Genomic DNA, 115343 nt, shown 5'->3' with positions numbered 1-115343 from the left:
AATTTCTTTGTGTCCATATCCTCTACGACTTCAGAAAAACCGGTACAAAGTGCAACTCCAACATTGTTACATTGAAGGGCACTGAACATATTTGCCAATTCTACCGCATTAAGTGGCCGTTTTTGAGTTGATGCAACTTTGAATAGTTTCCCATCCCTTTCATCTGCTTTTTTGTAAGAGAAGGAATTATTTTGTAATAAATCTTTATCATTAAGCAATTTTAATAAAGAAAAATCTAATTGAATTACATCATTAAGTATTTTTTTATAAAAATTTTTTACTTTATAATCTGTTAAATCAATATATTGAACAACAAGCGCTCGCAATCCATTACTCGTTATATGCTTTAAGATCTCTATAATTAATTGGTCTGAAAATAGCTTTGTTGTTGAACTATAAATATCTTCTTCACTGAAGAACGGTGTATCTTTATAACCTCTCTCAGATAATAATTGAGTAGCCTCTTGTTCTTGAAATGTAGAGATTTCATATATTTCATTTAAAATATTCCTTAAATCGGTATCCTCAGAAGTTTCACTAAGATATTTCAATAAAAAATTCATCATGTTTGAACTTGATCGTAAGTACCAAAGGAAACCTAATTCATTTACGTTCATTTTATACCCCCTAAAGGCTCAATTTCTTTTATTATTTTGTCAAAGAAAATTCTTGATTATTCATGAATCAGTAAACTAAATAAAGAATATAATAATTCGGGTAGTTAACTAATAGATGAAATTAAACAAGTAGGTTTTAGATTAGCCAAAAAAATGCAACAGGATAAAGTATATGGAGTAAATTGGGCCGTAAGAGGAGAAGTTGGTAGCTTTTTTAGTTATAGATCCGAGAGTACATGAATCCGGAAAGCATAAAAAAACCTAAAACCGTACCAGCAGAATTACCACGATGTACACACATCATGGTGATCTTCTAGAAACTGAACATCGGGGGTCCTTTTTATGTTTTACAGCTGGTGGCTTAAGATATGGAAAAGTATCGAATGATTAGTTAAGTATAAAAATAAAAGATTGGCACCTGCTCTCCTTCAGCAGTCCAATCCTTATAAACTTAATATGAATTATTTATTTATCTTTTGAAAATGATTTTATGTGTTCAAGCATTGTATCTAATGCGGTAATGATTGGGCCGGGATCTCTCCTAACTTGAGTTAACAAAAGACCTCCCTGAAGAGCTGTTAGGAGTGCAAGTGCTAGTTTATCTGGATCTGCGTTTGAATTTAATTCTTCACGATTAAGCATAAAGCGTAAACCGTTTCGTATACTATCTTCCCATTCTAAAAAGCTGGAATTAATTTCTGAACGCGCTTCTGTATCAGTTTCAACTAATTCACTTGCAAGTGCGCCTAGGGGGCATCCTCCTTCACAATTTTTTTTAATTTGAATATCTACAATGAAATTTCTCCATGCATATAGAGCTTCAAAGGAGTCAAGATCAGTAAGGTACCGACTATGGTTTCCAATTATTCTGGAAGATTGGTATGAAATAACTGCCATTACTAACTCTTTTTTTTCTTTAAAATAATGATACAGCTGTGATGCACTTACTTTTGCTTTTTGTTGAACGTCTTCTATTGTAGTACCGGCTACACCTTGTTCATACATCAATTCTGCAGCCGCGACAATAATTCGAGTCCGAGTTTCTTGGCCTTTTTTTGTAAGTTTTGGTTTATTAGATTTATTTATTGATGTGTTCATTACTGTATTATATCTCAAAATTTGTTGACATTCCAATAAATAGTGTATAAGATCTGATTAATATAAAATGGAGTTAACACTCCAAAAAAATCCGATTTTATTTAATAAAGTGTGATAAATTAGCCGTATAGAAGCATAAATAACTTATGAATAATTAGTACCGGTAGTTATTTGTTTAAAATTAAGGCGAATATTTAACAAACTTACATATAGGCTTTTTTTAACTAGTTTTTGGAGTAAAAACTCCAAAAATGTACTTTTCATATGCTTTTTATTGGAGGAACATCCTAGAAACTGATTGGTTCACACGTATAAATGGGTGGAAAAAAGATGTTACTTCAAGCTAGTGAAGAAGCAGCATCTTATGGAGCGTCTACATTTTTGATCTATACCGGAACGGAAAATATTTGAACATAGTATAGTTAATTGATTCGAAAAATAAAAGGGGATCTAGAAAAGATAGACATAAAAATAGACATGGGTGTATCGGCTTACAAGCTCTTGACTATATTTGTTCATCACCCTCAATTAACAAAACTTTTGGAAACCCCATCCATAGGGAAAATAAAATATAAAGATGCTCCATATAAGCATGAAATTGCGTTACTTAAAAGAGAAATAAGTGAACCAATTCAAAAACTAATTTGAAACATTAAGGAGAGGATAGAATGAAAGTATTAGTAGTTGGTGCCGGAGCGGTAGGGGGTTACTTTGGGGCGAGATTGTACGAAAGCGGGGTGGACGTTACATTTTTGGTAAGAAGAAACAAACAAATGTTATTGAATGAAAGAGGTTTAAGTATTCGAAGCATACATGGTGATATATTTTTTTCCCCAAAAACCATAACTGCTAACAATCCTTCAAACGATTTTGATGTTATTCTAATTAGTACTAAATCATATCACTTATCTAAAGCAGTTGAGGATTTTAAACGTTTCGTAGGTCATAATACAATTATCATTCCATTGTTAAATGGTATTAGCCAGCTTGATGTACTACTTGAAACCTTTCCGAATAATAAAATTATGGGAGGTTTATGTTTTATTGAATCTACAACTAACGAAGATAATGTAATTATTCAAACTAGTTCTGTTCATGACTTAGTATTTGGTGAATTATCGGGCGGAACTTCAGATAAAGTACGACATTTAGAGAAAATATTCTCTAACACAAAATCTTCAATTCGTAGTAGTGATTTTATTTTAAGGGACATGTGGGCTAAATATTTCTTTATCGCATGTTTCTCAGGAATTACTACTTTATTCCGTTCTAGTATTGGATTTATTAGAGAGGATAATAAAGGCTTAGAAGTTATCACAGCTTTAATTAAAGAAATTGCACACATAATGCGGGCACATGATGTACCTATGCCTAATAATGTTGAAGAAAATCAGTTATTGAAAATAAAAAAAATGTCAAGAACTATGAAATCCTCAATGCTAAGAGATATAGAAAAAGGAGTTCAGATAGAAGTAGATCATTTACAAGGCTATCTATTAAAATTAGCTAACGAATATCAAATCGAATCACCTATCTTAAAAATTATTTATCTTAATTTAAAGGCATATGAGAATCAACTGGTTTAAATTATTAAATGAAATTTAAAATAGCGGCTTTAGTATGATAAGGGTGAACCAAATGTGAACTAAACAAATAAAAAATCTTTAATGGTGGGAATTTGTTAATTAGTAAAAAACAAAACCCTTGAATCCTCAAGGGTTTTTGGCTGTTATGTATGGTGGAGACTAGCGGGATCGAACCGCTGACCTTTTGGCTGCCAGAGGAAATCCAGAAATGAAACTGAGTTAATTCAGATTCAATAAGATTAAATAAGTCTTATTTTATAAGGGTTTTTAGAAATTCGGAATAAACATAAAACAATTTAAACCAATAGAATAAAATACGTCTGTGCACTAATTTGTGCACTAATTTTTATTTGAAATTAATTTTGAAAATTAGATAGAGCCTTTAAAAAGAGCTTTAAAGGGCTTCATTGAATTGAAAACTAAGTCATTTTGTATGCATCAAAGAATAATTCCAGTATCCATTTTCAATTTTTCAATTGATTTCTCATGTATTCCTTTAACACTTCTTCCATTTCATTTCCTTAAATCTCATTCATTGTAAATGTAATTTGCCTTGCTTTTTTTAAATCCATTACCGTTACCTTCGATAAAAATTAGTAGGACTCTTAGTTGGATTTCTCGTTTTAGTAGAAAAAATAAATTGTAAGTCTTCTTGAACAGTTCGCCTATTAGTCCCAAACAGTGGATGCATGTTCGTATGCATTATTACCATTCAAGGTAATAAATAAAATAGTTATACATATTTCAACCAATTCGGGAATTATTGTAATTAACATTTATCTATTATCAACTTTAAAAATCGTAATGATTACGATTTAATTATATTATCATTTGTAAAAGGAGTTTTTTGATGGGAAAATTAATCATTATTGGTGGTGGAATACAAGGCTGCACATTAGCTGTTCATTTATTAAAGACGCAAAAGATAAAGAAAAAAGATTTAATGATTATTGATAAAAATGCCAAACCATTACAAAATTGGACAAGGTGTACGGAAACAATATCAATGCCATATTTACGTTCACCGTCCGTACATCATCTAGATTTGAATCCGTTTAGTTTAGAAAAATTTTTAAAGAGAGAGGATTATAACAAAGGTCATTTCTATGGTTATTATGACCGGCCATCCTTAGAAATGTTTAATCATCACTGTCAGTCGTTAATTGATGAGGTGGAGCTGATGGACTGTTGGCAACAAAGTTCTGTAAACGGTTTGGAAAGAAATAAAAATCACTGGGTTGTCCGGACAGATGAAGGTAAGTCTTATAAAAGTGAAAAAATTGTGCTGGCCATAGGGTTAAGCGAACACCCCTTTTGGCCGGAATGGGCTTATGAAGCAAAGGTAAAGAAAGCTAGTATACATCATGTATTTCAAAAAGATATACCCGATTTCAATAAACTAGACCCTGCAGTAACTGTGGTTGGAGGAGGGATAACTGCAGCTCATTTGACTTTAAAGTTAATGACGTTGTTTCCTGGAGAAGTTACTATGATCTACCGAAAAGAATTACAAATTCATACTTTTGATTCTGATCCTGGATGGCAAGGACCTATGTATATGGAAAACTTTCAGAAAACCAAAGACTATCAAAGTAGAAGGAAAATGATTTTTGAGGCGAGGCATAAAGGTTCTATAACCAAAGAACTTTATCATCGTCTAAGGAAAGCTGAAAAAGAAGGGAAGATCCAATTAGTCAAAGATGAAGTGACATCCTTCTCAGTAGATACAAATACTATGCATTTTCAGTCGGGCTTAACTCAAAATACAGGAACTATCATATTAGCAACAGGTTTCCATTCTGCGCCGCCTGGAATTGATTGGTTAGAGAATACGATCAATCAGGAAAGACTTCATTGTGCAGAATGCGGATATCCAATTGTTAGCCCAGCTACATTAGAATGGGGAGAGGAACTCTTCGTGATGGGACCTCTAGCCGAACTTGAAATTGGGCCAGTAGCAAGAAATATAGCAGGGGCGAGGAGAGCCGTATCTCGTATCCTCCAAGCGATCTGAATATAAAATGTATACTTGAATAAACAAAAAGAACAGAAAGCTCTCTCTGTTCTTTTTGTTTATAATTAATGATTAACCAACAGTTTCAAATGAGGGAATCGGATCTGCCAGTAAAGACCAATCCTCGTTCATTTCGGTATCTGTCAAAAGACAAGAATCCAAGGTTTCTTCAATCTTTTTTTGGTTCATATCAATACCTATCATTACAATTTCCGTCATACGGTCACCGTAGATGTCATCCCATTTATTTAGTAATTCTGGTTCTTCTTTTAACGTTTGCTGAAGTTCTGCCTCAGGGTAGGCAGCAACCCATTCACCAGCAGCCTGAATAATAATAGAGGATCCAGCTTGTGAGATTAGACCTGTAGTATCGTTACGTGAAGCCAGCCAAAAGAAACCTTTTGCGCGAACAACATCTACGGGCCAGTTTTCTAGCCATGTCATCAGACGTTCAGGATGAAAAGGACGTCTCTTTCTATAAACGAAAGAAGAGATGCCATACTCTTCCGTTTCAGGAATATGTTCGTTATTTAACTCTTTTATCCATCCTGCGCTCTGGCTTGATTTTTCAAAATTAAACAGCTTTGTATTCATGACTTCCTCAAGGGGAATACGACCATAACTTGCTTCAACAATGCGTGCTTCAGGATTGAGTTTTATGAGAACGTCTCTTAACTCGTGAACATCATGTTGCTCCACTAAGTCAGTTTTGTTCAAGACGATAACATTAGCAAACTCAATCTGATCAATGAGTAAATCGACCACTTCTCTTGTATCTGTTTCATCTGTTGCTTCTTTGCGGTCTAGCAAGCTTTCACCCGAGGCAAAATCATGCCAGAATCGATTTGCATCAACAACCGTCACCATCGTATCAAGGATAGAAAATGCAGATAAATCTATACCTAGTTCCTCATCCACATAAGTAAAGGTTTGAGCAACAGGGACTGGCTCACTAATCCCTGTCGACTCAATCACGATGTAATCAATATCTCCGGATTGAGCAAGTTTTTCAACTTCTTTAATTAAATCTTCTCGAAGAGTACAGCAAATACAACCATTCTGCATTTCAACAAGCTTCTCATCGGTTCGTGTGAATCCTCCTTTTTTGACCAATGAGGCATCAATATTGATCTCACTCATGTCGTTGACGATAATAGCTACTTTTCGTTCTTCTTTATTCGCTAATATATGATTTAACAATGTCGTTTTGCCCGAACCTAAATATCCACTTAATACCGTAACAGGTATCTTATTCATATTCGTTATTCACCTTTCCATTCAAGTTTATAAAACGAAATGATTACGATTTACAAGATATATTTTAACTATATAATTTCATTTGTGCAAGTTATGGAGGTAATAATTCGTATTTATGTTACATGATTGCTAACTTGAATTAAGTGAACGAGGTCAGTTTAATTCAGTAGAAAAAGAAAAAAGGATTATTTAAGATAATTAACCTCATTAAAGCAATAAAAAGACCTGCATTAAACTTCATGCAGGTCTAAGGGTTTCTATTCAGTTAATGCATTATAGATGTTTGCTTCTCCCGCTCCATAAAGAGGATCTTGTCCACGCTTACCAAAGTCTTCAGCTGTTTTGCGTAGAACTGCTTGAACTTGTGCAGGAGAATATTCAGGATGTTCCGCTTTAATAACAGCAGCAATTCCAGCAACCTTTGGAGCAGCCATGGACGTTCCATGTAATAAAGCGTAGCCATTAAGATTAGGTGTTAAAGAATTGTTAGGCAGATATGTCGGCCAAGTAGACAACGTGCGATATAGGAAATCTCGTTTGTTCAAGTAATCGCCTTTAGGGTCTTGACGGAAAAGCCCATCATAGACTGGACCGTTGTCTCCACCAGGACCAGCTACATCGATCACGCTTCCATAGTTTGAGTAGAACGCTATGGAATCAGTAGACCATTGATTAGATGAAGAAACGGTAACGACACCTGGAAGTTGAGCGGGAACAACACGAGACGGTCCTTTGATATCCAGTCCGTAGCGTTCCTTCCAATAGGATTGCATGTCATGCAGACTGTTTAAGTTACGGGAATCATTCCCCGCAGACACAACAACCGTTACTCCTTTTTGTGTCGCATACTGAACTGCACGGTGATACGCTACCATCGATGCCGAGTCGCCTTTTTCATCCAAGTTGTGAGCCATCCAGCGCCAACCGCCGATACTCATGTTGATGACTTCGACTCCATCGTTCGCCGCAGCTACGATCGCGTCTGTGATCCAGGATTGCTGAGCACCACCGGCGGCACCGAAGACTCGGTAGGCGCGAACTTTCAATTCTGGACCGACTCCGAGTACTTTTCCGTTAGCCGCGATAGAGCCTGCAACGTGAGTTCCGTGTCCGTTCTGATCCCACGCATCCGTGGTTCCAGGAACGAAGGTTTTACTTCCTGCAAGGTCTGCGTTCGCTTTTAAATCCGGGTGGTTAAAATCAAGGCCTGTGTCGATAACACCTACAACGGTATCATGGTCTCCAGGGTTTATATCGTGAGACTTAAAATCATTCGTAATCCGTTTAACATCCCACTGATAGTCGTAATAGTTCGGAGCATCTTGCGGGATAGAAGTGATCGGTTTGCCGTCTGCTGGATTCAGTTCTTCTTCAAGGTAGACCGAAAGTTCCTCATCTGCTGCTTGAACGTTCTTGTCCTTTTTAATGTCAGACAAGAAATCAGGATCTGACGACCTGGCTTCAACGACGCCGATCTCTTCGATGACACGTTCGATTGTTCCCCCTGCAAGCTGGATCTTGGTTTCAAAATCTGATGGGATGCTGCCTTTGTAAGTGAGTAAATAATAGGAGCTGGCTTCCTCAGCTTTTGCAGGCTGTTCGTTTATTCCTGCAAAAAGAGAGAATGATAGAGCAGAGCACATCGAAAGAACCGCTAACTTCTTCTTCATTTTCCTAATCTCCTTTTTATGTAGGTATGGTGTAATCTTGCGATGTAACCGCTAGATTAATTTACTTGCAAGATAAAACATACCATATTGATTCAGGAAAAATTTGTCGCTTTATCGTAGTAAAACACAAAAATATTCGACATGTTGTTGGAGAGTAATTTACTGCTTTGTTTACCTCTATATGGTACAGGTTCATAGGAATGAATCTACTAAATAAACTATTGAAAAGATCAAATTAACAAGAATGAATAGATGCTGATTTTTTTGGCATCTTTTTTCATGATTAAAAACAAGAAGTGGGATTGCTTTGTATCTTACAATCTAGTAGCGAAAAAATATATTTTCTATTAAAACCATGTCTAAAAAAACAAGATTCGAATATTGATTAAGTAGAGACAATTTAAATTAATAGAGTTCAAAAGTAAATATCAACAGGGGGATTGTATGAGTAAAAGTGAAAATCTGTTAGTATCACTGGTATTTTCGATTATTTTAAGTTTTGTTATTGTCTTTTTGGTAACTTCCCTCCTAGTGAAAAATGGATTACTTTCTTCATCAATCACACAAAAGTGGTTAAAAGATTATGCTGCAGAGGGATTTGTTTATGCAATGGGTACGGAAAATCGTTATTTTACTCAAACACTTCCAAAAGAAAGTAAACCGCCTAAATTCTCTTCAATTTTGATACAGTTTGCAACTAACCTACGTCCTGGAGATCCACGAAGTTTACTAGGTTCAGAGATTCCAGGATTTGCTTTGTATGATGCAGAGATTTATATAGCTGGTAAAGGTACAGATTATTCTACTTTACCAATTGAATCCACACCTCCTATCTATGAAATCTTAAGAGATAGTAAACCTTCAGAAGATAACAAAGAAAACAATCGTATTGAAAATCCTGAAACTAATATTAGAGAAGTTGTTCATCTTTATCATTCACATAGCTATGAAGCATTTAAATCTTTATCGAATAACGGAACATATAACAGTTCTAATCCCGAGACAAATATAATTGCCATCGGTAATCTTCTTAAGAAGGATCTTGAAGAAAGAGGAATTGGAGTATCTCATGATACAACAAATGTGGGAGAAGAATTAAAAGCAAAAAATTGGGGTACAGGAAATGCTTATGTCCTTGCTAGGGAATCTGTGAAAGAAGTTCTTGCACAAAAAAAAGAAATTACCTACTTGATCGATATGCACAGAGACTCGCAACCTAGAAAAGTTACAACCATTAATATTGAGAATAAGTCATATGCCCGCTTATTTTTCGTAGTAGGAAAAGAACATCCTGGGTATGAAAGAAATCTCCAAGCAGCTGAGAATCTTAACAGGATGTTAGAAAAAAAATATCCGAATTTAAGCAGGGGGATCGTTATTAAAAGAAAAAATGAAGGTAATGGAATTTATAATCAAGATTTGACGAATAATGCCTTTTTAATTGAAATGGGAGGTATAGATAATAACATGGAAGAACTTGTTAATACTTCCGAAGCATTTGCTGAAGTTTTCAGCGAATTTTATTGGAAGACAGAGGATACAAAAACGGTTAATAATGAATAGGAGAGTGGCAAACCTCTTAATCTTTCTATAAGTTACATGATTAAATGATGTCATCGATTCAAATTACTTCAAGATTACACCCATTCTATTGATGGTTTTGAATGGGGTCTCTTTCAAGTCAGCACTCTTCCTATTACATTATCTTCATAATAAATAAATTTGGAGCTTTGTTGTCGTTCAATTGTTCGTTTCAAAATGCATAATTTCTTCACATTTGTACGGTAATGTTATTAGGGGAGTGAGAATATGTAGACTTTTTTAATATATTAAGCAGCCAACTAAATGAGCCTTTAAGCCGCCTTTATTTTAATAATCAAGGGATACCACTTCTGGCCGCCTTTCTTTTAGGTGTATTGGGTGCTGCTGCTCCATGTCAATTAACAGGGAATATAAGTACAATGATGTTTTATGGGAACCGTTCTATACAAGATCTTAAAGTTTGGCAAGAAGTGGTTGCTTACCTATCTGGAAAAGTCCTTGTATTTAGTCTTTTTGGTTTATTAGTTTGGTTGTTTGGTCAAACATTTGAACAAAGTTTAACGGCTCTTTTTCCTATAATTAGAAAGGTAACTGGCCCATTTGTAATATTTATCGGATTGTATTTATTGGGAATAATAAAAATGAATTGGAATTTAAATCTAATTAAAAGATCGTTCTTTCAAAAAATAAATGGAAACGGATCTTCTTTTTTATTAGGCATAATATTCACACTAGGGTTTTGTCCGACTATGTTTTTACTCTTTTTTGGCTTATTAATGCCACTTGTCTTATCGTCTTCATATGGAATTATCCTACCCGGGATATTCGCATTAGGAACTTCTGTTCCATTCTTATTATTACTTACATTGATTATGTACTGTGGACTAACAGGAGTGCTATTAAAGAGGAGTAAAAAAATGGCGAAAACCATTCAAATGTTATTTGGGGGCTTAATGATTATAGTAGTCATTTTTGATACATTTGTATATTGGTCCTAGTAGGAGGGATTTATGAGGATCTCAATCAAATTAGGGTTAATCATTTTAGTTATCATGTTAATAATTGAATTTTTACTGTTTTTTATCTTATACCAAGGCCTATTAGATAGTCGAATAAAGGAAGAGACGCAGGAACTCGTTTCTCGCGGCAATAATCACAGAGATGTTCTTGAGAAGAAATTTGATGATGTTACCCTCCATCATGTCGCTTTAATGGAATCTAAAGCAAAAACAAAAGTTGTAGTCATGGGGAGCGATAAAAAAATTTTAATAAACTCGAGTAATATAGACTCTAAAATGAAAGAAATTTTGAATAAAAGTATTACTCCGAGCCATCATGGGTTTTTAATACAAAATGATTGGAAAGAAAAAGCTTATTTTGCATCCGTATCACCAATAGTGATAAATGGAAAACACGTTGCACTTGTATATATGTTTCTCGATACAAAATTTATTCAAAAAATGAACGATCATCTGGTTGATGAGTTTATTAAAATAAGCCTTATCTCACTAATCATTCTAATAATAACGGTGAGTTTTCTTTCTAAAACTATTACAAGACCACTAATAAAAATGAAGGAAGCAACAAAAAAATTGAGTGAGGGTTACCATAAAGTTTCTTTAGATATTGATAGAAAAGACGAACTTGGTGAGTTAGCTTTTCAAATTAATTCTTTGTCAGATGATTTAAATCGACTTCAAAGAGACAGGAAAGAATTCTTAGCAAATATATCGCATGAGCTGAGAACCCCACTTACTTACATTACAGGTTATACAAATATTCTAAGAAGACCTAATATTGAAGAGGAAGAAAAGGTCAAATACTTAACGATTATAAATGAGGAATCAAAGAATTTAACGAAACTTATTGAAGATTTGTTTGAACTAGCAAAAATGGATCAAACGAGATTTGTTATTCAAAAAGAAAAAGTAGCGATTTCACATTTGATTAAGAAAGTACTTAATACCATTAAGCCTGCATTTTTTTCAAAGAATATCAGTTTAATATTTTCTTCTGATGGTGATTATATACTGGACATTGATGAGAAGAGAATATCACAAGTTTTATTAAATTTATTGGATAATGCGATGAAGTTTTCTCTAGAGAATACTACGGTTAATATTAATCTTATCGGTCATAAAGAATTCATACAGATTCAAATTAAAGATGAGGGCGAAGGTATCCCAGAGAACGACTTGCCGTTAATATGGGACCGGTTATATCGTGTGGAGAAATCACGATCTAGAGAAAAAGGTGGTTCTGGATTAGGTTTGGCAATTGTAAAAGAAATCGTAGAACAACATGATGGTAAAATTACTGTGTCTAGTCAAGTTGGAAAAGGTACGACGATTTCTGTATTTTTAAAAAGGGGATAAGCAATGAAAAAAATATTAATCGTTGATGACGAAGAAAGAATGGTTGAACTTATCGCTCTTTACTTAAAGCCTTATAATTATGAAATTATTAAGTGTTTTTCTGGTAATGAGGCTGTTGAAATAATTAAAAAAGAGCACATTCATTTAGTTTTGCTAGATGTGATGATGCCCGATTTAGATGGTTGGGAGACAATCCGATTAATTCGAGAATGGCTTCAAGTCCCTATTATTATGTTAACCGCAAGAAACGAAAAATTAGATATAGTGAAAGGTCTAAAACTTGGAGCAGATGACTATATTACAAAACCTTTTGATGAGGAAATTTTACTAGCTAGAATTGAAGCAGTCTTAAGAAGATCACAGCAAGAAACGGATATTGAATTTGGAATAGAGGGTTTAGTAATTGAAAAGAAACGACATTATATTTCCTATAACAACCAGCCGATTATCTTAACACCTAAAGAATTTGAAATGATCTACTTATTAATTAAGTTCCCGCGTCGAGTTTTTAATAGAGAGCAGTTAATTGAAATCATTTGGGGAATGGAATCTGAAACAGAAGGTAGAACAATAGATTCTCATGTAAGAAATATCAGAGAAAAATTTAGAAAAGCAGGGTTTCCCATTGAACAATATTTTAAAACTGTTTGGGGATTAGGTTATAAATGGGAAGATATTTAAACTTTAATTCTTCTATTCAACAGTCTATTCTGAATCAATTGCTAAGTGAATATCATCATTTCAATAACAAGCTATCGATTAAATCGATAGCTTGTTATTTTATTAGCTAGAAGTGGAAAAACTTCATAATTTATGCATATTTTTCTGTTATAACAAATCTACTAAAGTTTATGGCACTTCGATTACAGGAAATGAATTATCTCGATATAACAACAGGGGATTCTTCTTTTAAAAATAACTTAATGCATTAACCAATAGGGGGTATTTACAATGTGCGGTTTTATCGGTTATCTAAAAAACAATACGTTACAAGAAACAAATAAAGAAGTAAATAATTTTATGAACATGACAAATATTATTACGCATCGAGGACCTGATGATGTGGGGTATTATTTTGACCAACATATACGACTAGGTTTTAGAAGGTTAAGTATCATTGATCTAGACAGCGGGAAACAGCCTTTGGGATATGAAGACGATCGTTATTGGATAACTTTTAACGATGAAATCTATAATTACCTTGAGTTAAAACAAGATTTAGAACAGAAAGGACTATTTTTTAAAACTGATTCAGATACGGAAGTTATACTTGCGTTATTCAGCCTAAAACGTGAAAGGGCTGTAGATGATTTAAGGGGAATGTTTAGTTTTTTAATCTGGGATAAAGAGAAAAACGAACTGTTTGGTGCAAGAGATCACTTTGGTATTAAACCGTTTTTTTATTATGAAAATGAAGATGAATTATATTGTGCATCCGAGAAGAAAAGCATCCTTCTTGCTGCAAGTGGAGGTAGTTTTAATCAAGAGGCGTTACACTACTACCTCACTTATCAGTTCGTACCTGAACCACACACATTATCAAGCCAAATAAAAAGGTTGGATCCAGGCCATTATTTTATTAAAAAAGTCGGTCAAAAAATGAAAAAGAAAGCTTTTTTTAAACCTCGTTTTAACCCAATAAATAAACCATTCGAGGAAGAAGTTATAAATATTAGAGATGTATTGAGAGATTCAGTAAGGATGCATATGAGGAGTGATGTGCCTGTTGGAGCATTTTTATCTGGCGGAATAGACTCTTCAAGTATTGTTGCATTAGCGAAAGAATTTAACCCCAAGATTAAAACTTTCACGGTTGGTTTTGATCGTGAAGGATATAGCGAAATCGACTTAGCAAAAGAAACCGCTTCAGATCTCGGGGTTGAAAACATACATTATGTTGTAAGTTCTGAAGAGTTCATTGAACATCTGCCTCAAATTATTTGGCATCTGGACGAGCCTGTCGCAGATCCTGCATTAGTGCCTCTGTTTTTTGTTGCACGTGAAGCTAAAAAACATGTCACAGTTGTGCTTTCTGGTGAAGGAGCAGATGAACTGTTCGGTGGATATAATATTTATAGGGAACCTCACTCATTAAGATATTTTAATAATTTACCATCAGGAATAAAAGAGGGGCTAAACACATTTTCCAAAATCTTGCCTGATGGGACACGTGGGAAAAGCTTTATTGAGAGAGGAACAACTAGCATAGAAAATCGATATATCGGAAATGCAAAGATGTTTACAGAACATGAAAAGAAAGAGCTTCTTAAAGACTATCAAGGTAAATGGAATTATAAGAACGTTACAAAGGAGTTGTACCAAAACATTCAGCATCTACACGATGTTCATAAAATGCAGTACATTGACTTACACACCTGGTTGAGGGGGGATATACTTGTAAAAGCCGACAAGATGACCATGGCTAATTCGTTAGAGTTACGAGTCCCCTTTTTAGACAAGGAAGTGTTTAAGGTTGCGTCAAAGCTTGATCCTTCAAAAACAATAACGAATCAAACGACCAAGTATATATTAAGAAAAGCAATGGAAGGTATCGTACCAGACTCTGTCCTAACTAGAAAGAAGTTAGGATTCCCGGTCCCTATACGCCATTGGCTGCGGAATGAATTGTCTGATTGGGCTTATTCTTTGATCATTGAGAGCGATACTGATTATCTATTTAACAAAGTGTATTTATTGACTCTATTGGATGACCATCAAAAAGGAAAAAGGGATAATAGCAGAAAGTTGTGGACTGCACTTTCTTTTATTATCTGGCACAAAATTTATATCGAGAAGAGATATAATTTTAACAAAGATAAATTTCAGAACGGAGAAGAAACTAAGCTATTAAATGTGTGAGTAATTATCAAATTCCAAGTTCTCGTTTTCGAGGACTTGGTTTTTTTATTTTTGATGTACATAAAATTATTTAAAAGAAAGAAGGTGAAAACTAGTATATGTGGAAATTTAAGAACAATCATGTGTAAAGGAGGTTTAATGCATTGCTGAAAACATAAAAACTAAGGAAGTGATGAAATGCCACTTGATGAGGATGGTGCCATAAAGGAACAGACAAAATGGGGAAAAATCTCTATTATTCTCACTTTAGCAATTCCAGCTATGTTAGAGAACATCTTACAAACAATTGTAGGATTTGTCGATACTCTATTCGTAGCAAAGATCGGGCTAGAGGAGGTAACAGCAGTAGGTGTAGCCAATACGGTAATAGCCGTTTATATAGCCGTTTTTATGGCGGTTGGCGTCGGGGCTTCATCACTAATCGCACGGAGTATAGGAGCGGGAGATATTGAACAGGCGAAATCAATCGCTAAACAATCGACTCTCTTAACATCGTTAATAGGTCTATTCTTTGGAGTCGTAAGTATATTTTTGGCGGAACCTTTTCTTTTGATAATGGGTGCTGATGAAAAAGTTTTAGTGGATGGACTTCTCTATTTCCGAATTGTCGCGGTACCTTCCATATTCATTTCTCTCATGTTCATCTTCGGAAGTATTCTGAGAGCGTCTGGAGATACGAAAACTCCCCTGAAGGTAAGTTGGTGGATAAATATAATCCATCTTGGTCTTGATTATGTTCTGATTTTTGGAGTAGGGGATTGGGAGGGATTGGGAGTTGCGGGGGCCGCATGGGCTACAGTATTAGTAAGGATAATGGGATCGTGGATGCTCTATCATTATATTAAGAAATCAATCGTTTCCTTTTCACTGCGTAAAGGTACCTTGAACATGATAAAGAGCGTCATGTTATCCGTCATAAAATTATCCATACCTGCTGCGATTGAAAGGTTAATAATGAGAATTGGCCAAGTTCTCTACTTCGGATTGATCGTGCATATTGGAACAGAAACATTCGCAGCTCATACCATTGCGGGAAATATCGAAACTTTTTCTTACATGCCTGGATATGGATTAGCTATCGCCGCTACTACCTTAGTAGGACAAAGTATAGGAGCTGGAAAATTAAAAGATGCCTACCAATATGGTATTTTAACAACCGTGATCGGAATCTTCTTCATGTCTATGATAGGGGTCATCTTATTTGTTTTTTCTCCGTATTTTGCAACATGGTTCACATCAGATAAAAATGCCATTGATATGGTGGTAACTGCTCTAAGAATCGATGCATTTGCTCAACCCGCACTTGCTGTAGGATTGATCCTAGCAGGGGCTCTTCAGGGAGTTGGGGATACAAAAAGTCCCATGTATAGCACAGCATTCGGTATGTGGGTGATAAGAGTCTTAGGTGTTTACCTTTTTGGAATCGTACTCGGCTATGGAATAGCAGGGATTTGGATTTCAATTGCTCTAGATTTACTTATAAGAGCTATTTACTTATATGTGAGATGGATAACTTATTTTAAAATATCTACCGACAAACATTATACCAAGATAAGGGATAATTATTTTCAAAACTAAAATAAAAAAACCCATTGACTTATAAAAATTGGAATACTAAAATGGAATCAATTACATTTATTTTGAAAATTTAGAAAATTTATTTACTATTTTGCTTCCTAGCTGGTACTAGGTTTTTTTTACACCACATAATATACACTGGGAGGGTATGGTATAGGGGAGGTTTTTCATTGGAGATAAAGTTAGTTCGGCTAGCTGTCAACGGAGGAATTGGTTTTGGTGCACAACTATCACCTAAACAACTACTCCACTTGAGCAAGTACTTACCTGAGGATTCAGAAATTGAATTAACAACATTCCAACAGCTTATTATTCAAGTCCCAGAAGATAACCTGGTACAAATAAGGAATGAGTTGGAGTTAATAGGTCTTTCATGTTATTCAGTTGGAAACTATGTAAAGAGCCTAAGAACTTGTGGTTTTTGTAAAGGAGCAGAAGAAGAAGGTATGCCAGTTGCCATCGAGTTGAACAACCGTATCGCAGGTAAGGAAGTACCTTTTACACTACGTCCTGCATATACTGGTTGTCCTACCGCTTGTGGAGAACCGTTAGTAAACGATATTGGGGTTATTAAGCAAAGAGACGCTTATGATCTTTACTTAGGCGGTAAAGCAAATGGTCTTGATGCACAGACAGGTCAATTGTTTAAAAATGATTTACAACCAGACGAGTTGTATAAACTTGTAGATCAAATTATTGATGTTTACGCAAAAAACGGTAAAAAAAGAGAAAAATTTTCAAAGTTTCTTAATCGGTTTGGTATCGATCAACTAAAACAACAGTTAAATGTTGTTTAAAGGAGGAGTATCATGGGAGTTGGTAAAAAGGTTCTTTTGTTAGGTGTTTATGGCATGGAAGTTGTTGAATGTGGAGGGGCTTTAGCAAAGAATGTTTTAAACGGTGGTGAGTCATTTGCTTCAATTATGCTGTCATCAGAAAAAAGCCGCCCACAAATCTCTAAAGCCGCTGAAGTACTTGGAGTGAAAATGCATTTTACTAATTTTCAGTATGGTTATGTCGACTTAAATCCGGAATCTAAGATGAGGTTAGTGAAAGTAATAAGAGAAATTAAACCGGATATTATCATCACACAAGATCCTGAGCATTCCTTTCATGATCTAGACCCAGATCGCAGACAAGCAATGATACTCATACTAGAAGGTATAGCATTAGCCAGTAGAGACTTTGCGTTAGAGGAACTACCCGGTCTGGAACCTCATCCCATTCCAACTATCTATTACATGACACCTCATCATCCGAATACCGTCGTAAATGTTTCAGAAGTTTGGGAGAAGAAAGACGCAGCCATGGAAGTACTTGAAAGTCAGATGGAGTTTAGTGGAGTTCATTTTAAAAATGCATTATCGGAGAAGGAACTCGAGATTTTATCACCTGGTTTTACAGCATTAAAAAATGATTATGAAAAAGGACGAGCCGTTCATAAAGTGTTAGACAAAGCGGTTCATGTGTATCATGGTCTAGCTACTCACGGGCATTTCGCTTTAGCTGAAGCTTACAGAAGAGAAGGGAACTTTCATTTAAATGAACTAATTATGTAACAATGAAAAAGGGGGAAGTGTTATGGCTAAGTTTTTAATCCGTTTTTTGTTGGCATTCATCATCTTTTTAACGTCATTTCATCCTAGTGCTTACGCTGAGAAAAAAGTTGATGTAATGAAGATTGCTATTCCAAAAGATGAAAACACATTAACTCCGTATACCTATGTTACTGGATATCCAGGGCTAGATCTTGTCCACCTTGTATATGACACATTACTTCAATTAGATGAAAAAAATACTCCTCAACCATGGTTAGCCAAAGATTATAAAGTAAGTGAAGATGGCAAAACCTACGATTTCACCCTACATGAAAATATTAAATGGCACGATGGAAAGCCCTTAACAGTAGATGATATCAAGTTTACTGTTGATTATTTTATCAAGAATCCTAAATCACGTTTCACAAACCCTCTTAAAGTAATCCAAGAAGTTTCTATCACCGATGACAGTCATTTTAAATTTATACTCTCAGAAGCTGATCCGAACTTTTTAATTCAGCCCCTTGCAGACGTCCCGATACTCCCTAAGCACATCTGGGAAGCGGTATCTAATCCGAATGAAGCTACTAACGCTATTGGCAGTGGCCCATATATCTTAGAGGACTACAAAACTGGCCAATTCTACAAAATGAAAGCAAACAAAGATTACTTCAAAGGTGCATCTCCTGTACAACAATTAATATTCCCCATCATAGAAGATCCGACAGCGATGTTTACGGCATTAAAAGCCAAAGAAGTTGATGCGATTTCTTCAAGTATCACACCTGAAGTTGTTAGTGAATTCAAATCAAATCCCAACTTGAAGATCGAAGAAGGTCCTGGTTTCTCCACAACATTATTTCAATTTAATGCTGAAAAATATCCAATGTCAGAAAAGAGTTTTAGACAAGCCGTTGCGTATGCGATTGACAATCAGTATCTTGTTGATACCGTTACCCTCGGATTCGCACAAACCGGAAGTCCTGGCTTCATCCATCCATCCTCACCTTTCTATAATAAGGATCTATCATTTAAACCAGATATGAACAAAGCAAAAGATATCTTAGATCAAGCCGGATTTGTTGATAAGGATGGAGATGGTTTTCGTGAAGGAGCGAACGGAGAAAAAATTAAACTAGTAAATCTGGTTTATTCAACCAGTCCGCTACGGATTCGTACCGCTGAAATCATCACAGAATGGCTAAAAGATATCGGTATCAATGTAGAAGTCAGAGCGATGGATGCTACTACGGTCGACTCTCTTGTTTGGCCAGATTTTGATGTAAGTAAAGGAAGGAATTTTGATTTAGCTCTATGGAGCTGGTCGAACACCATGCAGTTGTTCCCTGACCGCATGATCGAATTGTTCCATTCTGATCCTTCTATTGGGTCTGTTAATATCGGTGGATATAAAAATAAAGAATTCGATGATCTTTCGAAAGAACTTTCACAAACCTATGAATCTTCTAAGCGAACTGAAATCATTAAGAACATGCAAGAGTTCGTCGCGGACGAATTCCCGATTGTTCCGCTATATCACGACAAAATTGTTAACGCCTATACACCTGCGGTCTATGATCAATTTTCGTTCCAAGAAGGAAAAGGGATCATTAATAAACTTTCTTTTGTTCCATCTTCTCAATCCAAAACCGCTACAAAGAATACAAGTGACGATAATCAATCCGGAGAAGTGAAGACGGATACTGAAAATAAAGGAAGCAATAATTCTCTCTTCTTCTTAGTAGGATTTATCGTACTACTAATAGCAGGAGGCATCTTTTTAAAGCAAAAATCAAATAAAAATACTGATGTATAAGTTCTAAGTTCCCGTAAAAATGAAACTTTTGCGGGAACTATCTACATTGCGGAGGTGAAAACATGTATAAGTTCAAATTCTTATACTCCAAAATGATTCAATATGTTCTAGTTATTTTTTTAATACTCACACTGAACTTTCTGTTGCCTAGATTAATGCCAGGAAGTCCATTAGCATATTTAGCCGGGGAAGATGTAGGACTGATGACATCTGAAGAAAAACAAAAAATTCTTGATAAACATGGTTTGAATGATTCTATAACTACTCAGTACATCGATTATTTATCAAACATCTTTACGGGAGATTTTGGGTTCTCTTATCAACAAAAAGTTCCCATCTCTGATCTTATTGAAGACAGACTTCCATGGACATTGCTGCTTACCGGGTTGAACCTGGTGATATCCACGATACTTGGAGTCATTTTTGGTGCTATGGCGGCGTGGAAAAGAGGGACAAAAACAGACATTAACTTGTTAACAGGATTCATGTTCCTTAGTGCGATGCCTTCTTTTTGGATCGGTATGATCTTGGTCTCACTTTTTGCATCAAAGTTAGGATGGTTCCCTGTGTTTGGTGCAGAAACTGCTTGGGCTGATTATCAAGGCATGGAAAGATTATTAGATATTGGACATCATATGATCTTACCGTTAATCACTTTAATCCTGATCTCCGTTACGACAACATTCATGACGATGCGTTACTCCATGTTAAACGTGCTTGGAGAAGACTATATTCAGATGGCTAAAGCAAAAGGCGTGAAAGAAAAAACAATCAAATACAAACATGCTATGAGGAATGCTCTTTTGCCTGTTGCGACTGTCTTTATGCTTAGTCTGGGGTTCATGCTTGGAGGCGCGACAGTGATCGAAACTGTTTTTGCCTATCCAGGTATTGGGAGACTAATGTTTGAGGCGGTTGTCAGCAGGGATTATCCGCTCATCCAAGCGACATTTTTAATCATAACCTTTAGTGTTATCATCGCAAATTTTATTGCTGATATTTTATATCCATTATTAGATCCAAAGGTGGGAAAAGAGAATGGATAAAGAGAAATGGAGAAGTTATTGGAAGACTTTAACATCAAGCAACCTCGGTCTGATTGGAATCGGAATATTAATCACATTTTTCTTCATTGCCATTTTCGCACCACTTATTGCACCATATGATCCATCGGAAAGAATAGCACCCCCCCTCATGAAACCGAACGGGAGCTTTTTACTCGGAACAAATGATGTAGGACAGGATATCTTTAGCGAACTGATCTACGGAACTAGAGTGTCATTATTGATCGGGATAATCGCAGCACTCATTTCAATTGTAATTGGTTGTTTAGTGGGAGTCGTTTCAGGTTATTTTGGCGGGAAAATAGATTCCTTATTAATGAGATTTGTAGATTTAATCCTTGTTATTCCGTTTTTGCCTTTAATGATTTTAATGGCTGCTTTTGTGGGACCGAGTTTTTGGAACATTATATTGGTCATCAGTATCATCTCATGGGCAAGTCCTGCAAGAGTTATCCGTTCGCAAGTCCTTACATTAAAAACCAAAGGGTTTGTGGAGGCGGCTAAATCTATTGGTACTAATATATCAACTATCCTAAGAGTACATATTTTACCTGGAGTTATACCAATCGCCTTAGCTCAGTTCGTTATGGCCGCGAGTCATTCTATCTTGATCGAAGCATCACTTAGCTTTTTAGGATTAGGTGATCCTTTCACTAAGAGTTGGGGTACAACATTATACTACGCCCAAGCCAGGGGTGCCTTTTTAACAGATTCCTGGATCTGGTGGATCCTTCCACCAGGTCTCTTAATTACAGCTCTCGTCGTCGGCTTTGCCTTAACCGGCTTCTCTATGGAAGAAATCCTTAATCCAAGATTAAGAAAGGGGAGATCCTAGATGACTATACTCCAAGTAGAGAATCTCTCAACTTACTACAAAACAGATAGAGGTGAGGCACAAGCTGTAGAAAACGTATCCTTTTCGATGAAAAAAGGGGAGATGCTAGGACTTATAGGAGAATCCGGTTGTGGTAAAACGACTGTCGCCCAGTCCATTTTAAGATTAATAGAATACCCAGGTAGGATTGTATCTGGTAAAGCATATCTTGATGGGATTGATCTGTTAACAGCAAAACAAGATGAATTAGAAAAACTAAGATGGAAAGATATATCTGTAATCCCTCAAAGTGCAATGAACGCATTAAATCCTATCTATACGATAGGTGATCAAATCGTAGAGTCTATCTTAATTCATGAAGATGTCTCGAAGGCGACAGCGATAAAAAGAACTGAGGAACTACTCGAGATGGTCGGGATAAAAAAGAACCGTTTTAAGAATTATCCCCATGAATTTAGCGGGGGTATGAAGCAAAGGGTCGCGATTGCCATGGCTCTCTCCTGTAACCCGAAACTAATTATCTCTGATGAATCAACAACGGGTTTAGATGTCTTGACCCAAGCGCAAATCATCGCCTTAATAAAACAATTACAGAAAGATTTGGGGCTGTCTATCATCTTGATCTCCCATGATCTTCCGATGGTAACGTCTGTATGTGACCGTGTTGCCATCATGTATGCAGGGAAAATTGTTGAGTTGGCAAACACTCAGGATATTTTAAAGCATTGCAGTCATCCGTATTCAAACGGATTACTCAATGCGACTCCTGATTTATCAAATCCTGATAAAGAAGTTGTTTCGATCCCAGGCAGTGTTCCTGACTTAGTCAAACCGCCAACTGGATGCAGATTCTACGATAGATGCAAAGCTAGGATGAATGTCTGCAAAGAGGAATCTCCTGATTTAAAAGAAATAAGACCTGATCACTTTTCAGCTTGTTTTCTCGAGGGAGGAGGTTACTATCATGTCCAATGAAACAATGGTAGAAATTAAACACTTGACCAAGGAATTTGAAGAAAAGAAAGGAGGGCTGTTTAAAAAGAAACGGCAAAAAGTTTACGCCGTAAATGATATTAACTTAAAGATCAAAAAGGGGGAGATCTTAGGCATCATAGGTGAGAGCGGGTGCGGAAAAACAACAACTGCTAGGATGGTCATGCGATTATTAAGAGAGTCCTCGGGTGAAATCTGGTTTAAAGGAAAGGAACTTTGTAGATTAAATGATCGTGAAACAAAGAAAATTAGAAAAGAAATGCAGATCATTTTTCAAGATCCATATGACACTTTAAATCCAGGTATGAGAGTTTTGGATATTTTAATGGAACCTTTGAACGCTCATTTAAGCCACATTTCATTTAAAGAAAAAGTAAACATGATCAAAGACATGGTAGAAGAAATCGATCTTAAGCCAGCTGATCAGTATATCTATCGTTATCCACATCAATTAAGCGGCGGTCAAAGACAAAGGGTAGCTATCGCGAGAGCTATCATCTTAAAACCTGCTTTCGTGGCTGCAGATGAACCGACTTCCATGTTAGATGTATCAGTTCGAGCGGGCATCTTGAATCTGCTGCTCAATCTAAGAAAGAGAATGGGGTTAACGATGATGTTCATCACACATGATCTTGCAACCGCAAGTTATATGTGTGACAGAATTGCTGTTATGTACCAAGGGAAAATTGTGGAGATCGGGCAAACACAAAAAATCATCCATAACCCTACACATCCTTATACAAAGGCTTTGGTATCAGTGGTGAAAGACCTGAACTATTTTATTGAAAACCGAGAAAAACTGATTCGAGACGGAGAAGTAGACAGCAGTCAGCAAACAAGCGGATGCCCCTTTTCTATGCGGTGTCCACATGAACATGAACGATGTAATCATGTTCAACCTGTATTAACGAAATTAAGTGGAGAGCATTTTGTTTCTTGTCACCTAGAAAATAAAGAAAATTTCAAGAGGCAAGAAGAGGAAGCAGTTAACGCCATTTAATATTAATTTTTCAATGCTACTAAACAAGGAGGTTCAATATGGAAAACATCGAATTTACAGTAAACGGAATGAGCTGCGGCCATTGCGAGAAAGCCATTCAAGATGCACTTATGGAATCACCAGGAGTTGAATCTGTAAAAGCAAGTGCCTCAAATAACAACGTTCAAGTAACCTATCAATCTGATAAGACGAACACAGCTCTAATCAAAGAAATAATAGAAGAGGAGGGGTACGACGTTATCGATTAGTTGTTAAATAAGATTATGGGAGGCATGGGGATGAAAAAAAGGTTAAGTATATTCTTTTCATTTATTTTACTTGTAAGTCTTATTTTAAGCGGTTGCAGCAGTAAGGGGATTGAAGAAGAACCGGCTGCAGGAAAAAGTGAAACCAAAAAAGAACAAAAACTAACCATCAATGCCATATCAGAACCTCCTAGTCTAGATCCGGCGTTAATTGATAATCAGATCGCGGGAGACATCAGTAACCAATTATTCGAAGGTTTAGTCAGGTTGGATGAAAAAGGGAATGTCGTAGCTGGAGTTGCCGAGTCATGGGATATCTCTGATGATAAAACGGTCTATACTTTTCATCTAAATAAAAACGCTAAATGGTCGAACGGAGATCCAGTAACAGCGGAAGACTTCATCTTTTCGTGGGAACGAGTACTGAATCCAGAAGTAGCTGCACCTCTAGGAAGCAATCTGTTCTTCATCAAAAACGGTGCTGCATATAATGAAGGGACAGTAAAAGATTTTAATGAAGTTGGTATAAAAGCCCCCGATGAACAAACATTAGAAATAACACTCGAAAGACCAACATCCTTCTTTTTAGAACTGACATCTTTTTTCACATTATTGCCTGTGAACAAAAAGGTAGCAGAAGCAAATGATAAATGGGCGACGGATGCAAAAACATTCGTATCAAATGGCCCGTTTCAACTTAAAGAATGGAAACACGATCAAGAGCTAGTGATGGTCCCGAATGAGAATTACTGGGCAAAAGAGGTCGTGAAGCTAGACGAACTGAAATGGGTGATGGTAAACGATCAAAACACCGAATATGGTATGTACAAATCAGGTGAGATCGCTGTTGCTGAACAGATACCAAACTCCATCAAGAGCCAGCTCATTCAGAGCGGTGACGCGGAAAAGCTACCAAGTGCAAGCGTAGCCTACTTGCGATTTAATCATGAGAACAAGGTATTCAGTAATCCTAAAATAAGAAAAGCACTGAGTATGGCACTGGATAGACAACTAATTGTAGATAAAGTAACTCAAGGAGGAGAAACGCCTGCGTTCTCATTCATACCGAACGGTTTAGGAAATGGTGTGGGAGAGTTCAGAGAGCAAGCAGGAGATTCACTCTTTAAGGACAAATCGGTTGAAGAGGCAAAACAGCTATTAGAAGAAGGAAAGGATGAGTTAGGGTTAAGCAGTCTGCCAAAGGTAACCCTATTATTCTACACAAGCGATCTATACAATCAATTAACTCAAGCGATGCAAGAAATGTGGAAGAAGAATCTAGGTTTAGAAGTCGAGCTTAAAACGATGGAGAGAAAAGTGTTCGTTCAAAATGTTCAAAAAGGAGATTACGAGTTAGCCATCTATAGCACTGGTGCAGACTATAATGATGCTCAGAACCTGCTTGGTCAGTTTACAACAGGAGATGTCTATAACTATAGTAAAATCTCAATTCCGGCATATGATGAATTGGTTAAGAAAGTAGATACCGAACTCGATCTAAACAAGCGGGCTGAATACATGCAAGAAGCCGAAAAAGTATTATTAGAAGACATGGCGATCGCTCCACTTTACTTTAACAACAAAGTCTATCTGCAACAAGATAATGTGAAAAATGTTCACCGTTACATTATACAAGCGGTCGATTATCGGGAAGCATTTGTTGAATAAAGAAATATGATCTGACAGAGGGAAATCATTTTGGTTTTCCTCTTTCTTTCAAGGAGGTAAGCTATGATTTTCTATATTCTTAAACGTATTACGACCGCACTCCTTGCGTTGTTTGTCATCGCCACCTTAACTTTTGTGTTAATGAATTTGATTCCAGGTGACCCATTCACAAATGAAAAAAGCGTTCCTGAACAAGTACTTAAAAACCTGAGGGCTCACTATGGCCTTGATCAACCGCTTATCATCCAGTATTTCAAATACATGGCAGGAATTATGACTTTAGATTTTGGACCTTCGATTACATCGGATACACGTACAGTCAATGAACTAATATTAAGCGGGTTTCCTGTTTCGGCGGTACTGGGCATACAAGCACTGGTAATCGCAGTTGTCTTCGGTATGACTTTAGGTATTATAGCCGCGATCAAACATAATGGCTGGTTAGATTATATATCGATGGTTATAGCCATTTTAGGCTTGTCAGTTCCGAGTTTTGTATTATCAACTGTTCTGATCAATTACTTTGCAATAAAGCTTGAATGGCTCCCAGTCGCTACTTGGGGTACGTGGAGACATACTGTTCTTCCAAGCTTAGCGTTGGCAGTTGGACCGTTAGCTTACATAGCTAGACTAACAAGGTCGAGCATATTAGAAGTTCTTTCATCAGATTACGTTCAAACGGCAGTAGCGAAGGGTGTAACGGGTTCTCGGCTAATCTTTCGCCATATATTAAGAAACGCATTGATACCGGTTGTTACTGTACTCGGCCCTATCTCAGCTGGAATCTTAACTGGGAGTTTTGTGATCGAACAAATATTTGGTATTCCTGGGATAGGAAAATACTTTGTTCAATCTATTTCCGATCGGGACTATCCGGTCATCTTAGGTACAACTATATTTTACAGTGCAATATTAATACTTTTCATCTTAATAATCGATCTAACTTATGGATTCTTAGATCCTCGAATCAAACTAGCGAGGAGGAGATAATATGGAAGCACTAAACAAGAAGACGTTCCATTTTAAAGAAAAAAACGTTCAAAAGATCGAAGAAACCAACGTCCAACCTTTTTCACAGTTTAAGGAAACATTATATTATCTAACCAAGAACAAACTCGCTATTGTTGGGCTGATCATCATCTTATTGTTAATCGTTATGGCTGTGATTGGTCCTAAGTTAGTGTCTTATTCATATTCTGACCAATCCTTGCTAGAATCCAATCAACCACCATCAATAGAGCATTGGTTTGGAACAGACCAATTAGGAAGAGATATCTTTGCGCGAACATGGACGGGAGCAAGGATTAGTTTATTTATAGGGATAATGGCTGTTTTCATCGACCTTATAGTCGGAATTATCATTGGTGGGATAGCAGGATTAAAAGGCGGTAAAACCGATGAGATTCTCATGCGTCTAGTTGATATCCTTTATGGGCTGCCCCATCTCTTGGTTACCATCCTATTAATGGTTGTATTAAAACCCGGTCTTACCACGATCATCTTAGCTATGGCAGCAACAGGGTGGATTGGAATCGCAAGGCTTGTCAGAGGACAGATCCTGCAACTAAAAGAATGCGAATACGTCATGGCCTCACAAGTGCTGGGAGCTGGATTTTATAAGATACTGTTTAAGCACCTCCTTCCAAATACACTTGGGCCTATCATTGTTGCTATGACTCTATCCGTTCCAGGAGCTATCTTTGCTGAAGCCACTTTAAGCTTCTTAGGATTAGGAGTACCCGTTCCTCTTGCTAGCTGGGGAACAATGACATCAGAAGCACTTGTTACATTATTAACGGGTCACTTATGGATATTATTTTTTCCTGCATTCTTCATTTCGTTAACGATGTTTGCTTTCAATGTGGTCGGAGATGGATTAAGAGATGCATTAGATCCTAAAATGAGAACGTAGGTGAGTAGATGACAAATCTTTTAGAGGTGAGCAACCTTCATGTCGAGTTTTACGCAAAAAAGAAAACAATAAATGCCTTGAGAGGAGTTTCTTTTAGTTTAGGAAAAGAAGAAGTGCTAGCGATCGTTGGCGAGTCTGGCAGCGGGAAGTCCGTGACTGCCAAAAGTATACTTAAACTACTACCGCCACAAAACGCTAAAATAGTTGATGGATCCATCCTTTATAAAGAAACTGAACTAACCCAGCTTTCAAAGAAAGAAATGGTCAAATACCGCGGCAAAAAAATTGCAATGGTATTCCAGGACCCTATGACCTCATTAAACCCGACCATGAGAATTGGTGAGCAGATCGCAGAAGGATTAATAGTTCACGATAAGTTACCGAAAAAAGAAGTGTGGGAAAAAGTTCATAGGATGCTCAAACTTGTTGGAATTCCAGAACCAGAATACAATAGTAGAAAGTATCCTCACGAACTAAGCGGTGGTATGCGCCAAAGGGTAGGCATTGCCATGGCGCTCATCTGTGAACCGTCCATTCTCATAGCAGATGAGCCTACAACAGCATTAGATGTATCCATCCAAGCTCAAATAATCGAACTGTTAAAAGAGTTACAGCCGAAGTTGAATATGTCCATCATACTGATCACTCATGATTTAGGCATCGTGGCAAACATGGCAGATAGAATATTAGTCATGTATGCTGGTGAAATAGTAGAGAGCGGAACAGTTAATGAGATCTTCTACAAATCAAGACACCCCTATACATGGGGACTTTTACAATCAATCCCGGATGTTGACAGTAAAAAGCCGTTAAAAGGAATAGATGGATCCCCTCCAGATTTATCGCAACTAACAAAAGGTTGCTCTTTTGCAGCTAGATGTCCATATGTACTAGATGTTTGTGAAGAAGAAAAACCAACTTCTTTTATAATCGATAAAGGTCATCATGCCTCATGTTGGCTGAATGACGAAAGAGCTCCTATGGTGGAAAGTCCTTTAACTTTTAAAAATAAAGAGAAAAAGATTATGTAAAAAACACAGAGGTGAAAAGATGGCACTAGAAAACGTTATGGAAGAACAACACGGTTGCTGTGATTCAACTGCTGCAGAAGAAAAACATACAACTAGATCACAAAAAGAAAAAGAAGAATTGTTGAATCGATTGAAGCGAATTGAAGGTCAAGTACGAGGCATTCAGAACATGATTCACGATGAACGTTATTGTATAGATATTATCGTTCAATTAAGTGCGATCAATGCAGCTGTAAAAAAAGTGGGTTTCAACTTATTAGAAACTCATACACACCATTGTGTTACGGATGCTATTAATTCAAACCAAGGTACTGAAGCTGTAAGTGAGCTGATGAAGGTGATCCATCAATTTACAAAATCATAAACAAATTAAAACCCTCCATTCCAGAGGGTTTTTTCTTCATGAAACTTTTATTTTCCCGATCATCCCTGATTCTTTGTGTCCCGGGATTGTACAATAGTAAGTATAAACACCTGATTCTTTAGGAATGAACGATACCTGGTTGGATCCATTTGGTTCAACATGTAGATGAAAGACAGAATCATCTTCTTTTGTCATAGTATGCTCATGTTTCGAGTGAGTGTTCGATGTTACTAGATTCTCGAATGAAAAAGGAGAAATTTCAATATCATGTTCTACTGAATCATCATTTAATAATGTTAAGAGTACTTTTTGATCTCTTTTTAAACTGACATTTGATGAAAGGTATCTATAATCTTTTATTTCTACCTTCCAGTTGAAAACTTCTTCCGGTTCAAGTTGTTTCATTTCCTTCTTATCAGCTGATGAAGATGAATGCTGTTCATGCTGCTTTGCTGCGTTTCCATGAGGTTTAATAATATCATCAGGAAATTTTAAAAAAACCATAAACAGCACTGCGCATCCAAAAAGCATGATGAGATTGAAGTATCTTTCAAGATGAGACTTAAGTGTTTCGGATAAGAATTGTAGAATACATAAAATTGTTATTCCCACCGTGAGTAAGATTCCTATCATTATCAAAATCTGAGCTTGTTTTGAACTTAACATCACTGTTAACATAGCTCCCATCATCCCGGCCATTATACCAGAAAAAAGTCCTTCGACCATCAGATGAAAATGGAGTTTAGATCCAATTAATAAACCTGCTAGACCACTTAATAAAATTGAGAATAGTGTGGCATACAGCAGATTATCATTATAGTACACCCCTAAATAAAATCCAGCGGTTAAACCCATACTCATAGTGTAAGCCATTACGTATACCATATTGTTCATTAAGGAATCTTTAGCTTTATAAAAAAAAGAAGATAGAAAAACTAAAGCAGTGCAAATCACTAACACCCCTAAAATGTAAATTGACATTTAAGCCCTCCTTGTCCATTCCTTCTTTCTAAGTTATGAGAGGAAGATATCGATTTATGCAGGTTCATTGCAAACTCGATAAAAAATGCACATTTTATATGAAATAAATAATAAAATTTAAAATTAGGCTTTACATAGGGTAGGGGGGTATAGTAATATTAAAATAAATAAAGGAGGTTATCTGATGGAAATAGTTAAACCAGATGATCTAAATAATAATCAATGTTGTGATACGAATGAACGGAAGAGTCATCATTCAGATAAAATAAAGAGCAATTTGATTACACGTTTGAATCGGATAGAAGGGCAAATTCGAGGTGTTAAAGGATTGATTGATCGCGATACTTACTGTGACGACGTTATCACTCAAATTTCAGCTATTCAATCAGCATTAAATAGTGTAGGTAAGATATTACTTGAAGGCCATTTGAAAAGTTGTGTTGTGGAAAGAATCCAAGAAGGCGATGAAGAAGTGCTCGATGAACTGCTTGTTACTGTAAAAAAATTAATGAAATAATAGGGAGAGATAATTTTGGAAAAAATCACATTAAAAGTAGAAGGCATGTCTTGTAACCACTGTGTAAATGCTATTGAAGGAAGCGTTGGAAAGTTAGACGGTGTCTCATATACAAAAGTAAACCTTCAAGAAGGTAACGTTGAGGTAGAATATGATTCTTCAAAAGTAAACTTGGATAAGATTAAAGAGACGATCGATGATCAAGGTTACGATGTAAAATAAATCGCGTGCTTATCATAGCACGCTCTCTTTTCAGCTTAAATATACCCCGTATAGGTATATGGAAGGGATGATGAAAACCATGAGTAAAAAAGAAACGACATTGCAAATATCAGGTATGACTTGTGCTGCCTGTGCAATAAGAATTGAAAAAGGTTTGAACAAGTTGGAAGGGGTCGAGAAAGCAGGTGTAAACCTTGCTCTTGAAAAATCTACAGTTTCTTATGACCCGAATCTCATAAAAGTCTCTGACATCGAGAAAAAAATTCAAGACCTTGGTTATGGAGTCGTAACCGAAAAGGCAGAGTTTAACCTGACAGGTATGACATGTGCTGCTTGTGCCACAAGGATTGAAAAGGGATTGAATAAACTTCCTGGTGTAGTAAAAGCCAACATCAACTTAGCTCTGGAAACAGGTACTGTTCAATATAACCCTTCTGAAGTATCCGTTTCCGATATGATTAAAAAGGTAGAACAATTAGGATATGGAGCATCCCTAAAGGACGAAAGCAACAAAGAATCTGTTGATCACAGGGCGATTGAGATCGAAAAGCAAAAAGGGAAATTCATCTTTTCTGTCATCCTCTCTTTCCCTTTATTGTGGGCGATGGTCAGTCATTTTGAGTTTACATCTTTTATCTATCTGCCTGATATGTTCATGAATCCTTGGGTTCAATTGGCACTCGCGACACCTGTACAGTTTGTTGTAGGGAAACAATTTTATGTAGGAGCATATAAAGCACTTCGGAATAGAAGTGCGAACATGGATGTACTCGTAGCACTTGGAACTTCTGCAGCTTATTTTTATAGCCTGTATCTATCAATCCTTTCCATCGGTACCAATCAAGGGATGGTGGAGATGTATTTTGAAACATCGGCAGTTTTAATTACGCTTATCGTTTTGGGAAAACTTTTCGAAGCAAAAGCAAAAGGCCGTTCCTCAGAAGCGATTAAGAAACTGATGGGACTGCAAGCTAAGACAGCTATCGTGGTTCGTGATGGTAAAGAAATCGAAATAGCGATAGAAGAAGTGGAAGCCGGTGATATCGTATATGTAAAACCAGGTGATAAAGTACCGGTCGATGGTGAAATCATCGAAGGGCGTTCAGCTTTAGATGAATCGATGCTGACAGGTGAGAGTGTACCTGTCGATAAGACAGTGGGGGATACCGTAATCGGTGCAACCATTAATAAAAACGGCTTCCTAAAAATAAAGGCAACAAAAGTAGGGAAAGATACGGCCCTGGCTCAAATCATAAAAGTCGTTGAGGAAGCACAAGGTTCAAAAGCGCCGATCCAGCGTCTAGCTGACCAAATCTCTGGTGTATTCGTGCCTATAGTTGTAGGCATCGCTGTTCTTACCTTCATTATCTGGTTTGTTTGGGTAAGTCCCGGAGAATTTGCTGTTGCACTTGAAAAATTGATTGCTGTACTAGTTATAGCTTGTCCTTGTGCACTTGGTTTAGCGACTCCAACTTCAATCATGGCAGGCTCTGGCCGCTCCGCTGAGTTTGGTATTTTATTTAAAGGTGGAGAACATTTAGAAACAACTCATCGAATCGATACTGTAATCTTAGATAAAACAGGTACGGTTACAAACGGTACTCCAGAACTTACAGATATCATTGTGGAACCATCATTCAGTGAAGAAGAAGTGTTAAAACTTGTCGGATCAGCTGAAAAAAATTCTGAACATCCTTTAGCACAAGCTATCGTAGAAGGGATTACCGATAAAGGAATCCAGTTATCCGATTCAGAAGATTTTGATGCTATCCCTGGTTTTGGTATCAAAGCCGTAGTGGAGGGGAAAACACTCTTTATCGGTACACGAAAATTAATGAAAGAAAACAACATTATCATCAATGATACTGATAATCAGATGGAGGAACTTGAAAGATCCGGTAAAACGGCGATGCTTGTGGCGATAGACGGAGTATATGCAGGCATAATTGCCGTAGCCGATACGATCAAAGAAACATCAAAAGATGCCATTTCCCGATTAAAAGAAATGAATCTTAAAGTCATTATGATTACGGGAGATAATCAGCAAACAGCTAAATACATTGCTAAACAAGTGGGAATTGATCATGTCATCGCTGAAGTTCTTCCTGAAGGAAAAGCAGATGAGGTGAAAAAGCTCCAGGAGCAAGGAAATAAAGTAGCCATGGTCGGTGACGGAATAAATGATGCTCCAGCTTTAGCCGTTGCAGATATCGGGATGGCGATTGGAACCGGAACCGATGTGGCTATGGAGGCAGCGGATGTTACTTTGATCCGTGGAGATCTGAACAGCATTGCAGATGCCATCTACATGAGTAAAAAGACAATACGAAACATCAAACAAAACCTTTTTTGGGCTTTTGCTTATAACGTGCTAGGCATCCCTGTTGCAGCACTAGGATTTCTGGCACCATGGCTTGCAGGCGCTGCGATGGCATTCAGTTCTGTATCAGTAGTTCTAAATGCACTTCGATTACAAAAGGTAAAACTGTAGGGAGGGGATTTTATGAAGGACAATATCGTTTTAAGGTGGACATTGTCGGCTGTGTTGATACTCGTTATAGTGATTGGGAGCTATTCCGTATATGCAAAATATGCAGAACCATCGACTAGTGAACATGCAGGTCATGATGGAGAACAGAAGACAACTGATTCATCTGATACAAAAGATAATGAAAAGCACGATGATGGTCATGGTGATCATGGTGAGGATCAAGGCGATGTATCAAAAAATAGTGATATTACTCCAACTCTACATTTCGAAAACAATCTAATTCATATTGAATTGAAAGATAAAGAGGGGAACCCAGTAGAGGAATTAGAGATCAATCATGAGAAACTGATGCACTTGATCATTGTGAATGATGATCTGCAGCAGTATTATCACCTTCATCCAGAGAATAAAGGCAAAGGTGTGTTCGCGATACAGCACGAACTTAAAGATGGTCACTATAAAGCGTTTGTTGATATCAAACCAAAAGATAAAAATTACGTAGTCCAGCCTTTGTCTTTTGAGGCTGGAAACGGTGATGCTCATGGTGGACACGAAACCATAAAACCAGATGCCGCTTTCACAAAAACAGTTAATGGTCATACAGTGACAATGAGTCCAAACATCTTTAAATCGAACAAAGAGATTGTTCTAGATTTTGATTTGAAGAACGTAAAACCTGAGGCATACCTTGGTGCGCTTGGTCATGTCGTCATTCTAGACGAAGGTGGAGATAAGTATGTTCACGTCCACCCTCTATCGGAAACAGATACAAAGTTTGCCACAAAATTTGACCAGCCAGGCATCTATAAAATTTGGGGTGAATTTAAGATAAATGGAAAAGTAAATGTGTATCCATTTGTTGTAGAAGTAAAATAAATTTTTCGTTCGATCTCTCGGAAACGAGGTGAAGTATTTTATGGAACTATCTGGCGTTTCAAAACACGTGTTATTGTGTAACGGAGTTAGCTGCATCAAAAATGGAGCTGAGAAAGTTACGGATGCCGTCCGAAAAGAAATTAAAGATCAAGGGTTATTAAACAAAATTCATACTACTAAAACCTTATGCAACGGAAGATGTAAAGAGGGTCCGACAGTCGTAGTCTACCCTGAGGGGGACTGGTATAAAGAGATGACTTCTGAAAAGGGAAAACAACTGATCGATAAGATTAAGTCTGATCAAAGGATAGATGACGCTCTAGCTTATACGTATGACGGTAAGTCATTTGCGAGATTTCAGGATAATAAATAAAATACTTTATTCATCGGAGGAGCAGTTGATGGTTATCCAGCCGAACATGTCTGTAGTGGATATCGTTAAGGTATGGCAAGATACTAGTGAAGTTTTTGAAAGGTTTAATATATCCTTAAATAATGGTGAAAAACTACATTCAGTAGTGAATGAAAGAACTCTAACTATTTTATTAGATGAGTTAAATAGAAGAGTAAATAGTTCTAAGATGACCTGCATCAAAGGTGGATGAAGGATTTCTATTAAAGAGTAGGTTACTCTTTATGAAAAGTACCGATTTATTGTTCGGTACTTTTTTTATTTCGTGATTTGAAGAGCTATGAACTTATTAGGTTACTCCATAAAAATTGCACACTTTTTTAGTAGGATTATTCTGAGGAGGGAAAACCAATGAAAAAGCAATGGTTGATTTCTTTAATGTTATTGGTACTCATTTTGGTTATAGCAGGTTGTAGCCAAGAGGTTTCAAAAGATCAATCTAATGAAAATATGGTACAAGCAAAAGAAGAAATTTTAGAAGGTAAAACAATAAAAGAGTTCTCTATTACTGCCAAAAAAGAGAATTGGGAATTGAAGTCCGGTAAGTCGATTGAAGCTTGGACTTATAATGGAAGTGTCCCTGGACAAGAAATTAGAGTAAAAGAAGGTGAAGGGGTAAAGGTTACAATCAAGAATGAACTTCCGAAGCCTGTGAGTATACATTGGCACGGAGTCCCTCTATCGAATACACAAGATGGTATTCCCGGAGTAACACAAGATGCTATTGAAACGGGCAAGGAGTATACGTATAAGTTTGTCGCAGATACCCCAGGAACGTATTGGTATCATAGCCATCAAGACAGCGTAAATCAAGTTGATAAGGGGTTATACGGTGTCTTTATTGTTGAATCTAAAGATGATGAACAGTATGATCGAGATTATTCACTTGTTTTAGACGAATGGGAGTCCAATCCACAGCAAGAATCCGAGGAAATGGATGGTATGGATCACTCAAACATGGATATGAATGAGTCAGATACAGAAGATATGGAAGGTATGGATCATTCCAATATGGACATGGGGGATAAGAAAAACAAAGACAGCAAATCTTCCGATAACGGTTCAATGGAAGGTATGAATCATGATATGTCTTCTTATGATATTTATACGATAAACGGTAAGTCCTATGATAAAAGTAAACCGCTCATAGCGAAAAAAGGAGAAAAAGTAAAACTCCGATTTGTAAATGCCGGATATATGGCTCATAAAATTCATATTCCATTGAATTTTAAGGTAACGAATGTTGATGGACAGCCAGTCAATCAACCAATCGAACAAGAAAATAAGTTACTTGAAGTTGCACCTGGTGAAAGGTATGATATAGAGTTCATTGCAACAGGTGAAAACGTAACGATCGATTGCCATGGTGAGATGGATGCATCCAAAGACATGAGGATTAATATCCAAGCCGAAGAAGAGGCGGTGCAGACTGTTGCCCACAAAAAAGATGCGGGCATGGTGAAACCAGGTGAGTTTGGTAAAGAGAGTAAAGGGAATTTCTCATTAAACGATTCTTTTGATGTAGAATACAAAATGGACCTTGCTACTGATATGGATTCCGGAGAGATGAAGTACACCATAAACGGGAATGCTTATCCTAAGACTGAAAATATAAAGGTGGATAAGGGTGATAAAGTCAAAGTCACTTTAACAAACAAAAGTATGGATAAATCTGATCACCCTATGCATCTACATGGCCATTTCTTTCAAGCGTTAAGTAAGAATGGAAAACCTGTAGAAGGAGCACCATTAATGAAAGATACCTTAAATGTTAAGCCTGGAGAAACATATGAAGTTGCATTCGTAGCTGATAACCCAGGTAATTGGATGTTCCACTGTCATGATTTACATCATGCCTCAGCTGGTATGATGACTATGGTGAAATATAATAACTTCAAACCTTTTTACAAGGATGAAGGTAAAGTAAATAATATTTCAGAATGAAAAACCTCGCCATGAGGTTTTTCTCTTTGTTTATGAAGGAGAGGTAAATTATGGCTAAAAAGAAAAAAACGACAAAAAAGCCATTTAAAGTTAAGGTTATTTTTATTAGTGCAGCGATTAGCTTAGCTGTGGTTTTGATATTTTTATTAACATTCACTGATGAACAATCACATGTAACATTCACGGATATCCATGGGGTCGGGTATTCAAATGATGGGAAAATGATTTTTATTCCTGCACATGATGGAATCAAGCAGTACGATACGATGAACAAACAATGGAAAGCAACACCTGGTGAGAAAAATGATTATATGGGTTTTTCAATGGTGGATGACGGTTTTTATAGCAGCGGTCATCCTGGAAAAGGTTCAGACAAGCCCAACCCATTAGGTATCGTAAGAAGTAAAGAAATCGGTGGGGAGATCGAACTTCTTGGTTTAGAAGGCGAAACGGATTTTCACTTTCTCGCAGCAGGCTACGAAAACCATGTCTTGTATGCTTATACATCAATGGCTAATTCAAAAATGCCATCAGATGGTCTTTATTATTCAAATGACGAAGCTAAATCATGGAATGAAAGAGACTTAACAAAGGTAGAGGGGGAGATCACAGGTATTGCGGTCCATCCTACTGATGCAAATGTCGTTGCGATAAGCACTCAAAATAAGGTTTATCTATCAAGAAATAAGGGTGAAACATTTGAAGAATTGACGAATAGGAAACAAGTTACATCACTTACTTTTACTAATAACAATTCATTATTAGTAGGCGGATTTGAGAACAAAGCGTTCCTTACAGAAATCAATCTAAATAATAGTATGGAAAAAGATATAAGGATTCCAACGTTCGAGGGAGATGCCATAGCTTATTTAGCTAAGAATCCAGTAGATAAAAATATCGTTTTTACTACCTTTAAAAAAGATGTGTATTTAAACAATGGTGAAAGATGGATTAAACTTGTTAATCAAGGAAAAGCAGTTAATAAATAAACGATCTTGTCTTCATCAGATATGATTTTTTCCTTTTTTCTTTGTTCGAAAAAGCTTCATACTTTATTTTTGGTTAAACAAATAAGGAGCAGAATCTATGAAATTAATAAAATTACTTCAAGAATTAAATATATCAATAGATGATTATCCGAATGCGTGCAGGATAGACATAAAAGGGATAAAGTCAAATTCAAAGTTTGTTGAACAAGGAGATTTGTTTGTCGCTATAAATGGATATGAAGTAGATGGTCATGGTTTTATTAAAGATGCAGTCGATTCTGGGGCAGTTGCTATTTTAGGAGAATCAGATTATCAATCAACTGAAATTCCTTATATTAGAGTAAAAGACAGCAGAAAGACACTTGCGAAGCTAGTAAGCTGCTTTTATGGCTATCCCTATAAAAAACACATCATGATAGGTATAACAGGAACGAATGGCAAGACTACCACTGCTTATATGCTTAAGCATATACTAGAACTGCAAGGAAAAACCTGCTCACTAATTGGCACTGTAAATACGATTATTAACAACGAGGTAATTCAATCTAAAAATACGACACCTGATTCGATTGAATTGAACCAACTAATTGCGAAAAGTGATGATGATGTTGTAATCATGGAGGTTTCTTCACACGGTATCGAACAAAATCGTATTGAAGGAATATACTTTGATTTTGCTATATTCACCAATCTAAGTCATGATCATATGGATTATCATAAAGATATGTGGGATTATTTTCAGGTTAAAGCGAGGCTTTTCAATCAGTTAAAACCAACAGGACAGGCTATTATCGCCACTTATACCGATTGGGGAAAAAAGTTAGCCGATAAGTTGACTACATCTAAAACTCTTCTATTCACAATAGGGATTGGTGAGAATAGTTTAATAGTCGAAGAAATACTGCCTTCTTACTTTTCTGAGTTCAAATATAATATAGATGGCAATTCTTATCGAATAAAGTGTACTACACCAGGTGTACATAACGGATGGAACATGATGACTGCGATACTGACTTGTAACAGAATGGGCTATAACATTGATTCCATTCACAATTCATTACAGTCATTCTCAGGTGTCCCGGGTAGATTCGAAACGTTTACGCATCATAATGGGGCTTCCTTTGTCATTGATTATGCACATACTGCTGATGCGATTAAATACTGTTTAGAAATTGCAGAGCGCGAACATGCAGAACAAATCATACATGTTCTTGGTTTTAGAGGTAAAAGAGACGTAACAAAGAGAGATGCTATGATAGATTCTTCTAAAGAATTTAGTCATTTAATAATACTAACACTAGATGATTTAAACGGTGAAGAAGAAAAAGATATGATTTGTTCCTTAAATGAATTAAAAGAAAGATTCCTTGATTATCCTATTGTAGTAATTCCAGATCGAACCCAAGCCATTAGTTTTGCTTGGAGGAAGGTTAATGGAACAAAAGATTGGGTGTTTATTACAGGGAAGGGTCCTGAAAGGTATGAGCAAGTATATGAACTGCCATGTTCATCCGATAAAGAAACTATAATGTATCTACTAAGCAAGGCAAATCATAACAAATGTATACTACCTTAAAATAACAAGAAGCCGACAAATGTCAGCTTCTTTTTCTATCTTTAAGTATTTTGTTTTTCTTCAGTTGAGATTGCACCTAAAAAGAATTTTTCAACTATAAGGATTAGCAGAATAGAAACAATAGCAACTCCAATTAATAGTAAATCAGTTGAGACTTTTATCCAAATGAAAGCAAGCAATACTATAGTGTCAAAGAAAATCGCAAATAATACAATATATGGATTTGCATTAATTTTTTTATGAAGTCTTCGAAACACACCCCAATGAAAAATAATGTCCATAATAAGATAATAAATTGCTCCAAGTGATGCGATTCTGCTAAGATCGAATAAAATAGTAAGAGCCATTGCTATTACAATAGTATAGACTAAAGTGTGTTTCTGGATATTTCCGGGCATGCCAAAATGTTTGTGTGGGATTAGATGCATATCAGTTAACATTGCTAGCATTCGTGATACTGCAAACACACTGGCAATAATTCCTGTAATGGTAGCAATAATCGCTAATCCTACAGTGAACCATAATCCATAAACACCAAAAGCAGGTTTTGCAGCTTCTGCTAATGCATAGTCTTTAGCATTAATTATTTCAGTTATGGAGAGGTTGCTTGCGACGGCCCAAGCAAGTAATACATAAACAATGACACAGATAGAGATTGAAATAATTATAGCGATACCTACGTTTCGATGAGGATTCTTAATCTCTGATCCACTATTGGTTATTGTTGTAAAACCTTTAAAAGCTAATATTGTCAGTGCAATAGCACCAATGTATTCTATTATGGACGGATCAACAGAAGCAGTACTTTCAGCAACATTAAACGAAAAATTTGATACAGATAAGCCGACTATTGAAAAAAGGACTAGCCCCAGAATTTTCAATAAAGATACCAAAGAGGTAAAAGTTTCGATAAACTTATTACTTAAAATATTTATAATAAACGCGATGGCTAAAAGTAAAACCCCTAATAACGGTATCAAATAACCCTCTTGATCCCTATCAAATAGTTGTAGTGTATATGTACCGAAAGTTCTTGCTACAAGACTTTGATTGATCACCATTGAAAAAGCCAATAATAACGAGGCAGAAGCTGTGATAGTTCCTTTACCATATAATTTAACAAAAAACATTCCAATGCCACCAGCAGATGGGAATTTATTACTCATTTTTATGTAAGAATAAGCGCTAAACCCGGTAATGATACCTCCTATAATAAACATTAGAGGAAAGAAAGAACCGGACAATTCTGCAACCTGACCTAACAAAGCAAAGATTCATGCACTTATCATTACGCCAGTCCCTAAACCAACGGCTCCTTTTAAAGTTATACTGTTTTTTTTGTAATCTTCCATAAGTTATTACAACCCCCATTCATTAGTTATTCAATTCATGAGAAACGAAAAAAAGATAGCATTAAGCAAAAGCTTAATGCTAGACTTTAAAACTTTAATTAACTTACCATCCTACGGCAAGCCTCTGCACATTTAAAACAAGCTTCTGCACATCGCTGACAGTGTTCATGATCATGTTTTTTACACTCATTTCCACATGCTTCGCAAACTTGAGCACAAAGGGAACAAATTTCATTTATGAAAGGACTGTTACTGCTCATTGCTGTAGCAGCAAACGAACAGATATCTGCACAGGCTCTATCCAACCTAATACATTCTGCCATCATTTTTACGTCTTCCTCATTTAAACATGCGTCAAAACAATGATTACATTCTTTCATACAGGCCAGACATTCATCAATACATTGTTGGTACGTTTCATGCATGAAAAACTACATCCTTTCGTCTTTAGGGATTTAATTACATAAAAAGTGTACCCAATGAGAGGTCGTATAAACGTATATTACGAAAATCCATAAAAACTGCATAATTACTCTATTATTTATAAAACAGATAAACGGTTACTGCATAAAAAATTCATATTTTAATGGTATACTCCTTTGAACCAACTAATAATGAGGCTTAAATATGAAACTAAAAAAGAAAATACTTGTCACCATCTGTGTACTATTTTTAATAATCCTACTCATGTTTCTCAACCTATTTTCTATTGCAGCAACAAGTAATAATCCAGGTTTGATTTCTAGTGAAACAGCTATTTTAATCGATGGAACCACAGGTGAAGTACTTTTTGAAAAGAATAGTCATAAACCTATGTATCCTGCCAGTATTACTAAAATTTTAACAGCCATAATTGCTATTGAAGAAGGTGATCTGTCAGATAACGTTCTTGTTAGTAAAAAGGCAAGAGATGTTGATGGAACGAGAGTATATCTTGAACCAGGGGAACAAGTACCTTTAAAAAAACTCGTGCAAGGTTTATTAATCAATTCAGGAAACGATGCGGGAGTGGCTATCGCCGAACATATGGCAGGCAGTGTTGAATCGTTTAGTAATGAAATGAATCGGTTCACAAAAGAAAAAATCGGAGTTGATAACAGCACTTTTAAAAATCCTCATGGTTTGTTTGATATTAATCACCAAACAACCGCTTATGATATGGCCATGATTACTAAATATGCTATGAAAAATAAGGAGTTTAGAGAAATCTTCCGAACAAAAGAATTACGTTGGGTTGGAGAAGGCTGGGATACAACTCTTTACAATCATCATAAAATGTTATGGAGATATGAGGGTGTTAATGGCGGCAAAAATGGTTATGTTGATCAATCCGGGACTACATTGGTCACAACGGCGAAACGTGAAGAAACAGAATTAATAGCTGTCGCTTTAAAAGCGAACTCTTCTGAAGCGGCATATTCGGACACCACCAGTTTATTAGATTATGGTTTTACTCATTTTCTGACGCAGAAATTTTCTAAAGATGATCTTACAACAATCCATAGTGCAGAAGGATATAATATTGATAAAAATCTGTTTTTTACAGCAGGGGTAAATATTCCGATTATTTCAGAAGTTAACAAGGATGGTTTATTAGTTATTAAAGACCAAAATGAGAAGGTATTATTAGAGTATTCTTTAACTAAAGAGTTGAAAAAAACGAAAAAAAGTGAAGAAGTTAAAATGGTTAAATTTAGTCCCTTAGTGATAATTACTTATCTTCTGGTAGCACTTTATATTGTTTTTTTACTCGTCATGATTTATTTAATTCGACTGAGAAGCATTAAATCAAGAAGACAAAAATATTCATCATTCAAATATCACCATTAGATAGTTCCAGTATAATTATTAATTACTTAATTTAAAGGAACGCTTTTCAAAATAAGAGGTGTGTGAATATTGGAAAAGGAAAAGGAAATCCTCGAATCGTTTTCTAAATTACTTCCAGAAATGAGAAGTATCTTAGATAACATAAAAAATAAGGAACAGAACAATTTAGATGATATTCTGTTATTAGATGATAAATTGAAAACCCTAGAATCAAAATTAATTCATTTGTTGAAAACGTCGATATCAAGAAAGAATAATTAATTATTAAAACTTTCTTACTAAAATATGGAGGGGAATTATGGTAAGTATTCTTATCATAGAAGACGAGCCCAAATTAGTAGATGTTATCTCTGCATACTTTGAAAAGGAAGGATTTCAAACAATAAGTGTATTTAATGGAAAAGATGCGTTATATCATCTGAAAGTTTTCACCATTGATCTTGTCATACTTGATTTAATGCTTCCAGATATCAGCGGGGAAGAACTTTGCGAAATGATTAGAGACAATCATTCGATTCCAATCCTCATTTTATCGGAGAAGATGATGGAACATATGGTTTGTCGATTGGAGCAAGTGATTATATAAAAAAACCTTTCAGCCCAAGAGAACTAGTCTTAAGGGCTAAGAATATTCTTAGACAATCAATTTATGAACAACAAAATGAGCTTATCCTAATAGGACAAGCTCATTTATGTTTCATTTAAAAGGAGGTTATTTGATCATAAACATAACCGTGGAGACCCATAGTTCATCATACACTGTATCAATATATCGATCTCCTCTATCAGGAAACACTGTTACAATGTTTTCACGGGTATCTAAAGAATTCACTAACTTTTTAAGAGCTGCAACTGAAGCACCAGATGAACCCCCAGTAAAGATTCCTTCACTTTGTAATAATTCATGACATCCATTAACGGATTCTAAATCATTTACATGTATGACCCTATCAATTTCAGTATTATTTAAAATCTCCAGCACTCTACTAGCGCCAAACCCAGGTAGTTCTCTTTTCCCCGGGGGAGTATTAAAGATTACTGATCCGACAGCATCTACGGCTATTACCGTTATATTTGGATGTTTTTCCCGAAGTTTACGGCTAGTACCCATAATGCAACCTGTAGTGCTTACGGGTACAACTAAATAATCAATGTTTGCATCGATCTGTTCTATCATCTCAGCCCCAGTGCCTAAGTAATGGGCTTTCCAATTATTTTCATTCGCGTATTGATTTATCCAATATCCATTGGGTAATTTTTGAAGGAGTTCTTTTACCTTATTAATTCTTGTCTTCAAATACCCGCCTTGATCATCTTTATCCTCTACCATGACGATGTTTGCTCCAAACGTTTTTAAGATTTTAAGATTTGTCTGTGAAATTTTCGGATCAACTACACAAGTAAAAGATAAATCGTGAGAACGTGCAATCATTGCTAGTGCAATACCAAGGTTCCCAGAACTGCTTTCAACTAAGTGGGTATCAGCAGTTATCTGCCCCTTCAGTAATCCCTGCTCTATAAAATACTTTGCAGGACGATCCTTCATACTTCCACCTGGATTCATAAGAAATTCGGAATAAACCTAAAACAATTTTAACCAATAGAATAAAATACGTCAGTGCACTAGAAAGAGCCTTCAAAAAGAACTTTAGAAAAGGGTTTCATTGAATTGAAAACTATTTCATTTTGTATGAATCCAAGTATCATCCCGGTATCCATTTACAACTTTTAAATTCATTTCTCATGTATTCCTTTAGCTTCTTCCATTCTATCTCCTTAAATCATTGTTAATGCAATTTACCTTGATTTTTTTAAATCCATTAACCTTTACATTTTGATTAAAAATTTGTGGAACTCATGACTGTACTCCCAATATACCAGCTACATAGGAAATTCTGGTTTTTACTATCTATTTTTTTCTGCTATCTTTATTGTCTGCGCCGGAGCTATTAATTTGATGTGATAAGACCTGTCTTATTTTTTACGATTGTTTTAATGAGATAATCAGAAAAATATAAAAAATTTATTGACTTATCAGAAAACTGAATTTATTTTTAATTTATATAGAAAAAATTTCTATATATTCACAATAATCCCACTTACTTTATTCATTGATTAAAAAAAGAAAGGAGATAAAGTGTTCAAAATAGTAAACGCTTTCAAAATAAACGAAAGAGGTATTCTATGAAGAGAAAAAAATTAACACGTCAAAGGTTTATTTTGCTCTGGGTTGTATGTTTCTTTTTCTCATCTATTCCGAGTGCATTCGCAATTGATGGCGTCTTCCATGATCCTTATGGAATCGACGATTTGTACACAGTTCAACAAACAGAAAGGTTTCCACGAGATCCGGTTGCAGGGGAGAACGTCTATATTAAACTTACGACGTGGCCAGTTGAGCCAGGTCAGTCTACATGGATTACCTGGACGAAGAACGGAGTTCCACAGACGAATAAGGGGGGAGCTTGGAAATACAACAGTGGTAACAACACTTATTGGGAAGTGAACATGGGTAGCTTCTTTAAGGGTGATGTAATAAACTACACCATCCATGCGAACAAAGATGGTGCAAATGAAAAGACAATTGGTCCTTTTTCGTTTACTGTAACCGACTGGGAAAGCGTTAGCAGCATCAGTGGTCTAACAAACAATACTAACAATCTCATCTTCAATGCAGTTCCTGATAAAGGGAGCTTCACTCCGAAAATAAACATTTCTTTTACAGCAGATGATGTGTTCCGTGTACAGCTTTCACCAAAAGGAACGAGTAATTTTGCGACGGGCCTCGCTAACTACACGGTCACAAACAACACTTCTCACTACATGATATCGACATCCAAATTGAAAATTAGAATTGATAAAAATCCATACAAGATGAGTGTGTACAAACCAGATGGTGTAACACTTATTGCGAGAGAGTACGATAGTTCCTCTAACCGAAACCTTTCATGGCTCACGAATGGATCGACGATTGTGAACAAAGTACAAAACCATTTTTATTCACCAACGAATGAAGAGTTTTACGGATTCGGTGAAAGGTACAACAACTTTAGAAAAAGAGGAAATGATGTCGAGACGTATGTTTTTAACCAATACAAGAACCAAAACGAAAAAACTTACATGGCGATTCCGTTCTTTGTGAACACAAGCGGTTACGGGATCCATCTAAATACCACCTATTATTCGAAGTTCAAACTCGCTACGGAAAAAACAGACATGTACAACTTCACAGCGGATACAGGTGGAAGTGCGAACTCCATGCTTGATTATTCATTCATCTATGGCACTGATATGAAAGATGTTGTTTCTAACTACTCTGATATCACTTCAAAACCTACCATGCTTCCAAAATGGGCATTTGGGTTATGGATGTCAGCAAACGAATGGGATCGACAATCAGAAGTATCTAATGCGATGAACCAAGCAAACGCTAACAACATACCGGCAACGGCGCTCGTGCTCGAACAATGGAGCGATGAGAATACGTTCTATATCTTTAACGATGCACAATATACCGCAAAACCAGGAAACCAAGCGTTTTCGTACAATGACTTCACGTTTCCTTCTGCTGGAAAATGGCCCAATCCGAAAGCGATGGCAGATGAGGTACATAACAACGGGATGAAACTGATTCTCTGGCAGGTACCTATTCAAAAAAACACACCTTACGCGTATCAACAAAAAGATAACGATGAAGCGTATATGTTGTCACAGAACTATGCTGTAGGTGATGGAAAAGGCGGAGCATATAGACTACCTCTTGATTCATGGTTCGGCAACAGTTTGCTTTTAGATTTCACAAACCAAAGCGCAACAAACTGGTGGATGTCTAAGAGAGCATATTTGTTTGATGGTATTGGAATTGATGGATTTAAGACCGATGGCGGTGAGATGGTGTGGGGACGAAACACTACGTTCTCTAACGGTAAAAAGGGAGACGAGATGCGTAATCAATACCCTAATGAATACATCCGAGCTTACAACGATTTTGCGCACTCCAAAAAGTCCGATTCTTTAACGTTTAGTCGCGCAGGAACAACAGGTTCTCAAAAATACCAAGTGTATTGGTCAGGTGATCAGGAATCCACTTTCTATGCGTTCCAACAAGCGATCAACGCGGGGCTCACTGCGAGTATCTCTGGCGTACCGTTTATGAGCTGGGATCTTGCAGGGTTCACAGGGAGCTATCCAACAGCAGAACTTTACAAGCGCTCAACTTCCCAAGCTGCTTTTTCTCCAGTGATGCAGTTTCACTCAGAAAAAGCATCGCCTAGTCCTAGTGAGGAACGTTCACCTTGGAACGCAGCTTCCAGAACGGGTGACAACTCTATCATCCCGATGTTTGCTAAATATACGAACACACGGATGAACCTTCTTCCTTACATCTATAGTGAAGCGAAGAAGACGAGTAATACAGGTGTACCACTTATGCGTGCCATGGTTTTAGATTATCCAAATGATGTGAATACTCATGGGTTAAACGAACAGTATATGTTTGGAGATAACCTTCTAGTCGCTCCAATCGTCAACGAAGGGGAGACCAACAAGAGTGTCTATCTACCGAACGGAGAATGGATCGACTTTTGGCACGGAGCACAAAGACCTGGAGGGAGAACGATCTCTTATTATGCAGGAGTGGATGATATCCCTGTGTTTGTGAAAGCAGGAGGAATCATCCCGATGAATATAAACGCTCAATATCAGCTCGGTGGAACGATCGGCAACAGTTTGAACAGCTATAACAATCTTACGTTCAGAATCTATCCGAAAGGTACATCTTCTTATGAGTGGAACGATGATATAGGTGGAGGCGTGAAGACTATTACGTCAGTTGAACAGTACGATCAGAATAAAGCGACGATAACTGTACCTGCCATCAACACGAAGAGCACGCTTCAAGTATTTTCAACGAAACCAAATTCTGTCACGGTTGGTGGTACAACTTTGACGTCATACACATCTCTGTCATCACTCGTTTCAGCAACACAAGGCTGGTTTTACGATTCGGTTCAAAAAATGACTTATGTAAAACTACCTTCAGCAGCAACTAGTCGTACGGTGGTGTTAAACGGAGTGACTAAAGTCGAATATGAAGCTGAATTTGCAACACTTACAAACGTTACAACGAACACCAATCATCCTGGGTTTACCGGAACAGGCTTTGTGGATGGGTTTGAAACAAACGGTGATGACGTACAGTTTGATGTTTTTGCGGATACGACTGGAAGTTACTCGCTCGATGTAAGATATAGTTCTGCAGGAGGGATTGGGAAGCGTGCTCTCTTGGTCAACGGAATAAAAACGCAAGATCTTTCGTTTCCTCTAACTGCGAACTGGGACACATGGAACAAGACGACTGTTCCGGTCACTCTAAACGCAGGACGAAATACGATCCGCTTACAATATGATTCCTTGAGCCAGCTTGGCATCAACCTCGATCACATCGTTATAAGAAAGTAGTCGACTTAAGGAGGGAATTCCTCCTTAAGTCTATTTTCTAGCTATATTAAAGAAAGGGCGGAAGGTAGCCATGAAAAAAATAATGAGCCGTTTCTTTGTTATCTGTTCGGTCTTATTGCTCTCGTTAACACCACTTAGTTCTTTTCCTGATCATAAAGTGCATGCTTACGCTAACGCACTCGGAAATGTAATCGGTACAAGTATAACCGGTGATACGATTTTACTTACAATCGATAACGGAGCAGAACCGAATGATGACCTTTTAGAAATCAAGGTATTGAAAACAAATATTTTAAAAGTGAACTACAGACCAAACGGAGTGGCACAAAGTCCAGATACCCCGATAATCGATCCGAACAAGACATGGACGGCCGCGGGGGCTACAATCAACACTGCATCAAATCCTATCGTTGTGTCTACAAGTAAGATGAAGATCGAGATACAAAAGAACCCATGTCGTATGACCATTAAAAAAGCAGACGGAACCACTTTGTTTTGGGAACCTGTGTCTGGCGGAGTATTTTATGATGGTGTGAGGTTCGTTCACCCAGTAAATCATAATGTATATGGGATTCGGAGTTATAACGCGTTTGAAGGTGGCGGAGATATACTTCGTAACAACAACGCACATGGCGCTCATGCTGGAGAGCAAGGAGATGCGGGTGGTCCTTTCATGTGGTCAACCGCTGGATACGGCCTTCTCGTAGATAGTGACGGAGGTTATCCGTATACCGATGAATCAACAGGTAAGATGGAATTTTATTATGGAGGAACACCTACTGAAGGTAGAAGGTACACCAAAACAGATCTTGATTATTACGTGATGCTAGGTAACCCAAACGAAATTATGGACGCTGCGTCAGAGATCACAGGTAGAGCACCGATGCTGCCAAAATGGGCGCTAGGTTTTTCTAATTTCGAATGGGATACGAACGAGACCGAAATGACCTCGATGGTCGATACGTATCGTGCGAAAAACATACCGATCGATAGTTACGGCCTCGATTACGATTGGAAGAAGTACGGAGAGGACCAATACGGAGAATTTAAGTGGAACACCACTAAGTTTCCAAATTCGTCCAATACAGCCTTTAAAAACACGATGGACAATAAGGGTATCAAGATGATTGGAATCACCAAACCACGAATCGTGACACAACTAGCTGGAGGTCAACGGACGGTTCAATACAACGATGCACAAGCGGGAGGATATTGGTATCCTGGTCACAATGAATACCAAGACTATTTTATCCCCGTTAATGTACGAAGCATCGATCCTTATAACGCAAACGCGCGAACATGGTTATGGAACAACTCTAAAGATGCGTTTGATAAAGGAATCGTTGGATGGTGGAACGATGAGACGGATAAAGTCTCATCAGGTTCAGCACAGTACTGGTTTGGTAACTTTACGACGACCCACCTTTCACAAGCTCTTTTTGAAGGACAAAACAGTTATACCAATAAGACGAAAAGAGTATGGCAGACGGCAAGAACCTATTATCCTGGAGCTCAACGATACGGTACCACTCTCTGGTCAGGAGACATCGGTATTCAGTTTAAGAAGGGTGAGAAAATTGATTGGGCCGCAGGAATGGAAGATCAACGAGCGGTAATGCTGTCTTCAGTTAACCTTGGTCAAGCAAAATGGGGGATGGATACAGGAGGGTTCAACCAACAAGACGGTACGATTTCAAACCCTAGTCCTGAACTTTATACAAGATGGATGCAGTTCAGTGCGTTCACACCTGTTTTTAGGGTACACGGTAACAACTATCAACAAAGACAACCATGGTTTTATGGGGCGACAGCAGAAGAAATATCCAAGAGTTCCATTCAACTACGATACAAACTTCTTCCGTACATGTATTCTTATGAACGAAGTACCTATGAAACTGGAAAAGGTTTAGTCAGACCATTAATCTTTGATTATCCAAACGACCAAAACGTAAAAAACAACGTGGATTCCTGGATGTTTGGGGATTATATGCTCGTCTCTCCTGTTGTTGAGAAACAACAAGCTTCTAAAAACATCTATCTTCCATCTGGAACATGGATCGATTATTTCAGAGGAAAAACGTATTCAGGAAACCAGACCATCTCTTATCCGTTGAACGCAGAAACATGGACGGATGTACCGCTCTTTATAAAGAATGGAGCGATCATTCCTTCTCAAAAGCCGGAAGATTATGTCGGACAGTCAAATGTGAAGACGATCTATGTGGATACGTTCCCAGATTCTACAGAGACGACGTTCAACTATTATGATGATGACGGAGCGTCTTATGGATACGAAGCTTCTGCACATCTAAATCAGTTGTTGAGCGTGAAGGATAACGGAGCGAGTGGAATAAACGTCAAAATCAATGGTAAAACGGGTACGTATAACGCTCCGCTCGAATACTACATCTTTAAAGTGCACAACAAAGCAGCGACTAGCGTGACAAACAATGGATCTCCACTGTCATCACAACCTAGCTTACAAGCTCTTCAATCGTTTAATGGAGAAGGATGGGCTGTTGGAAAAGACGAGTACGGAGACGTAACATATGTGAAGGCAGCGGCTGAGAGTGCTTCATTAAAGAATATCGTACTTAACGGGAACGCGACAGTGACTTCGACTTCTATTCAATATGAGGCAGAAGAAGGCTCGTTATCAGGTGAGACCGTTACGACCAAATCGAAGTTCAATAACAACCATACAAACTACACAGGAACTGGATTTGTAGATGGTTTTGACAACAAAGGAGCTGCAGTTACGTTCTACACAAACGTTAAAACAGCTGGCGATTATTCTGTTAACTTAAGGTATGCAAACGCGACAGGAGCTAATCAAAAGGTGAGTGTGTTCGTAAACGGCAAGCGCGTCAAACAAACACTTCTTACGAATCTTGCAAACTGGGATACGTGGGGCACGAAAACGGAGACTTTACCGTTAAATGCAGGTCAGAATATCATCACTTATAAATATGCGGGAGAAACCGATGACACTGGTAACATCAACATCGATAACATCTCGGTACCTTTCGTTCCTGTAACTGCAAAGTATGAAGCAGAGAGTTCTACCTTAACAGGTGGGAGCGGTAACAATAAAGACCATTGGTTCTATACCGGTTCAGGATTTGCGGATAAATTTTCAGCTGTTGGCTCTCAATCTGAGTTTCAAGTGGATGTCCCTAGTACTGGAAGTTATCAGTTATCCCTAAGGTACTCAAACGGCTCTACAGCTGCTAAGACTATGAGTCTATACGTGAACGGCAGTAAGACGAACCAACTGAGTTTGCCAGTCACAGGAAACTGGAACGATTGGAAAACAAGTACACAAACCGTCAGTTTAAACATTGGGTCAAACAAGATAGCGATCAGATTCGATTCTACCGATTCTGGTAATGTGAACCTTGATAGGTTATTAGTCAGTTCTTCGATTCCATCATCGATAGAGTCTGAGAAAAACCTGCTCGATAACGGGGGGTTCGATCGCGATACGGCTTATAACAGTAATTGGACAGAATGGCATCCTACCGGTCAGGCGGTAGCGTTTGGTATCGATAGCGGTTCTGGGATTAATCCTCCAGAATCACCGTTAGGAAACGATAAAAGAGCATATTTCTATGCACCTGGAGCGTATAAACAGAGTATCCATCAAGTGATAACCGTTCCTGAAAACAACGCGTTCTACAAATTTGAAGGTTGGGTGAAAGTAAAGAACACCATACCAACAATCGCTAGAGCTGAAATTACAAATTATGGCGGTTCAGCACAATATATTAACCTAACAAACAATACGGGTTGGAAGTATATCAGTTTAGATAATATCTATGTAACAAACAATACGATCGATATCGGCTTTTACGTAGATTCTCCTGGCGGTACGACACTCCATATTGATGAAGTAAGTGTCATTAAAAAATAGTAGATGAAAGCTAATCCTAATCAATGAGGATTAGCTTTATCTTTTAAAAATAAATGTCAGAAAAATTAAAATATATACTTGATTCACTGAATAAAGGAAGTTATAATCATAATTAGAAAATAAAGGAAAGGTATGATTATGGATAAATTACGTATAGGGAATCGGAATCTGATCAAAGATATCAACCGTGCACTCGTGATCGAAAACATTCGCGTTAACGGCCCTGTTAGTCGAACAGATGTATCCAAGAAAGTAAAGCTCAGCTTATCGACGGTAACCAATATTGTAGAAGACTTGATTACGAACAACTTGGTTTTTGAGGTTGGAACCGCTACTTCAACAGGCGGCAGACGTCCCATCCTCTTAGAGCTGAATGACAATTTCGGCTACACGTTCGGCATCAAGATCGAAGAAAGACAAGTCATCATTGCGCTCACAAACTTAAAAGCTACCATCCTCTTAAAAAAACATTATTCTTTTATCAAAGGAAGTTCACCTGAAGTCGTTCTTAACATGATTCAGCAAGGCATTGAAGAAATATTATTCCAGTTCGAAATCACAAATGAATACATCTTAGGAATCGGACTCGCTTCTTCTGGACTCATCAGCGGTAAGGATGGAAAGGTCCTACGATCGACGCTTCTCAATTGGGAGGATATCGACCTATGTGCACAACTTAGAGAACGCTATAATGTTCCTATTTTTATTGATAACGATGTAAACGCTTACACATTGGCGGAGTATTGTTTAGGTATCGGTCGTCTACACAAGAACTTTATCTGTCTATCCGTCGGAGCGGGTATCGGTACAGGGATTGTAATCAACAACCAACTTTATTACGGGGAACATGGCGGGGCAGGAGAATTTGGGCATATCATCGTCAACATCGACGGTTATAAATGCCATTGCGGTCAGAACGGGTGCCTTGAGATGTATGCATCTGAACCGTTTTTAGCCATAGAAGGAAACTATCTAAAGGCTCAATATGCAAACACTGTATTAGATGAAGACTTCTCGTTTTCTAAAGTCTATCAAGCGGCAACGAAAAGAGATGATTTAGCGATCGAACTCTTAAAGAGGCTTGGTAAGAACATTGGCGTTGGAATGGTAAGTGCGATCAACAGCTTCAATCCTTCTATGGTCGTATTAGTCGGTGAGGGCATGATCGCAAAAGATTTCTTCCTACCTTATGCACTTAAACTCGCTGATCAAAACTTTTTCTCAAACGCGAACTGTAAGACCCAGATCAAGTTATCTAAACTCGGTGACGATGCATGGGTGCAAGGTGCAGCTCTCCTTGCGATCAATCAACTGTTCCAAGTTCCGTTATATGAGGAATCAGAACTCTTAATTAAGTAAAGGAGGATAAAGATGGTAGGGGATAAAGGTTGGAAAAAATGGCTAGTCATCAGTTTTTTCCTGTTACCTAACTTTATCGGATTTCTCGTCTTTATTGGTATCCCTATACTCACATCCCTCGGACTTAGTTTTACGAAGTGGGATTTATTATCAACTCCTGAGTTTATCGGCTTTGATAATTATAAAGGAATCATTGAAGACACAGAATTTTGGTCTGCACTAAAGAACACACTTCTGTTTATAATTGCATACTTACCAACAGTATTGATAGTAGCTCTTGGTATCGCGATGCTTTTAAATAAGAACATGAAAGGAAGAGCTTTCTTCCGAGCCGCTTATTTCATCCCGGTTGTTTCATCTTGGGTCGCCGTGTCCCTCATTTGGAAATGGCTCTTCAACCCAGCCTATGGTCTGGTTAACTACTTTTTATCTTGGTTTGGATTTGTCGGTCCTGACTGGCTACAAGATCCACAATGGGCGATGATCGCTATTGTACTAACGAGTGTTTGGAAAGATACAGGCTTTGTTATGGTCTTATTTTTAGCAGGGTTACAAAACATATCGGAAACATACTATGAAGCTGCTGAAATTGATGGTGCTTCACCGATAAAAAAGTTTCTTCACATCACGATTCCACTTCTTACACCTACGACTTTTTTCATCCTTATTATCTCATTGATCAATTCGTTTCAAGTGTTTGATCAGGTCATGATCATGACTGAAGGTGGACCAGCCGGTTCGACAACGGTCCTTGTTCAGAAGATTTACAACCATGCTTTTCGCTATTTTGAAATGGGCTATGCTTCAGCGGTCTCATGGGTACTCTTCCTTATCATATTTATTGTTACCCTGATCCAAAACAGACTACAAAAGAGGTGGGTTGATTATGAACAGTGATGTAACGGTCGTCACGAAAAAACAAACAACACAACCCGTCATCTTCCTCAACAAGAGAAAATGGCTGAATAAGATTGTCTTCTATACCACGATCAGTCTAGGAGCACTCATCATGATCATCCCTTTTTTGTGGATGTTATCAACATCGATTAAAGATCAAGGAGCAACGATGACGCTTCCTCCACAGTTCATACCGGAGACAATTACATTCACTAACTACGCACAAGTAGCCGAATCCTTCCCGATCTGGAAGTTCTTGTTCAACAGCTTTTTTGTAGCTGTCACTTCAACGCTTGGGCAATTGCTGCTTTGTTCGATGGCGGCTTACGCCTTCTCAAGACTTCATTTTAAGGGAAGGGACACGTTATTTCTTATCTATCTTGCGACACTGATGGTCCCGATGCAGGTCACGATGACACCTCAGTTCATTCTGATGAAGTATCTCGGCTGGCTGGATACATATCAAGGTTTGATTCTTCCGGGTTTATTTAACGCATTCGGCACGTTTTTGTTGCGACAGTTCTTCTTAGGAATACCAAAATCTTTAGAAGAAGCGGCATTTATTGATGGAGCCAGTCATTTTAGGGTGTTCTTTCAGATCATCTTGCCATTATCAAAACCTGCTCTTGCGACGTTAGCCATCTTTTCATTCATGCAATCGTGGAACAATTTTCTATGGCCGTTGATCATCGTGAGTAACCAAGATCTGATGACAGTGCCGCTTGGACTTTCAATTCTTCAAGGGAGGTGGGCAACAGATTGGAATCTATTAATGGCTGGTGTCGTGATTAGTGTCATTCCGATCTTAGCTGTCTATTTATTCGCTCAGAAGTACTTCATCAAAGGTATTACATTAAGTGGGATCAAATAAAAAAAGATGAGGGGTATAAACATGAAAAAATCGGGTATCTGGGCTATTATTTTCGTTCTGTTGATAGGGATTATCGCAGGGTGTAGTTCTGAACAATCCACGGGTACAAGTAAAGACGGCACCGTAACACTAAAGTACTTTGCGTTCTCACCAGGTGAAGATCATGAAGATGAACTAAAAGCGATGATTGCTGCGTTTGAGAAGAAGAATCCAAAAATTAAAGTGGATTATGAATTGGCATCTTTTGATGATTATTTTACAAAACTTCAAACCCAGATCGCTGGGAACAACGCACCGGATGTGTTTGAACTAAACTATGAGAACTTTGTGAGTTACGCTTCTAAAGGAGCGCTCTTAGAACTCGATCCACTTATCGAAAAAGATACGAACTTTAATCCAGATAGTATCAACAAAAAAGCGTATGAAGCTTTTCAGTATGATGGCAAACAGTACGGAATGGTAGAAAGTTTCTCAAATGTTGTACTTTTCTATAACAAAGATCTTTTTGATAAAGCGGGTGTTGAGTATCCGAACGACAGCTGGACGTGGAAAGAAGAGTTAGCGGCAGCTGAGAAACTAACGGATAAAAAGAATGGTGTTTGGGGTACGTACTCACCTGTTCAGTTTTGGGAATTCTATAAGACGATCGCACAAAATGGCGGTTCGATTCTAAACGAAGACAAGACAGAAGTAACCGTAAATAGCCCTGAAAACGTGGAGACTTTAACATGGATGATGGATAAGATGAACAAATACCATGTGACTCCAACAGAAAAAGAGATGTCAGGTCAGGCAAATGAAGATTTGTTTAAAGCCGGAAAAATCGCAATGCTTCGTACAGGGATCTGGATGTTTGATGGTTTTAAAGATGTACCGTTTAAATGGGACATCGCATTAGAGCCAGGAAACACACAAAAAGCACATCACTTCTTCGCGAACGGACTCGCGGTTTCAAAGAAAACAAAGAACGCGGAAGCGGCTTGGAAATGGGCACAGTTCATGAGTAGCTCTGAGGAAGCTGCGAAGATCAGAATCGATAGTGCGTGGGAACTTCCTGCTGTATCGAACGACGCTCTTGTAAAGGGTTATTTAGAAAAATCACCACCAGAGAGCAGAGATGTTGTCTTTAAAGCACTTGATACGTTAGTTGTTCCACCAGTGATCGAAGAATGGAGCAAGATGACGGATATGTTTGGTAAAGAGCTAGATAAAGTAAAGCTCGGTCAGGCTACACCTGAAGAAGCTTTAAAGAATGTGGAGAAAGAATTAAACACTTTGATCAAAAAATAAAACAAAAAGATACAGCCAAGAATTTTCTTGGCTGTATCTTTGTAACAGGAGAGATAAGATGATTCTACAAGACACTGATAAACCATTTGTCGCTTTTTCTTCTATTATAAAAGCACATGCTCTTCAGTTAAAAAACAATTTTGATGTCTCTGAAAAACTTTTAAACAACTATCAACCGAGCGAGACAGAGGAGACGATCTACTATCTGGCTAGTTGGGTCTGGTCTGTTGTTCAGCATGACAAAAGAAGAGGCAGACCTGATCTTACACTTATACATCAAGAAAAAATTGAGGCTATCGTCGAGACGTTAAGAAACACATGGCAACTTCCGCAATATAACTTTTTCATGAATAGTCAGGAGAAAGATGTTTATTTTTCTAATTTAGGAATTACGTACGCTGCGTTATTAGCCGTTAAACAACAACTAGGTAAGAACTACCTGCAGGCAGACCTCACAGAGATACGAGATTACTTTTTTGATCAAGGCTTAAACGGTGGGATGTTAATCAGTTCGTTAAACAAACAAACGGTCTCAACAGACCTTCTCGCGGTAGTAATGCCTTTTGGTCTATTTTCACCAGAAGACTTGATCATGGTCGAAGCTGTGAAAGAAATTGAATCTAGACTCGTATCCAATCAAGGAGTGTTTACGACACCAGGAGACAACGTACATTCCTCTGCGAGCTGTGCTTGGCTGGCTCTTTATTTTACGGAAAAAGGTGATACGACAAAAGCGAGACACTATTTTGAAGAGACGAATAGTAGAACGAAAAACGAGAAAGAAAACATACTTACTGAGAGCCTGCTCGAAATCGTTAAATACTATCTTGATGAGAGTCTGAAACTTAGTACGTCGTACCAGATCATCCATAAACCATACGGACATGGAAACCATTATGAGCCGCAACCCTTTGAACGGTTCCCTAAACAACCTCTCGTAGAGCAAGATGTAACCGTGTGTGCTGAGATCTGGCCGAATGATGTCGATGAACTCTATGTATCTGTTAGAAGTGGAGAAGACGTGAAAGAAATTCCTTGTTTCAGGGAAAAGGGTACGACGTGGAAAGCAAATATAGGTTGCTTTACTCAAGATGTCTCGTATTATTTTAAAGCATTTATAAATAATACGAAAGTAGCCGCAAGTGAAACTAATCACTTTTCGCCCTTACAAACAAACGCCATTAAGTCGGTCAGCTACATCGGGCATGTAAAAACGAGTGTTTGGTTTAAAGGAGAAGATCTTTTAAATTCCTCTTCTTTGTATGTAGGTTTTCAGTTAGAACATAACCATTCTTCACTCTCTCTTCAGTTTGAGGAACCAAAGGGATTAGAAATCACTGATTCTTCACTCGTTATTGATTCTGGTGATAGGTATGTCATCACGCAACCGAAGTATCAGTATGAACTACATAAGAATCCTTTTTCTATCGAACTTAAAGATTCAAGTGGCAAGACGCTCATCCAGAGTTATGATAAAAAGTTACATCCCATCTCATGGCTGACGGACGAACATGATTCATCTAAACTGATGTTTAATTTTAAACTCAAAGACGAAGAGAAAATGTATGGGTTCGGTGAGAGATATAACTCGTTGGATCAAAGAGGAAACGTACTCGATTGTTTCGTCTACAACCAATATCGAGACCAAGGAACACGAACTTACATGCCTGTTCCTTACTTCGTCAGTTCTATGGGTTACGGAATGTGGGTTGATACTCTGAGGTGGAGTTCGTTTGATCTGGGATCTAATCTATATGACCTTTTACAGATCGAGTGTGACATCGGAGACGAGCCATTAAAGATGCACCTATTTATGGGAGAAATCAGTGAGGTCACTCAACAGTTTACTATGAAGACAGGTACACCTATACTCCCACCAGTCTGGGCATTCGGACCTTGGATGTCGAGTAACAATTGGGATAGAGATAAAGTTGTACGCGAACAGGTGAGGTTAACAAACGAACTAGAAATTCCCTCTACGGTGTTAGTGTTAGAGCAGTGGAGTGATGAATCGACTTATTACATCTTTAACGATGCGGAGTATACCGTAAAAGAAGAGAGCGACTATCATCGATATGAGGATTTTCATTTTCCTGAATGGGGAAGATGGCCAGATCCAAAAGGACTAACTGACTTTCTACATGAAAACGGTTTAAAACTGATTCTTTGGCAAATCCCCATCATGAAATACTTAAACCGTCAGCACCATCTACAAAAAGATTGTGACGAAGCTTATATGATCCAAAAAGAGTTCATGGTGAAAAACAGTGATGGGACGCCTTATCTTATGCCAGAAGGTTGGTTCAAAGAGAGTATGTTGATGGATTTTTCATCCTCTGAAGGAAAAGAATGGTGGTTTAATAAACGACAATATCTTCTTGATATAGGAGTAGATGGTTTCAAGACTGATGGTGGTGAGTTCGTGTTTGGTAAGGACCTCATATTCTCTGATGGACGTAAGGGAGATGTGATGCGAAACCAATATCCGAACGACTATGTGGAAGCGTACTATGATTTCGCGAATTCAGAACATAAAGGAGACGCGATGACGTTCAGTAGAGCTGGTTATACCGGTGCTCAAAACTTTCCGGCCCATTGGGCGGGTGATGAGCGTTCCACGTTCGAGGCATTTCAGCGTTCATTGATTGCTGGGTTATCATCTGGTCTTTCTGGGTTTCCGTTTTGGGGATGGGATTTAGGTGGCTTTAACGGAGATATCCCGACAGCGGAACTTTTCATTCGCTCTGCACAGATGGCTGTTTTCTGTCCAATCATGCAATATCATGCGGAGAGTAAGGGAGAATTTAACCAGGACCGAACACCGTGGAACATTGCTGAGAGGACGGGAAATCCGTATGCGATTGAAGGATATCGATTCTTTGCGAACGTTAGGATGAACCTCTTACCTTATATTTATGATCAAGCAAAACTCTCAAGTATATCAGGCATCCCATTGATGCGGGCTCTATGTTTACAATATCCAGAGGATTCTAGTGTTAAGACGATGTTTGATCAATACATGTTCGGTGAGAACCTGCTTATTGCACCTGTCATTGAAGAGGGAAGTACGGAGCGAAAAGTCTATTATCCTGATGGCACGTGGTATTGTCTATGGTCAGGTGATGCGATCGTAGGTCCACAATTCAAACGAGTGAATGCACCTCTTGATACGATACCTGTTTACGTCAAACAAGGTTCTGTTCTCTTAACGAATACAGACGAGACTCTTCAATTAGGTTCTTATGTCGGCAACCAGATCGATGGGTATACAAAACCTTTAGCGAGAATTTACCTAGAGGACGGAATGGATATCGTCATCACCGATCATTTAAACCAAAAACTCGGCGTAAGAACAAACCTTGTAAATACAGAGTGGGTGGTAACGGTTGATAGTGAGATTACCGAACTGAAACTATTGTTTGTTGAATCGCAACTTCCACAAGATGGTCATATCATCATTAACGATAAGCGTTGTAAAGTCAAAGATTTTCAAAAAAGTGACTTAGGTTATCTCTATTAAAGAAGGGATGGATGCTTAAGATGGCGACGATTCATGATGTGGCAAAGCTTGCCGGAATATCTCGAACGACCGTTTCAAGGGTCTTGAATTGCCACCCTTATGTTGCAGAAGAAAAGAAGCGTAAGATATTAAACGCAATGAAACAATTAGACTATGTGCCTAATAGTTCAGCGCAACGATTACGTAAAACCAAAACGGATACGATTGCTGTTTTTGTACCAAGAATCACGAACCCCTTCTTTAGTCACCTGGTAGAAGTGATGGAGAACGAGGCAGCAAAGTTTGGGTATAAACTTATTCTCTGTCAGACTCATTACAACAAAGAACAAGAAAAGAAGTTTCTTGAGCTGTTAAAAACAAAACAAGTGGATGGCGTAATTCTGACCTCGATAGAAAACGAATGGAGACATTTTAAACCGTATATGAGCGATGGTCCTATAGTGATTTGTAACGAATACGATGATGACGCTTACGTTCCGTCGGTCTATTTAGACCAAGTGAAGGGTGGATACCTTGGAACGAAACATCTCATTGACCGCGGATACAAAAGAATAGCGTATTGTGCTGGAAGTGAGAGAAGGTCCAGGTTAACAAGAGACCGGAGAAAAGGGTACGAACAGGCTATGAAAGAAGCAAGTTTAGTAATTGATGAAGACTGGTACTTGTACAATGCGATCAGTATAGAAGATGGAAAGAATATGTTTCAACGATTAAAACAGTTAAAAAATAGACCAGAAGCGATTTTTACGGGCAGTGATGAAGTGGCTGCGGGGCTCTTAAAAGCAGCAAAAGATAGTGGTTGGCGGGTTCCTCAAGATCTAGCCATCATTGGTTTTGATAACCAGCCTCTCGCGCAGCTGCTGGGTTTATCTACAGTCGCACAACCAATTGAGAAAATGGGGAGTCAGACAATGAAAGTAATGATTCAAGCAATCACTGGTGAGGAAAGTAAGGACCTAACAAATTTATCCTTCCATTTGATTCATAGAACAACAACATAATTGGAAGATGTAAGGGACAATATCATATATGTTGTTTTATATTTTTTCATATAAGTTAAAAGGTTCTGATCTTTAATAAAAACAGAATAAAGGAATTCGTACAGCTAGCTAAAATTATATGTGAATTAGCTAGCTTTTTTTGTTGATCTTCCAAATTTAAAGCATTCAACTATACTAAAATGATTATTAATTTGAATCACTTTTTATTCAACAATACCAGCTAATAGAAGGTCAATAGAAAAGCCCAAAAAAGTTAAAAACGACATGTTACAATAAAAATGAACATACTAAATAAGCTTCAAACATGAATTTGAAGTTATTGTAATTAAAGTTTTTTATTGGGTGGTATTTAAACCTTAAATGCCTCTTTACGATTTAATAATGCATAAATCCAATGGATAAGTTTGTTTGCACAAGCAATGATAGCTACTTTATGCGGTTTTCCTTCTTCGCGCTTTTTATCGTAATAAGCTCTTAGTTTTGGATTGCGATTCTTCGTTATGCCACATTGCACAGCTGTATAAAGAGTTTGCCGAAGGCGTGTAGATCCTCTTTTTGTGATTTTGTTGATGGTTGCCTTAAACTTACCTGACTCAAAAACGCTTGGGTCAATTCCTGCGTAAGCAACCAACTTCTTTGGTGATTGAACTGACCGATTTCCCCAATTTCGGAGATGATTGTGGCGGCAATCTTTTCACCAATACCGGGGATTGATTGGATAATCTCATATTCCTCAAATTCTTCTGCCAGGGCATCTATCTCTTCAATTAGTTGGGATAGGTGCCTTTGGTATTGAAGAAGAATTTGAATGTACATGGTGAGACTAGTGATATGACTCGTATATAAGTTACTTTTAAAGGGGTCTCTCTCGGCTGCTTCCTTTAGCTTATAGGCTTTCTCTTCTGCCCACTTATAAGAGCGTTTAGCTCCTTGTTTCAGAATCACTTCAGCGATTTGATCCACTGTTTCCTCCTTCACACCTTGTGGTGTTTGATATTGGAGTAACGTTGCTAATGAGGTGGGCGAATATAGGGCTCCGAAAAGCTTTTTATACTCAGGGAAAACTTGATCTAATATTGTTAGAAATTGAAGCTTTGTTTGTACGTAGGTTCCTGTCAAAGAGTCGTGTTGACGTGTTAAATTTCGCAAGTTCATTATCCTAATACTCTTTTTCTGGAAAGGTTTTAGGTCCTCGTTTTTGTAATAAAGCTCACCTAAGTGAAAGGCATCAATCGCATCAGTTTTGACTTTTCTTAAACTAGCCTTTTTTGCTTCATATGAAAGAACCGGATTGACGAGATAATAAATGATCTGCTTATCCTCTAAAAACTGTAAGACAGGTTCATGGTAATGCCCCGTCGATTCAAAAACGACTGCCGGAGGTAGACCTGCAACTTTTTCAACTTCTTGATAAAAGCGATAAAAATCGTGTAGCCCCAAAACATTATGCTCAAACGTAAAGCTTTTCTTGTAAGGATTCTTCTTTTGTAAAAAGGCTTGTACTTGGGTTTTTCCTTTTGCGACATCCAGGCCAATGACCGGATCCATTCATTATCACGTCTCCTCTTTTGTTTTAGCCGGCAGCCCCTTATCCTAACTTATAGTTTCATAGCTTCGCTTTTTATACGGGATCACGTCCCAACCAGCCTCAAACATGTTTCTACAAGTAGGGGGTGGACAGTATTACGGACGGGATCTTGGTCCCACGGGCCAGAACGTCCTCCCCCGGCTACCTAAAGAATAACCTAAAATAGGCTAACCAGATGGAACTGGTTAACCTCATAATACGATCGGGCCAGATTGTGGAGTAACTCTGGTGTTACGTTGAAGATCCATGATTACGTATACGACATATTTTGAGTATGGGTATATCGTTAAAGTGGATAGTAACTAAAAATGTAAGTAAGATTGTGGATTAAATAAGACAACTTAAGATCAAACTCAAAAGATGTAAGACCAATATTTGTTAACCTCTTCAATCACTAATTAATGTTATTGCGCAGTACAACGATACTGTTGTGGGTTGTAGACCGCTACATTCCACAACCACTCAAGTCAGTGGTGCGGCTTGGAACTATTGATTATTTTTTCTCTTATCGGCTTTTCTTATATCGTTACTAATCATAATCGGTTTTATCCTTTCTCTTGTTCTTTCATGGATAAAATCTTCTTTAAATCCTAATTCTTTTAGTAAATAGAATTCTAAAATGTTACGTAGGATGTGAAAAGCAATTATTAAATCTTCCCCTTTAAGAGTTTTAACATCCAGTTTTTGATTATAGTGTGTGTAGTAATTTCTTGTTTGAGCAATTAACTGAGGGAATTCTACTAATTTGAAGTCTCCGGTATGAAAAATGATCCTATAATCTGCTAGTAACAAATCTGCCAGACGACTTCTTAATATTACAAAACTTTTGCACCCATCTAATAAGAACTCCCTATCATGTTTGCGAAAGGTTTCAGGCCTCAATTCTAATAACTTTTCTACTCTTTTTTTATAATCATGAAGAGAATAAGCAATTCTTCGAGAATGGTAAGTTTCCAATGCTTGTACCATGTTTAAAAATAAATTTTGATTGTATAAACTGTCAATATAGAGTTCTATTATAGGTTCCATTATAGTGGCTACTTCTTGCCATTGTGAGAAATTTGCTTGTCTTAGTTCACTTAAGCTAAAAAGATAATCATGTTTTATTAATTTTTTAGTGCTATTTTTAATTAAAGCGTGTTTATAAGCGTGAATGACTTCTAGCGGCCGAATATGTTTTTCATCATCTTCAAATTCATAATAAATATTGGGGCTCTCAACGATCATCGAGCTATAGTTTAAAGGAGCACCTACAGCTATCTCTATAAGTCTTTTCATTTGGTTAGCTGTTTTCATAAACCATTCTATTGTTTGTATGGATTGGGCTTCGATTATAAGATGAGGCGTTTGCTTTAATGTTATCTCCTCTTTCATGAGATGAAATAGATCACTAAAGGTTAAAAAATAGGATATACTGTAAGTTTCATTTGATTATATTTGGACTGGCTCTACAATCTTTAAATCTATAAGAGAATCTCCTTTTTTGTCCAAATCAGGTCTTACATAGTTTGAAACATCACCCCACTGAATTATCCCAGGTATGCTTATTGTCATTTTAGAAAATTTGATTTCCTCTTCTTCATTGAAATTTACACCATTAAACATGAATTGAGCCTTATATCCAAATACTTCTTCTGATCCTACTCTACTACTAGTACTAATTCTTGAGCAATCGAGAAGAGTAATTTCTGCACCATTAATTGTAGTACCAGTAATAAAAGGAATTTCAAGAGGAAGTTCTAAGTAACTTAAGATAGCACCATTATTAGGTATACGAATATATAATAATATGCCACCTTCATCTTCATTTAAATATAAGTCTCCTGTATATTTTTTTCCTATATTGTTGATCCTCCAAAAACCTGTTGCCGATAAATTTACTTTCATTTTTTCACCACCACAATAGCGTTGATTAACTATACCTATTGTATCTGTATTTAGAAAAATATAGCAACTCAATAAACTTAGTTCAACTTGTTTAGAGATAGAAAACATGATGGTTTAAAACAAATGTAAGCGTAATTACTTTGTGATTTCATCCACCTTATGGGTGCTCATGTTTTTCCGAAAAACAATTAAGAAAATAAGTAACCGAAGCATTAGTTAAACTAAATAAATTATTAGAATTAAATTAACCTAACTACCTCCAACAAGTGCTTTTCTCCCTAAAAGAAATCCTATTTTTATTAAGGTTAAGAGCAGCATTCATGTAATAGGTTATTTCACCCTTTAGTTAACTAAAGGTAAACCAAATGTGAACCTATACGATTAAACAATTTTATTTGATAAAAATTTGCCATTTATAAAAAAACAAAACCCTTGAATCCTCAAGGGTTTTTGGCTGTTATGTATGGTGGAGACTAGCGGGATCGAACCGCTGACCTTTTGGCTGCCAGCCAAACGCTCTCCCAGCTGAGCTAAGCCCCCATTATAATGTGACAAATAAAATTATATCGATTTACTAAACTTGACGCAAGTCTTATTTTGGTTATTCCTGTATAATCCATTTCCTTCTTTCAAAAAATATACTTTGACGCAGTTTAAGAAAGGAGGATATCCATCATGAAATTCAAAAAAGTAGTACTTGGTTCACTTTCTGCATTCCTTTCACTAGGCTTATTGTTTGGCTGCGGTACGCCACAAGATGAACAAGAACCAGATCCAACAGAAGAACCGTCTGAAGAAAATGACCAGCCAAACAAAGACGACGAAATGAATGAAGAACAAAAAGAAGAAAATCAATAATTATATCCAAGCTTTATCCAAAAGGATAAAGCTTTTTTACATAAGGCTTTATTACCTATTATCACTAAGGGTTTGAATTGGTATAGACAACTAGTCCTAGTGCGTTAAAGGACTTAAGTTCTGTTTTAACATCATGTGACAGGAACCTCCCTTTTTCTACCGAAAAGTGTCAAAGAAAGAAAACGCTACCAAAAATGAGGAGGTTTGTTAATTTTGAATATCATTAAAACAGTCCGTTTGATTCTTTTGGCTGCTCTGTTAATTGTGCCTTTGTTTAGCGGGATCAGTAACACTGTGTCTGCGGAAGAATCCAATAATGAACTAATCATTGCACAGAATATTCCGCAGCTAGGTGAGGAAATCGAGGGAGAAACCATTGATCTGTCAGCTTTACTAACCAATGAGAACGGGAAGTATGTCGAAGTCAAAGAAAACCTTAAATGGGGTTCTCTTAATAAAAATGTAGCAGAAGTTTCTCAAGATGGTTTAGTTACGTTAAGCGGGCAAAATGGGAAAACATTTATTTTTGTTACAGATGGAAAATCCTACGACAGAATTGGTATTCATGTAAAACATGATAAAGCAGTCTTTAACAAGCAAGAAGGAAAAAAATATGACATTGTTTCAAAGGCAGTAAAATCAATGTCTGTCAAAGAAAAAGTAGGGCAGATGTTAATGCCGGATTTCCGTAACTGGAACGGACAGCCTGTTACAGAGATGAATGATGAAATTAGGGAGCTTGTTAAGAAATATCATCTTGGCGGTGTTATTCTATTCCGTGAAAATGTAGTTACAACTGAACAAACGGTAAGGCTTGTTAATGAATATAAAAAAGCAAATGAAGATTACGGTTTGCTCCTTTCAATCGACCAAGAAGGCGGAATTGTGACACGTTTGCAGAGTGGTACCGATTTCCCAGGAAATATGGCGCTTGGTGCTACAAGATCAACAGAACTGGCGGAATCTGTCGGACATGCAATCGGATCAGAACTGCATTCTTTGGGTATTAATATGAATTTAGCTCCTGTTCTTGATGTAAATAACAACCCTGACAATCCTGTAATAGGTGTACGGTCATTTGGTGAAGACCCACAGCTTGTAGCTGATTTAGGTACAGCTTATACGAAAGGTTTACAAAATGCTGGGATGGCAGCAACAGCGAAACACTTTCCCGGACATGGAGATACTGCCGTTGATTCCCATTTAGGATTGCCTTCTGTTCCGCATGATAAGGAGCGGTTGCTGGAAGTTGAGCTATATCCATTTCAACAAGCGATGAATGAGGGTATAGATGCTGTCATGACCGCCCATGTCACTTTTCCTAAGATTGATCCAACGACTGTAAAATCGAAAAAAGATGGCACTGACATTGCATTGCCAGCAACATTGTCATATGAAGTTTTAACTAATCTTATGAGAAAAGAAATGGGATTTGAGGGGGTAATATCTACAGATGCATTAAATATGAAAGCAATCGCAGATCATTTTGGTGCTGTTGATGCCGTAATAAGAGCAGTCAATGCTGGTACCGATATTATTTTAATGCCAGTTGGATTAGAGGAAGTTGCAAATGGATTATATGAAGCAGTTGAAAAGGGTGAAATTACAGAAGAACGATTAAATGAATCTGTAGAACGGCTTTTAACGTTAAAAGCTAAGCGTGGAATATTTAAACAAGTAACTGAGATTCCAGTCGAAGATAAAATTGAGCATGCAGAAGAAGTAGTTGGAAACATCACACATAAAGAAGTAGAACAAGAAGTTGCTCGAAAATCCATTACTTTAGTACAAAATAATGGTTTATTGCCTGTTAATAAAAATAATGTGGATTCTGTTGTAGTTATTGGAAACACGAATAGTGAAAATCTACAAAAAGCTTTAGCTGCTCATCACTCAACAGTTGAACTAATTAAGTCCACACAACCTTTAAGTGAAACACAATTAACTAAAGTAAAAAATGCAGACTTAGTGGTACTTGGAACATACACATTCAATGTTGCTGGGAGGTCATCTTCATCTCCGCAAATGCAGATGGTGAACCAAGTGATTCAGGCAGCACCTGATAAAACAATAGCGGTTGGTATACGAAATCCATACGATATTATGGCTTTTCCAGAAGTTACAGCTTATCTTGCACAATATGGCTTCAGGGATGCAAGTTTCAGAGCAGCGGCGGAAACAATTTTTGGATTAAATAACCCGTCAGGAAAACTGCCGATAACGATTTATAGTGAAACAGATCATGTACTATATCCATTTGGTCACGGGTTGAATTATTAATAAGAGGAGGAATGCGCGATGAAAAAATGGGGATTTTTATTAGCGGTTTTACTTTTGTTTTCAAGTATCCTTCCTGCTGCCAGCGTCTTAAATGCCTCGAAAGGCGAGAACCTTTATCATAGGCAAAACTTTAAAACAGGTCTTGAAATGCTGATGAAAGATCAAATTTCACTTTTAGAAGGGAAAAATGTGGGGCTAATCACTAACCCAACAGGGGTTGACCGGGAATTAAACAGTATAGTTGATGTGCTTTACAACCATCCGGATATTGAATTAAAAGCATTATATGGACCTGAACACGGGGTAAGGGGAAGTGCCCAGGCTGGACAGTATGTTGAATTTTACACAGATCCAAAAACGGGACTGCCCGTATATAGCTTGTATGGCAAAACGAAAAAACCAACCCCTGAAATGCTAGAAGGAATAGATGTGCTGGTATTCGATATTCAGGATGTGGGTACTCGCTTCTACACATATATTTATACAATGGCTTATGCGATGGAAGCAGCTAAGGAAAACAATATTCCATTTGTTGTGTTGGACAGACCGAACCCGCTTGGCGGGGAGCAGGTTGAAGGGCCTGTATTAGATCCCTCTTATTCATCCTTTGTAGGCCTTTACCCAATACCATTAAGACATGGGATGACGGTAGGAGAACTTGCAAAATTATTTAATGAAGAATTTAATATTGGTGCAGACTTGGAAGTTGTTGAAATGAAAGGCTGGAAAAGATCTTGGGCGTATGAAGACAGCGGACTTGAATGGGTGCTTCCTTCTCCAAATATGCCTACAAAGGATACAGCCATCACTTATCCTGGTGCAGCCTTAATTGAAGGAACAAATGTTTCAGAAGGAAGAGGAACAACAAAACCTTTTGAACTAATCGGAGCTCCTTATATAAATGGAGACGATCTTGCTAAAGCATTAAATGAACAAGCACTTCCTGGAGTGAAGTTCCGTTCGGCATCTTTCATTCCATCATTTTCTAAGCATGTAGGCAAATTATCACATGGTGTAGAAATACATGTAACAGATGAAAAGTTATTTCAACCAGTTTTATCAGGAATTACATTAGTGAAAATAATACACGACATGTATCCTGAAGATTTTGCTTTCCGTGCGGAAGATAGTTCTGGAAAATCATTCTTTGATCTGCTGATCGGGAATGGCTGGGTAAGGGATGCCATAGTAGCAGGAAGTTCGGTTGAGGAAATCGTCTCAGATTATGAAGAAGAACTAAATGAATTTAAAGAAATGCGACAGAAGTATCTGCTTTATTAAAAATTGAGCTAAGGCTGATCACCTGGCCTTAGCTTTTTTAATTGAATTTTCTGACTGGTATAGACAACTAGTCATAATCATGTTAGTCTTGGCATAAAGTGATAAAGGAGAGTGGACATGAAGCCAAAGTTATTACATGGAGATTATATAGACGAAAATAGTTTACTCGTTAAAGATGGCTATCTTTTAATACAAGATGAAAAAATAATATACGCTGGCAGAGTGAATCCATTATCCAACGGGGAGGAAATGGAAACTTATGGGATGCCATGCAGATCAATAATGATTCCAGGAATGATTGACCTTCATATTCATGGAGCTGCAGGTGCAGATGTAATGGATGGAACTGAGGATGCTCTGTTAAAAATGTCACAAACCTTACCAAAGGAAGGAACAACCTCATTTTTGGCTACTACGATGACTGAAAACATTCATCATATTGAAAGAGCACTCACTCAATCAGCTGAATTTATCGAAAAACAAAAATCTGGAACTGCAGAAATTATCGGTATTCATCTTGAGGGACCATTTATTTCTCCAAAGCGGGCGGGAGCACAGCCAAAAGAATATATTAAGATGCCGGATTTAGACCTTTTTAAACATTGGCAAAAGCTAGCTAAAAACAAGATTAGGTTAGTAACACTCGCTCCAGAGATGGAGGAGGGACATGAATTGGCCAGCTATTTAACTCGTAATAGTATAATAGCTTCTATCGGACATAGTGACAGTACGTTTCAAGAGGTTAAAGAAGGAATGGAAGCAGGTATTTCTCATGTTACTCATCTATTTAATGGAATGAGAGGAATGCATCATCGAGACCCGGGAGTAGCTGGTGCTGCACTTATACAAGAAGAGCTAAATGTGGAGATGATTGTTGACGGTGTGCACGCTAGCCCTGAGATGATAAATCTCGCGTACCAATCAACTGGACCAGATCGGACGATTCTTATTACAGATTCCATGCGTGCAAAAGGGTTAGGTGATGGTACGTATACGTTGGGGGGACAGAAAGTAACTGTTGAAAATAAAAAAGCTTATTTAGAAGATGGTACCCTTGCAGGAAGTATTCTTAGCATGAATGAAGCAGTGAAAAACATGCTGAAATTCACGAATTGTTCGATTGCAGATATCGTCAAAATGACAAGCGTGAATGCTGCGAAGGAATTAAACATTTTTGACAGAAAAGGCAGCCTATCGAAAGGAAAAGATGCGGATATCACAGTATTAACAGATGATTTTAATGTGTATATGACTTTTTGCCGCGGGAAGATGGCGTATCAGCGAAAGGAGGAAAAAGTTTGAAACTCATAGCGGTTTCAGATGAAGAAGAACTTAGCAGAATGGCAGCAGAGATATTATTTGCGAAAGTAAAAGCTTCTGACAGGTTGGTTCTGGGCCTCGCAACAGGGAAAACGCCACTAGGCATGTACCGCTTCCTTACGAAATATAGTAAGGAGTGTAAGCAATCTTTTAAGCATATACACACCGTTAATCTGGATGAATACGTTGGTTCCGTAACTTATCACACATACATGGAGCAGTATTTATTCCAGCATGTTGATATTCCTAGTGATCAAACTCATCTTCCAGACGGGTTGGCCGCGAGTTTAGAAGATGAGTGCAAAAAATATGAACAATTGATAAAGAAACTTGGCGGTATCGATCTCCAAGTTTTAGGAATCGGTGAGAACGGACATATCGGGTTTAATGAACCCGGAACAAAATTTGATTCGAGAACGCATGTTGTACAGCTTACAGATTCAACACTTCAGGCAAATGCAAAGTATTTTGCTGGGATTGAGCAACCAAAAGAAGCCATCACTATGGGAATCGGAACCATTCTTGAAAGCAAAGAAATTCTGCTTCTAGCTATTGGTGAAAGAAAAGCAAATGCTGTTAAAGAGCTATTTAATGGATCATTAAATAAAGACATTCCCGCAACAGCTTTAAATCAGCATCTAAATGTTACGGTGCTCGCGGATAAAGGTGCAAGAAAGCTTCTAGATAAGGAGAGTTGACCCATTTTTATGATTGATAAAACATCACCACTGCCACTTTATTATCAAATTGAAGAGGCGATCAAGCAGAAGATCGATAAAGGAGAATGGGAGTCAGGCAGCATGATCTCCTCTGAAAGAGAGTTTGCTGAGAAATATGAAGTAAGCCGGATGACTGTCCGTCAGGCTATTAACAATCTAGTAAACGACGGTTATTTAACAAGGCGAAAAGGTAAAGGAACTTTCGTCTCTGGAAAAAAAATTGAGCAAAAACTATTAGGTCTTACTAGTTTTACAGAAGATATGAAAGCAAGAGGATATAAACCCGCTTCAAAGCTAGTATCTTTTCAAACGATTAAGGCTAATCATCAGCTTGCAAAGGCCTTGGAGATCTTACAAAATGAAGAAGTTTATGAGATAAAACGTGTCCGTCTTGCGAATGAAGTACCGATGGCAATTGAAACTACAGTTGTTCCAGTAAAGCTTATCGATTTAAAAGAGATTCATATCAAGGAAGGTTCTTTGTACTCTCAAGTAGAGAATGCAGGTTATTACATCGATTTCGCTAATCAAAGTTTAGAAGCTTCTATTGCACGTGAGGCAGAAAGTGAAATTCTGGAGATTGCAAAAGGAGCTCCTGTTCTGCTGATACAAAGACAAACCTACTTAACTACTGGTAAGCCGCTTGAAGTGGTTCATTCCGTTTATAGGGGTGACCGCTACAAATTTATGATCGATATGAAGCGCTAAAAAAGCGTTTTATATAAAAAAATGAAAGCGTTTACGTGAAGGGGGAAGAAAAAAATGGGGAAAGAGCAGCAAATGGCTCATAGCATCATTGAAAAGCTGGGTGGCGCATCCAATATCCAGACATTGATGCATTGTATGACTAGAATTAGGGTGAATTTACATGACCCGTCAAAAGCAGATCTGACAGGTTTAAAAGATGTGGATGGTGTTTTGGGTGTCGTAGAAGATGATACATTGCAAATCATTGTCGGCCCTGGAATCGTAAACCGTGTCACTCTTGCTATGAGTGAAGAAACAGGAATGAATATTCATTCAGTAGACGAAACAAACCCAATGGACTTAGAGCAGATGGCTCGCATGAACAAGGATGCTATCAATAAGAAGAATGCTACACCTTTTAAACAATTTTTAAGAAAGATTGCAAGTATCTTCATCCCGCTTATTCCAGCTATCGTAGCTTCTGGATTGATTGCAGGGATTACCAACGTGGCAATAAGAATGGGTGCAGACCCAGAATCTTCATTCATTCAAATGCTGAGTTTGATCGGATGGGGAGTATTCAGCTATCTAGCAGTATTTGTAGGTATTAACACTGCGAAAGAATTTGGTGGAACTCCAGCACTAGGCGGTGCGGCAGGTATTCTGATCATAAACCCTGGCCTTGCAAACATCACTCTTTTTGGTGATCCGCTAGTTGTAGGCCGAGGTGGTTTGATCGGGGTTATGCTCGCAGCTGTATTAATCGCATGGTTAGAAAAGCGAATCCGTAAGTTCGTTCCGGCTGCCATTGATATTATTGTTACACCTACACTTGCTTTATTAATCACAGGATTTGCAACACTCTATGTTCTTCAGCCAGTAGGCGGATTTTTGTCAGATATTATCACGAAAGGACTATTAAATTTAATTGATATCGGCGGTATTTTCTCTGGACTTATCCTGGCCGGTACATTCTTGCCGCTGGTTGTAACAGGGCTTCATCAAGGTTTAACTCCGGTTCACATGGAACTGATTAATACAATCGGTGATGATCCGTTATTGCCGATTCTTGCTATGGGTGGTGCAGGTCAAGTAGGTGCTGCGTTCGCCATTTACTTTAAAACGAAAAACCAAAGACTTCGCAGAGTTATTAAAGGCGGACTGCCAGTTGGTATGCTGGGTATCGGTGAACCATTGATATTTGGTGTTACACTCCCGCTGGGACGTCCTTTCTTAACAGCATGCTTAGGAGCAGCTGTTGGAGGAGCGTTCCAGGCATTCTTTAAAATCGCAACAATAGCGATAGGCGTATCTGGAATACCGCTTGTTTTCTTAGTTCACACGAATCAGATGGTTCTATATTTAGTAGGTTTAGTCGTCGCTTACATCTTTGGATTCTTGTTCACATGGATGTTTGGATTTAAAGAAAGTATGGCAAAAGACATCTAATCAGGAGTGATCAGCTTTTGTGTTATGGAATTTCTATTTATTTAAGTGAATCTGACACTTTCAATCAAAACTGGATTCAAAATGCCGCAACAGCAGGGTTTCAATATATTTTTACTTCCCTTCATATTCCGGAAGAAAAGGATATCTCTTTCGTTAAAAAAGTTAAACAGCTGGGTGAATGGGCACAAGAGACTCACATGGAAGTGATGGCTGATGTTTCACCTTCTTCACTTGAACGATTAGGTCTGAGGTTTGAAGAACTTCCATTGCTAAAAGACTGGGGTATCTCTGGCGTCAGAATGGATTATGGGTTTACAGCTAAGCAGATCGCTTGGCTGTCTCATTCTTTAAAAATCGGATTGAACGCCAGTACAGTGGATGAAGCTCAGCTTACAGAACTTCTGAATAAGGGACTTCTGCCCAATCAATCCGAAGCCTGGCATAATTTTTATCCGAAACCATTCACAGGTATCTCCAAGCAAGCATTAAAGGATCGAAATGCATTGTTTCACCGCTATGGGATAAAAACAATGGGCTTTATCCCCGGAGATGATCGATTAAGAGGACCATTACATGATGGTCTTCCTACGATTGAGGACCATAGAGGAATCTCACCTATAGAAGCAGCACTGGAACTTCGTGCACTTGGTACGGATAAGATTTGCATAGGTGATCCTAACCTTTCAGAGGAGACTGCGAAAGAATTTAGCTATTTAGTTGATGATATCGTTCCTATCTATGCTTCCTTTAAAGAAGGGTATGAGCATCTTTTGAATAGCCTCCACACAAATAGGATGGATGCGGCGCAATATGTTATACGGTCTGTAGAATCAAGGAGTATGAACATGATTTATGAGTCAGAGATTTCTTCAGGGGATACGTTCGAAAAAGGCTGGATTACAGTAGACAATAAGCTATATGGAAGATATGCAGGCGAACTTCAAATTTGTTTAGAGAATCTTCCGGCCAGTTCAAAAGTGAATGTTGCCGGATATGTAAGAAAAGAAAGCGAGTCACGTTTGAAGTGGATCGCCGGGGGACAAAGGTATCTTTTCTTAGAGTGAGTAGCATATATATGGCATCAGCAAGAGTTATTAATGAACATCGAAGGGAGAACGTGATGGATTTAACAAAATTGGCTACAGAAAAAAGAAACCCAGACACAATTAATATTGATGAACTTTCAACTTTAGAAGTGGTCAAAAAAATACACGAAGCAGATCTAGGTGTAGTCAGCTGTATCACCCCTGTATTATCTGAAATCGGTGCGGTTGCTGAAAAAGTGGTCGAAGCATTTGAAAATGGCGGCCGGCTGATCTATATAGGTGCTGGAACGAGCGGAAGACTGGGTGTGTTGGATGCATCAGAATGCCCCCCAACTTATGGCACAGATCCTAGGTTGGTAGTTGGTCTTATCGCTGGAGGAGATTATGCTCTTCAGCATGCTATTGAAGGAGCAGAAGACGATTCACAACTTGGAAAGAAAGATTTGCAAAAACTGAATGTAACTGAAAAAGATGTTGTTGTAGCAATCGCCGCTTCCGGAAGGACTCCTTATTGTCTTGGTGCAATGGAATATGCAAAAAATCAAGGAACGTATACAGCTGCAGTGGTTTGTTCCCTTAATTCTCCGATGGAAGATGCTGCAGATACATGTATTACGGTTGTTACAGGTCCTGAAGTGGTTACAGGATCAACACGAATGAAGGCAGGGACTGCACAAAAACTTGTCCTTAATATGATCAGTACAACAAGTATGATCAGGTGGGGAAAAGTATACAGCAATCTAATGGTTGATGTTCAGCCTACCAATGTAAAGCTGAAACAGCGCGCCAGAAATATCATTATGGAGGCAGCTGGAGTAACAGAGCAAGAAGCTGAACAAGCGCTGCTCGAACAAAACGGTAATACGAAAGCGGCTATTTATCAGCTCATTACAGGGGTTTCACCAGATGAAGCAAAAGCACATTTGGAACAGCATAACGGAAGATTAAAAGAAGCGATTAAAAACTACACTCACGAGTGAAAGGGGTAGATAAGTATGTTGGGTTTTTTACAGCGTATTGGCCGTGCACTGATGCTTCCGATTGCCGTTCTTCCGGCAGCCGGATTGCTATTGCGGTTTGGTCAAGATGACTTATTAGGTATTCCTTTTTTAGCTGCGGCTGGTAATGCGATTTTTGGACATCTGGCATTAATTTTTGCGATAGGTGTTGCTGTTGGATTATCCAGAGATGGAAGCGGCGCTGCAGGTCTTTCAGGAGCAATTGGCTATTTTGTTTTGACTGAAGGTGCTAAATCAATCGCGGTAGGAACATTAGGATTCGAAAAGTTCGATATGTCTGTTCTGGGAGGTATTTTAGCAGGTGTAATTGCAGGGCTCTTATACAATAAGTTCTATAATATAAAACTGCCGGAATGGCTGTCTTTCTTTGGCGGAAAACGATTTGTGCCAATTGTAACGGCAGGAACGATGGTACTTCTTGGATTGGTTTTTGGATTCATCTGGCCATCTATTCAAATGGGACTAGAAAATGTCGGAACATGGATTACAAGTGCTGGAGCAATCGGCGCTGGAATATTTGGTTTCTTCAACCGTTTATTAATCCCATTAGGTCTTCATCACGTATTAAATAGTTTCTTATGGTTTGTATTTGGTGAATTCACTGGTGAGAATGGCAAGGTCACAGGAGACCTTTGGAGATTCTTTGCAGAAGATCCTAAAGCAGGATTCTATATGGCAGGATTTTTCCCGGTAATGATGTTCGGTTTACCGGCTGCTTGTTTAGCTATGGTTCATACAGCTAAAAAGCATCGTAAAAAAGCGGTTGCTGGAATGCTGGGCAGTATGGCACTTACATCATTTGTAACGGGAATTACTGAGCCTATTGAATTTGCTTTTATGTTTTTATCGCCACTGCTTTATGTGGTTCATGCTGCTTTAACAGCAGTTTCTATGTCAGTGGCAGTATTGTTTGATATCCACCATGGCTTTACATTTTCGGCGGGGGCTATCGACTATTTTCTTAATATTGGAATCGCTCAAAACGGATGGCTGCTGCTGCCAATAGGTGCAGTATATTTTGCTCTATATTATGCCGTCTTCCGTTATTTAATCGTAAAGCTAGATTTGAAGACACCTGGAAGAGAAGATGAAGATACAATCGTTGCAGAAGCAGCGGCAACGGGTACATCAACCGATTCAAAATATGATACGGCAGCGGAAGCGTATATTACAGCTCTAGGCGGTAAAGAGAACATCGTTCAGCTTGATAACTGTATTACAAGATTACGCCTTCAGATCAAGGATATTAGTAAGGTTGATGAAGAAGCTCTCAGAAAAGCGGGATCAAAAGGTTTAATAAAACTTAATAATCAAAACATCCAAGTAGTAGTAGGGTCAGAGGTTGAGCCGATTGCAGACAGCATGAGGGAAAAGCTGTAAAAGAAGAAAACACCATTCCCGAAGGAATGGTGTTTTTTTCTATTATACGTTCCAATAACCACTGACCGGTACGTTTGCTGCATATCCATATGGGTAAGGACATGGATATGAATAAACGCAGCAATTCCCGCTGTACGAAACGGCTCCGACAATAATGAGCAGCACGAATAGTACTACATAAAGCGTAAAGCTATCAGAACAGTACTCTCTCGACGACATGGTTTCACTCCTCTTCTTGCACTGGGAGAAGCCGATTTCTCTCCTTACTCCATGTTATGCAAATAGGATAAGCATAGAAACAGTGATAAATGCGGATTTATAGAAACACATGTTAGTTTACTAGTTTATTTGTAAGCTTCGTCCAGAATGATATAAAGATAATCAGCAAATTCACCTTTAGAAAACATTGTTACCTCATAAACGCCGCCAATATCATTCCATACAAAGGCAGTGTCAGTATCCGTTGCTTCTTCAACATCTGCTGGCAGCCCGGCAAGTTCAAGAGCTTTTGTTTTTTCATCATCAAACAAGATCTCTTCTTCAATCACTGAATAGACGAGACGTGCAGCTTTTCCTTCTACAAACGTAACGGCATATTTTTCATTTTCATAATAGTGGACAACTGCCGGGACAAATTTAGAAGTTCCGGAATAACGGAATTGAATTTCTTCCGTTCGTACGGGTTCTCCCCACATGCTGCTAACTTCTTTTTCTGAAAGATTTGTCAGTTCGCTTGCAACAAATTGATGATGACTTGTTAAGTAATCTTTATCTTCCTCACTAGTGTTTTCGTCAGCATTATCTTCTTTGGAAGTGCCTTCTTCATCTGCATTGGCTGCAGTTTCTTCTGTTTCTTCTTCATCTTGGTCAGAAGCGGCAACTTCTGAAGGTTGATCTTTTTTATTTTCTGTATCCGTCTGAGCCGGTGCTTCATTTTCTTGTATAGCATCTTTAGAACAGGCGGAAAACATTAAGATTACTGCACACATAAATAGTATTAAAGATTTTTTCATGATAGATCCCTCATTATGTAAATTCATTTTATTTAAAATAGACATCAATAATGGTAACAAAAGAAAAAGTAAATTGAAAATGAAAAGTTTGACAGATTAAGAAACATATAGAGTCTGGAGAATAGAATGACATCTAAGCTGAACATAATCATAAAATAATGATAACGATAAAATTGAGGAAGAGATAAAGCAATTATACCAGTTCATCTGTAATAAAACCTTTGGAAATATTTCATTTTGTTAACAAATCATCTACAATAATATGAGACATTCACCTAACGAAGAAAAGTGAAAGGCAGGTGTGGTGGAGGATGCAATATATTGTTTACGATTTAGAGATGACTAATAGATTGTCTGAAGTTATTGAAATTGGTGCGATACGTATGAAAGAAGTAAATGGTGAACTTCTTCTTCTTGACACGTTTCAGTCCTTTGTTCAACCGAAGATGGATAAATTAAATGCACGGATCACAAACCTTACTGGAATCACCAAGAAAGACTTAATGTCCGCTCCCGCTTTCACTGAAGCCATTGAAAGCTTCCGGTCATGGGTAGGATTGGAAGAATATTATTTGTGTTCTTGGGGACCAGAGGATAAATGGGCCCTTATAACTGACTCTACTTTCCACCATACAGACATTGAATGGATCATCAACCACAATGATCTGCAATTTCATTTTAGTATTCTGCATGACAGTGAAAAGGGGTTCCGTTACGGATTGTCTAGAGCACTTCAAACGATAGAACTGTCTTATGAGGGTTCTAAACATCGGGCTTTAGATGATGCTATAAATACAGCCCGTATCTTAAGGAAAATCTTTAACCAAATAAAATTCGCAAAAAATCCTGCTTCATATTTAGAATCAAAACTCTTTGAACCTGAAAAACTCGTATATAAAACAAAAACAGAAGCTAATGTCTCTCCATTTGCTTCATTATCAAAGTTATTTAACTAAAGTAATTTACACCTCATATGTAAACTCCTAATACTTTTATGTTAACACAAAATATGTTCATAGGACTTTTTTCCTGTTAATCCGACCTTTTTCGACAGAAAGAGTTAGGTATTATGGGTTAAAATCCATAAAAAGTAAGATATGTCGTCATTTGACGAATTGTTTTTGTAGGAAAATGACCTTAGTTTCGCTAATAATGATAGTGGGGGGTGTTTATTGGTGAACACTACATATTACATTACCAATAAAAATAATCAGTTGTTGGAGCTTTTAAATACGATTGATCATTGCTTGTCGGATGCGCGACTTGAAGAAGTGGATAATATTATACGTCTTAAAGAAGAATTATTGGCTAACGATGGAATACATATTACTCCGGAACAATTGAATAACATCATTTCTTTACTGTTATCTTTTGTTCCTATGAAAGTTAAAGAAGTAGGTTGAAATTAAAATAAGAGATTACTACGGTCGGACCTCTAAATAAGGGGTTCTTTTTTTATATACTCCTTATCAATTCGAAAACTCTCATAATAAGTATGGGGGTTGTTTTATTTTTTATGGTAAAAAAAATAACAATTAACTATACTTAATTTAGAAATTAGAATTTTTTGATAGTTTTATAAACTTTTATCAGGGAGATAAAACATGTTTCGTATAGAAGATCAAACAGAAATGAATACATTATTTAATGGGTTTCTCGATATGATGTTCTTAATGAAGGTATTAGATGATGGCAGCAGGTTTCAATATTCAGCTGCTAATGATTCAGCGCTGAACTATGCAGGTATTACGAGAGAAGTAATAGGAAAATACATGGATGAAGTTCTGGAGGAAGAACTTGCTGCAGAACTTCAGATTGTCTATGAAAAAACAGTAGCTCTGCAAAAACCTGTACAGGTTCAGACAGAGACCATTAGGAATGGTAAACTTCAAACTTCGGTAACTTATCTTACTCCTATACATAACCAGGAAGGAACATGTACACATTTACTTGCTTCTGTTAAAGACATTACCGAAGTGAAAAATATCGCCGAAAAACTGGAGAAATCAGAAGAGCAGTACCGGCTTCTGTATGCAGAACAAAAAAATGCCGAGTCATTGCTAATCGGCCAAAAACTTATTTTAGAGATGATTGCAAAGGGGAGCAGCTTACAAGATGTGTTTAAGGCCATCTCTTTAAATTTTGAAGCAGCGATGCCGCAATCTGAAGTATGTATACATTTAGCAAATGAACGAAATAGAAGACTGGAATATGCCTATTCTGCTAACCTGCCTGAATCATTCATTCAAGATATACATCAGATTGAAATAAGTCCGGCTGAGGAAAGCTGTGGAAGAGCAGCATTTACTTATAAACCTGTAATTCTAGCAGACATTGAAAAAGATTTGAAGAATCAAAAGAAGAAACAAATGGCTTTAGCTCATGGTGTTAGAGCTTGTTGGAGTCATCCGATTCTTTCCTCTTCTAATCAGCTGCTGGGTATATTGGCCGTTTACTTTAAAAAAACGTCTGTGCCTAACGATAAAGAATGGGGAACAATGGAGGCTTTTACGCATCTGGCGGGATTGGCGATCGAGCAAAAACAGAAGGAAGAAGCACTTCGAAAGAGTGAAGCGAAATTCAGGGCTATGACTGAGAATATTACTGATTTGATCGTTACACTTGATACAACCGGCAAAGTTAAATACACATCACCATCTTATCAGCTAATCTTTGGAACAGAAGCTAATCTCGGAAATTCTTTTCTTACATATACGCATCCCGATGATATTCAGGTTGTATCAGAAAAGTTCAAAACGCTTTTAAAGGACAAAATACCTTTAGGCGTACAGTTTCGATACCTTCATGGTAACGGACATTATGTCACGATTGAAGCCAGAGCTATGCCTGTTCTAAAGGAATCTGGTGAAATTGAGAACATAGTGGTTGTAGCAAGGGATATAACTGAAAGAAACAAGCATGAGCAATTAATTAAAAAGATGGCTTATCATGACCAGTTAACAGGCTTGCCGAACCGAAGATCGTTTACAGAAGAATTTGAAGGGCATATTCAAAAAGCGGAAATTAAGAAGCAGCAGCTTGGAATATTGTTTTTAGATATAGACCGCTTCAAATTTATTAACGATTCCCTCGGTCATTCTTTTGGTGATCTGGTGTTAAAAGAAGTTGCTTTAAGGCTCAAAAACTTTACCCGGGGATTTGGCAGGGTATACAGAATGAGTGGTGATGAGTTTACCATCATTTTAGAAAATATTAACCAGGACAAGCTAAAATACAAGATGGCTAAACTTTTGGAGCTTTTTTCAAAGCCTATCTTTGTTAAAGACGAAATGATACATATAACTGCAAGTATTGGAGTTTCACTTTATCCATTAGATGGCCATGATCCAAAGGTTTTATTGAAAAATGCAGACCTTGCTATGTACCGAGCTAAAGAAAATGGGAAGAATACGTATCAATATTATAAGAGTACACTTGACAGCAACAGTTATGAAAGGCTGTTAATGGAAAATGAACTTTACGCAGCAATTGAAAATAACGAGTTGCTTCTTCATTATCAGCCAAGGTTTTCGATTGACAGAAAAACCATTATTGCATTGGAAGCTTTGATTCGATGGGATCACCCCCGGTGGGGAATGATCTCTCCAGGTGAGTTTATCCCTCTTGCAGAAGAAACGGGTTTGATTACCAAAATAGGAGCATGGGTTATTCGCACAGCATGTAAACAAACAAAAGATTGGATCGAGAAAGGACTCCATCCAATAAAGATAGCGATCAACTTATCAGCACGGCAATTTTTGCAAAGAGATTTAGTGGCTTCTATTCAAGCGGTTTTAATGGAGTCTGGTTTGCCTCCAGAATATGTAGAGCTGGAGATTACAGAAAGTACCTTAATGAAGTATGAGGAAACCATTCTTTATACAATCGAGCAGCTAAAGAAGATGGGTGTACAGTTTGCTTTGGATGATTTTGGGACGGGTTATTCTTCAATGGGGTATCTGAAAAAATTCCAAATCGATACTTTGAAAATTGATCAATCCTTTATTCGGGGCATAGGCACGGAAACGGATGACTCGGCCATTGCTACAGCTATCATAACTTTAGCCCACGCTTTAAAAATGAATGTTGTTGCAGAAGGTGTGGAAACGGAGGAGCAATATAGATTTTTGGAAGAAAAAAATTGCAACGAAATACAAGGTTATTTCACTTGTAGGCCGATGGAAGCCCAAAAGATTGAAGTATTGCTTAATAACAATACGCCTAATTTTACAGTGTTAAATACGTTGACCATAACTTAATGATGAAAAGGAGCGAGTTGCTCCTTTTTAAATTTGATCCTCTTTTTCCTTTTTCTCTTTTAATTCTTTCATCTCTTTTTCAAACCTGTTATTTAGAGAGTCTAGATGTCCATATAAGTAGATCATATCTCCCTCTTGAATTTCTGTTGTGTAGCTATCCTTCCTTAATGTCATATCACCTCGTTTAATAAAAAGCACGTTCAGATCATCTTCACTTTTTATTATATCTTTTAAATATTTTCCAATTACAGATGAACCTTCATGGATTGGAAGTTCTACCACAACATCTTTTTCATCAAAATACATTACTTCACGGAGGGGTAAATCACTAAGGTTATATTGCTTATGCAAATGCTTTTTAAATAATTTTTCAAGGAAGTTTTTTAACTTTGGGACGCTTAAAATCAAATAAAAAATAATAAGGAAAAGAGCGATCATTCCAAGTTCAATTGATCGGAACTCATCAGATAATATATTGCTGATAGAAGAAATGACCACAGCGAGAGAAAAAACACCAAAAAGAATGAGGAACGTGCTCAGCCTTCTTCGTATTGGGTGTCCTAAAATCAGTTCAGACTCTCCAGTTGTAAACCCCGTAGCAGTAAACATGGAAATGACTTGAAACCGGGCAACCTCTTTCTTTAGTCCTGTCAGAGTAAATAAAAGAACGTTAATTTCTATGACGACTGCGATTATTGCAAAGTAAAGTAATATGAATAAAAACCCCACGAAGGCACCTCCGTCTTATTCTTTCTATACGTATATACCCTATTATTTTGTTTGTAATGATTGATTAAAAATTTTACTTCGTTTCATAAATGATCATTGCTTTTCATATAGTTTGGTACAGGAGGGGATTAATATGACAGGATTTTTGATCGCCCTATTACCAGCAGGTCTATTATGCGGAGGAGTAGCATTGCTCATACATTCATTTGTGAAAAAAGATACCTATCACTATGATAAGGAGCACCTTTGGGAAGATACGCCTCAAACTTCAGAAGACTACCGGATTAAATAATTTTTCAACAGCACATTCAATACTTGATATTTTCCTTCATTATGGTAAAAAGTAATAAAACAATAACAAGAATTGAGGACGTAATGTGAGGAAGGTATCAAAAAAATGGTTATTAGGAGGGGCGATTCTTGCTATCCTTCTATTTGCGGTATTTCAAGTTTTCGATAAAACGGAAGGTGCAGGAAAGACAAATACTATAAAAATCGCAGCTTTGGGTGACTCGTTAACATATGGAGTTGGCGATCCCTCAAAAACGGGATATATTGGGGTAGTTCGGCAAAATATACAGAATCAAACCGGAAGAAATGTAATTGTCAATAATTTTGGTATCAGCGGCCAGAGATCAGATCAGCTTTTGAGGCAACTGGATAACGGTGTTGTGATTAAAGCCTTAAAACAAGCTGACTATGTATTCGTATTTATTGGTACTAATGATTTTAGACACGCAGCAGGATGGAATTTCCGTCAGCTGCCCCAACAGCCGCTTCTTCTTGGAAAAGAAAAACTACGTAACAATTTAACCAAAACCTTAACAACAGTAAGAGAAAACAACTCTTTTGCACAAGTGTATGTACTCGGATTGTATAATCCTTATTTTGGAGAAGAATATGACCCTGCAGCTCCTGAAATTATCCGTTCGTGGAATGAAGCTATTATAGAAGTAAGCAAAGAAAGTACATTGACAAAATACATTTCAACGTATGAACTTTATGAAAATATTGAGAAAGAAATGTATTTTGCCGATTCGTTGCATCCCAACCGCAGAGGATATTATAAGATGGGGAACTGGGTATATAATCAATGGAAACCATAATAAAAAAGCTGGACGAGTATTTTGTCCAGCTTTTTTTATCATTTATTTTTTCAATTGAGCGTCTAATTTACCATTCATATCAATTAGAAATCCAATTTCGCGGCCCAATAATTCACCAAGTTCTTTTGCTTTTTTTTCACTTTCATTTTTTATCTGCTCAATCGTTAATTCGCCCTTTAGTTTTGAAGCACCAACAATAATGCTTAACTCACCTTTTTCATAAAATACGATCCTCATTTACAATACCTCCCTGAAAGATAGAACCTTTTACATAATTCGCTTATTTTTTTGTACTTATGGGGTAGAAAAGAAGTTTTGGAAAAACCTTCATGAGTAAACATTTAACTGGAATAAATAAGCACATTCAGAAATCTTGACAAATTTTTATGTATGTTGATAAGATTAAAACATATTAATATGATTCGCTGAATTCTTTTGTTCTATTCTGAATAAAAGAAGCGGGGGAACCACAACTTTGGCACTAAGCCTGGGATGAATTTGTGAACCAACCACAAAAGGGATAACTCTCAATTCCCTAATCCGACAGCTAACCTCGTAAGCGTTTTTGGAGAGAGAGCTTATACATGGGCTAAGTCTATGTGTTGCTGTGTAACCCCACGGAAAATTTCTCTCTATTTTTTTCGTGGTTTTTTATATGCAAACATAAAATTTAGGCATGTATTAGGACACACTCCTCATACTATAGTAACAATAGTAAGAATTTTCTAATAAAGGGGGATGCGTTTATGAAATTGTCAACTAAAATCTTGATTGCATTGGCACTTGGGGTAGTTGCAGGCCTTATTCTTAACTTAGCTATGCCAGATGCTTTCGGTACACTGGATAAATACGTATTAAAACCAGTAGGAACATTATTCTTAAACTTAATTAAAATGCTAGTTGTACCCATTGTGTTTTTCTCGATAGTACTAGGAACTGCAGGATTAGGTGATCCAAAGAAATTAGGTCGTATCGGTGCAAAAACTATCGGTTTCTTCCTTGCTACTACAACAATCGCCATCATTATTGCTATGGCTTTAGCACTTATTTTTAAACCTGGCGTGGGTGACTTTGAAACCGAAGGAGCAAAATTTGAAGCACAAGAAGCTCCAGCTGTTACAGATACTCTATTAGGAATTATTCCTACGAATCCTGTTCAGGCTATGGCTGATGGGAATATGCTTCAAATCATTGCTTTCTCAGTATTTGTTGGTTTTGCTTTAACAATGCTAGGAAGCAAGACAAAAGGAATTATGAATTTAATAGAACAAGGTAACGAAATTATGATGTACCTTGTTAATGTTGTCATGAAATTTGCTCCATACGGTGCCTTCGCATTGATTGCATCAGCTATTGGAAGCCAGGGTATGGATGCGATTAAAGCGATGGGTCTCTATATGATTATCGTTATTGCAGCTCTTGCCATTCATTCTGTAGTGACTTATGGGGGTTCAGTCGCACTGATTGCGAAGAAGAATCCGCTTTGGTTCTTTAAAGGTTTTGCGCCTGCTATGTCTGTAGCATTCAGTACTTCAAGTTCAAATGCTACACTTCCTATCTCTATGAAAACTGCTCAAGAAAACCTTGGCGTCCGCAAGTCTGTAAGCGGATTTGTTCAGCCGCTTGGTGCTACGATTAACATGGATGGAACAGCTATCATGCAAGGGGTTGCGACGATCTTTATCGCACAAGTGTATGATGTTAACTTAAGTATTGGTGCTATGCTGACTGTAATCTTAACAGCAGTACTCGCAAGTATCGGTACAGCAGGAGTTCCTGGAGTTGGACTTATCATGTTAGCAATGGTATTAAACTCTGTAGGATTGCCTGTAGAAGGTATCGCGTTGATTCTAGGTGTTGACCGGCTATTGGATATGCTTAGAACAGCTGTTAATATTACAGGGGATGCTGCTTGTGCAGTTATCGTTGATAAAGGTGAAGATAAGCACGTTAGTTCTAGAGAGCAGGAAGCTACTGCCTAAAAAAGAAATAAGAATGGCCGCAGGATTATTCCTGCGGTTTTTTTATGTCTAAATTACTAGTTTTGAAATAATGAGTAAAAAAATGTAAGCATAAAAGAAACTTCATGTTAAAATAAGAAGATACATAATTATTTTTCGGAGTGATACTTTTGGAAAAATGGCTTGAATTAATAATGCTTGCTGGAAAAGTTATTTGGGTGCAGATTAAAACAGTAACTAATCCCATATTCGTTTTATTGGAAAACGGTTTGAATTCATTCTGGTTTGTATTTGCTTTAACCATTATGGCGGGTTATGTATTATTGGAACTATTGAATAAAGGTATAGCTTTTTATCAGGCACATAATTTCATTCACCGTAAGATGGTTATCGAACCTGCACGTGATATTGAATTTAATCTTTTTCTTAAAACGCTTTGGCAATCAGACGGGTCAAAGGGTTTAACAAGAAATGCCAAATCAGCCAAAAGCCGCTATTTACAGTTTAACACTAATGAACGACTTTTTATTCAAAACTACTTAGGGAATAGATTAAGGTTCTTACGAAACAGTCAGCCCCTGTTCTTATTGACAGCTCTTTTTGGTGGCTTGATTTCCAGCATAATAGTAGATGTGCTTCCTCTTAATACCGTGAGCTTTACAGCTGAAAGCATGTTAAAAACTGTATTATTCTTGATTGTTTGGCTTTTTATTATGCAGATGAAATATGTATCTATAAAAAAACAGACGTATTACCATCTTGTTTGGATGCAGGAAACCAATAGAACTGCAGCTGTTGATCTAGTACATGAAGATGCGGCTGTTTCAATAGCCCACGAAAGCAACCCTACGTATTAACGTGATACGTAAGGGTTGTTTTTTATCCAGAACCGATAAGGGAAATGAACAGCCTCTTCAGCATATTGAATGCCTATTCGTGGTCCTGACGCTATTTCGTAAGGGTGAATCTCCAGCCTTTCTTGAATACTGATCCCTCCATCATTCATTTTTTGACCAGAATGTTCAAGAGTAAATCCCATGCTTTTAGAAAGCTTGCCTGGGCCATTTGTAAGCTGTACCTCTTTTTTTACTCCGATTCTTCTCTTTTTCATCAGCTCTATACCTTTTACTGGCTGAATAGCCCTGATTAAAATAGCTTCTGGTTTATCTAAAGGCCCTGAGACGATATTAAAACAAACGTGCATGCCATATATGAAATAAGTATATATCGTTCCTGCATGATGAAACATTACTTCAGTTCTAGCCGTTCTGCGGTTGCCGTAAGAGTGGGCTGCCCGGTCTTCAGGTCCTAAATAGGCCTCTGTTTCAACGATGATGCCGGATGTGATTCCTTCCTGATTTTCATGAACCAACTCCATGCCGAGTAGTTTTTTAGCCAGTGTAAGAGTAGGTAAATTCCAAAGATCCATAAATTTCTCCTAGCATGTATGATTTTGAGGGATATAAGTAAAATAACATATAGAATTTGTAGTATTATGTTACCTTTTGTCGGAGTTTTACAAACGTTAAAAAAAGGAAATAAAAAGTTTATAAAGAAGTTTTTATAAAGAAAATAAATAGGAGGCGTTTAATGTGGATGGCTGGGTTAATGAAACAGGAATTTATGAAAATCTCTCCAAACGACGCTGGGAATACTGGGAAGTAAGTCAACAAGGGATAAAAACAATGGTTTCCTGGCTTTGCTGGAATGCGCCTAATTCTGTTTATGAACAATGGAGTAAATCTGTCTTACATTAAACGAGTAACTTCAAGAGTTCCTTTCGTAATGAAAGGAGCTTTTTATTTTGTTAATATGCTTGAATCTTCTTTTAGGTGGTTAAAATGGTTAACAAAAAGGAGATTGAGGAATGAATCATTATAAAGGACAATTACGGAAAGCTGTTGAGGGAAGAAAGCAACGTTTAATTCAACGGCTCATTCATAAGGGGATATATGGGTATGAAGATCATAGGCATTTAACTGAATTTACACTAACAGAATTAGAATCGGAGTGGAAGAATGCACAGTTTTTAGGCAGAGAAGACCACATAAGTTAATTATTGTTAAAATATTTAAAAAAATACTTACTTTTTTCTTTTATGATTTGGTATAATATCCCTATGGGTAGGGAAAAGGATTTATTTTTACGACAAATTATCTTATGAAACGCCATAAATCGTTTGATAAAGGCAAATTCACTGAAAAGTGGGGACGCAAAGCTATAGGGGCTTCATTTATGAAAATATGCCAGCCAGCTACCTTACGAATCAATATCCTTCGATTTATGAATGAAGAGAGGGAGGATAAATATGGAAAATCAAATTTTGTTCTTATCCTGGTCGGTGATTGGGTTTTATTTAGCCGTTATTTTTTGTTTTGGTTTATTACTTTATTTTACTGCAAATATGTTAAAGAAGGATGCGCGCATTATCGATTATTTTACCAACGTGCTGATTATTATTGGTGCCATTACATGGGTTGTAATTACCAGTTAGATACAGATTGGAAATTTCCAAATTTTTAGTAAGGATAAACTTTTAAGCCCCGCGTTATAATGGATTCATACTTGAAGGGGGCTAATAAAATGAAATATAAAAAAAAGTTAAATCTCACAGATGAAGATAAAGATTTACTTGTTGAAGCTTTACTGAGCCAAGGCTATGCTTATGAGGTTGTTGATTCAGAATTAAAGGATCTTGAATATGAGCTTAAGCCAGGCTACGAATCTCAAATGAGAAAATTAAACGTATTATTAAGAAAATTACATAGCTAAAAAAAGCAAAAGATCTTTCGAGATCTTTTGCTTTTTGTATATTAAGTATCAAGCAAACCTTTTCTTCTAGCTTCCATGCGCCATTCAGCTTCTTTAACTAATCTTCTAGGCAGTTTTCCTCTATTTTTTAAAAAAGACCAATATGTTAAATATTGCTGGGGCCTCGAACCTGGAGATACATTCCGTGCATACTCCCACCAAGAGATTTCATTTGCTTCCAGACGTATAAGAAAAAGATCGTCACCTTTTACCATAAAAAACTCACTCCTGTCTTGCCTTTCATTACCATTAGTATGGACCGATTTAAATAAAATAACCGAAAAAAATCATGGCACTTCAGTTTATGCTAAAAGACTCATTCGGATTAGGACAAAAAGTAATTATTTAGTCAGGCAGGAATTAAGTTATGAAGCTTGAATCTTTAAGATACACAAAAGGTTGGAAGCGTGCTAAGAAAAAAGAGGAGGTGGTCCGGTTGGAGCAAGTACTCATGTTTTCTACGCTGTTAGCCCCATTAGTGACTGCTCTTATGGAGCTTCTAAAACGTACTTTCCCGATTCCTAAGAAATATATCCCTATTAGCAGCTTTTTTGTTGGATTAATAGTCGGATTCCTAGCCTCTCCTTTTACTGATATGACCGTTGAATTGCGTTTGTGGTCTGGTAGTATCGCAGGCTTGGCAGCAACTGGGTTGTATGAAATAGGAAAAAAGAGCAAAAAATCAAAGAGAACATGTTAATCAAAATCTCGTCAAACTCAAGTTTTCAGAAATAAGGTTTAGAATCTAGAATTCAGTGAATAGATTATAGTAAGAAAACAATGTAGGGTGGTGGATCTCGTGAAAGCTTTTATAGCACTTTGTTTTGCTGTTATGCTGTCCTTTCTAATTGTCCCTAACATTACAGAGAAAGTTCAAGAGGATTCCAATACTGCAGATAAAATGATCAATCAGCCGGTTACTGCTGAAGAGAGCAAAAATGGGGAAGGAAAAATCCATGAATTCAACGAGGATGTTGCTAAAAAAAATGCAAGCCTTTTCATGGAAGCTCTTAAGCAGGAAACAGATGAATATTATAAAGTAAAAAACTATTCTACTAAAGATGAACTTATTTCTCATCTAACCAATTATGTTTCTGAAGACATTGCAACATACTACACCGATGGTCTATTCGAAGAAAAAGAAAGTTCTTTATATATCATTCCGACTGAACTGCCACCGTGGTTAGAGGAAGAACAACCCGTAAACATCAAGCAGCTTTCGGATACTTCATACCGTGTTTATCAAAAAAATACTTCTGATCTTTATGGCATATACGAGATAACTTTAGGTTATGAATATATTGATGGCAAATGGATTATTACTTTTGCTTCTGTAGACTAAACATGGGGTTACCCATGTTTTTTCACGATTAAAACAAATGGACTTTAAATCATGTGAACTTTACAATAGAGGAAACAGTTGAGATGGAGTAATGCGATGGATATTATTACATTTAAAGATTTTTATAACAACACCGTACAATTATCGTTTACTGACCACCCATTTTCTGAGGCCCCAAAACATGTGTGGTGTATTTGTAAGTTTAAAGACCAATGGCTGCTAACCGAACATCCAAGACGCGGTATAGAATTTCCTGGCGGAAAAGTTGAGCCGGGCGAAACCGCAGATGAAGCAGCTGTTCGTGAAGTGTTTGAAGAAACCGGAGGCAGAGTTTCAGAATTAAAATACATTGGTCAATATTACGTAGATGGTAAAGGCGGAAAAATCATTAAAAATATTTATGTTGCGGTTGTTGATAAGATTTTATTGAAACACCGTTATTTTGAAACAAACGGACCTGTTTTAATGAGCGACCTGCCAGAAGACGTAGCAACGAACAAGACTTTCAGCTTTATGATGAAAGACCAGGTATTGCAAGAAAGCATGAAATACGCCCTCGAACATTCCCTGGTCTAATCAGAATTCATGAGTGATGTTTTATGAGTTTGCTCTCAAGGTACTCTACTCCTTGATACATAAAAGTAGCCATAACTGCAATAATCAAAAGACTCATTAACACAAGTGTAAAATTGAACACTTGAAAGCCGTATATAATCATATAGCCTAAACCTTGTTTAGATACGAGAAACTCACCAACGATAACTCCCACCCAAGATAAACCAACATTTACTTTTAAGGATGAAATAATGCTCGGGAAACAGGCGGGGAGGATGACCTCTTTAAAACACTGTTTTTTATTCCCCCCGAATGAGCGGACTACTTTAACATAGTTTTCATCAACGTTTTGAAACGCAGTATACACTACAAGCGTTGTAATAATGACGGAGATGAGTATCCCCATTGCTATAATTGAACCGAAGTTAGGTCCGATAGCAACAATAAGTATAGGACCTAAAGCAACTTTTGGCATAGCATTTAGGACGACTAGATAAGGATCCAGTACTTTTGATAAAAAAGGGGACCACCAAAGCAGCGCAGCTAATAAGGTTCCAAACAATGTTCCTAAAATAAATCCAAGAACAGTTTCGCCTAGAGTAAAAACAACATGGATATAAAGCGAGCCATCACTCACTTTCTCAATAAAAAGAGCCCATATTTTAGAAGGTGAACTAAACAGTAAAGGATTGATCCATCCCTGTTTAGAAGCAATTTCCCACAGTGAAAAAAAACTTAGAAAAATGAGCAGCTGGACAATCCAGATGTTTCGTTTTTCTTTTTTAATACCTGAAAGAAACTCAAGGTGTTTCTTATTCGAAATCGTTTTGCTCAATTTGTTCCAACTCCTCCCATATTTGCTGAAATGTTGCTGAAAAATCAGGATGCTGTCTCGCTTCAAAGGGCAGGAGGTTTTTGAGACTTTCCGTGATTTTAAACGTTCGGAAAATACGGCCAGGATTGCTGGATAACATTATCACACTGTCACTCATAGCTATTGCTTCACCAATATCGTGAGTAACGAGAATTGCCGTTTTTCCATGTTCTTTTAACGTAGAAGATACCAAGTCTTCCAATTTCAGCTTTGTTTGATAATCGAGAGCTGAAAATGGTTCATCTAGTAAAAGCAGTTTTGGCTGGGTGGCTAATGTACGGACAAGTGCCACCCTCTGCCTCATTCCCCCAGAAAGTTCTGAAGGGTATTTTTTGATTGTATGGTCCAACCCGATTTCTCGTAGAAGCCGAAAAGCTGATTGAATGTGTTCTTGTGTATACAGATTTCTTAGTTTTAAACCAAGCAAAATATTGTCTTCAATTGTCTTCCAAGGAAATAGATAATCCTGCTGCAGCATATAACCGATCTTAGGGTGCGGCTGATTTACAAGTTGATTATTAACCAAAACGGATCCCTCAGTAGGAATTAAAAGACCTGCAATAATGGAAAGCAAAGTCGATTTTCCGCATCCGCTTGGTCCAAGAATGGAAATAAATTCTCCCTCATTTACAGAAAGCGAAATATCTTCCAAGGCCGTTGTGGCGGATGTTTTTGAAAAGTAGGTTTGACCGACTGATTTTAGCTGCAAAAAGGCCACGACGATCCCTCCTGAACTTATTTAATCGCGTTTTTGGCTAGCGTTGTGTCCACCAAAACATCATATTCAATCTTTTTTGGAAGTTCTCCAGCCTCATCCATAATCATTTGCAGATTGTTCCATTCTTCCTCATCTAATATAGGATTTAAAGCAAAGCTGTGCTGGCTCTTATAGCGTTCTACAACCGTTTCAATTAATTCTACTGGGGTATCTTCAAAATAAGGTGCGATCACTTTGGCGATTTCAGCTGAAGAATGATTCTCTACCCACAGCTGTGCTTTATATAATCCTTTTGTGAATTTTTCCAGTGTTTCTTTATTCTCTTTCATATAGCTTTCTTTTGCCATGAAAGTCGTGTATGGAATTTTTCCGGATTCTGAACCAAACGAAGCTACAATGTGGCCGATGCCTTCCTGTTCAAAAAGACTTGCTTGCGGTTCAAATAACTGTACATAGTCACCTGTTCCGGACGCAAACGCGTTAGCAATATTTGCAAAATCAATGTTTTGGATCATTGTTAAATCATTCTTAGGATCGATCCCGTGTTTTTTTAGACCGAATTCACCTGCCATCTGCGGCATTCCACCTGTTCGCTGGCCTAAAAATGTACTCCCTTTCAGTTGCTCCCATGAAAAGAAATCAGGCTTTTTACGCGCCACTAAGAACGTTCCATCTGTTTGAGTCAGCTGTGCAAAGTTAATTACAGGGTCTGTAGATTCTTGTGCATGAACATAAATCGTAGTTTCTGAACCTACAAGGGCAACATCAGCTCCGTCTGACAATAAAGCGGTCATTGTTTTATCTCCGCCCCAAGTCGTTGTTAACTCTACTTTAATACCTTCATCTTCAAAAAATCCTTTTTCAATAGCCACATATTGAGGGGCATAAAAGATAGAACGAGTAACTTCAGCGATACGGACTTTTTCTTGTTTCGGACTGGAAGAGTTACACCCTGCTAAAAGTAAGGAAAAAGTAAGCAGACAAGTAAACAGTAATGTGAGTTTTCTTTTTATATGTTTCATTGCAATCCTCCTGCAGAATAGGGATGAAGTCATGACTTTTATGTAATAATGTATGTGATTAATGAAAAGGTGTGTTTGCCGACTAAATAAACAAGGAGTGTCGGAATGAAACGAGCAAAAATTGTAGAGTGGCAGCGATTTCCTTCCCCACATCCAACAATAAAGCTTTATGTTGTAACTTATTTGAATGGTGGTCTAAGAATAAAAGGTTTGGCAGCTCTACCTGAAGGTACAGGACCTTTTCCAGGATTCTTATACTTGCGGGGAGGAATTAAGTCCGTAGGTATGGTAAGAATCGCGAGGATCATTCAATTTGCTTCCCAAGGATTTGTTGTTATGGCTCCTTATTACAGAGGCAATCAGGGAGGTGAAGGTAACGAAGACTTTGCCGGGGAGGACCGAACAGATGCTTTTGCAGCATTTGAAGTGTTGAAACAGTTCCCGAAAGTAGATAAAAATGAGATTCACGTGTTTGGTTTCTCTCGAGGAGGACCTATGGCTCTTTTTACAGCGATCGAGTATCCGGAAATTCGCTCTGTTGTTACCTGGGGCGGTGTGACAGATATGGCGGTAACGTATGAGGAAAGAGAAGATTTACGCAGAATGATGAAAAGGGTCATTGGAGGAACGCCTGAAAAGTATCCTGAGGAATTTGAACGGAGATCACCACTGTACTATTGCGGTGAATTAGAAGTGCCATTACTCTGCATTCATGGTATGAAAGATGAAAACGTAAGTGTGGAGCATACATTAAAAATAGAAAAAAGGTTAAAAGAGCTTGGGAAACCTTGTCAAACCTGGATTTATCCAGAATATACACACTATTTCCCGCCAAAAGAAAATCGGAAAATTACATATGCCTTATGCGAGTGGATGAAGGAACATGGAAAAAGGAGCTGATTGATGATCAGCTCCTAAATGTTTTCTACACCTAACATCGTCCCAAGATGGTGTAAGAACAGGTCAATCTGTTCGTTGTAGTTCAGTTCACTTTTCGTATGTCGTTTATGCCAGTGGCCCAGCTTGCATGATTTCAAGAGAAACGGATTGAAACTTTTCAAAGTTTGCTTTGAATTTATCTGCAAGTTCTTTTGCTTTAATATCATATTGCTCTGGGTTTTCCCAAGTTTTCTTTGGCTGAAGAACTTGATCAGGCACACCAGGGCAATGTGTTGGAATATGAAGACCGAATACAGGGTCTATAACAGTTTCTGCAGATGTAAGCTCACCTTCAAGAGCAGCTTGCACCATTGAACGTGTATAAGCCAAGTTCATACGGCTTCCAACACCGTATTCGCCGCCAGACCAGCCTGTATTAACAAGAAAGACTTGAACATTATGCTGATCAATTTTCTTACCTAACATCTCAGCATAAACGGTTGCTGGCAAAGGAAGGAATGGAGCCCCGAAGCATGTTGAGAATGTTGCTTGCGGTGAAGTTACTCCTCTTTCAGTTCCAGCAAGTTTGCTTGTGTACCCGGATAAGAAGTGGTACATCGCTTGTTCTTTTGTTAGTTTACTGATTGGAGGCAATACTCCGAATGCATCAGCAGTTAAGAAGATGATTGTATTAGGATGACCAGCTACACTTGGCTGAATGATGTTTGGAATCGCATCAACAGGATAAGCCGCACGTGTATTTTCTGTTAAAGTTGAATCTTTATAATCAGCAATTCTAGAATCATCATCGATCATTACATTTTCCAGAACACTTCCAAAACGGATAGCATTCCAAATTTGCGGTTCTTTTTCTTGGGCAAGATCGATTGTCTTTGCATAGCATCCGCCTTCAATATTGAACACTCCTGTGTTTGCCCATCCGTGCTCGTCGTCCCCGATTAAGCGGCGGTTCGGGTCAGCTGAAAGTGTTGTTTTTCCAGTACCGGACAGACCGAAGAATAAAGCTACATCACCCTCATTCCCAACGTTCGCTGAGCAATGCATAGAAAGGATTCCTTTCTCAGGAAGTAAGTAATTCATAACGGAGAATACAGATTTTTTAATTTCACCAGCATATTCTGTCCCGCCGATCAGTACGATCCTTTTTTCAAACGAGATGATTATGAATGTTTCAGAATTTGTGCCATCTTCTGCAGGGTTAGCCTGGAAACCAGGTGCTGATACCACAGTGAATTCTGATTCGTGTGCAGTAAGCTCTACATCATTAGGACGTACAAACATTTGATGTGCAAATAAATTGTGCCAAGCATATTCGTTAATTACTTGAATAGGAAGACGGTACTCTTGATCTGCACCTGCAAACCCTTTAAACAAGAATAGCTCTTCTTTACTGCCTAAGTATTGAAGTACTTTTTTATATAATTTATCAAAGTTTTCAGGTGAAAATGGTTTGTTTACCTTGCCCCAGTCGATTAATTTTTTTACGGAGGCATCTTCCACGATAAATTTATCCTCTGGGGAACGACCTGTGTATTTCCCCGTAGTTGCTCGAAGTGCACCTGTAGATGTAAGAATGCCTTCTTTTCTTGATAATGATTTTTCTACTAAAACCGGAACAGGCAAGTTCTGGTGAGTCGTATCACGGGTCACAAGTTCATTTAAGGTTGTCGTAAATTCCAAAGTATTCATATCAGACAGTACCATCCTTTATCCTAGAGTGATATATTCGAAAATTAGTATAACACATTAAATTAAATAATGTATACTATTTTATGAAAGCGTTACAAAAAAGTTCTTATTGTTGAAAAAAAGGCTCTATATTCGAATGATTATCCATCATATTGAAAACGATTTCAAAATTTTACATGATAAACTTGTTTCTTCTTTTATTATAGGGTATTTCTATTGACATGACTATGTCATTACGCTATCATATTTCGAGAACGGCTACTCTTATTCTGAGTAGGTGGAGGGACAGGCCCTATGAAACCCAGCAACCGACATGAAAGTGGAACGAAGAAACGATCCACCAGAAATGAAAAGGTGCTAACCTGCAAGGTGAAAATAACCTTGGACAATAAGAGGTTGAAGGCATTTGGATTTTAAAACCTTTTCCCTCGTGAATGATATGTCAAACAGGGAAGGGCTTTTTTTATGCCTTTTTCAAGTTAAGAACATAAACTATGCATGTAAAGATAAGAATAAAGTACCGTATCATACTGAAAGCAATTAAGGGAGGATATTAATTTGTCCAAAAAAGTTAGTCGTCGTTTATTTACATCTGAGTCAGTTACAGAAGGTCATCCGGATAAAATTTGTGACCAGATTTCAGATGCGATTCTAGATGAAATCTTAGCAAATGATGCAAATGCTCGTGTAGCTTGTGAAACTTCTGTAACAACAGGTCTTGTTCTTGTTGCAGGTGAGATCACAACTTCAACATATGTAGATATCCCAAAAGTTGTCCGTGAGACAATTAAAGAAATCGGGTATGACCGTGCGAAATACGGTTTCGATTCTGAAACATGTGCTGTTCTGACTTCTATCGATGAGCAGTCTGCTGATATTGCTATGGGTGTAGACCAAGCACTAGAAGCTAGAGAAGGTTCAATGACAGATGCAGAAATCGAAGCAATCGGAGCAGGGGACCAAGGTCTTATGTTCGGTTTTGCTTGTAATGAAACAGAAGAGCTTATGCCTCTTCCGATCTCATTAGCACACAAATTATCCCGCCGTCTTACCGAGGTTCGTAAGTCTGAAGAGATTCCTTACTTGCGTCCAGATGGAAAAACTCAAGTAACAGTTGAGTATGATGAGAACGACAAGCCAGTACGTATCGATACAATCGTAATTTCAACTCAGCATCACCCAGAGAACACGCTTGAAGAAATTCAAAGAGACATTAAAGAAAAAGTAATCAAGCCAGTTGTTCCAGCTGAGTTAATCGATGAAAACACGAAATACTTCATTAACCCAACAGGACGTTTCGTAATCGGCGGACCACAAGGTGATGCTGGTCTTACAGGACGTAAGATCATCGTTGATACTTATGGTGGTTATGCGCGTCACGGTGGCGGAGCATTCTCTGGTAAGGATGCTACAAAAGTTGACCGTTCTGCTGCATATGCTGCACGTTATGTTGCAAAAAATATCGTAGCATCAGGCTTAGCTGATAAAGTTGAAGTTCAGCTTGCATATGCAATCGGTGTTGCACAACCAGTATCAATCGCTGTAAACACGTTTGAAACAGGTAAAGTATCTGAAGAAGTTCTTGTAGAACTCGTTCGTAACAACTTTGATCTTCGTCCGGCTGGAATTATCAAGATGCTTGATCTTCGTCGCCCGATCTACAAGCAAACTGCTGCATATGGTCATTTTGGCCGTACAGATATCGCCCTTCCTTGGGAGAAAACTGACAAAGCAGAAGAGCTTAAAAAACAAGCAAATATCTAATGTTAATAAAAACAGACTTCCATTCAAGGGAGTCTGTTTTTTAGGCTTTGATGTGTACTCGCCTTGTCGAAAATTCGATATCTTTAAAATAACGTGGGATTATTGGAATTAATGTGGGATTATTTTAAATAACGTGGGATTTTCAGAATTAATGTGGGATTCACTGATTTTTACCCATACCTCAAACGTAATCACATGAAAAAAGCTTGCCATTTTTACTGGCAGGCTTCTTTTTATATAAATATATGATTTTTTACTTCTAAATTGTGACTTTTGGTCTTCCGATTGATTAATAATGTGTCCTTTATCGGTAGAGCCTTCAAATGAGGGCAAGCTTCTTATTTCCTTTATCTCCTTTAGTATAAATAAGGCAACATAAAAGCTTTTACTAAAAATAAAGAAAAGAAGCTGGAACTAATACCAAGAATCATACCTGCTAGAACATCAGAAGGATAGTGAAGTCCAAGGTACATTCGTGAAATTGCTACTAAAAGAGCAGCAAAAAGCAAAAACATACCAATAAAAGGATTTAAGATGATTAATGGAGTAACAATTGAAAAAATAGCGGTTGTATGTCCAGATGGGAAGGAATGATCTTTCAAAGGATTATTTCCTATATTCGTATCAGGCAAGCTTAAGTAAGGTCGTTTTCGCGGGTACATTTTTTTGGAAATTGCAACAGGAATGTGACTGATTATGAGTGAGAACATACAAATGATGCCCCATGACTTTAAGTGTTCAGGGAGAAGAAATAAAAGCAGAACTGCTGTAGAAATCGTAGCTGTTGCCCCGCCAAGATGAGTCCACATTTGAAAGAAACGGTCCATTGAACTTCGGTGCATTCTTCCATTAATAAGCCGGAAAAACGTACATTCTTTTTCATAAAGCCAATTCATAACTTTTGTCACGTTAATCCCCCTTTGATTTATAACTTGCTAATATAAGCATAAGACATATATGTTAGGGAAAAATGAAGCCAGTGTAAAATATTATTAAAATAAAAAAACGTCCTGAATAAATCAGGACGGTTCAACGTTAAAAGAATATTTTCCGGTCTCTTTCTTCTTTCAGTATTTCAACAGCTTCACGAAAACGTTGAGAGTGAATAATCTCTCTTTCTCTTAAAAAACGCAGGGCGTCATTTAGATCAGGATCATCTGACATATTAATAATCCACTGATAAGTAGCACGTGCCTTTTCCTCTGCTGCGATATCCTCGTACAGATCTGCGATTGGATCACCTTTTGCTGCTATGTAACTTGCAGTAAAAGGTACACCAGCTGCATTATGATAAAATAATGCACTGTCGTGATTAACATAATGGTCTTCTATTCCAGCGGCTTTAATTTGTTCTGGAGTTGCATCTTTCGTCAGTTTATAGATCATGGTTGCAATCATTTCGAGATGGGCAAATTCTTCTGTCCCAATATCGGTTAATAGACCGATTACTTTATCAGGAATCGTATACCGCTGATTTAAGTAACGAAGTGCGGCTGCAAGTTCACCGTCAGAACCGCCATACTGTTCGATTAGATATTTTGCGAGTCTCGGGTTGCATGATGTTACTTTTACCGGGTATTGCAGTTTCTTCTCATAAACCCACATTTCTTATTACCCCCTTTTCCTTTTCCTTTTTACAGCTGCCACGGCCACGGTCCGCTGCTCCAATTCCAGGGCATTCCGGAATAACTGTTTCCATACTGCTGAAGGGGACCATATTTTGACTCAATAGCTCGTTTTATTTTCTTCCTCTGCTGTGCATATTGATTAAATTGATGAATCGCATTTTGATCTTGCGGGTGAGTATCTAAATATAAAGTTAATTCCACGAGCACAAAGTCAACAGCTTGTAGCTCTTCCATCCACTGATAGAACTCTTCAGGTAAAGTTTGCTGCACAGCTGTTACCCCCTTTTTTCATAAGGATTTTCGTAATAATCATAAAAGGCAGGCCACAAAGTACCTTTTTGCAATGCTTCTTTCGGTGAAAATTGAGGAAGGTCATATGGCTGGAACCCCATATATAAATTAGGAGGTGTAGAATAAAATTTTGGACCGATCGGCGGACAAGGATCAAAAGGACTATGATAAGGAACATACGACTTAACATTGGTGTTTCGATTCATTTAAACACTTCCTTTTCATAAAGTAACATTTATTTAAAGGTATTCACTATGGGAGGTGTTTCAGCACTAATAAATCTCCATTTCTTTTTATTTATGATAAAATTATGGGCAAATCAAGAATTGAAAATGAGGTGAAGGACTCGTGTACAAAGGAATACATCATGTATCACTGCTGGTAACAAATCTGAAGGAATCTTTGTATTTTTACGAAGGGATTCTAGGATTTAAACAAAATAAAAAACGCCCTCAATTTGATTTTCCGGGCGTTTGGTATGATTTAGGCGATACTCAGCTTCACTTACTTGTCCATAATAAAGGGAAAGCAAGAAGAAACACGACTGAAATTGACAGCAGAGACGGACATTTTGCAATAAGAGTAGAAGACATGGAAAAACTCCTCAAAACGCTTGATACACATGGGGTTAAATACTTGAATAAACCAAACAACAAAACAGATTGGCATCAGGTATTTGTAAGTGATCCTGATGGCAACCTGATTGAGTTTAACGCTTAATCTGAAGAGACTTGTAATATTGACCTTTTTCATAATATTCACGGCGTATACGGTCCATATCCAGAATATCTTCTTCGGTTAGTTCGCGAATAACTTTTGCTGGTCGGCCGAAAACAAGTGTGTTTGGAGGAATAACTTTTCCTGGTGGAACGAGACTCCCAGCACCTATAAAGGCACCTTTGCCAATATGTGCTCCATCGAGCACTAATGAACCCATGCCAATTAATGCATTTTCCTCAATTGTACAGCTGTGCAAAATTACACTATGTCCTACCGTAACCCCATCTTTCAAATGAAGTGTGCGATTCGGACTTTGGTGAAGAACGGAATTATCTTGGACATTTACATAATTGCCAATGATTGTGGGAGATACATCGCCACGTATCGTGGTATTAAACCAAATGGAAGAATATTCTCCAATCTGAACATCACCGGTAATTGTTACATAGTCTGCAATAAATGCAGTTTTAGAAATTCTGGGCTTTTTTTCTCCATATGGATAAATCATATTTACACATCCTGTTTTTTTATTAATTAAGTATAGTGTAGCAAATCGTATACCTTTATGAATAGGAAAGAGGGTGCAATATATGTGGACTTGGACGACGGACCAGGACGAGATTAAAGGGACAATCGTAGTGGTACATGGTGCAAACGAGCATCATGGAAGGTATGACTGGGTGATCAGACAATTGAATGATTCAGGCTTTAACTGTGTTTCTGGAGATCTTCCTGGGCAAGGCACAACAACGAGAAGAAGAGGGCACATTGATACGTTTGACGAATATATCTTTACGATTGAGAAGTGGTTTTTAGAGGCTCAAAAATTAGAAGGACCTGTTTATATATTTGGTCACAGTATGGGGGGGCTTGCCGTTATACGTACGCTCATGGAGAAGAAACTGGACGTTAAAGCTGTTGTTTTATCATCTCCATGCCTGGGACTAGTTCATTTGCCCTCACGAGGTAAAGAAGCACTTTCTTTGTTATTGAATAAACTTGCACCTGGGGTAAGGCTTCCAACGAATTTGCCTGAAGGCAGTGCAACAAGAAATGAAGAAATACGGGTACGGGATAAACAGGATAATTTAATCGTAAAGAAAGTCTCAGTCAGATGGTACAGAGAATTGACGGCGTCTATGAAACATGTTTTTGATTATTATAAAACTTTTCCGAATGTGCCTTTGCTCCTTATCCAGGCTGGTGACGATCTTATAGTAGATAAAGAAGCGGTTAAGCGATGGTTTAATGGTATAAACCTCGAAGAAAAGTGGTACAAAGAATTTCCATCGCTCTATCACGAAGTTTTAAATGAACCTGAACGGGAAAATGTTTTTGAATATGTAAAAAGTTTTTTATATCTGCATAGTGAAGCCAATAAAGGAAAATGGTAAAGAAAGAATAATCAAAAGGAGCCTTAATATGAACAAAGTTCCGGTTCACCCTTGGGGATTGATGTATTCCGTTTATACCAATGTTTTTCCTGCTGTTGGCCAGCTGCTTCAAAAATGGCGTGATAAAGCTGAAAAGATACCCAATCCTGAATTACGGCAGCAGGCATTGAGCAGTATTTCTGATAAGATGTTTCACTGTGAAGGTGGAGCCATTCTTACACTCCTAGCTGGAAAGCATAAAAACAAAGCGATGGAATTTGTGGTGGCCTACCAGACGATCAGTGATTATTTAGATAATCTCTGTGATCGAAGTACTTCCTTAAGCGAAAAAGACTTCAGGGCGCTTCATGAAAGTATGTTCCATGCACTGAGTCCCGGCGCACAACCTGTCAATTACTACAGATATCGGGAAGAGCAACAGGATGGCGGGTATCTGGCTGAACTTGTTTTAACTTGCCAGAATGTGCTGTCTGATATGCAGGCTTATCCCAACATCGCAAGTGAACTGATTGGCCTAGCTCAAATCTATTGTGACCTTCAAGTTCATAAGCATGTGGTTGTGCAGGAAAGGGAACCGCGGCTGATTAGCTGGTTTGGAGAATATCAATCAGTGCTGCCGGACATAACATGGTATGAATTTTCAGCATGTGCCGGTTCTACTCTGGGGATTTTTTGCTTAGTAAGCTATGCATTAAATGGAAACTTCACAAAAGAGTCTGCAGAAACAATAAAAAAAGGGTATTTTCCATGGCTGCAAGGGTTACATATTCTGCTGGATTATTTTATTGATCAAAACGAGGACAAGCTTGAAGGGGATCTGAATTTTTGCACGTATTATAAAAATGAACAGCATATGCTTGAACGAATGGTTTACTTTGCAAAAAAAGCAGATAAAAGCTGTTCGAAACTGCCGAACTCCAAATTTCACCGCCTTATCCAAAGGGGGCTTCTCGGCATCTATTTAGCTGACAGAAAAGTCTCTGATTGTCCTGTTATTAAAAAAATGGCCTCTCAACTAGTAAAAGTAGGAGGCGTAACGAGCTATTTCTTTTACTTGAACCGAAAAGTTTATCAAAAACTAAAACCATCGATATCTTAAAGCTAGAGGCTGAATTCAGCCTCTTTTTTCAATTGCAACCACAAATGGCGGATCATTTTTTTGATTAATAAATTCGTATTGCAAAACGTGGACTTCATTTTGATTTAAGTTTTTAACATAATCGAGCACTTGATCTTTTTCGCGTTTTCCTTCTTCATGACCGTGATAAATAACCAGTATGATGATTCCCTCAGGTTTTAAAATATGAAGAAGCTGTTTGATCGCATCGATTGTAGAGGATCCTTTTGTTGTAATTGATTTATCACTCCCAGGCAGATAGCCAAGGTTAAAAATTGCAGCTGAAACTTGTCCAGTTACAGTTTCAGGAAGTAAATTCATCATCTCATCATGTGAGGCATGAAAGAATGTTACATTATGATCAGCTAGGTTATCAGTCAGGCGCTGTTTTGATTTTTCAATCGCTTGTGTCTGAATATCAAAAGCATATACTTTTCCTTCTTCTCCAACCTGCTTTGATAAAAATAAGGTATCATTGCCATTTCCGCATGTAGCATCAATTACGATATCGCCTTCTTTACAAAAGGAACGGAGAAGCGTTCTGGCAAAAGGGAGAACACCTTCTAATTTCATAAGAAATTCACCTCAGCTTTGTTAAAGTATTTCCCTTGAAAGCTGTCTCTTCGCTTAAGTTCACTATCAATCGCATTAAGCACTTTCCACTTATTTAAACTCCACATCGGACCGATCAAAAGATCAGAAGGACCATCACCCGTTAAACGGTGAATCATCATATCAGATGGGATGACTTCAAGCTGATCGCATACAAGATTCACATATGTGTCAAAATCAAGGAATTCAAGCATCCCTTGTTCATATTGTTTAACCATAGGAGTCTTTTTTAATAAATGCAAAAGATGAATCTTAATGCCTTGAACATCCAGCTTCGCGACTTCCCTTGCTGTTTCCATCATCATTTCGGGAGTTTCGAGGGGAAGTCCATCAATAATGTGCGTACAGACTCTAATGTTGTGCTTTCGCAGTTTGTTTACGCCTTCTACGTATGTTGGATAATCATGTGCTCGATTAATCAGCATGGCAGTTCTTTCGTGTACAGTTTGAAGTCCTAATTCCACCCATAGATACGTGCGTTTATTTAGATCTGCCAGATATTCTACAACATCATCAGGAAGGCAATCAGGACGTGTAGCGATAGCAAGTCCAACTACACCTTCTTGTTCGAGCACCGTTTCATACATTTCTTTTAATTTTTCAACTGGTGCGTATGTGTTCGTAAATGCCTGGAAATAACCGAGGTATTTTCCCTTTTTCCATTTAGCATGCATACGTTCTTTTACAGTACGAAACTGTGTAATAATATCATCACACCGGCTTCCGGCAAAATCGCCTGATCCGCTTTGTGAACAAAATGTACATCCGCCATAAGCAGCCTTTCCATCGCGGTTTGGACAATCAAATCCTCCGTCTAATGGTATTTTTATTATTTTTTCACCGAAGTGGGATTTTAAATGGTGATTCCAAGTGTAATATCTTTTGTCGCCAAAATAAGCGGGTTTTTCAATAAGGTGTGTCAACCTTTTCACTCCTTTTATACGGTGTTAAGCACCAAGACAATTGTAGCACGTTCAAGCCATCAGCGGCAAAACGGTTGTCAGATCATTCCCGTTGTAAAGTTCAGGAAAAAGGACTAAAATACAGAAGGGTTTTATGACATCAAGGCAAGCGGGGGATCTTTATGCCAGCGAAAGTGTGGCTGCTCATTATTGGTATGGCGCTGAATGTTACAGGTTCAAGTTTTCTTTGGCCGATCAACACCATCTTCATGCATGAGCACTTAGGGAAATCATTAACTGTAGCGGGACTTGTATTACTGATGAATTCTGGTGCAGGTATTATTGGGAATTTAACAGGCGGACTTTTGTTCGACCGGCTTGGCGGGTATCGCACAATCATGCTGGGAGTACTTATTTCATTTACCACTTCATTCTTATTAATCTGGTTTCATGATTTCTGGTCCTACAGTATATTGCTGGTTTTTATGGGATTTGGAATGGGTATCGTATTTCCATCTATGTACGCTCTTGCAGGTACCATGTGGAAAGAAGGCGGAAGAAAAGCTTTTAATCGCATTTATATCGCGCAAAATGTAGGAGTAGCGCTTGGTGCTGCTTTAGGCGGATTAGCTGCATCTTATTCTTTTACTCTATCTTTTATCAGCTGTGCATCTCTGTCTTTCTTCTTTTTAATGATTGTATGGTTTGGGTTTAAAGGTATCGATGAGAAGAAAAGCGGGGGTGTCCAGACTGTTTTTTCACAGAAAAAGCGCATACATAATAAGCCGGCCTTTATTGCTTTGCTTATTTTGTGTGGGGGATACCTATTAGCATGGATTGGTTATGTTCAATGGCAATCCACTATTGCTTCTTATACACAAGATCTAGGTGTTACGTTGAAGATGTACAGTTTATTATGGACTGTTAATGGCTTGTTTATTGTGCTCGGCCAGCCTCTAGTTAATCTCTTTCTAAAAAAATGGCTTCATTCAACCTCTTCTCAAATATTAGTTGGATATGTCATTTTTATCGTTTCGTTTATCATTGTAGGGAATGCGAAAGACTTGAGCGGATTTATGATTGCGATGGTGGTGCTGACAATCGGTGAAATGCTCGTTTGGCCTGGGGTACCTTCCATTGCAGCAGAACTTGCTCCACAAGGGCGGGCCGGGTTTTACCAAGGAATCGTAAATAGTACGGCGACCGGCGGAAGAATGCTAGGTCCTTTATTCGGCGGAATGGTTGCTGATCTGTTTAATATAAGTATATTATTTCAAACGATCATGGGTTTGATGGTTATCGCTTTTATGCTGACTATCGTATATAGCCGAAACAGACATTCTTTCAAAAAACAGGATACTTCTCAGCCAGCTGCTTTATAACAAGAATAAGTGGATCGTAATGCCTAGTAGAATTAGAGTTTAAAAAAGGAAAATTTAGGTTATATTAGTTCAAACAACCTTGACATTTTTAAAAAGAATTCATAAAATACAAATTAACATCTTTTATTCGTTAATAACGATGAGAGGGACTAGTAAAAAAAGAATGGAATTTAGAGAGTTGACGGCTGGTGCGAGTCAATCCGGACTTTTTTGAACTCACCCTTTAGTTGCAAGTGTGAATAAAGTAATACTTGCCGTCCCGCCGCGTTAAGGTTAGTTTGAGCGAACGTGATTTTTGCGTTAATCAGGGTGGTACCGCGGCAGGTTCAAAATTTGTGATCTAACCTTTCGTCCCTAATGTTTTATTAGGGGTGGGAGGTTTTTTTATTTGGCTTTTTAAAAGATTGTTGCTATAAGAAGAGGTTGATTTCCGCTCACACGTGCTCGCTTTCCGCGGGGCGTGTGGTGAGCCACGGTGAAAGATGTGAAGTGCTGCTCCTGTGTCTACAAGAAAAACAACAGCGAAGCGAGCTTCCTCGTCGCATGCCTTAACGAGAAGATTACTCAGGTAGCTGGCACGCTGCTCCCGCAGGACAAGGAAGGCTTCGACAGCGTTACATCGCACGAAGAAAATGTGATTTTTCATTTTCGAGGAGTCTCGCACCTTACGCTCCAATCAACTTTCAATGAAGAGTCAAAAATCTTTTAGAAAAAAGCCTTTTATTTTCATCAAAAAGCAGGGTCTATGAAGGAGGAACGGTTATGTATTATAACCACAAAACGATCGAAAAAAAATGGCAGCATTTTTGGGATGAAAACAAGACATTCCAAACCAAAGAAGAATATGACAAAAAGAAGTTCTACGCATTGGATATGTTTCCCTATCCATCTGGAGCAGGTCTACACGTAGGACACCCGGAAGGATATACAGCAACAGACATCCTATCTCGCATGAAACGCATGCAAGGCTATAATGTACTTCACCCAATGGGCTGGGATGCATTTGGTCTTCCTGCTGAACAATATGCACTTGATACAGGTAATGACCCTGCTGAGTTTACGGAACAAAACATTAATACATTCCGCAGACAGATTAAAGACTTAGGTTTCTCTTATGATTGGGACCGTGAAGTAAATACAACAGATCCATCTTACTACAAATGGACGCAATGGATTTTTATCCAATTGTATAAAAAAGGTCTGGCGTACGTTGATGAAGTGCCGGTTAACTGGTGTGAAGCTCTTGGAACAGTTCTAGCCAATGAAGAAGTGATCGATGGCAAAAGTGAGCGCGGAGGACATCCTGTAGTCCGCAAGCCAATGAAACAATGGATGCTTAAGATTACAGCTTATGCCGACAGACTTTTAGAAGATCTGGAAGAATTGGATTGGCCTGAGAGCTTGAAAGATATGCAGCGTAACTGGATCGGACGTTCAGAAGGTGCAGAGGTTCATTTTGATGTAGACGGTCATTCTTCTAAAATTACGGTGTTTACAACTAGACCAGACACACTTTTTGGCGCAACATACCTTGTGCTTGCTCCTGAAAATAAGCTTGTAAAAGAGATTGTTACAGACGAACAGCTTGAAGCTGTCACTGCTTATCAAAGGCAAGTAGAGACTAAATCTGACCTTGAACGTACAGAACTTGCGAAAGAAAAGTCTGGCGTGTTTACTGGGGCATACGCGATCCACCCGGTAACAGGTGCTAAGCTTCCAATCTGGATTGCCGATTACGTACTAGCAAGCTATGGAACTGGGGCTATTATGGCTGTTCCTGCTCATGATGAGCGTGATCACGAGTTTGCCGTTAAATTTGAGCTACCGATTGCTGAAGTAGTGGCAGGCGGAAATGTATCTGAAGCGGCTTATACGGGCGATGGCGAGCATGTGAACTCTGACTTCTTAAATGGAATGCAAAAAATCGAAGCCATCGCAAAAATGAATGCTTGGCTTGTTGAGAACGGTAAAGGTGAGAAAAAGATCACTTACCGTCTTCGCGACTGGCTGTTCTCCCGCCAGCGTTATTGGGGAGAGCCAATTCCTATTATTCATTGGGAAGATGGAACGATGACAACTGTCTCTGAAGAAGAACTGCCACTGCTTCTTCCTGTTGTAAAAGAAATCAGACCTTCTGGGACAGGAGAATCACCTCTTGCTAACGTTGAAGACTGGGTAAATGTTGTTGACCCTTTAACTGGCAAGAAGGGACGACGAGAAACGAATACAATGCCGCAGTGGGCAGGAAGCTGCTGGTATTACCTTCGCTACATCGATCCAAAAAATGAAGAGCAGTTAGCTTCACCTGAGAAATTGGAGCACTGGCTGCCGGTAGATATTTATATTGGCGGAGCAGAACACGCAGTGTTGCACCTTCTTTATGCACGTTTCTGGCATAAAGTGTTATATGATCTTGGAGTTGTTCCAACGAAGGAACCTTTCCAGCGTTTATTTAACCAAGGTATGATTCTTGGTGAAAATAACGAAAAGATGAGTAAATCAAAAGGCAATGTCGTTAATCCTGATGAGATTGTTGTGAGTCATGGTGCGGATACACTGCGTTTATACGAAATGTTCATGGGACCGCTTGATGCTTCTATCGCATGGAGTACAACAGGTCTTGATGGTGCTCGCCGTTTCTTAGATCGTGTATGGAGATTGTTAGGATCTGAAGACGGAGAGAGCCTGAATCCTGCCATTCAAGATACAAAAGGAACGGAAGCCTTTAACCGCCTTTATCATTTGACGGTTAAAAAAGTAACTGAAGATTACGAAGGTCTTCGTTTTAATACGGCTATTTCACAGCTTATGGTATTTGTTAATGAAGCCAATAAACAAGAAGCGCTTCCGAAAGATTTAATTCAAGGCTTTGTTAAAATGCTTTCGCCGATTGCTCCGCATATTTGCGAAGAGCTTTGGGAAAAGTTAGGTGGTACAGGAAGTATCGCTTACGAAGCTTGGCCTGTTTGGGACGAAGCTCAGCTCGTTGAAAACGAAGTTGAAATCGTTGTTCAGGTTAATGGTAAATTAAAAGCGAAGATGACAATTCCAGCAAATAGCAACGGTCAGGATATGGAGCAGATCGCATTAAAAGAAGAGGTCGTTCAGCAAAGCATAGAAGGCAAGACGATTCGCAAAGTGATCACCGTACCTGGTAAACTTGTAAATATCGTTGCTAATTAAGGAGGCCCTTTCATGGATTACGAATTAGAAGAAATTTCACCCTCTGAAGTGAAACAGCTTTTAAAAGAAGGTAAAAAAGTATCATTAATTGATGTTCGTGAAGACGAAGAAGTAGCAGAAGGAAAGATTCCAGAGGCTGCACATATTAAGATGGGTGAAATTCCTGACCGTTTAGCTGAGATTGATAAAAATGGAGAGCACATTATTATTTGCCGATCCGGCAGACGAAGTGAAAATGTTGCTTACTTTTTACAGGATCAAGGCTTCAAAGTTAAAAATATGACCGGCGGAATGCTTGAATATAATAAAGAATAATCAAAAACTCTCTGCTCCATCGAGCAGAGAGTTTTTTTGTGGAATCTCATAAAATTGCCAAAAAGATCTAAATTCAGCTGTAAAAGTGAAAAATAACGGGATTCAGTCGATAGTAAAGGTATATCTAGTACCCTGGAGGCTCTCAATGGCACTTAAACATTCAAATAAAAAGAAATGGGTAGGAATAATTGCGGTTTTTTTAACCATTCATTTTGCGGGCACAATAGGGACAATCCAAAGCAAAACTTTTATCATGCCTGCTTTAGATATCGGTACCATTTTTGTATTTAGTTTTTTTGTATACAAAATGTTGAAAGAAAAAGACAGCCATGCAATGGAACTTGAACGGGAAATTCAAAAACACAAGGAAACCTATGCAGAATTAGAAGCAAGCAGAGTTAAGCTTCAAAATGTTTTTGACAGTATTGATGTGGCGATCTGGTCTCATAATCTTCAAACAAACAAACTCCTTATCACATCTGGTATTGAAAAACTTTATGGTTATCCTCTCCAAGCATTTTATGAGGATGCAGATCTATGGAAAAAAGTGATACACCCTGATGATAATGAGATAATTCTAAAGCGCGCTTCTGATATTGAAAATGGAATTATTGCTACAAGTGAATACAGAATACTTCGCCCAGATGGAGAGATCCGCTGGATACATGATCGCGGCATTCCTTTCCTAAATGAAAAGAAAGAACTGATAGATTTTAATTCAATTCTTATCGATATCACTGAACGAAAGCACGCCGAAATGACCATTAATCAAATGGCATATTTCGATGAGCTGACAGGATTGCCGAATCGTAATGGTTTTATGGAAACGATTGAACAGAAAATGAAAGAACTCGATTTGAAAAAAGGAAATATGGCTTTGCTATATTTGGACCTTGACCGGTTCAATGTGCTCAATGATACACTTGGACATAGTTTCGGCGATCTTTTACTGCAAAAGGTTGCTGATTTGCTAAAATTAACTGTCGCAGGCAAAGGGCAAGTCTTTAGAAGAAGCGGGGATGAGTTTCTTATACTCTTAGAATTTAATAATGAATCAGAAGTAAGAACTGTCGCTGAAGATATTATTTTTTCTTTTACAAAACCATTCTTGTTAAGCGGTAAAGAAGTCTTTACGACACCAAGCATCGGGATAAGCTTATATCCAGGAAACGGGTATGACAGCGATACACTTTTAAAAAGAGCTGATTCAGCCCTATATCAGGCAAAAGATCGTGGAAGAAACACGTATCAATTTTTTACGGAGCAGCATGACAGTAAGATGGAAAGAAGGCTGAATTTGGAACATGGTCTAAGAAAAGCCTTGAAGAACAATGAATTATTTCTTGTCTATCAGCCACAAGTTGAATTCCATACAAGCAAAATTATAGGTGTTGAAGCTTTGCTAAGGTGGAAAAAAAACTCAGAAGGGATCGTTTCGCCTGCTGAATTTATACCGATTGCAGAAGAAACAGGAATGATTCTCCCTATCGGTGAATGGGTGCTGAAAAACGCTTGTCAACAAGGCTCAAAATGGCATGAAAACGGATATAAAGATCTTTTTATTTCTGTTAATATTTCTGTTAGACAGCTCCTAGAGGAATCCTTTGTGGAGAGAGTGGAAAGTATTTTAGCTGAAACCCATTTTCCTGCCTCATTCCTTGAGTTAGAAATAACAGAAAGTACAACAATGGAAAGTATGGAGGAATCCTTGCCTGTACTGCACCGATTAAGAGCAAAAGGGATTCGCATTTCCATAGATGATTTTGGAACGGGATACTCGTCGTTAACTTACTTAAGACAACTGCCGGTGGACACCTTGAAAATTGATAAAATGTTTATTGATGATATTCTAACTGATTCAAAAGCAGGGGCCATCGTAAAAACAATCATTGATATGGGCCATAACCTCAGTTTCCATGTTATCGCAGAAGGAATCGAGAGCTGTAAACAGATTGAATTCCTCTTAGAACAAGGATGTTTATACGGACAAGGTTATTACTTGTTTAAACCTTTGAAGCCGGAAGAATTAGAGAAGCATCTGCAAGAAACTATGGTAATTATTTAAGTAAAGTCTTAAAAAGCCGGTTGAATTGGCTTTTTGAGGCTTTTTTGTTAGATATATTGATAAACCCGTAGTTTTAAACCTGTAACCTATAACGTGCGCGATACGGAATATATGGTGCCATAGGATATATATGAGCGTCAGAAGCATGCAGAATATTTGAACATCATTGTTACTTCGAAAACTCCAAGCACAGATCCTAACTCTCCGTAACACTTCTATGTTTTACAAAAGGCATTTAGTGAAACAATAGATAAGTATTCAAGTTGAAGGAGTGGCTTATATGAACGTTCTTATTATTGGGGCAAACGGAAACATCGGAAAACTTACGAGTGTAATGCTGGCTGAGCAAGGTCACTCAGTTAAAGCTATGGTTAGAAAAGAGGAGCAGCAGGATCACTTTCAGCACGAAAACATTAAAGCCGTGCTAGGGGACTTAGAAAAGGATTTTGAGCATGTTTTCGAAGGAATAGAAACGGTTATTTTTACAGCTGGCTCAGGAGGTCATACAGGGCCTGAAAAAACGGAAGCAGTGGATTATGAAGGAGCTGTGAAATCAATCAAACTCTCTGAAAAGCATGGTATAAAACAATTTATTATGGTCAGTTCATTAGCGGCAGACACACCGGAAGAAGGACCTGAAAGTTTACAGCATTACCTGAAGGCAAAAGGAAGTGCAGATGAGATTTTGATGAGAAGTTCATTAAACTACACGATCCTGCGTCCTGGTGCATTAACTGATGAAGACGGTATGGGACTGATCAATGCTAAGCAAAAATTAAATGAACATGGCTCAATTCCAAGAGCAGATGTAGCGAGAACGATAGCTATTTGTTTGGGCAATGAGCATGTTTACAAAAAAGTTTTTGAACTGATTGAAGGAGAAGTTCCCATTCAAACAGCTATCGAAAGTTTATAAGACAAAACTAGTCAAAGTCCAACAAAGGAAAAGCATCCTCTCTGAACGAATGCTGAAGCAACAAACTCATTCGCAGGGGGATGCTTTTATGATTCAAGTCAAGGTTTTTGATGAAGAGCATGAGGATGATCTGGAGAAAAGTGTGAATGAATTCTTAAGCGGTATACCTCATGATCAATTTATTGATATTAAGTATCAGATTGCGGTTTGTGAAAATGTACATGAGGAAAACTCAACCATGTTTTCTTTCTCAGCCATGATTATTTATAAAAAATAGATTAACCCAGAGCATGATAAGCGGCATTTGTACCAGCTATGTTGCCAGTGACAAAAGCTACTGTTATGTTGTAGCCGCCTGTGTAACCATGTAGGTCCAGAATTTCCCCGCAGAAGAAAAGACCTTCCTGGATTTTAGAAGCCATAGTTTGGGGAGCGATTTCTTTTACAGAGACACCACCACCCGTTACGAAAGCTTTCTCGATAGAAAGTGTTCCGTTCACGTGGAACGAGAAGCCTTTCATCTGCTGAGCTAGATTGCGCAATGACTGTTTAGGGATTTGATCGGCTGAAACGTCGCCATCAATGCCGGCGTTTTCAATTAAAAACAAAAGAAACTTTTCTGGAAGCATTCCTTTTAAAACATTTTTAACAGCCTTTTTAGGTTCAGCATCCATTCTATTCTGAATCTCTGAAAGTAATGCTTCTTCAGCCTTCTCTGGAAATGAGTCGATTCGCATCTCGATAGAAGGTACTTCAAACTTTTTCAGTGCTTTCACAACATATTGGCTGCAGCGCAATGCTGCTGGTCCAGACACTCCAAAATGCGTGAAAATCATATCCATCTGGTGAGCTTTAATCATCTTACCCTTAGGGTTCCATACAGAAAGTGCAACGTTTCTTAGTGAAATACCCTGCAATGTTTTTTGTTTTATAAAGCTTTCATCTGAGGTGATCGGCACTTCCGTTGGATACAGCTCCGTTATGGTATGACCTGCTTTTATTGCCCATGCATAGCCATCACCCGTAGAACCAGTATGCGGTACTGACTTTCCGCCAACAGCGATAACGATAGATTTTGTTTTTAGTACTTCTCCGTTTTGCAGGATAACTTCGTGGTTTTCTTTTTTATAATTTATGGTCTTTACTGGCGTATTTGTCCGGATTTGGACGCCAAGCTGTTTGATTTTCCCTAGGAGTGCTTGTACGACATCTGTTGCTTTATTTGAAACGGGAAACATGCGTCCATGATCTTCTTCTTTAAGTTTTATTCCGAGGCCTTCAAAAAACGAAATGATATCCTCATTGTTAAAGACAGAAAAAGCACTGTATAAAAAACGCCCGTTACCCGGTATGTGTTTAATGATCTCATCAACAGGCAAGCGGTTTGTTACATTACAGCGGCCGCCGCCTGATATGGCAAGCTTGCGTCCGAGTTTTTCTCCTTTATCTATCAAGAGGACACGAGCTCCGTTTGAAGCCGCGCCAACACTGGCCATAAGACCTGAAGGACCTCCCCCGATAACTATACAGTCATAAACCATGACATCCCAACTTTCTTAAACGATCAGATAAAATCATTTCATACAATAGCATAGCACTTTGAAAAAGGCTATGTATTTTCAATTCCTTACTTTTTTGCAAAAAGTTAAATGAGGTTACACGGGCTTTTTATGTGATACAATACTAATAATGTTTTTTACACTTTAGAAAAGTAACGGTTGCCAGGAAGCATTTTCGGCGTAGTTACATGTTTTGGTTTAAAGGATAAGTGTAATAAAGCCTGGCGGAAACATAGAGTGTCAGGCAAATTTTCTTTAGGATTTTTAGTAGGAGCTGAAATATTTGTCTCGATTACTTCGTGGAACATTGATCTTATCTGCCGCTACATTTTTCTCGAAATTTATTGGATTGATCTTTGTTATTCCATTTACCAATTTAGTAGGAGAACAAGGCATGGCTCTATACGGTTATGCTTACATTCCATATACGATCCTGCTTAGTATTTCCACAATGGGAGTACCACTTGCAGTTTCGAAATTTGTTTCAAAATACAATGCATTAGGAGACTACGCAGCAGGAAGAAAATTGCTGAAATCTGGTTTGCTTGTAATGACGATAACAGGAATTTTGGCATTCCTTATCCTGTATCTCTCAGCCCCTGCTCTCGCCCATCAAATTATTGATGAACGCGGCGGGAAAGGCAACAGCATCGCTGACATTACATTAGTAATCAGGATGGTTAGTACCGCTTTAATTATCGTGCCATCGATGAGCTTAATACGCGGTTATTTCCAAGGCTTTCAATCGATGGGACCTACAGCTGTGTCTCAGGTCATTGAACAGATTGTCAGAATTCTATTTATTCTCATAGCTAGTTTTATTGTTATGAATATACTAGATGGGAAGACTACTACTGCGGTTGCTTTGTCTACATTTGCCGCGACATTAGGAGCTTTAGCCGGATTGATCGTCTTGCTTTGGTATTGGGCAAAACGAAAGCCTCATCTAAAAAAAATGTATGACAAAAGCAAACCTGTTGCAAATATCTCAATAATAGATATCTACAAAGAAACGATTAAATATGCCATACCATTTGTTGCGGTTGGACTTGCTATTCCGCTTTATCAAATGGTCGATCAATTTACAATAGTTAAAACGCTTAAAGACTATGGCTACACACAAGAAAAAGCAGAATCTGTGTTTGCGATCATTACACAGATCGCACATAAACTTGTTATGATTCCCGTTTCTCTTGCAACGGCCCTTGCGCTGACATTAATACCGGTCATCACAAAATCATTTACTCAAAACAATAAAGAAATATTGCATAAACAAATCACGCAAACGTTTCAAATGGTATTATTTTTAACGGCACCAGCGGCAATTGGGCTCGCTGTGCTGGCATATCCTGCATATGGTGCCCTTTTCGGAATGCCATCTATGGAAACAGGCGGATTTTATCTGCAATGGTATGCACCAACAGCATTATGGTTTGCTTTATTTACTGTAACGGCAGCTATCCTGCAAGGTTTGAACCAGCAGCGATTTGCTTTTATCAGTTTAAGTGTCGGCTTTTTAGCAAAGCTGCTGCTGAATAAACCGCTGCTTTTAGTATTCGCCGGAACAGGATCGGTTATTGCAACAGACATCGGATATACTCTCTCTATATTGTTTAACCTATATATAATTAAAAAATACAGCGGTTTTTCATTCAAATGGGTATACCGAAGAACGGTGCTTATGATGGTATTTATCGTAATCATGTCTATAGCAGTCATCGGTGTTACCTCATTATTAGGAAAGCCAGATACAAGACTGGATACGATTATTGAGCTTACAGTGGGTATCCTTACAGGAGGAGCGGTATATATTTTCTTAAGTTACCGATCGGGTTTACTGACTATTATCTTGGGTGATCGTATACCATTTCTTAAACGAAAGAAATAATGGGAATGAAAAAAGAAGGCTGCTGCAGCCTTCTTTTCCAATGGAGAATATTATTTTTTAACCTCTTGCTGTTCATCGTACCACTTAAGCTGATTACCAATGCTGTAACCTTCCAGCGGCACTTCGTACTGAAAACCGGCTTTTTCTAATTCTGGTTGAAGGTACTCCCGGTATACCCAGCCGCCATGAAGATAAATCTTGCATTGTGAGGGTTTAACATAATTCTCTAACTCGGAGATTACCTTTTCTGCCCACTCCCGTTTTTCTGATGTGGAAAAATTTTTGATCGACACATTATACGGTTCAATGTATTGGTCTTTCGTTAAAAGCCCTTCTTTTGCACTATAAAAATAAAAATCATCATAATGATTTTGTGCATATTGAACGGACTTTTCAAACAATGGGCTTATGTATAAATCAATAGCTGCCGAAGGGTTTGAAGCTTTTTTTCGTGCAGTTGCTAGAAGACCTATTTTCCTTTTCATTCCAATTCCTCCTATAGTACTAAATTACCCTGTTTTTATAAAAACCAATCAATTTTTTACAATAAT

105 protein-coding genes, 1 tRNA gene, 2 pseudogenes, 3 riboswitches and 1 other annotated feature (1 of these 112 cut by a window edge) are annotated in these 115343 nt (G+C 37.9%); of the genes and pseudogenes, 77 read left to right on the top strand and 31 right to left on the bottom strand.

Going from position 1 to position 115343, the window contains the following annotated elements:
- On the bottom strand, positions 1-617 hold the 5' portion of the coding sequence (locus M3196_RS05870; protein ID WP_251321282.1) for a DUF3231 family protein. It extends 343 nt beyond the left edge of the window; the window shows 617 of its 960 coding nt (coding positions 1-617); the start codon lies at positions 615-617; the stop codon falls past the left edge of the window.
- 111 nt (positions 618-728) lie between these two features.
- On the opposite strand from M3196_RS05870, the gene M3196_RS22180 reads away from it, so the two are divergent.
- A complete protein-coding gene (locus tag M3196_RS22180) occupies positions 729-857 on the top strand; it encodes a DUF5694 domain-containing protein (protein WP_425310985.1) in 129 nt (42 codons plus the stop codon).
- Positions 858-1082: 225 nt separating this feature from the next.
- Here M3196_RS22180 and M3196_RS05865 read toward each other — a convergent pair whose 3' ends face one another.
- On the bottom strand, positions 1083-1733 hold the full coding sequence (locus tag M3196_RS05865) for a TetR/AcrR family transcriptional regulator (RefSeq protein WP_251321281.1): 651 nt from the start codon (positions 1731-1733) through the stop codon (positions 1083-1085).
- Between the two features lie 650 nt (positions 1734-2383).
- Here M3196_RS05865 and M3196_RS05860 point away from each other — a divergent pair.
- On the top strand, positions 2384-3301 hold the full coding sequence (locus M3196_RS05860; RefSeq protein WP_251321280.1) for a ketopantoate reductase family protein: 918 nt from the start codon (positions 2384-2386) through the stop codon (positions 3299-3301).
- 850 nt (positions 3302-4151) lie between these two features.
- On the top strand, positions 4152-5315 hold the full coding sequence (locus M3196_RS05855; protein WP_251321279.1) for an NAD(P)-binding domain-containing protein: 1164 nt from the start codon (positions 4152-4154) through the stop codon (positions 5313-5315).
- Positions 5316-5387: 72 nt separating this feature from the next.
- On the opposite strand, the gene M3196_RS05850 is transcribed toward M3196_RS05855, so the two are convergent.
- Both M3196_RS05850 and M3196_RS05845 read right to left on the bottom strand, forming a co-directional pair.
- The gene (locus tag M3196_RS05850) at positions 5388-6572 is read right to left on the bottom strand and encodes a GTP-binding protein (RefSeq protein ID WP_251321278.1); all 1185 of its coding nucleotides are present in this window, start codon (positions 6570-6572) and stop codon (positions 5388-5390) included.
- Positions 6573-6829: 257 nt separating this feature from the next.
- Positions 6830-8242 carry a S8 family peptidase gene (locus tag M3196_RS05845; protein WP_251321277.1) on the bottom strand — a complete coding sequence of 471 codons (1413 nt, stop codon included), beginning with the start codon at positions 8240-8242 and terminating at the stop codon, positions 6830-6832.
- 444 nt (positions 8243-8686) lie between these two features.
- Between M3196_RS05845 and spoIIP the strand changes: the two genes are divergently transcribed.
- The 19 genes from spoIIP (at position 8687) to M3196_RS05750 (ending at position 29062) form a co-directional block, all read left to right on the top strand.
- Positions 8687-9805 (top strand): stage II sporulation protein P, encoded by a 1119-nt coding sequence (gene spoIIP / locus M3196_RS05840; RefSeq protein WP_251321275.1) that lies wholly within the window; start codon positions 8687-8689, stop codon positions 9803-9805.
- Positions 9806-10068: 263 nt separating this feature from the next.
- Positions 10069-10782, top strand: coding sequence for a sulfite exporter TauE/SafE family protein (locus M3196_RS05835; protein ID WP_338082937.1), 714 nt, complete (start codon positions 10069-10071; stop codon positions 10780-10782).
- Positions 10783-10794: 12 nt separating this feature from the next.
- On the top strand, positions 10795-12159 hold the full coding sequence (locus tag M3196_RS05830) for a HAMP domain-containing sensor histidine kinase (RefSeq protein WP_251321273.1): 1365 nt from the start codon (positions 10795-10797) through the stop codon (positions 12157-12159).
- 3 nt (positions 12160-12162) lie between these two features.
- Positions 12163-12840 (top strand): response regulator transcription factor, encoded by a 678-nt coding sequence (locus M3196_RS05825; protein ID WP_251321272.1) that lies wholly within the window; start codon positions 12163-12165, stop codon positions 12838-12840.
- Positions 12841-13110: 270 nt separating this feature from the next.
- Positions 13111-15018, top strand: coding sequence for an asparagine synthase (glutamine-hydrolyzing) (gene asnB, locus M3196_RS05820; RefSeq protein WP_251321271.1), 1908 nt, complete (start codon positions 13111-13113; stop codon positions 15016-15018).
- 177 nt (positions 15019-15195) lie between these two features.
- Positions 15196-16596, top strand: coding sequence for an MATE family efflux transporter (locus M3196_RS05815; RefSeq protein ID WP_251321270.1), 1401 nt, complete (start codon positions 15196-15198; stop codon positions 16594-16596).
- A gap of 170 nt (positions 16597-16766) precedes the next feature.
- Complete coding sequence (locus M3196_RS05810) at positions 16767-17393, top strand: nitrite reductase (protein ID WP_251321269.1); 627 nt, start codon at positions 16767-16769, stop codon at positions 17391-17393.
- A 12-nt stretch (positions 17394-17405) separates the two neighbouring features.
- The gene (locus M3196_RS05805; protein WP_251321268.1) at positions 17406-18155 is read left to right on the top strand and encodes a PIG-L deacetylase family protein; all 750 of its coding nucleotides are present in this window, start codon (positions 17406-17408) and stop codon (positions 18153-18155) included.
- Between the two features lie 22 nt (positions 18156-18177).
- Positions 18178-19950 carry an ABC transporter substrate-binding protein gene (locus M3196_RS05800; protein WP_251321267.1) on the top strand — a complete coding sequence of 591 codons (1773 nt, stop codon included), beginning with the start codon at positions 18178-18180 and terminating at the stop codon, positions 19948-19950.
- Between the two features lie 62 nt (positions 19951-20012).
- Positions 20013-20996, top strand: a complete 984-nt coding sequence (locus M3196_RS05795; protein ID WP_251321266.1) for an ABC transporter permease — start codon at positions 20013-20015, stop codon at positions 20994-20996.
- Positions 20989-21849: an ABC transporter permease gene (locus tag M3196_RS05790; protein WP_251321264.1), complete on the top strand. Its 861-nt coding sequence runs from the start codon at positions 20989-20991 to the stop codon at positions 21847-21849. The genes M3196_RS05795 and M3196_RS05790 overlap by 8 nt, the downstream gene beginning before the upstream one ends.
- Positions 21850-22824 carry an ABC transporter ATP-binding protein gene (locus tag M3196_RS05785; RefSeq protein WP_251321263.1) on the top strand — a complete coding sequence of 325 codons (975 nt, stop codon included), beginning with the start codon at positions 21850-21852 and terminating at the stop codon, positions 22822-22824. It begins immediately after the preceding gene.
- A complete protein-coding gene (locus M3196_RS05780) occupies positions 22814-23842 on the top strand; it encodes an ABC transporter ATP-binding protein (RefSeq protein WP_251321262.1) in 1029 nt (342 codons plus the stop codon). The genes M3196_RS05785 and M3196_RS05780 overlap by 11 nt, the downstream gene beginning before the upstream one ends.
- Before the next feature lie 38 nt (positions 23843-23880).
- The gene (locus M3196_RS05775; protein ID WP_251321261.1) at positions 23881-24090 is read left to right on the top strand and encodes a cation transporter; all 210 of its coding nucleotides are present in this window, start codon (positions 23881-23883) and stop codon (positions 24088-24090) included.
- Positions 24091-24120: 30 nt separating this feature from the next.
- Positions 24121-25755 carry a peptide ABC transporter substrate-binding protein gene (locus M3196_RS05770; protein ID WP_251321260.1) on the top strand — a complete coding sequence of 545 codons (1635 nt, stop codon included), beginning with the start codon at positions 24121-24123 and terminating at the stop codon, positions 25753-25755.
- Positions 25756-25818: 63 nt separating this feature from the next.
- Positions 25819-26745, top strand: a complete 927-nt coding sequence (locus M3196_RS05765) for an ABC transporter permease (RefSeq protein WP_251321259.1) — start codon at positions 25819-25821, stop codon at positions 26743-26745.
- A 1-nt stretch (position 26746) separates the two neighbouring features.
- Positions 26747-27667, top strand: coding sequence for an ABC transporter permease (locus M3196_RS05760; protein ID WP_251321258.1), 921 nt, complete (start codon positions 26747-26749; stop codon positions 27665-27667).
- An 8-nt stretch (positions 27668-27675) separates the two neighbouring features.
- Complete coding sequence (locus M3196_RS05755) at positions 27676-28698, top strand: ABC transporter ATP-binding protein (protein WP_251321257.1); 1023 nt, start codon at positions 27676-27678, stop codon at positions 28696-28698.
- 37 nt (positions 28699-28735) lie between these two features.
- On the top strand, positions 28736-29062 hold the full coding sequence (locus tag M3196_RS05750; protein WP_251321738.1) for a metal-sensing transcriptional repressor: 327 nt from the start codon (positions 28736-28738) through the stop codon (positions 29060-29062).
- A 36-nt stretch (positions 29063-29098) separates the two neighbouring features.
- Here M3196_RS05750 and M3196_RS05745 read toward each other — a convergent pair whose 3' ends face one another.
- Positions 29099-30043, bottom strand: a complete 945-nt coding sequence (locus M3196_RS05745) for a cupredoxin domain-containing protein (protein ID WP_251321256.1) — start codon at positions 30041-30043, stop codon at positions 29099-29101.
- Between the two features lie 184 nt (positions 30044-30227).
- Here M3196_RS05745 and M3196_RS05740 point away from each other — a divergent pair, with 184 nt between their 5' ends.
- The 9 genes from M3196_RS05740 (at position 30228) to M3196_RS05700 (ending at position 39070) form a co-directional block, all read left to right on the top strand.
- The gene (locus M3196_RS05740; RefSeq protein ID WP_251321255.1) at positions 30228-30560 is read left to right on the top strand and encodes a metal-sensitive transcriptional regulator; all 333 of its coding nucleotides are present in this window, start codon (positions 30228-30230) and stop codon (positions 30558-30560) included.
- 15 nt (positions 30561-30575) lie between these two features.
- Complete coding sequence (gene copZ / locus M3196_RS05735; RefSeq protein WP_251321254.1) at positions 30576-30782, top strand: copper chaperone CopZ; 207 nt, start codon at positions 30576-30578, stop codon at positions 30780-30782.
- A gap of 79 nt (positions 30783-30861) precedes the next feature.
- Positions 30862-33273: a heavy metal translocating P-type ATPase gene (locus M3196_RS05730; RefSeq protein WP_251321253.1), complete on the top strand. Its 2412-nt coding sequence runs from the start codon at positions 30862-30864 to the stop codon at positions 33271-33273.
- A gap of 12 nt (positions 33274-33285) precedes the next feature.
- The gene (locus M3196_RS05725) at positions 33286-34149 is read left to right on the top strand and encodes a hypothetical protein (protein ID WP_251321252.1); all 864 of its coding nucleotides are present in this window, start codon (positions 33286-33288) and stop codon (positions 34147-34149) included.
- A gap of 40 nt (positions 34150-34189) precedes the next feature.
- Positions 34190-34522: a (2Fe-2S) ferredoxin domain-containing protein gene (locus M3196_RS05720; protein WP_251321251.1), complete on the top strand. Its 333-nt coding sequence runs from the start codon at positions 34190-34192 to the stop codon at positions 34520-34522.
- Positions 34523-34550: 28 nt separating this feature from the next.
- On the top strand, positions 34551-34754 hold the full coding sequence (locus M3196_RS05715) for a hypothetical protein (protein ID WP_251321250.1): 204 nt from the start codon (positions 34551-34553) through the stop codon (positions 34752-34754).
- A 158-nt stretch (positions 34755-34912) separates the two neighbouring features.
- On the top strand, positions 34913-36505 hold the full coding sequence (locus M3196_RS05710; protein ID WP_251321249.1) for a multicopper oxidase family protein: 1593 nt from the start codon (positions 34913-34915) through the stop codon (positions 36503-36505).
- Positions 36506-36555: 50 nt separating this feature from the next.
- Positions 36556-37494 (top strand): F510_1955 family glycosylhydrolase, encoded by a 939-nt coding sequence (locus M3196_RS05705; protein WP_251321248.1) that lies wholly within the window; start codon positions 36556-36558, stop codon positions 37492-37494.
- 97 nt (positions 37495-37591) lie between these two features.
- Positions 37592-39070, top strand: a complete 1479-nt coding sequence (locus M3196_RS05700) for a UDP-N-acetylmuramoyl-L-alanyl-D-glutamate--2,6-diaminopimelate ligase (RefSeq protein ID WP_251321247.1) — start codon at positions 37592-37594, stop codon at positions 39068-39070.
- 41 nt (positions 39071-39111) lie between these two features.
- Here M3196_RS05700 and M3196_RS05695 read toward each other — a convergent pair whose 3' ends face one another.
- Both M3196_RS05695 and M3196_RS05690 read right to left on the bottom strand, forming a co-directional pair.
- Positions 39112-40335 carry an APC family permease gene (locus M3196_RS05695; RefSeq protein WP_251321246.1) on the bottom strand — a complete coding sequence of 408 codons (1224 nt, stop codon included), beginning with the start codon at positions 40333-40335 and terminating at the stop codon, positions 39112-39114.
- Between the two features lie 185 nt (positions 40336-40520).
- Positions 40521-40847, bottom strand: coding sequence for a four-helix bundle copper-binding protein (locus M3196_RS05690; protein WP_251321245.1), 327 nt, complete (start codon positions 40845-40847; stop codon positions 40521-40523).
- 202 nt (positions 40848-41049) lie between these two features.
- Here M3196_RS05690 and M3196_RS05685 point away from each other — a divergent pair, with 202 nt between their 5' ends.
- The gene (locus M3196_RS05685; RefSeq protein WP_251321244.1) at positions 41050-42252 is read left to right on the top strand and encodes a D-alanyl-D-alanine carboxypeptidase family protein; all 1203 of its coding nucleotides are present in this window, start codon (positions 41050-41052) and stop codon (positions 42250-42252) included.
- 298 nt (positions 42253-42550) lie between these two features.
- Positions 42551-42838: a response regulator transcription factor gene (locus tag M3196_RS05680; RefSeq protein ID WP_251321243.1), complete on the top strand. Its 288-nt coding sequence runs from the start codon at positions 42551-42553 to the stop codon at positions 42836-42838.
- A gap of 126 nt (positions 42839-42964) precedes the next feature.
- Here M3196_RS05680 and sbnA read toward each other — a convergent pair whose 3' ends face one another.
- A complete protein-coding gene (gene sbnA, locus M3196_RS05675; RefSeq protein WP_338082927.1) occupies positions 42965-43816 on the bottom strand; it encodes a 2,3-diaminopropionate biosynthesis protein SbnA in 852 nt (283 codons plus the stop codon).
- A 620-nt stretch (positions 43817-44436) separates the two neighbouring features.
- Between sbnA and M3196_RS05670 the strand changes: the two genes are divergently transcribed.
- From M3196_RS05670 to M3196_RS05635, 8 genes are all read left to right on the top strand, one after another.
- Complete coding sequence (locus M3196_RS05670; protein WP_251321242.1) at positions 44437-47712, top strand: TIM-barrel domain-containing protein; 3276 nt, start codon at positions 44437-44439, stop codon at positions 47710-47712.
- Positions 47713-47782: 70 nt separating this feature from the next.
- Entirely contained in the window at positions 47783-51625 is a 3843-nt protein-coding gene (locus M3196_RS05665; protein WP_251321241.1) for a TIM-barrel domain-containing protein, read from the top strand.
- A 138-nt stretch (positions 51626-51763) separates the two neighbouring features.
- On the top strand, positions 51764-52984 hold the full coding sequence (locus M3196_RS05660; protein ID WP_251321240.1) for an ROK family protein: 1221 nt from the start codon (positions 51764-51766) through the stop codon (positions 52982-52984).
- 12 nt (positions 52985-52996) lie between these two features.
- Positions 52997-53881, top strand: a complete 885-nt coding sequence (locus tag M3196_RS05655; protein WP_251321239.1) for a carbohydrate ABC transporter permease — start codon at positions 52997-52999, stop codon at positions 53879-53881.
- A complete protein-coding gene (locus M3196_RS05650) occupies positions 53871-54752 on the top strand; it encodes a carbohydrate ABC transporter permease (protein ID WP_251321238.1) in 882 nt (293 codons plus the stop codon). The genes M3196_RS05655 and M3196_RS05650 overlap by 11 nt, the downstream gene beginning before the upstream one ends.
- Positions 54753-54773: 21 nt before the next feature.
- Positions 54774-56042 carry an ABC transporter substrate-binding protein gene (locus tag M3196_RS05645; RefSeq protein ID WP_251321237.1) on the top strand — a complete coding sequence of 423 codons (1269 nt, stop codon included), beginning with the start codon at positions 54774-54776 and terminating at the stop codon, positions 56040-56042.
- Positions 56043-56100: 58 nt separating this feature from the next.
- Entirely contained in the window at positions 56101-59562 is a 3462-nt protein-coding gene (locus tag M3196_RS05640) for a TIM-barrel domain-containing protein (RefSeq protein ID WP_251321236.1), read from the top strand.
- Positions 59563-59582: 20 nt separating this feature from the next.
- Entirely contained in the window at positions 59583-60563 is a 981-nt protein-coding gene (locus tag M3196_RS05635; protein ID WP_251321235.1) for a LacI family DNA-binding transcriptional regulator, read from the top strand.
- Positions 60564-60912: 349 nt separating this feature from the next.
- On the opposite strand, the pseudogene M3196_RS05630 reads toward M3196_RS05635, so the two are convergent.
- The 4 genes and pseudogenes from M3196_RS05630 to M3196_RS05620 all read right to left on the bottom strand — a co-directional run bounded on the left by M3196_RS05630 (position 60913) and on the right by M3196_RS05620 (position 64578).
- Positions 60913-62111: pseudogene (locus M3196_RS05630) on the bottom strand (IS110 family transposase).
- 526 nt (positions 62112-62637) lie between these two features.
- A complete protein-coding gene (locus M3196_RS22090) occupies positions 62638-63120 on the bottom strand; it encodes a HEPN domain-containing protein (RefSeq protein ID WP_338082936.1) in 483 nt (160 codons plus the stop codon).
- Between the two features lie 90 nt (positions 63121-63210).
- Positions 63211-64038: pseudogene (locus tag M3196_RS22085) on the bottom strand (HEPN domain-containing protein); the annotation flags it as partial.
- A gap of 464 nt (positions 64039-64502) precedes the next feature.
- Positions 64503-64578 (bottom strand) — tRNA-Ala (locus tag M3196_RS05620).
- A 135-nt stretch (positions 64579-64713) separates the two neighbouring features.
- Here M3196_RS05620 and M3196_RS05615 point away from each other — a divergent pair.
- The 10 genes from M3196_RS05615 to nagE all read left to right on the top strand — a co-directional run bounded on the left by M3196_RS05615 (position 64714) and on the right by nagE (position 76077).
- Positions 64714-64896, top strand: coding sequence for a hypothetical protein (locus tag M3196_RS05615; RefSeq protein WP_251321234.1), 183 nt, complete (start codon positions 64714-64716; stop codon positions 64894-64896).
- Between the two features lie 210 nt (positions 64897-65106).
- Complete coding sequence (gene nagZ, locus M3196_RS05610) at positions 65107-67176, top strand: beta-N-acetylhexosaminidase (protein WP_251321737.1); 2070 nt, start codon at positions 65107-65109, stop codon at positions 67174-67176.
- An 18-nt stretch (positions 67177-67194) separates the two neighbouring features.
- Positions 67195-68457 carry an exo-beta-N-acetylmuramidase NamZ family protein gene (locus M3196_RS05605; RefSeq protein ID WP_251321233.1) on the top strand — a complete coding sequence of 421 codons (1263 nt, stop codon included), beginning with the start codon at positions 67195-67197 and terminating at the stop codon, positions 68455-68457.
- A gap of 117 nt (positions 68458-68574) precedes the next feature.
- Positions 68575-69759, top strand: coding sequence for an N-acetylglucosamine-6-phosphate deacetylase (nagA, locus tag M3196_RS05600; protein WP_251321232.1), 1185 nt, complete (start codon positions 68575-68577; stop codon positions 69757-69759).
- Positions 69756-70475, top strand: a complete 720-nt coding sequence (gene nagB, locus M3196_RS05595) for a glucosamine-6-phosphate deaminase (RefSeq protein WP_251321231.1) — start codon at positions 69756-69758, stop codon at positions 70473-70475. Before nagA ends, nagB begins: the two co-directional genes overlap by 4 nt.
- Before the next feature lie 9 nt (positions 70476-70484).
- A complete protein-coding gene (locus M3196_RS05590; RefSeq protein WP_251321230.1) occupies positions 70485-71204 on the top strand; it encodes a GntR family transcriptional regulator in 720 nt (239 codons plus the stop codon).
- A gap of 54 nt (positions 71205-71258) precedes the next feature.
- Complete coding sequence (locus M3196_RS05585) at positions 71259-72632, top strand: PTS transporter subunit EIIC (RefSeq protein WP_251321229.1); 1374 nt, start codon at positions 71259-71261, stop codon at positions 72630-72632.
- 17 nt (positions 72633-72649) lie between these two features.
- The gene (locus tag M3196_RS05580; RefSeq protein ID WP_251321228.1) at positions 72650-73696 is read left to right on the top strand and encodes a DUF871 domain-containing protein; all 1047 of its coding nucleotides are present in this window, start codon (positions 72650-72652) and stop codon (positions 73694-73696) included.
- Between the two features lie 56 nt (positions 73697-73752).
- Positions 73753-74658 carry an N-acetylmuramic acid 6-phosphate etherase gene (gene murQ, locus M3196_RS05575; RefSeq protein ID WP_251321227.1) on the top strand — a complete coding sequence of 302 codons (906 nt, stop codon included), beginning with the start codon at positions 73753-73755 and terminating at the stop codon, positions 74656-74658.
- A gap of 15 nt (positions 74659-74673) precedes the next feature.
- Entirely contained in the window at positions 74674-76077 is a 1404-nt protein-coding gene (nagE, locus tag M3196_RS05570; RefSeq protein ID WP_251321226.1) for an N-acetylglucosamine-specific PTS transporter subunit IIBC, read from the top strand.
- Positions 76078-76119: 42 nt separating this feature from the next.
- On the opposite strand, the gene M3196_RS05565 is transcribed toward nagE, so the two are convergent.
- Together M3196_RS05565 and M3196_RS05560 are read right to left on the bottom strand one after the other, a co-directional pair.
- Positions 76120-76296, bottom strand: coding sequence for a YjcZ family sporulation protein (locus M3196_RS05565; RefSeq protein WP_251321225.1), 177 nt, complete (start codon positions 76294-76296; stop codon positions 76120-76122).
- A gap of 125 nt (positions 76297-76421) precedes the next feature.
- Positions 76422-77090, bottom strand: a complete 669-nt coding sequence (locus tag M3196_RS05560; protein ID WP_251321224.1) for a hypothetical protein — start codon at positions 77088-77090, stop codon at positions 76422-76424.
- A gap of 311 nt (positions 77091-77401) precedes the next feature.
- Between M3196_RS05560 and M3196_RS05555 the strand changes: the two genes are divergently transcribed.
- The 3 genes from M3196_RS05555 (at position 77402) to M3196_RS05545 (ending at position 81349) form a co-directional block, all read left to right on the top strand.
- Positions 77402-78046, top strand: a complete 645-nt coding sequence (locus tag M3196_RS05555; protein WP_251321223.1) for a 3'-5' exonuclease — start codon at positions 77402-77404, stop codon at positions 78044-78046.
- Between the two features lie 219 nt (positions 78047-78265).
- Positions 78266-78493 (top strand): hypothetical protein, encoded by a 228-nt coding sequence (locus tag M3196_RS05550; protein WP_251321222.1) that lies wholly within the window; start codon positions 78266-78268, stop codon positions 78491-78493.
- Positions 78494-78694: 201 nt separating this feature from the next.
- The gene (locus M3196_RS05545) at positions 78695-81349 is read left to right on the top strand and encodes a bifunctional diguanylate cyclase/phosphodiesterase (protein WP_251321221.1); all 2655 of its coding nucleotides are present in this window, start codon (positions 78695-78697) and stop codon (positions 81347-81349) included.
- Positions 81350-81376: 27 nt separating this feature from the next.
- On the opposite strand, the gene M3196_RS22080 is transcribed toward M3196_RS05545, so the two are convergent.
- A complete protein-coding gene (locus M3196_RS22080; RefSeq protein ID WP_251321220.1) occupies positions 81377-82078 on the bottom strand; it encodes a TrkA C-terminal domain-containing protein in 702 nt (233 codons plus the stop codon).
- Positions 82079-82211: 133 nt separating this feature from the next.
- Between M3196_RS22080 and M3196_RS05535 the strand changes: the two genes are divergently transcribed.
- Positions 82212-82370 carry a hypothetical protein gene (locus M3196_RS05535; protein ID WP_251321219.1) on the top strand — a complete coding sequence of 53 codons (159 nt, stop codon included), beginning with the start codon at positions 82212-82214 and terminating at the stop codon, positions 82368-82370.
- Positions 82371-82455: 85 nt separating this feature from the next.
- Positions 82456-83184: a GDSL-type esterase/lipase family protein gene (locus M3196_RS05530; protein ID WP_251321218.1), complete on the top strand. Its 729-nt coding sequence runs from the start codon at positions 82456-82458 to the stop codon at positions 83182-83184.
- A gap of 42 nt (positions 83185-83226) precedes the next feature.
- Here the strand turns inward: M3196_RS05530 and M3196_RS05525 are convergent, their stop codons facing one another.
- A complete protein-coding gene (locus tag M3196_RS05525; RefSeq protein WP_251321217.1) occupies positions 83227-83421 on the bottom strand; it encodes a hypothetical protein in 195 nt (64 codons plus the stop codon).
- Positions 83422-83597: 176 nt separating this feature from the next.
- A riboswitch (cyclic di-AMP (ydaO/yuaA leader) is annotated at positions 83598-83761 on the top strand.
- A 169-nt stretch (positions 83762-83930) separates the two neighbouring features.
- Here M3196_RS05525 and M3196_RS05520 point away from each other — a divergent pair.
- Positions 83931-85166: a dicarboxylate/amino acid:cation symporter gene (locus tag M3196_RS05520; protein WP_251321216.1), complete on the top strand. Its 1236-nt coding sequence runs from the start codon at positions 83931-83933 to the stop codon at positions 85164-85166.
- A 149-nt stretch (positions 85167-85315) separates the two neighbouring features.
- Positions 85316-86002 (top strand): hypothetical protein, encoded by a 687-nt coding sequence (locus M3196_RS05515; protein ID WP_251321215.1) that lies wholly within the window; start codon positions 85316-85318, stop codon positions 86000-86002.
- Here the strand turns inward: M3196_RS05515 and M3196_RS05510 are convergent.
- Positions 85999-86574 carry a DNA-3-methyladenine glycosylase gene (locus M3196_RS05510; protein WP_251321214.1) on the bottom strand — a complete coding sequence of 192 codons (576 nt, stop codon included), beginning with the start codon at positions 86572-86574 and terminating at the stop codon, positions 85999-86001. The genes M3196_RS05515 and M3196_RS05510 overlap by 4 nt on opposite strands.
- A 163-nt stretch (positions 86575-86737) precedes the next feature.
- Between M3196_RS05510 and M3196_RS05505 the strand changes: the two genes are divergently transcribed.
- The 4 genes from M3196_RS05505 (at position 86738) to abbA (ending at position 87917) form a co-directional block, all read left to right on the top strand.
- Entirely contained in the window at positions 86738-86902 is a 165-nt protein-coding gene (locus M3196_RS05505; protein WP_188401495.1) for a hypothetical protein, read from the top strand.
- A 110-nt stretch (positions 86903-87012) separates the two neighbouring features.
- Positions 87013-87201 carry a Fur-regulated basic protein FbpA gene (locus tag M3196_RS05500; RefSeq protein ID WP_251321213.1) on the top strand — a complete coding sequence of 63 codons (189 nt, stop codon included), beginning with the start codon at positions 87013-87015 and terminating at the stop codon, positions 87199-87201.
- A 121-nt stretch (positions 87202-87322) separates the two neighbouring features.
- A riboswitch (cyclic di-GMP riboswitch) is annotated at positions 87323-87407 on the top strand.
- Between the two features lie 46 nt (positions 87408-87453).
- Complete coding sequence (locus M3196_RS05495; protein ID WP_251321212.1) at positions 87454-87639, top strand: hypothetical protein; 186 nt, start codon at positions 87454-87456, stop codon at positions 87637-87639.
- 89 nt (positions 87640-87728) lie between these two features.
- Positions 87729-87917: an antirepressor AbbA gene (gene abbA, locus M3196_RS05490; RefSeq protein WP_251321211.1), complete on the top strand. Its 189-nt coding sequence runs from the start codon at positions 87729-87731 to the stop codon at positions 87915-87917.
- A 41-nt stretch (positions 87918-87958) separates the two neighbouring features.
- On the opposite strand, the gene M3196_RS05485 is transcribed toward abbA, so the two are convergent.
- Positions 87959-88171 (bottom strand): hypothetical protein, encoded by a 213-nt coding sequence (locus M3196_RS05485; RefSeq protein WP_251321210.1) that lies wholly within the window; start codon positions 88169-88171, stop codon positions 87959-87961.
- A gap of 221 nt (positions 88172-88392) precedes the next feature.
- Between M3196_RS05485 and M3196_RS05480 the strand changes: the two genes are divergently transcribed.
- From M3196_RS05480 to ytkD, 3 genes are all read left to right on the top strand, one after another.
- Entirely contained in the window at positions 88393-88656 is a 264-nt protein-coding gene (locus M3196_RS05480; RefSeq protein WP_251321209.1) for a holin, read from the top strand.
- 99 nt (positions 88657-88755) lie between these two features.
- Entirely contained in the window at positions 88756-89298 is a 543-nt protein-coding gene (locus M3196_RS05475; protein ID WP_251321208.1) for a hypothetical protein, read from the top strand.
- 96 nt (positions 89299-89394) lie between these two features.
- Positions 89395-89874 carry an RNA deprotection pyrophosphohydrolase gene (ytkD, locus tag M3196_RS05470; RefSeq protein ID WP_276531243.1) on the top strand — a complete coding sequence of 160 codons (480 nt, stop codon included), beginning with the start codon at positions 89395-89397 and terminating at the stop codon, positions 89872-89874.
- Between the two features lie 7 nt (positions 89875-89881).
- Here ytkD and M3196_RS05465 read toward each other — a convergent pair whose 3' ends face one another.
- From M3196_RS05465 to M3196_RS05455, 3 genes are read right to left on the bottom strand one after another with little or no spacing between them, the layout of a single operon-like run.
- Positions 89882-90688, bottom strand: coding sequence for an ABC transporter permease (locus tag M3196_RS05465; protein ID WP_251321207.1), 807 nt, complete (start codon positions 90686-90688; stop codon positions 89882-89884).
- Positions 90666-91445, bottom strand: coding sequence for an ABC transporter ATP-binding protein (locus tag M3196_RS05460; protein ID WP_251321206.1), 780 nt, complete (start codon positions 91443-91445; stop codon positions 90666-90668). The genes M3196_RS05465 and M3196_RS05460 overlap by 23 nt, the downstream gene beginning before the upstream one ends.
- A 17-nt stretch (positions 91446-91462) precedes the next feature.
- On the bottom strand, positions 91463-92467 hold the full coding sequence (locus M3196_RS05455; RefSeq protein WP_251321205.1) for an ABC transporter substrate-binding protein: 1005 nt from the start codon (positions 92465-92467) through the stop codon (positions 91463-91465).
- A gap of 105 nt (positions 92468-92572) precedes the next feature.
- Here M3196_RS05455 and M3196_RS05450 point away from each other — a divergent pair, with 105 nt between their 5' ends.
- Positions 92573-93367 carry an alpha/beta hydrolase family protein gene (locus tag M3196_RS05450; RefSeq protein WP_251321204.1) on the top strand — a complete coding sequence of 265 codons (795 nt, stop codon included), beginning with the start codon at positions 92573-92575 and terminating at the stop codon, positions 93365-93367.
- A gap of 105 nt (positions 93368-93472) precedes the next feature.
- On the opposite strand, the gene pckA is transcribed toward M3196_RS05450, so the two are convergent.
- On the bottom strand, positions 93473-95056 hold the full coding sequence (gene pckA / locus M3196_RS05445; protein WP_251321203.1) for a phosphoenolpyruvate carboxykinase (ATP): 1584 nt from the start codon (positions 95054-95056) through the stop codon (positions 93473-93475).
- 261 nt (positions 95057-95317) lie between these two features.
- A riboswitch (SAM riboswitch) is annotated at positions 95318-95451 on the top strand.
- Between the two features lie 163 nt (positions 95452-95614).
- Here pckA and metK point away from each other — a divergent pair.
- On the top strand, positions 95615-96820 hold the full coding sequence (metK, locus tag M3196_RS05440; protein WP_251321202.1) for a methionine adenosyltransferase: 1206 nt from the start codon (positions 95615-95617) through the stop codon (positions 96818-96820).
- A gap of 356 nt (positions 96821-97176) precedes the next feature.
- On the opposite strand, the gene M3196_RS05435 is transcribed toward metK, so the two are convergent.
- The 4 genes from M3196_RS05435 to M3196_RS05420 form a co-directional block, all read right to left on the bottom strand.
- Positions 97177-97728 (bottom strand): phosphatase PAP2 family protein, encoded by a 552-nt coding sequence (locus M3196_RS05435; RefSeq protein WP_251321201.1) that lies wholly within the window; start codon positions 97726-97728, stop codon positions 97177-97179.
- A 127-nt stretch (positions 97729-97855) separates the two neighbouring features.
- Complete coding sequence (locus M3196_RS05430; protein WP_251321200.1) at positions 97856-98425, bottom strand: manganese catalase family protein; 570 nt, start codon at positions 98423-98425, stop codon at positions 97856-97858.
- 29 nt (positions 98426-98454) lie between these two features.
- Positions 98455-98682 carry a spore coat protein CotJB gene (locus M3196_RS05425; protein WP_251321735.1) on the bottom strand — a complete coding sequence of 76 codons (228 nt, stop codon included), beginning with the start codon at positions 98680-98682 and terminating at the stop codon, positions 98455-98457.
- Between the two features lie 41 nt (positions 98683-98723).
- Positions 98724-98945: a spore coat associated protein CotJA gene (locus M3196_RS05420; RefSeq protein WP_251321199.1), complete on the bottom strand. Its 222-nt coding sequence runs from the start codon at positions 98943-98945 to the stop codon at positions 98724-98726.
- A 142-nt stretch (positions 98946-99087) separates the two neighbouring features.
- Here M3196_RS05420 and M3196_RS05415 point away from each other — a divergent pair, with 142 nt between their 5' ends.
- Positions 99088-99459 (top strand): VOC family protein, encoded by a 372-nt coding sequence (locus tag M3196_RS05415; protein WP_251321198.1) that lies wholly within the window; start codon positions 99088-99090, stop codon positions 99457-99459.
- Here M3196_RS05415 and M3196_RS05410 read toward each other — a convergent pair.
- Positions 99449-99967, bottom strand: coding sequence for a gamma carbonic anhydrase family protein (locus M3196_RS05410; RefSeq protein WP_251321197.1), 519 nt, complete (start codon positions 99965-99967; stop codon positions 99449-99451). The genes M3196_RS05415 and M3196_RS05410 overlap by 11 nt on opposite strands.
- Positions 99968-100049: 82 nt before the next feature.
- On the opposite strand from M3196_RS05410, the gene M3196_RS05405 reads away from it, so the two are divergent.
- Together M3196_RS05405 and M3196_RS05400 are read left to right on the top strand one after the other, a co-directional pair.
- A complete protein-coding gene (locus M3196_RS05405) occupies positions 100050-100853 on the top strand; it encodes an alpha/beta hydrolase (RefSeq protein WP_251321196.1) in 804 nt (267 codons plus the stop codon).
- Positions 100854-100881: 28 nt separating this feature from the next.
- On the top strand, positions 100882-101952 hold the full coding sequence (locus tag M3196_RS05400) for a tetraprenyl-beta-curcumene synthase family protein (protein WP_251321195.1): 1071 nt from the start codon (positions 100882-100884) through the stop codon (positions 101950-101952).
- A 15-nt stretch (positions 101953-101967) separates the two neighbouring features.
- Here M3196_RS05400 and M3196_RS05395 read toward each other — a convergent pair whose 3' ends face one another.
- Positions 101968-102543 (bottom strand): class I SAM-dependent methyltransferase, encoded by a 576-nt coding sequence (locus tag M3196_RS05395; protein ID WP_251321194.1) that lies wholly within the window; start codon positions 102541-102543, stop codon positions 101968-101970.
- A complete protein-coding gene (locus M3196_RS05390; protein ID WP_251321193.1) occupies positions 102540-103505 on the bottom strand; it encodes a TIGR01212 family radical SAM protein in 966 nt (321 codons plus the stop codon). Before M3196_RS05390 ends, M3196_RS05395 begins: the two co-directional genes overlap by 4 nt.
- Before the next feature lie 161 nt (positions 103506-103666).
- On the opposite strand from M3196_RS05390, the gene M3196_RS05385 reads away from it, so the two are divergent.
- The 6 genes from M3196_RS05385 to M3196_RS05360 all read left to right on the top strand — a co-directional run bounded on the left by M3196_RS05385 (position 103667) and on the right by M3196_RS05360 (position 111622).
- Positions 103667-104866, top strand: a complete 1200-nt coding sequence (locus tag M3196_RS05385; protein ID WP_251321192.1) for an MDR family MFS transporter — start codon at positions 103667-103669, stop codon at positions 104864-104866.
- A 130-nt stretch (positions 104867-104996) separates the two neighbouring features.
- Positions 104997-105225: a binding site (T-box leader), on the top strand.
- A gap of 403 nt (positions 105226-105628) precedes the next feature.
- Positions 105629-108049: a leucine--tRNA ligase gene (leuS, locus tag M3196_RS05380; protein WP_251321191.1), complete on the top strand. Its 2421-nt coding sequence runs from the start codon at positions 105629-105631 to the stop codon at positions 108047-108049.
- A gap of 12 nt (positions 108050-108061) precedes the next feature.
- Complete coding sequence (locus M3196_RS05375; RefSeq protein WP_251321190.1) at positions 108062-108364, top strand: rhodanese-like domain-containing protein; 303 nt, start codon at positions 108062-108064, stop codon at positions 108362-108364.
- A 145-nt stretch (positions 108365-108509) separates the two neighbouring features.
- On the top strand, positions 108510-110429 hold the full coding sequence (locus tag M3196_RS05370) for a putative bifunctional diguanylate cyclase/phosphodiesterase (RefSeq protein WP_251321189.1): 1920 nt from the start codon (positions 108510-108512) through the stop codon (positions 110427-110429).
- Positions 110430-110709: 280 nt separating this feature from the next.
- Positions 110710-111345, top strand: coding sequence for an SDR family oxidoreductase (locus tag M3196_RS05365; protein ID WP_251321188.1), 636 nt, complete (start codon positions 110710-110712; stop codon positions 111343-111345).
- An 88-nt stretch (positions 111346-111433) separates the two neighbouring features.
- Positions 111434-111622 (top strand): sporulation protein Cse60, encoded by a 189-nt coding sequence (locus tag M3196_RS05360; protein ID WP_251321187.1) that lies wholly within the window; start codon positions 111434-111436, stop codon positions 111620-111622.
- Between the two features lies 1 nt (position 111623).
- Here M3196_RS05360 and M3196_RS05355 read toward each other — a convergent pair whose 3' ends face one another.
- Complete coding sequence (locus M3196_RS05355) at positions 111624-112886, bottom strand: NAD(P)/FAD-dependent oxidoreductase (protein WP_251321186.1); 1263 nt, start codon at positions 112884-112886, stop codon at positions 111624-111626.
- Positions 112887-113187: 301 nt separating this feature from the next.
- On the opposite strand from M3196_RS05355, the gene M3196_RS05350 reads away from it, so the two are divergent.
- Positions 113188-114792, top strand: a complete 1605-nt coding sequence (locus M3196_RS05350; RefSeq protein ID WP_251321185.1) for a putative polysaccharide biosynthesis protein — start codon at positions 113188-113190, stop codon at positions 114790-114792.
- Positions 114793-114842: 50 nt separating this feature from the next.
- Here M3196_RS05350 and M3196_RS05345 read toward each other — a convergent pair whose 3' ends face one another.
- Positions 114843-115277 (bottom strand): DUF6884 domain-containing protein, encoded by a 435-nt coding sequence (locus M3196_RS05345; protein WP_251321184.1) that lies wholly within the window; start codon positions 115275-115277, stop codon positions 114843-114845.
- Positions 115278-115343: the final 66 nt, after the last annotated feature.

The organism is Fictibacillus nanhaiensis (assembly GCF_023715445.1).
In the GTDB taxonomy this organism is placed as follows: Bacteria; Bacillota; Bacilli; order Bacillales; family Fictibacillaceae; genus Fictibacillus; species Fictibacillus nanhaiensis_D.
This window is presented reverse-complemented; position numbering and strand designations above follow the sequence as displayed.

Bases quoted from the DNA above. Each gene is read 5' to 3' on its own strand.
- M3196_RS05375 (WP_251321190.1), top strand. From the start codon at position 108,062: ATGGATTACGAATTAGAAGAAATTTCACCCTCTGAAGTGAAACAGCTT.
- M3196_RS05775 (WP_251321261.1), top strand. From the start codon at position 23,881: ATGGAAAACATCGAATTTACAGTAAACGGAATGAGCTGCGGCCATTGC.
- M3196_RS05520 (WP_251321216.1), top strand. From the start codon at position 83,931: ATGAAATTGTCAACTAAAATCTTGATTGCATTGGCACTTGGGGTAGTT.
- M3196_RS05800 (WP_251321267.1), top strand. From the start codon at position 18,178: ATGGCTAAGTTTTTAATCCGTTTTTTGTTGGCATTCATCATCTTTTTA.
- M3196_RS05855 (WP_251321279.1), top strand. From the start codon at position 4,152: ATGGGAAAATTAATCATTATTGGTGGTGGAATACAAGGCTGCACATTA.
- M3196_RS05360 (WP_251321187.1), top strand. From the start codon at position 111,434: ATGATTCAAGTCAAGGTTTTTGATGAAGAGCATGAGGATGATCTGGAG.
- M3196_RS05420 (WP_251321199.1), bottom strand. From the start codon at position 98,945: ATGAATCGAAACACCAATGTTAAGTCGTATGTTCCTTATCATAGTCCT.
- M3196_RS05495 (WP_251321212.1), top strand. From the start codon at position 87,454: ATGGAAAATCAAATTTTGTTCTTATCCTGGTCGGTGATTGGGTTTTAT.
- M3196_RS05805 (WP_251321268.1), top strand. From the start codon at position 17,406: ATGGGAGTTGGTAAAAAGGTTCTTTTGTTAGGTGTTTATGGCATGGAA.
- M3196_RS05605 (WP_251321233.1), top strand. From the start codon at position 67,195: ATGAAAAAATGGGGATTTTTATTAGCGGTTTTACTTTTGTTTTCAAGT.
- M3196_RS05590 (WP_251321230.1), top strand. From the start codon at position 70,485: ATGATTGATAAAACATCACCACTGCCACTTTATTATCAAATTGAAGAG.
- M3196_RS05535 (WP_251321219.1), top strand. From the start codon at position 82,212: ATGACAGGATTTTTGATCGCCCTATTACCAGCAGGTCTATTATGCGGA.
- M3196_RS05555 (WP_251321223.1), top strand. From the start codon at position 77,402: ATGCAATATATTGTTTACGATTTAGAGATGACTAATAGATTGTCTGAA.
- M3196_RS05370 (WP_251321189.1), top strand. From the start codon at position 108,510: ATGGCACTTAAACATTCAAATAAAAAGAAATGGGTAGGAATAATTGCG.
- M3196_RS05850 (WP_251321278.1), bottom strand. From the start codon at position 6,572: ATGAATAAGATACCTGTTACGGTATTAAGTGGATATTTAGGTTCGGGC.
- M3196_RS05710 (WP_251321249.1), top strand. From the start codon at position 34,913: ATGAAAAAGCAATGGTTGATTTCTTTAATGTTATTGGTACTCATTTTG.
- M3196_RS05385 (WP_251321192.1), top strand. From the start codon at position 103,667: ATGCCAGCGAAAGTGTGGCTGCTCATTATTGGTATGGCGCTGAATGTT.
- M3196_RS05565 (WP_251321225.1), bottom strand. From the start codon at position 76,296: ATGTCGTCGAGAGAGTACTGTTCTGATAGCTTTACGCTTTATGTAGTA.
- M3196_RS05765 (WP_251321259.1), top strand. From the start codon at position 25,819: ATGATTTTCTATATTCTTAAACGTATTACGACCGCACTCCTTGCGTTG.
- M3196_RS05815 (WP_251321270.1), top strand. From the start codon at position 15,196: ATGCCACTTGATGAGGATGGTGCCATAAAGGAACAGACAAAATGGGGA.
- M3196_RS05730 (WP_251321253.1), top strand. From the start codon at position 30,862: ATGAGTAAAAAAGAAACGACATTGCAAATATCAGGTATGACTTGTGCT.
- nagA (WP_251321232.1), top strand. From the start codon at position 68,575: ATGAAGCCAAAGTTATTACATGGAGATTATATAGACGAAAATAGTTTA.
- M3196_RS05615 (WP_251321234.1), top strand. From the start codon at position 64,714: ATGAAATTCAAAAAAGTAGTACTTGGTTCACTTTCTGCATTCCTTTCA.
- M3196_RS05430 (WP_251321200.1), bottom strand. From the start codon at position 98,425: ATGTGGGTTTATGAGAAGAAACTGCAATACCCGGTAAAAGTAACATCA.
- M3196_RS05640 (WP_251321236.1), top strand. From the start codon at position 56,101: ATGATTCTACAAGACACTGATAAACCATTTGTCGCTTTTTCTTCTATT.
- M3196_RS05685 (WP_251321244.1), top strand. From the start codon at position 41,050: ATGAAACTAAAAAAGAAAATACTTGTCACCATCTGTGTACTATTTTTA.
- M3196_RS05425 (WP_251321735.1), bottom strand. From the start codon at position 98,682: ATGGAAGAGCTACAAGCTGTTGACTTTGTGCTCGTGGAATTAACTTTA.
- M3196_RS05680 (WP_251321243.1), top strand. From the start codon at position 42,551: ATGGTAAGTATTCTTATCATAGAAGACGAGCCCAAATTAGTAGATGTT.
- M3196_RS05365 (WP_251321188.1), top strand. From the start codon at position 110,710: ATGAACGTTCTTATTATTGGGGCAAACGGAAACATCGGAAAACTTACG.
- M3196_RS05790 (WP_251321264.1), top strand. From the start codon at position 20,989: ATGGATAAAGAGAAATGGAGAAGTTATTGGAAGACTTTAACATCAAGC.
- M3196_RS05760 (WP_251321258.1), top strand. From the start codon at position 26,747: ATGGAAGCACTAAACAAGAAGACGTTCCATTTTAAAGAAAAAAACGTT.
- M3196_RS05845 (WP_251321277.1), bottom strand. From the start codon at position 8,242: ATGAAGAAGAAGTTAGCGGTTCTTTCGATGTGCTCTGCTCTATCATTC.
- leuS (WP_251321191.1), top strand. From the start codon at position 105,629: ATGTATTATAACCACAAAACGATCGAAAAAAAATGGCAGCATTTTTGG.
- M3196_RS05715 (WP_251321250.1), top strand. From the start codon at position 34,551: ATGGTTATCCAGCCGAACATGTCTGTAGTGGATATCGTTAAGGTATGG.
- M3196_RS05395 (WP_251321194.1), bottom strand. From the start codon at position 102,543: ATGAAATTAGAAGGTGTTCTCCCTTTTGCCAGAACGCTTCTCCGTTCC.
- M3196_RS05585 (WP_251321229.1), top strand. From the start codon at position 71,259: ATGGGGAAAGAGCAGCAAATGGCTCATAGCATCATTGAAAAGCTGGGT.
- abbA (WP_251321211.1), top strand. From the start codon at position 87,729: ATGAAATATAAAAAAAAGTTAAATCTCACAGATGAAGATAAAGATTTA.
- M3196_RS05725 (WP_251321252.1), top strand. From the start codon at position 33,286: ATGAAGGACAATATCGTTTTAAGGTGGACATTGTCGGCTGTGTTGATA.
- M3196_RS05400 (WP_251321195.1), top strand. From the start codon at position 100,882: ATGAACAAAGTTCCGGTTCACCCTTGGGGATTGATGTATTCCGTTTAT.
- M3196_RS05770 (WP_251321260.1), top strand. From the start codon at position 24,121: ATGAAAAAAAGGTTAAGTATATTCTTTTCATTTATTTTACTTGTAAGT.
- M3196_RS05405 (WP_251321196.1), top strand. From the start codon at position 100,050: ATGTGGACTTGGACGACGGACCAGGACGAGATTAAAGGGACAATCGTA.
- sbnA (WP_338082927.1), bottom strand. From the start codon at position 43,816: ATGAATCCAGGTGGAAGTATGAAGGATCGTCCTGCAAAGTATTTTATA.
- M3196_RS05525 (WP_251321217.1), bottom strand. From the start codon at position 83,421: ATGAGGATCGTATTTTATGAAAAAGGTGAGTTAAGCATTATTGTTGGT.
- M3196_RS05410 (WP_251321197.1), bottom strand. From the start codon at position 99,967: ATGATTTATCCATATGGAGAAAAAAAGCCCAGAATTTCTAAAACTGCA.
- M3196_RS05670 (WP_251321242.1), top strand. From the start codon at position 44,437: ATGAAGAGAAAAAAATTAACACGTCAAAGGTTTATTTTGCTCTGGGTT.
- M3196_RS05635 (WP_251321235.1), top strand. From the start codon at position 59,583: ATGGCGACGATTCATGATGTGGCAAAGCTTGCCGGAATATCTCGAACG.
- ytkD (WP_276531243.1), top strand. From the start codon at position 89,395: ATGGATATTATTACATTTAAAGATTTTTATAACAACACCGTACAATTA.
- M3196_RS05700 (WP_251321247.1), top strand. From the start codon at position 37,592: ATGAAATTAATAAAATTACTTCAAGAATTAAATATATCAATAGATGAT.
- M3196_RS05780 (WP_251321262.1), top strand. From the start codon at position 22,814: ATGTCCAATGAAACAATGGTAGAAATTAAACACTTGACCAAGGAATTT.
- M3196_RS05785 (WP_251321263.1), top strand. From the start codon at position 21,850: ATGACTATACTCCAAGTAGAGAATCTCTCAACTTACTACAAAACAGAT.
- M3196_RS05830 (WP_251321273.1), top strand. From the start codon at position 10,795: ATGAGGATCTCAATCAAATTAGGGTTAATCATTTTAGTTATCATGTTA.
- M3196_RS05545 (WP_251321221.1), top strand. From the start codon at position 78,695: ATGTTTCGTATAGAAGATCAAACAGAAATGAATACATTATTTAATGGG.
- pckA (WP_251321203.1), bottom strand. From the start codon at position 95,056: ATGAATACTTTGGAATTTACGACAACCTTAAATGAACTTGTGACCCGT.
- M3196_RS05345 (WP_251321184.1), bottom strand. From the start codon at position 115,277: ATGAAAAGGAAAATAGGTCTTCTAGCAACTGCACGAAAAAAAGCTTCA.
- M3196_RS05650 (WP_251321238.1), top strand. From the start codon at position 53,871: ATGAACAGTGATGTAACGGTCGTCACGAAAAAACAAACAACACAACCC.
- M3196_RS05485 (WP_251321210.1), bottom strand. From the start codon at position 88,171: ATGGTAAAAGGTGACGATCTTTTTCTTATACGTCTGGAAGCAAATGAA.
- M3196_RS22090 (WP_338082936.1), bottom strand. From the start codon at position 63,120: ATGGTACAAGCATTGGAAACTTACCATTCTCGAAGAATTGCTTATTCT.
- M3196_RS05720 (WP_251321251.1), top strand. From the start codon at position 34,190: ATGGAACTATCTGGCGTTTCAAAACACGTGTTATTGTGTAACGGAGTT.
- M3196_RS05690 (WP_251321245.1), bottom strand. From the start codon at position 40,847: ATGCATGAAACGTACCAACAATGTATTGATGAATGTCTGGCCTGTATG.
- nagE (WP_251321226.1), top strand. From the start codon at position 74,674: ATGTTGGGTTTTTTACAGCGTATTGGCCGTGCACTGATGCTTCCGATT.
- M3196_RS05355 (WP_251321186.1), bottom strand. From the start codon at position 112,886: ATGGTTTATGACTGTATAGTTATCGGGGGAGGTCCTTCAGGTCTTATG.
- M3196_RS05825 (WP_251321272.1), top strand. From the start codon at position 12,163: ATGAAAAAAATATTAATCGTTGATGACGAAGAAAGAATGGTTGAACTT.
- M3196_RS05455 (WP_251321205.1), bottom strand. From the start codon at position 92,467: ATGAAACATATAAAAAGAAAACTCACATTACTGTTTACTTGTCTGCTT.
- asnB (WP_251321271.1), top strand. From the start codon at position 13,111: ATGTGCGGTTTTATCGGTTATCTAAAAAACAATACGTTACAAGAAACA.
- M3196_RS05560 (WP_251321224.1), bottom strand. From the start codon at position 77,090: ATGAAAAAATCTTTAATACTATTTATGTGTGCAGTAATCTTAATGTTT.
- murQ (WP_251321227.1), top strand. From the start codon at position 73,753: ATGGATTTAACAAAATTGGCTACAGAAAAAAGAAACCCAGACACAATT.
- M3196_RS05655 (WP_251321239.1), top strand. From the start codon at position 52,997: ATGGTAGGGGATAAAGGTTGGAAAAAATGGCTAGTCATCAGTTTTTTC.
- M3196_RS05660 (WP_251321240.1), top strand. From the start codon at position 51,764: ATGGATAAATTACGTATAGGGAATCGGAATCTGATCAAAGATATCAAC.
- M3196_RS05755 (WP_251321257.1), top strand. From the start codon at position 27,676: ATGACAAATCTTTTAGAGGTGAGCAACCTTCATGTCGAGTTTTACGCA.
- M3196_RS05645 (WP_251321237.1), top strand. From the start codon at position 54,774: ATGAAAAAATCGGGTATCTGGGCTATTATTTTCGTTCTGTTGATAGGG.
- M3196_RS05705 (WP_251321248.1), top strand. From the start codon at position 36,556: ATGGCTAAAAAGAAAAAAACGACAAAAAAGCCATTTAAAGTTAAGGTT.
- M3196_RS05450 (WP_251321204.1), top strand. From the start codon at position 92,573: ATGAAACGAGCAAAAATTGTAGAGTGGCAGCGATTTCCTTCCCCACAT.
- M3196_RS05500 (WP_251321213.1), top strand. From the start codon at position 87,013: ATGAATCATTATAAAGGACAATTACGGAAAGCTGTTGAGGGAAGAAAG.
- M3196_RS05665 (WP_251321241.1), top strand. From the start codon at position 47,783: ATGAAAAAAATAATGAGCCGTTTCTTTGTTATCTGTTCGGTCTTATTG.
- M3196_RS05745 (WP_251321256.1), bottom strand. From the start codon at position 30,043: ATGTCAATTTACATTTTAGGGGTGTTAGTGATTTGCACTGCTTTAGTT.
- M3196_RS05740 (WP_251321255.1), top strand. From the start codon at position 30,228: ATGGAAATAGTTAAACCAGATGATCTAAATAATAATCAATGTTGTGAT.
- M3196_RS05750 (WP_251321738.1), top strand. From the start codon at position 28,736: ATGGAAGAACAACACGGTTGCTGTGATTCAACTGCTGCAGAAGAAAAA.
- spoIIP (WP_251321275.1), top strand. From the start codon at position 8,687: ATGAGTAAAAGTGAAAATCTGTTAGTATCACTGGTATTTTCGATTATT.
- M3196_RS05860 (WP_251321280.1), top strand. From the start codon at position 2,384: ATGAAAGTATTAGTAGTTGGTGCCGGAGCGGTAGGGGGTTACTTTGGG.
- M3196_RS05795 (WP_251321266.1), top strand. From the start codon at position 20,013: ATGTATAAGTTCAAATTCTTATACTCCAAAATGATTCAATATGTTCTA.
- M3196_RS05510 (WP_251321214.1), bottom strand. From the start codon at position 86,574: ATGGATCTTTGGAATTTACCTACTCTTACACTGGCTAAAAAACTACTC.